We start from the raw sequence: 115343 nt of genomic DNA, 5'->3' as shown, positions 1-115343 counted from the left end.
CGTGAAGGTTCCTCCACCTGGACTGGTTTGTCGGGCACGTGACTGTCGCTCATGCGGCAGCTCCTTCTCCTGCGGGCGATTCGCCAGCCATCATGAGACCAAGGTCAGAGCGGGGGGTGTCTCCTGGGACGATGCCGATGATGCGTCCGCGGTACATGACCATGATTCGGTCGGCGAGGGCTGCAACCTCGTCCAATTCTGTTGAGATGACGATGACCGGCGTGCCGGCATCGCGAGTGGTGACAATGCGTTCGTGGACGAACTCGATGGAGCCGACATCGAGGCCACGGGTGGGCTGGGCCGCGACGAACAGGCGGAGGTCGCGGCTGAGTTCGCGGGCGAGCACCACCTTCTGGGCGTTTCCGCCCGACAACTGACTGACCTTCGTCTCGATGCCCTGCGAGCGAACGTCGAATTCCTTGATCTTCTCCTCGGCGAATGTCGCCAGGTAGTCAAGCTGCAGGTTCCAGTGCTTCACGAACGGCTCCGTGTCGGAGCGGTCGAGCATCAGGTTCTCTGCAATGGTGAATTCGCCGACCAGGCCATCTTCGTTGCGGTCTTCAGGCACAAAGCCGACGCCGGCGTTGAGTACCTTGCGCACAGAGAGCCCACGCAGCGATTTTCCGTCGAGAGAGATCTCCCCGACGACACGCGGCTGCAGGCCGAGAAGCGCTTCGGTGAGTTCGGTCTGGCCGTTGCCCTGCACGCCGGCGATGGCGAGGATCTCGCCTTCCTTGACGTCGAAGCTGACGTTGTCGACGACGATGTTGCCCAGCGGGTCGAGCACGGTGAGGTTTGTGACGACCAAGGCCGGCTTGCCCGGCGTGGCCGGAGCCTTGTCAACGGTGAGGTCGACGGCACGGCCGACCATCATCGTGGCCAGCTCTTCGTTGCTGGCTGTCGGCGATGCTTCGCCAACGACCTTGCCCAAGCGGATGACGGTGATCCGGTCAGCGACTTCGCGCACCTCCCGCAGCTTGTGCGTGATGAACACGATGGAGGTACCGGTCTCCTTGAGCTGGCGCATGATGGCCATGAGCTCATCGGTCTCCTGCGGGGTGAGCACAGCCGTCGGCTCATCGAAGACCAGCACGCGTGCGTTCTGAGACAACGCCTTGATGATCTCAACGCGCTGCTGCACGCCAACGGGCAGGTCTTCGACAAGCGCATCGGGGTCAACGTCGAACCCGAAGCGGTCTGAGATCTCCCGCACGCGCTTCCGCGCCGCGGCCAGGTCGAGCCGACCACCGAATTTGGTCTCTTCGTGCCCGAGCATCACGTTCTCCGCCACGGTGAAGACGGGAATCAGCATGAAGTGCTGGTGCACCATGCCGATGCCGGCGCCCATGGCATCGCCGGGTCCTGAGAAGCGCTGGACGGTGTCGTCCAGCAAGATCTCGCCCTCGTCGGCCTGGTACAGGCCGTAGAGAACGTTCATGAGCGTGGACTTGCCCGCGCCATTCTCGCCAAGGAGGGCGTGGATCTCGCCGGCCTCGACAGTGAGGTTGATGTGGTCGTTCGCGACCAGGGCACCGAATCTCTTCGTGATACCGCGAAGTTCAAGCTTCATAATTCCTGATTCTATTGAGTGGACCAACGAATGCATGCTCGTCTGCACCAAAGTTGTGCCGTCTCGGTACTCGCCGCTCATATGTTAGCGAAGGGACGCGACTGAGCCGGGGGCGCCGCCCCTCGGCGACGCTCTCGACCCCGCCTTAACGAAGTTGGGGAGGCCAGCAATCGCTGGCCTCCCCCTCCATGTATATCTGTGTTGCTGTACTGCTGTGTTGCTCTACTGCGTGATAGCGAGAAAGAGTTACTTCGGTGTTGCGGGCGACTCGACCGTGATCTTGCCGCTGATGATGTCTGCCTTCAGTGCGTCTACTTCCTTGACGAGAGCAGGGTCAACCTTGGACTCCCAGTCGTGGAGCGGTGCGAGGTCAACGCCCTTGTTCTCCAGCGTTCCGATGTACGGGTCAGCTGAGAAGTCGCCGCCTGCCGCGTCAACGATGATCTGCTGGGTGGCATCCGTCATCTGCTTCATGACTGAGGTGAGGTACAGCGGCGCGAAGTCAGGCGCGGTCTCGAAGAGGTCGCTGTCGACACCGATGATGGCGACGTCCTTGCCGGAGTCTTCGATGGCCTGGGCAGTGCCCTGGAAGAGCGGGCCGGCGACCGGGAGGATGATGTCTGCGCCCTGGTCGATGAAGCCCTGGGTGATGACCTTGCCCTGGTTGATGTCGTCGAACGAACCGGCGAAGTTACCGGTCTGAGCGTCTTTGTCCCAGCCGAGGACCTTGACGTCAGTGCCCTTTGCCTCGTTGTAGTACGCGACGCCGTCAGCGAAGCCATCCATGAAGATGGTGACGGACGGGAACTGCTGGCCGCCGTACGTGGCGACGGTTCCGGTCTTGGTGGTTCCTGCAGCCAGGTAGCCGGCGAGGAATGCGGCCTGCGCGGTGTCGTACAGAACCGGCTTCACGTTGTCGAGTGTCAGCGGGCTGAAGTCGTCGTTCGACAGCGAGGAGTCGATGATGGCGTACTCGACGTCGGTGTTGTCCTGTGCGGAGTCGCGCGTGGCGTTGGCCAGTGCGAAGCCGACGGTGAGGATGAAGTTACAGCCCTGGTCGACCATGCTGCTGACATTGCTGTCGTACTGGTCGTCGGACTTTGACTCTGCCTGCTTGAACTCGACGCCGAGTTCATCGGCAGCCTTGGTCATGCCGTCGTAGCTCGACTGGTTGAAGGACTTGTCGTCGAACCCACCGAAGTCGGAGACGATGCAGGGCAGGAAGTCCGCCGCAGCTGCGCTGCCCGAGTTGTCTTCAGTCGGGGCAGGGGCACACGCGGCGAGCAGTGCGACTACTCCCAGCGCGGCAAGGCCGCCAAGCGTGGCCTTACGGGTCGTGATTGTCAAAATGACCTCCAAGATGCGCCCTGCGGCGGATCGCACGGGCTGTGTGGAGTCAACGTTACCGAATGTTGCACTGCTCAGATGAGCAAACTGGGGCTACGAACGAATGGTTACAAAGTCGCTACATTTCAGGCGACTGTTCGTAACAATTACCCCCCTCAACACCGCTCTGTGAGCGACGCCTGCCCTACTTCGGCGTCGAGGGTGACGTCACCGTGATGGTGCCGTCGATGATCTCGGAGCGCAGCCCGTCGATCTCCGCGTCGAGCTCGGCCGATACCCGGTTGGCAAGATCGTGATAGGGCGCGATCTCAACGCCGCCGTTCGCGAGAGTGCCGACGAATGGGGTGTTGTCGAATGTCCCGTCGATGTCGTCGCCGACGATCTTCACCACGGCATCCTGGGTGTTCTTCAAAACGCTGGTCAGCAGGACGGGCTTGAACTCAGCCGGCAACGTGTCGTAGCCGTCGTTGTCGACCCAGATCACGGCGACATCGGTGTTCTCGGCTGCGGCAGCCGCTGCACCCTCGCCCACCTGCCCTGCGACAGGCAGGATGACATCCGCTCCCTGGTCGATGAACGCCTGGGTGTACGTCTTTCCCTTATTGATGTCTTCGAAGTCACCCGTGAACGTGCCGTCCTGGGCTGCCTTGTCCCAGCCGAGCACCTGCACGCCGGTGCCATGCACCTCGTTGTACTTCGCGACGCCGTCGACGAAGCCGTCCATGAAGAGGGTGACAGGGGGCTGGTTGCCGCCGCCGAAAGTGGCGACCTTGCCGGTCTTGCTCACGCCGGCAGCCAGGTAGCCGGCCAGGTATGCCGCCTGCGCCGTGTCGAAGACGATGGGCTTGATGTTCTCTCCGTCGACCTGCTCATCGACGATAGAGAAATGCACATCGGGGTTGGCCGTCGCCTCTGCGATTGTCGCATCGGCCAGCTCCCACCCGACAGTCAGCACGAACTGGCATCCGGTATCGACGGCCTGGGTGACGTTGGGCGCGATGTCACTCTCGGAGTTCGACACGATGGCGTTCACATCGATGCCGAACTTCTCCTCTGCCGCCTGCAGCCCTTCCCAGCTTGACTGGTTGAAGGAGCGGTCTTCCAACCCGCCGGAATTCGTCACCATCCTGGCGCAGTAGTCGGCCTCAGACGACGCGCTGTCCGTGCTCGGAGCTGGCGCGCATGCCGCGAGCATGGCAACGGATGCCAGGGCAACGGTGATTGGGATGAGACGACGGCGTGACATGGAACCCCTCTGTATCCTGCAACGGATGTGTCCTGCAATATTCAGCGCGCCTCATGGCCACGCTGGGATCGATCTTAGAGAACGTCGCTCGAGCCCGATAGCTTGAGTGCGTCGACGACGGACTTTACCTTCTGCGCGTTCGCGCTGGTGGTAACCAGGAGTGCGTCTGGCGTGTCGATCACGACGATGTCTTCGACGCCGATGAGCGCGATCATGCGACCGGTGTGGCTCACGACGATTCCGCTGCTTGAGTCGGCAAGCACGCGGGCGCCCTCCCCCAGGATGGCGAGGTCACGCTTGCGTCCGCCGGAGTGCAATTTGGCAATGGAGGCGAAGTCGCCGACGTCGTCCCAGTCGAACTGGCCGGGGATGACGGCAAGGCGACCGGCTGCCGCGGCCGGCTCTGCGACCGAGTAGTCAATGGCGATCTTCTTCAGCGTCGGCCAGACCTTGTCGACGACGGCGCCGCGTTCAGGGGTGTCCCATGCTTCGGCGAGTTCGAGGATGCCGGCCAACAGCTCCGGTTCTGACTCACCGAGCTCTTCGAGCAGGCGGTCGGCGCGGGCAATGAACATGCCGGCATTCCATAGGTAGTGGCCGTTGTTCACGTACTTCTTGGCCGTGGCGAGGTCAGGCTTCTCCACGAACGAGTCAACGGAGAGCGCGCTCGGGGCGCCCTCGATCTCCAGCTGCTTCGCACACTTGATGTACCCGAAACCAATGGAGGGCTCGGTGGGCTGGATGCCGATGGTCGCGATGTAACCGGCATCGGCGGCAGCAACGGCCTCCGCAACGGCAAGTCGGAACAGCGGCTCGCTCTTGATGACGTGGTCGGCGGCGAACGAGCCGATGATGACGCCCGGCTCGCGCTTGTTCAGGATGGCGGCGGCGAGACCGATGGCAGCAGACGAGTCGCGCGGCTCGCTCTCCAGCACCACGTTCTGGTCTTCAAGCTCTGGCAGCTGGGCTTCAACGGCTGCGCGGTGTGCCCTGCCTGTGACAACCATGACGCGGCCGGGGCCAGACAGCGGCACCAGCCGGTCCCAGGTGTCGCGCAGCAGGGTCTGGCCGGAGCCGGTGAGGTCGTGCAGGAATTTGGGGGCATCCGCTCGGGAAAGCGGCCACAGCCGCGAGCCGATTCCGCCCGCGGGAATAACGCTGTAGAAGCGGTCAATCGGTCGGTTGGAAGTGCGCATCAGGCCAGACTAGCCGGTGGTGTGCGTTCGGGCATGGGAGCTCGAACCCGCCTCGCGTGTCAGGAGGGTCTCGCCGATTAGGGTGTCCTAAACGGCGCGCGCGCTTCAGCCACAACTAGACTGGACCCACGTGCTCATGGAGCATCGACTGCCCCTGTTCAATGGGGCACTACTCAGCCAGGGAGGGTTGTTCATGCCAGATACGACGGCAGGAACACTGACATCTCAGCAAAGGACGACGTCGCGTCGCCCCGCAGGAACCTTGTACAGGGGCCGCGAGGGCATGTGGTCGTGGGTTCTTCACCGCATTACCGGTGTCGCAATCTTCTTCTTCTTGCTGGTGCACATTCTCGACACCGCGCTGGTGCGCGTGAGTCCCGAAGCGTACAACGCAGTGATCGGAACCTATCAAACGCCCATCATGGGCCTCGGCGAAGTGGCCTTGGTCGGGGCAATCGTGTTCCACGCATTCAATGGTTTGCGCATCATCCTGATCGACTTCTGGAATGCGAAGTACTCGAAGATCATGTTCTACATCGTCATCGCACTCTGGGTGATCACGATGCTGGGCTTCGCTCCCCGCCATCTCATCAACGTCTTCAGCCACTAGGAGGGGGAACACAATGTCAACCACCATCGAAGCCCCCCGCAGCCCGTACTCCCGTGACGCACGCGCCAAGCGCGGTGTGAACTGGGAGAAGTGGGGCTGGATCTACATGCGCGTCTCCGGCGTGCTGCTCGTTGTGCTGATCTTCGGCCACCTCTTCGTCAACCTGATGCTCGGTACGGGTGTCAGCGCCCTCGACTTCGCGTTCGTCGGCGGCAAGCTGTCCGACCCGTTCTGGAAAGTCTGGGACGTGCTGATGCTGTGGCTCGCCCTCATTCACGGCGGCAACGGCATGCGCACCATCGTCAACGACTACGCCACCAGCCGCACGACGCGCGGCATCTTCAAGGGCGCAATCCTCGCGGCAGTCGTCGTGCTGATCGTGCTCGGCACCCTCGTCGTCTTCACGTTCGACCCCTGCCCGGCCGGCGCGCCAGCCGACCTTCTTCCCTCGTTCTGCCCGGCCAGCTAGGAGCTGCAAAAACCCACCATGACTACGGATGCATCAGTGACAGCGCCCGCGGAGTCCACCGTTATTGACGGCGTGCACTACCACCAGTTCGACATCGTGATCGTGGGAGCCGGTGGCGCCGGTATGCGTGCCGCCATCGAAGCCGGCCCCAATGCCCGCACTGCGGTCATCTCGAAGCTCTACCCGACCCGGTCACACACCGGTGCCGCGCAGGGTGGCATGGCTGCCGCCCTCGCCAACGTCGAGGAAGACAACTGGGAGTGGCACACGTTCGACACCGTCAAGGGTGGCGACTACCTGGTTGACCAGGACGCGGCGGAGATCCTCGCGAAGGAAGCCATCGACGCGGTCATCGACCTCGAGAACATGGGTCTGCCGTTCAACCGCACGCCTGAGGGCAAGATCGACCAGCGTCGCTTCGGTGGACACACCCGTGACCACGGCAAGAGCCCGGTTCGTCGGGCCTGCTACGCCGCAGACCGCACCGGCCACATGATCCTGCAGACGCTGTACCAGAACTGCGTCAAGCGCGGCATCAACTTCTTCAACGAGTTCTACGTGCTCGACCTGATCATGACCAACGTCGACGGCGTCGACCAGCCGTCTGGTGTTGTCGCATACGACCTGTCGAGCGGCGAGCTGCACGTCTTCCAGTCCAAGGCGATCATCTTCGCCACCGGCGGTTTCGGCAAGATCTTCAAGACGACCTCCAACGCACACACCCTTACGGGCGACGGCGTCGGCATCATCTGGCGCAAGGGCCTGCCGCTCGAGGACATGGAGTTCTTCCAGTTCCACCCGACCGGACTCGCCGGCCTCGGAATCCTCCTCACAGAGGGCGCCCGCGGCGAGGGAGCAATCCTCCGCAACGCCTCTGGTGAGCGGTTCATGGAGCGCTACGCCCCGACTATCAAGGACCTCGCACCCCGCGACATTGTCGCGCGCTGCATGGTGAAAGAGGTCGCAGAGGGTCGCGGCGCTGGTCCGAACAAGGACTACGTCTACCTCGACTGCACGCACCTCGGTGCAGAGGTGCTCGAGACCAAGCTGCCAGACATCACGGAGTTCGCACGCACCTACCTCGGTGTCGACCCGGTCACAGAGCCGGTGCCGGTCATGCCGACCGCGCACTACGCGATGGGTGGCATCCCCACCAACGTCAACGCCGAAGTGTTGCGCGACAACACCACCGTCGTTCCCGGCCTGTACGCCGCCGGCGAATGCGCCTGCGTCTCCGTGCACGGCTCCAACCGCCTCGGCACCAACTCGCTGCTCGACATCAACGTGTTCGGCAAGCGTGCAGGCAACAACGCCGTCGAGTACGTGAAGACGGCCGAGTTCACCCCGCTCCCAGAAGACCCCGCCGGTTTCGTGCGCGGCCTGCTGGAGAGCATCCGCACCTCGACCGGCACTGAGCGCATCGCAGTCATCCGCAAGGAACTGCAGGAGATGATGGACCAGAAGGCCCAGGTGTTCCGTACAGACGAGTCCCTCGCCGAGGTCACGCAGACCATCCACCTGCTGCGCGAGCGCTACAAGAACATCGGCGTGCAGGACAAGGGTCGTCGCTTCAACACCGACCTGCTCGAAGCCGTTGAGCTCGGATTCCTGCTCGACCTCGCAGAGGTCGTCGTCTTCTCCGCCCGCAACCGCAAGGAAAGCCGCGGCGGACACATGCGCGACGACTACCCAGACCGCGACGACGCGAACTACATGAAGCACACGATGGCGTACCTGACCGGCGACCCGCATTCAGCGGATGCCGCTGACCACATTGCGCTGGACTGGAAGCCTGTCGTCATTACGCGCTACCAGCCCATGGAGAGGAAGTACTAACGGTGAGCACAGCAGTAGTCGAGACGCCGGTGATTTCAGACACCATCGAATCATTCACCGTCACCCTCATCATCCGCCGCTTCAACCCAGAGGTGGACGACGAGCCGTACTGGCAGGACTTCGACGTCGAGATGTACCCCACGGATCGCATCCTCGACGCACTCCACAAGATCAAGTGGGAACAGGACGGCAGCCTGAGCTTCCGTCGTTCCTGTGCACACGGTGTCTGCGGATCGGATGCCATGCGCATCAACGGCCGCAACCGCCTGGCCTGCAAGACGCTGATCAAGGACCTCGACATCACGAAGCCCGTCTACGTGGAAGCCATCAAGGGCCTGCCGCTGGAGAAGGACCTCATCGTCGACATGGAGCCGTTCTTCGAGTCGTTCAAGGAGGTGCAGCCGTTCCTCATGGCAACGAGCGCCCCCAAGGATGGCAAGGAGCGCATCCAGACCGTCGCCCAGCGCGAGCGGTTCGATGACACCACCAAGTGCATCCTGTGCGCTGCCTGCACGTCGAGCTGCCCGGTGTTCTGGACGGACGGCCAGTACTTCGGCCCAGCCGCCATCGTGAACGCCCACCGCTTCATCTTCGACTCCCGTGACGAGAACGCCGCCGTGCGCCTCGACATCCTGAACGACAAAGAAGGCGTGTGGCGCTGCCGCACCACCTTCAACTGCACAGAGGCATGCCCACGCGGCATCCAGGTGACCCAGGCCATCGCCGAGGTCAAGCAGGCCATCATGCGTGGCAAGCCCTAACAGGCTCTGCACACAGAACGAACGCCCGGACAAATGTCTGGGCGTTCGTTCTTTTTCGCGGGCTGGGTAGTCGTTCACTGAGCCAGCCGAGTGTTCGGTCAGTGTGCTTCAGCCAGTTCCTGCTCAGTCGGTGCCTGCTCAGCCGGTGCCTGTTCAGTCAGCGCTGCGGTGCCGCGTCGAGCGTCGGGCAGCGGCGAGGCACAACGCCCCGAGGATGGCGAGTCCCCCGCCAAGCGGGATCAGCAGTCCACCGTCGAACCCTGCCGTCGCCAGCCGGCCACTCACATGGCTTGTTGTCGTTCCGGGGGGCGTCACGCCTGGTGGGTTGACCGGCGGTGTGACCGGCGGCGTTGTCGGTGGGAGGCAGCTCGCTCCGTCTGTCGGGTACGCCAGTGTCACTGCCCCTGTCGGGTTGATCCTGAATTCCACAACGGCGTCAGTGCGCAGGTCATAGAACGGTGCAGCTGGATTGAGCACCCAGGTACCGTTCGCCTGCTGCTCGTACCCAGGCCACCCGATGCCGACGCCGTCCGCATTGACCACGGTCCCCGGCCAGATCGACACTCCCGTGATCGGATCACCACTCACCCATCCGCTCGGATAGGCGATGAGCTCGACCCGAGATGCGCCGTTTGCGAGGAGGGCCTCGACGTCGCTCGGTGGAATCGAGGGGTCACGTTGCTCGTACGCTGTCGGTGTCCACCAAATCAACGCGAGCGGCTGTGTTTCCGGGTTGACGTTGAACGGCGTGACGGAGAAGTCGACCCGCGCTGCGTCGTTCACGCACCGGGGAATCGCGGCAACGTTCATCGATGCGACCGGTGTCCGTGCGGTGTCGCAGTTGTTGGTCAGGTCGCTGTCGAACCCTGGCCCCTCAACTGTTGAATCTGGGCGCTGCTCGCTTGCCACACAGGCGCCGTTGACCAGGTCGGCGAACGGCTCTGTGTCTGCTCCTCGCTCGAGCTCGCCGACTGTACCGACGAAGCTCACGCCCTGCACGTCACCCGGCTCGAACCAGCCATCGTGCTGCGCGACGAAGAGACCATCGGAGACGGTGACGGTCCAGTGCCCGTCTGGGTCGGCAGGCGAGAACGTGACGGATGTCGGATCGGCCGTCAACCCGACCGGCAGAGTATCGGTGATCGAGGTGCGCCACGACGGGTCATCGCCCACGTTCGTGATGTCGAGGGTGTGCGTGACCAGATCATTGACTCCGGATTCGACAGCATTGCCATCCGGCGTCGTCGCCGTCTTCAGCAATGCCAGGTCAATGTCGATGACACGGTGATGAGTGGTGCACTTGGCTTTGTCGTGGGGTGGTTTCCCGCCGTGCCCCTTGCCGCCAGAGCCCTTGTCTGAGTCCTTGTCTGAGCCCTTATCTGAGCCTTTGCCAGAGGCCTTGTCTGAGTCCTGGCCAGAGCCCTTGTCTGAGCCCTTGCCAGTCCCCTTGTCGGAGTCCTTCTCGGAGTCCTTGCCAGGGTCCTTGCCAGGGTCCTTGCCAGGGTCCTTGCCAGGGTCCTTCGGTCCATGGCCACCGGAAGACACGCACTCGCCGTTCTCGCCCGGCGTTGCCACGTTGTCGATTTCCTGCCCGAACGCGTCGGCGTTGACCGTCACCACGTAGCTGACGCTCACCGGGTCATCCCCTGGTTCAAGGGTGGGCACGCTCCAGGTGAGCTGGCTGCCGTCGAGGCTGAGGTCATCGGCCAGCGGCTCGACCAGGGATGCATGGGCGGGAATGACACTACTGAGATCGTCGGTCGCCTCTGCATCCGTGATCGTGACGTCTGAGGTGTTCTCGGCCGTCAGCGTATACGTGACGTTCTGACCCGGGCTCACGGACGAACCGCTGACGGGGTCAGAGGTCTTAGCGAGTTCCCACGATGGTTCAGACGGCTTCGGACCGCCGTGGTGGCCACCCTTGTCGCCGCCCTTGTCGTCGCCCTTGCCCGAACCCTTATCGTCGCCCTTGCCCGAACCCTTGTCGTCGCCCTTGCCCGAACCCTTGTCGTCGCCCTTGCTTGATTTCGTGCTGTCATCAGCGCGGGTGGCTTCGGTCGGGGCGATCGGTGTCTCTGCCGATGCCGCTGCCGGCACGTCAGAGGGTGATTCTGCGGGGGTTTGGGCTGTTGCCTCTGCAGGCGTCCCAGCGACCACAGCTGCGGGTGTGTCGGGTGCTGACCCAGCCGAGTCTCCGCCGGGCGTCGGGTCGCCATCATCCAGAACAGCGGAATCGTTAGCGCCCACCGTCCCCTCATCAGCCGCCGCCGGTGAGGACGTCGTGTCGAGTTGCAACAGTACGTCGTCAGCGAATGCGGTGGCCGGCACGCTCAACCCGACAACGGCGAGTATTGCGATGACGGCCAGTGAGAGTGGGGTGCGATTCCGTGTTCTCTGTGCCCCCTTGTCAGGAGGGCGTTTATGCGTGTGCGTAGACATGATCAAACCATCCATCTTCGGGTTATGGACAGCTGGCTCGGCTGGGTCAGCACCCGCATACTCTCAGGGGTACCGAGACCCGACAAGACATGAGGAACGTTCAGTTATGCAAATGCCCCCCGAAGTGGGGGTGCGGCTCGATCTTTCAGGCGAGAGAGTCGCATCGACTGGTTAGGCTGGCCGGATGACGATCCGCACGCTGATCACCCGAATTACGGCGCTCATCACCCGGATCACGGCCTGGGTCATGGCGCTGAAGCCTGTGCGGGTCTTCACCCACTTCGCGGAGAGCAACGGAGCCATCCTGTCTGGCGGCATGGCCTACCAGTCGATCTTCGCCGTTTTCGCCGCAATCTGGGTGGGCTTCTCGATCGCCGGCCTGTGGCTGAAGGCACACCCTGCCGTCCTCGACGCGCTGATCGAGCTGATCAACCAGTCAGTTCCCGGCCTCATCGGCAGCGATGGCAATGGCGTCATCAACCCCGACCAGTTGACGAGCGCATCCATACTCGGCTGGACTGGCGCGCTCGCCCTCGTCGGCTTGATCGGAACAGCTCTTGGCTGGCTGTCGACCACCAAACTTGCCGTCCGCACAATCTTCCAAATGCCACGAGACACCACCTTCTTCGTGCTTGAAAAGGCGCGTGAGCTCGGATTGGGCGCCGGCTTCGGCCTGCTGCTGATCGTGTCAGCGTTGATTTCGATCGCCAGCACCGAGGCGCTGTCCTGGCTGCTCGGCCTGGTCGGCATTCCGCAGGATTCGTTCTGGGCAACTCTCTTCGTTCGTGTCAGCGGTCTCCTCCTGGTGTTGGCCATCGACACCGTGACGCTGGCCGTGCTCTTCCGCGTGTTGTCGTCGGTGCGCATCCCACTCCGCCGCTTGGTCACCGGATCCCTGTTCGGCGCCATGGGACTGGGCGCACTCAAAGTCCTCGGATCATCGCTGCTCGGTGGCGCAGAGCGCAATCCGTTGCTCGCCGCGTTCGCCGTGATCGTCGGTCTGCTGATCTGGTTCAATCTGACGAGCACCGTCACCCTGCTCGCCGCATCCTGGATCGCCATTGGGATGCAGGACGCAGGCCTCTCCCCCCGCACCCACGCCGCCGCCGATGTCGAAGAGGCACAACGGCAACGCGAAGCGGAGGCGCTGCGGCTGGCGTCGGAGGTTGAGCTCCGCGAAGCGCGCGAACGATACGAAACTGCTCCCTGGTACAAGCGGCGGTCGGCGGCCAGGCAGGTGCGCGAAGCGGAGGACAGGGTCAGGGCATACGCCGCGGACGATGACGGCGAGGGCAGCGATGTCACCGGCCCAAAGTAGGATTGAACCATGCCGTCTACGCCTGCCAAGCCGCTTCGCATCGCCAGCATCAACACGAACGGCGTCCGCGCTGCGTTCCGCAAGGGAATGGGTGATTGGCTGAATGCACGCGATGTCGACATCCTCGCAATACAAGAGGTACGAGCATCCACTGAAGACCTGCAGGGACTCCTCGGTCCGGAGTGGAGCATCCTGCATGACCCGGCAACCGCAAAGGGTCGCGCCGGCGTTGCCATTGCCAGCCGAGGGGCCGCCAGCATTCACCGTGTCGAATTCGGTGCAGACGACTTCGACAGCGCAGGGCGCTGGCTCGAGGCCGACTATGACGTCAACGGTCGCATCGTCACCGTCGTGAGTACCTATGTGCACTCCGGTGAGGTGGACACCCCCAAGCAGGTCGAGAAGTACAAATTCCTCGACGCCATGATCGAGCGCCTGCCAGAGGTCGCCTCCCACAGTGAATTCGCCGTCGTGATGGGCGACCTGAACGTTGGACACCGAACGCTCGACATCAAGAACTGGAAGGGTAACGTCAAGCGCGCCGGCTTCCTTCCAGACGAGCGCGCGTACTTCGACCGCATCCTCGGCGCCGAAGGCGACGCAGACTACAACGCGGGCGCAGGCCTCGGCTGGGTCGACGTCGGACGCGCGGCCGCCGGCGAGGTCGAAGGACCGTACACCTGGTGGTCATGGCGCGGCCAGGCATTCGACAATGACACGGGCTGGCGCATCGACTACCAGCTCGCGACTCCCGCCCTGGCAGCAACCGTCACGAACTATGTCGTGGATCGGGCGAACGCCTACGACGAGCGATGGTCCGACCACGCGCCCGTCGTCGTCGATTACGCCATCTAACCTCGCCTACCCACACCGAAAGTTTGTTCAATGACCGCTAAGACCCGCCTGTATTCAGGCATGCAACCATCCGCTGAATCGCTGCAGCTGGGCAACTACATCGGAGCGCTCCTCAACTGGAAGTCGCTCCAGGAGTCGCACGACGCGTTCTTCTCCATCGTCGACCTGCACGCCATCACCGTTGCGCAAGACCCTGCCCTGCTCAGGGAGAACACGCGTCGCACCGCTGCACAGTACATCGCGGCCGGCATCGACCCGTCATCATCGACGCTCTACGTGCAGTCGCACGTCGCTGCCCACTCCGAACTGGCCTGGTTGCTCAACACAATCACGGGCTTCGGTGAGGCCAGCCGCATGACGCAGTTCAAGGACAAGTCCCTGCGCCACGGCAATGACGCCGTCACCGTCGGCCTGTTCGCCTACCCGGTGCTCATGGCCGCTGACATCCTGCTCTATGACGCCAAGATCGTTCCGGTGGGCGAAGACCAGCGCCAGCACGTCGAACTCACCCGCGACCTCGCCGCTCGATTCAACTCGCGCTTCGGTGAGACATTCGTGATTCCAGAGGCAGACATCCAGAAGGAGACGGCGAAGATCTACGACCTGCAGAACCCGACGTCAAAGATGTCGAAGTCGGCAGAGTCGCACGCCGGCGTCATCTGGGTACTCGATGAGCCGTCTGTCACCGCCAAGAAGATCATGCGCGCCGTGACGGATGCCGACGGTGCGGTCGTCTTCGACCGCGAGAACAAGCCGGGCGTCTCCAACCTGCTCACCATCTATTCGGTGATGGCCGGCCGCTCGATCAGCTCGTTGGAAGACGAGTACGCCGGCCGCGGCTACGGCGACTTGAAGAAGGGGCTCGCTGAGGTCGTCACCGGAACATTCGGTCCGATTCGGGAGCGCGTCCTCGAGCTTCTCGCCGACCCGGCAGAGCTCGACCGCCTGCTCGCCCAGAACGCCGATCGTGCCGCAGAGGTCGCCAACGCGACGCTCGCGAAGGCATTCGATCGCGTTGGCCTGCTCCCCCGCCGCTGATGCAACCTGTCGCGCTTCAGTCCGATCGGATTCGGCTCAACCAGCCGGTCGCCGCTGACGCCGGACCGATGTATGAGTACTGCCAGGACCCGCTGTTCGAGCGGTTCCTCACCGTGCCGTGGCCGTACAACCATTCAGACGCAGAGACCTTCATCACCCGGTACATTCCAGGCGCGTGGAAGTCTGACCAGGAGTACAGCTGGGTGTTGCGGCTGCTGGACTCAGACGAGCTCATTGGCGTGATCAGCCTGCGCGTCGCGAGCGGCTCCATTGGCTTCTGGCTCGGCGCGCCCTATCGCGGCAACGCATACATCCCAGAGGCGCAGCGCCTCGTCGCCGATTGGGCATTCAGTGAGGGGATCGTCGACGCGATCCACTGGGAGTGCCTGGTCGGAAATGTTGCGTCGGCCCGCGTCGCTCGAAAGTGCGGCTTCACGTTCACCGGGGCAGGGCCCTCGCTGTCCGTGTACCGCGACGGGTCGCATCCTGAGTCCTGGCAGGGCGTCCTGCGTGCAGGGGACGACAGGTCCATCAAGGACGGCTGGCCGAGCATCGTCGAGATCGTTGAGTCGGTATGACGACAACGGCCCCCGCCGTCGTGCTGTTCGATCTTGACGACACTCTGTTTGAACATCGGCGGGCCGTCGACGAGGGGATCGTGCGCCACATCCACGCGCTCGGTGGCGTTTTCGCCGAGACATCCCCGGAGTCCGCCGTGACACTCTGGCATGCGCTGGAGGAAGAGCACTATCACTCCTACCTGGCCGGAGAGCTGGACTTTGAGGGCCAGCGCCGCGCCAGGGCCCGCGACTTCGCCGCCGCACACGGGGTTGAGCTCGGCGACTCAGACTCCGGCGTATGGTTCGACTCGTACTTTGAGCGCTATGTGGAGCGCTGGACACTGCATTCCGATGCGCTGCCCTGCCTCGACGCCCTCGCCGCTGCCATTCCCGGTGTGCAGTTCGGCATCATCACCAACGGCGATCTGGCCTTCCAGACCCGCAAGATGACAGCCATGGGACTCACCGACCGGTTCGAGCACCTAGTGACGTCTGGCGAACTGGGCATCGCAAAACCGGATGCCCGCATCTTCACCGCCGCGTGCGATACCTTCGGGGTGTCGCCGGCAGACGCTGTCTACGTGGGCGACCGGCTCAGTACGGATGCCATCGGGGCCGCTGCTGCCGGGCTGACGGGAGTCTGGCTCGATCGGATCAACGCGCCAGTGTCTGCCGAGGACGAAGCGGATGCCAGCCGATATGGCGTCATCCGTCTGACAAGCCTGGCCGAACTGCCAGCGGCGCTTCTGGCACTCGCCTAGGGGCGGAGACCCACACGTCGCCCCGCGCCTGTGCGCGTGTGAGGGTGTGAGGGTGTGTGAGTGTGTGGGTGTGTGGGTGTGTGGCATAACTCCTGCAGATCACCGGCTGGCAGGCGCCAAACGCCTCAATGTCGCGGGACTATTCGTCCCCTCGATGTTTCTGCAGGAGTTACGCGTGGCGACTGCCCGTGCGGCAGATTTCGACTAGCGCCCGGACGGCAGCGATCGACCGGTCTGGGTTGAACATGATGTCCTGGTACAGCAACCTGAGCGTGATGTAACCGCGCTCTGCAAGTGCTCGATCCCGACTTCGATCGCGCACATGCTCGTCCCAGCTCTTGTGGTGGGCCTGGCTATCGGCTTCAAGGACAACGCATTCTTCGACCACCAGATCTACGCGCCCGATGCCCTCAAACCAGACCTGAAGGGCGTACCGCAGGCCCGCTTGCCTGATGAGTTCCCGCAGTACGGTTTCTTGCCCGGCTTCGGATCGGGCGTCGATCAACGGGCGGAGCGTGCGACGTTTCAGCGGCACCGCAGCAAAGATCGCATCGAGGTCGTGAGTAGAAATACACCTGGCATGAAGCGCCGTGTCGAGCGCAGCCAAGGCGAATACGGCCGGCTGGCAGCGAATGATCTGCGCAACGGCATCCATCGGCCCCACGCAGTATTCGGTACCGTCGGCAGGAGCGAGCAGCGGCTGCCAATGGAGCTCAATTCCGTTTCGCGGAAGGGCGTCGAGCGAGTGCGCGCGGCTAGTTGCGCTCCGGAGCCGGGAGGCTTCGCGATCCAAATGAATGTGGGTGCGGCTGCTGTCGAACGCGAAGATTCCGAGCTCCGCAGCGGCGGAGACACAGGCCAGCCTGCCGCCGACCCGTACGGCTTCGATTGTGTGTTGATCTGTCGCGGGCAACGCATAGTGATCCCGCCGCACTCGTATCAGCTGTATGTCGCGCACGGCTTCGGTGATCTGTGCGCCGGTCATCCCGGATGCCAGCAGGTCTCGCCTGGAGAATATTCGTTGCGTGGTGAACTGCGTGTTTGTTGTGGTCATGCCGAGCACAGTCGCGCAGCCACCCTCCGTGCGGCGTGGCATCCCCGAGACTGTGGAGAGACAGCTCGCGACACCGGTTGTGCATGAGTCCTGCTCCGCGAGTTGATCCCGGGCCAGGACCGCCGAATTCCAGGCATCGTTCCTTGCTATGCGCGAATGTGCAGGAGTTGCGCAGGTGAAACCCGGTGTACCCGAAATCGGGCAATCCGTAGCGGACGGGGGTGCCATCGGTCGGTATCTGCCCGACGGCTCAGTACGCATAGCTCCATGGGTGCACAACTCCTGCCGGTTTGAGCAGCCCAGCTGCGTGACCGCGAACTTCCGAGGATGCCGTGCGGCGCGATCGCCAATTGCAGGAGTTATGCAGAACTACAACAGCGGGAGGTTGCTGTGCCGCGACCGGGAGCGAGGGGCGAGGAGCGCACGGGGTGGGCGCAACGAAAGGCCCGGCCCCGCGTGAGCGGAACCGGGCCTTCGTGTATCGGTGCTGGTGTTACTTCACGTCTTCGTCGACCCAGTCGAGGGTCTTCGTGACGGCCTTCTTCCAGTTGCGAAGCAGACGCTCGCGCTCTGCGGAGTCCATGTTGGGCTCCCAGCGTGCGTCTTCCTGCCAGTTGGCGCGAAGCTCGTCGAGTCCGCTCCAGAAGCCGACGGCCAGACCTGCAGCGTACGCAGCGCCAAGTGCCGTGGTCTCAGCAACGACGGGGCGAACGACAGGAACGTCGAGGAGGTCAGCCTGGAACTGAAGCAGCAGGTTGTTGGCGGTTGCACCACCGTCGACCTTGAGCTCGGTGAGGGGAACACCGGAGTCAGCGTTGACAGCGTCAAGCACCTCGCGGGTCTGGAATGCGATTGCCTCCAGCGCTGCACGAGCAATGTGTCCCTTGTTCACGTAGCGGGTCAGACCCACCAGTGCGCCACGGGCATCCGAACGCCAGTACGGCGCGAAGAGTCCGGAGAATGCCGGCACGAAGTAGGCTCCACCGTTGTCTTCGACGGTGGCGGCCAGAGCCTCGATGTCTGCAGCAGAGTCGATGATGCCGAGGTTGTCACGCATCCACTGCACGAGTGAACCGGTGACAGCGATCGAGCCCTCGAGTGCGTAGTGCACGGGAGCGTCGCCCAGCTTGTAGCCGACGGTAGTGAGCAGGCCGTTCTTCGAGTGGATGATTTCCTCACCCGTGTTGAAGATCAGGAAGTTGCCGGTGCCGTAGGTGTTCTTGGCTTCACCCTGGTCGAATGCCGCCTGGCCGAACGTCGCGGCCTGCTGGTCGCCCAGGATGCCGGCGATCGGAACTTCGCGGAGCAGGCTGTGCTCGTTGACGGTGCCGTAGACCTCAGAGGAGGACTTGATGGCGGGAAGCATCGACTTCGGCACGTCGAACGCTGCGAGGATCTCGTCGTCCCACTGCAGGGTCTCGAGGTCCATAAACAGGGTGCGCGAGGCATTGGTCACGTCGGTGGCGTGGACGCCGCCTTCGATTCCGCCGGTCAGGTTCCACAGCACCCAGGAGTCGGTGGTGCCGAAGAGCAGGTCGCCGGCTTCAGCCTTTTCGCGGGCGCCTTCAACGTTTTCCAGGATCCAGACGATCTTGGTGCCGGAGAAGTAGGTGGCCAGCGGAAGGCCGACCTTCTGCTTGAAGCGCTCGATGCCGCCGTCTGCTGCGAGGCGGTCGACGATGGACTGCGTGCGGGTGTCCTGCCAGACGATGGCGTTGTAGACGGGCTCGCCGGTGTTCTTGTCCCAGACAACAGCGGTCTCGCGCTGGTTGGTGATGCCGACAGCTGCGATGTCGTGACGGGTCAGGTTGGCCTTGGACAGCGCCTGGCCGATGACCTCACGGGTGTTGTTCCAGATTTCCTTGGGGTCGTGCTCGACCCAGCCGGCCTGGGGGAAGATCTGTTCGTGCTCGAGCTGACCGGTCGAGATGATCGACCCTGCCTTGTCGAAGATGATGGCCCTGCTGCTGGTCGTTCCCTGATCGATGGCGAGTACGTATTTTGCCATGGCTAACTCCTTCGTTGCGATTTGCGGGGATTATGCGGGTTCAGACGGATGCCGTTAGGCGAGGATCGGCAGCAGGACGAGCGAGGCCCAGCCTGCGAGAACGCCACCGATGATCGGGCCGAAGACGGGAACCCACGAGTAAGCCCAGTCCGAGCTGCCCTTGCCCTTGATCGGCAGGAAGAAGTGCGCGATACGCGGGCCGAGGTCACGCGCAGGGTTGATGGCGTAGCCGGTCGGTCCACCGAGGGACGTACCGATCACGATCACGAGCAGTGCGACCGGCAGTGCTCCGAGAGCAGCGAGGCCGCCGTCGCCCTGACGTCCGCCACCGAAGCCGATGACGACGAAGACGAGAACGAACGTGCCGATGATCTCGGTGACCAGGTTCCAGCCGTATGAACGGATGGCAGGACCGGTTGAGAAGACGCCGAGCTTGTTCGCGGCATCCGGTTCAGCGTCGAAGTGCTGCTTGTACGCGAGCCAGACGAAGACTGCGCCGATGATGGCGCCGATCATCTGGGCTGCGATGTACGTCAGCACAGAGACGGGGTTGACCGGAACGCCTGAGCCGAACTCGGTGGCACCTGAGGCAACGAGGCCCAACGTGACAGCGGGGTTCAGGTGTGCGCCTGAGTTGTACGAGACGATGACGCCAGAGAAGACCGCGAGGCCCCAGCCGATGTTCACCATCAGGAAGCCGCCGTTAAAGCCCTTGTTCTTCACAAGCGCGACGTTGGCTACAACACCACAACCAAGCAGCACAAGGAGGGCAGTTCCCACCAGTTCCGCGAGAAATACAACACCAAGATTGTCCACGTTGACCTTATTTCTTTATTTCTGGGAGGCGCCAGTCATGGCGCGCCGACTAAGGGATTCAAGAACCCTGTAAAACCGTACCGAGGCCCGGTGGGGGCCTCGGTACGGTTTACGCGCACGTTCGTGCAGAATTCCCAGCCTTAAGCCGCGGTCAACGTTCCCGATGTCGTGCCGGAGAGCTGGACGCCATGGGCGTCAGAAAGTTCAGCTACGGCAGCATCAATCTCGCTCTGGCGACGCTCGGCGCTCCAGCCGAGAACGGGAGCAACGATGTCGGTGATTTCGACGAGGAGGTCGGTGGTGAGACCACCGACGAACGCCATGCTCGTGCGGCGCAGCAGGATGTCGATAAGGTGCACCACTGACTCGGTGCGAGCCAGGTATTCGATCTCCCTGCGCGAGTAGTCCGCGTTGTTCGCGAGCGGCTCGTCGGTGTCCTCGGTCATGAACTCGATGACGTCGGTAGCGCGAGTGCCGTAGCGTGCGAGCAGCGCAGCAGCACGGGGCGCACCCACCTCATCGCCGTTGGCGGCGATCCATACCTGGTGCGCCGCATCCGTCATGGGGAAGTCGCGGCCGCCGCCGATGGCGAGGCCCTCGGTGGAAACCTTGCGCGGCATATTGATGAGCTTCAGGATGTCGTTGCTCAGGTGTTCTGCCAGGGCGCGGAACGTGGTCCACTTGCCACCGACGAGGCTGAGCAGGGTGCCGGTGCGAGCCTCAAGCGGGCTCGACTCGATGCGGTAATCGCGTGACACGAATCCGGGTGCCTCGTCGTCGTGACGGGGCAGCGGGCGAACGCCAGCGAAGCGGTAGACGATGTCAGAACGGTCAACGGCAACATCTGGGAAAACGTGCGCGACCAATTCGAAGAAGTAGTCGATCTCCTCGTCGGTGCAGCGAATCGGCTTGGTCATGTCGTGTTCGAGGTCGGTGGTTCCAACCATGACGCGGCCCTTGAGCGGGTAGATGAGCACGATGCGGCCGTCGCTGTGCTCGAAGAAGATCTCGCGTCCGCCGGTGGCGGCCAGGAGTGCCGGGTTGTCCATCACGATGTGTGAGCCCTTGGTGCCGCCCATGAAGGTGCTGGCCGCGCCGAGTGCCGAGTTGGTGAGGTCGGTCCATGGGCCGCTCGTGTTGACGACGACGTCAGCTTCGAAGCTGAACTCTTCGCCGGTCACGGTGTTGCGCAGGCGCACGCCGTTCTCGTCCATACCGATGGCTTCGACGTAGTTCGCAGCGCGAGCGTGCTCGCCGGCAGCCAGGCCATCGCGCAGCACGTCGAGGGCGAGGCGCTCAGGGTCGTGCATCGACGCGTCGTAGTAGGTGGCGGTGTACTTCACACCGCTGTTGAGCTTCGGCAGCTGCTTGAGGGACTCCTTCGCCCCACGGAACTCGTGGCGCGGAACGCTGCCACCGTCGCGGGAGAAGGAGTCGTAGAGCACGAGTCCGACTTTGATGAGCAGTGCGCCACGTTCCTGCGGAGCACCCTGCTTGTGGGTGAGGAAGCGCAGCGGGGCGCTCATGATGCCGGAGAACGTGGAGAAGATCGGCACCGTCGTCTTCAGGGGCTTGACGTAGTGCGGAGCGATCTTGATCAGGGCGTTGCGCTCGGTTACCGACTCCTTGACGAGACGGAATTCACCGTTCTCGAGGTAGCGGATGCCGCCGTGAATCATGTGCGACGACGCACTCGAAGCGCCGGAGACGAAGTCGCCCTTGTCGACGATGGCCACGTCAACGCCCTGCAGGGCGAGGTCGCGGAATGTTGCGATCCCATTGATGCCAGCGCCGATGATGAGCACGCGTGCTTTCGGTCGGCCCTGGAGTACGGCCTGGGAGTTCGCCACTGATTCCTGCATTTGTTTCTCACCTCTTGTGTAAAGCCGGCAGCCCGCTGGGCCACCGTACGAATCTCTTAAGCTTGGACGGTTCGACACAAACGGTCAAGCTGTGTGAACATATGTGCAAGGAGTAATCATGACCCTAGCCGAATATCCATCCCACTCAGACCGCACTCGCGATGCCCTCACCGCCGCGCACCTGTACTACATGCAGGACCTCACGATGGATGCCATCGCCCACGAACTCCACACGTCACGGTCGTCGGTGTCTCGTTTGCTCAGTCACGCGCGCGCCAGCGGCCTCGTCGACATTCAGATCCGGTCTCCCCTCGACGCACCGAGCCGCCTTGAGAAGGAGATCCTTTCCCAGTTCCAGGTCACCGCGCATGTTGTGCCCGTCCCCGACCACGCCAGCGACGTCGATCGGCTGGAACGCGTAGCGCTGTCCGTTGCACGGATTCTCGGCCAGTACTTCGACTCAAACATGACGATGGGCGTCGCCTGGGGTTCAACAATGAGCGCTATCAGTCGCCATGTGACCCCCAAGCAAACTCACAACTCGCAGATCGTGCAGCTGAACGGCGCCGGCAACATGCGCACGACCGGAATCGCTTACGCGAGTGAGATCCTGCGCCGGTTCGGAGACGCATTCGGCGCCCACGTGCAGCAGTTCCCCGTGCCGGCGTTCTTCGATGACCCCGCCACCAAGGAGGCGATGTGGCGGGAGCGTAACGTGACGCGGCTCATCGATATCCAGGCGCACATGGATGTCGCACTCTTCGGCCTTGGCTCACCGTTCTCTGAGGTGCCGAGCCACGTGTATGCCGGCGGCTACCTCGAAGAGGCCGAATACGCCTCGCTCAGCGAATCCGGCGTGGTTGGCGACGTGGCGACGGTGTTCTTCAGGGCAGACGGCTCGACCGACGACATCCCGCTAAACCTGCGCGGCACCGGCCCCGACTTCTCGGTGCTGCGCCGCACCCCGCGACGCATCTGTGTGGTCTCTGGCAGCTCCAAACTTTCCAGCCTGCGTGGCGCCCTGGCCGCCGAGCTCATCACCGACCTCTACGTCGATGAAGGAACCGCGCGAGCGCTGCTCTATCCCTCGGCGGCCGGCAGCTGACCGTTTCATCGGCAAAGTTCGCCGAACACCCCGAAGCGTTCCGCTTTCGGCTATAACTGAAGATAAGAAACGTGCTCCGGGGTCGGTGTGAGTCCGAACCGGCGGTGAAAGTCCGCGAGCTGGTGCTTCCTTGCGAAGTGCCGGTTGAGCTGGTGAAATTCCAGCACCGACGGTTAAAGTCCGGATGGGAGGCGCACGAATCGGCGAGTCTTGCGACCCGTCGACGGCAACGCCTGCGTGCACGCCAATCCCCGGAGTTCGTACCAAACGAACGAGGGTGGCGGTGGACGAAGCACTGATCGAGCGCACAATGCGCCGCGCACTCTCCCTTGCCGCCAACGGCCCAGCCGATGGCGTCAATCCGCAGGTCGGCTGCGTCATCCTCGCTGTAGACGGCTCCGTGCTCGCCGAGGGCTGGCACAGGGGCGCAGGCACCGCACACGCAGAGGTCGATGCCCTGTCGCAGCTCGCCCCAGGCCAGGCCGCGGGCGCCACAGCCGTTGTGACCCTTGAGCCCTGCAACCACACGGGCCGGACGGGACCATGCGCGCTCGCGCTCATTGAGAGCGGGCTTGCCAGGGTCGTCTATGCGACCGAGGACCCCGGACACCACTCCGCCGGCGGGGCAGAACGCCTCCGCGACGCCGGAGTCCGGGTGACGCCCGGCGTGCTCCGCGACGAGGCCGAGGCATTTCTGGCCGACTGGCTCGAGCCGGCCAGCCTCGGCCGCCCCGTCGTGACGGTGAAATGGGCATCAAGCCTCGACGGTCGCGCTGCGGCCGATGACGGCAGCAGCCAGTGGATCACCGGCACGATCGCGCGAGCGGATGTCCATACCCGGCGCGGCGCGGCCGACGCCATTGTGGTCGGAACCGGCACCATCCTGGCCGATGATCCGTCACTCACCGCCAGAAATGCCGATGGCACGCTGCTGCCGCACCAGCCCATTCCCGTCGTCATCGGACGACGGATGATTCCGTCGACCGCCGCCGTGTTCAGGCACCCGCATGCTCCTCTGTTCTACCGGACCGGTGAGCTCACAGAGGTGCTCGCCGACCTCAGAGAGCGTGGCATCCGGCGTGTGTTCGTCGAAGGCGGTCCGACGCTGGCCAGCGCATTCGTCGAGGCCGGACTCGTCGACCGGTTCCTGATCTACCTTGCCCCCACACTTCTCGGCGGCTCGCGGCTGGCGCTCGGCAATATCGGCGTCGGCAGCATCGCCGACCAGCTGAAGCTGACCATTGACAGTGTCGAACGGCTCGGCGATGACCTGCTCGTTTCTGCACACCCAGATAGAAGGATCTGACATGTTCACTGGAATCATCGAGGAGCTCGGCGTCATCGAGAAGATCGAGAGATCACAGGGCGCCGCACGCTTCACGATCAGGGGTCCATTGGCCGTGGCCGACGCCTCGCACGGCGACTCGATCTCGGTGAGCGGGGTGTGCCTCACCGTCGTCGACCAAACCCCTGACACGTTCACCGCTGACGTCATGGCGCAGACGCTGCGCATGTCGACGCTCGACGCCGCCCACGTTGGTGCGCCGGTCAACCTCGAACGCGCCGCCCTGGTCGGCGACCGGTTGGGTGGACACATCGTGCAGGGCCACATCGACGGCACAAGCACCGTGCTCGAGATTCGTCCAGGCGACGCCTGGCGCGTGTTGCGCTTCAGTCTCTCCCCTGAGCTCGCCCCCCTCGTCACCGACAAGGGGTCCATCGCCATCGATGGCGTCTCTCTCACCGTAAGCGCCATCAGTGACGCTGACGAGCTCGACCAATGGCTTGAGGTGTCCCTCATCCCAGAGACACTCATCGCAACGACGCTCGGCGGCCTGGCCGTCGGCGACTCCACGAACATCGAGACCGACATCCTCGCCCGCCACGCCGCCAGGATCCTGGCGCTGGCCGACGCCGAACGGCGCCGCAGCACCACCGCGCAGACCCCAACAAGGAGGGCATCATGAGCCTCGCCGATATCCCCACAGCTCTCGCACAGCTCCGCCTCGGACGGCCCGTCATCGTGGCAGACGACGAAGGCAGGGAGAACGAGGGCGATGTCATCATCTCCGCCGAACTCGCGTCCCAGGAATGGCTGGCCTGGATGGTTCGCAACTCCTCCGGCTTCATCTGCGCGCCGATGACGAATGAAATCGCCGATGCGCTCGAACTCCCAGTGATGGTGGCGGAGAACCAGGACCCGCGCGGCACGAACTACACGATCACGGTAGACGCCGCCGATCGGTTGAGCACCGGCATCAGTGCGGCAGACCGGGCGCACACGCTGCGTGTGCTCGCCGATCCGGCATCCGTTCCCGCCAGCCTGAATCGGCCCGGCCACATCCTGCCGCTTCGCGCCATGGACGGCGGCGTGCGCGAGCGCGACGGGCACACCGAAGCAGCCGTCGACCTGATGAAGCTGGCCGGGCTGTCCCCTGTCGGCGCCATCTCAGAGATTGTGGCCGACGACGGCGAGATGATGCGCCTCCCAGGCCTCATCGAGCTCGGGGAACGGGAGGGCATCGCTGTCATCACGATCGCTGAGCTCATCGATTACCTGAACGACGTGCACCCTGACCCCCTCGATGCCGTGCAGCCAATGGTTGAATCGTCGCGGGTCGACTTCGAGGTGGAGACGCTGGTGCCGACCGTGCACGGCGACTTCAGGATTCGGGCATACCGGGACCGCATGACCGGCGCAGACCACGTCGCGATCGTCGCCGGGGAGCTGGGCGACGGAGCTCTCGTCCGCGTGCACTCAGAGTGCCTCACCGGCGAAGCGTTCGGGTCGCTCAAGTGCGAGTGCGGTCCGCAGCTTGATGCTGCGCTGGAGACCATCCACCAGTTCGGCGGCGTTGTCATCTACCTGCGCGGCCACGAGGGTCGGGGCATCGGCCTGATCAACAAGCTGCGCGCATACAAGCTGCAGGAAGAGGGGCTCGACACTCTCGACGCCAATGTGGCCCTCGGACTGCCGATCGACGCCCGCGACTACAGCGCGGCAACGGCGATCCTGAAAGACCTGAACCTGGGCGCTATCCGGCTGTTGACCAACAACCCCGAGAAGGTGCGCCAGCTCGAAGCACACGGAGTGAGCGTGCGGGAGCGAGTGCCCCTCATCGTCGGCGTCGGCGAGCACAACGAGGAGTACCTGGCCGTCAAGCGCGACCGCATGGGACACGACATCGACACGCAGTCCCCACAGAGCTCAACCACCCCCCGCACGATCACGTACAGCACAGTCAAAGGAAGCGCACTATGAGCGGAGCAGGCTCCCCCATCATCGACATCGACGGCCGCGGGCTGAACGTCACGATCATCGCCGGCCGCTGGCATGACGTGATCACCGATGGACTCATCGCAGGCGCAACCCGTGTGCTCGAGGCCTCAGGTGCGACCTACTCGCTGGTCAGGGTTCCGGGCAGCTTCGAACTGCCGGTCGCCAGCAAGGTGGCCCTGGAAAACGGAGCGGATGCGGTTGTCGCTCTCGGCGTCATCATCAGGGGCGGCACTCCGCACTTCGAATACGTGTCGGCAGCGGCAACGGATGGCCTCACTCGCGTCGCGCTCGACACGGGCAAGCCCGTCGGCTTCGGCGTGCTCACCCTCGATGACGAGCAGCAGGGCCTCGATCGTGCCGGCCTGCCGGGCTCGAAGGAGGACAAGGGAGAGGAAGCAGCAACGGCTGCCCTGGCCACCGCGCGGGTGCTGGCCGAGCTGCGCGGCGCCCGCTGAAGCCCTCTACTCGCAAGAAATCGACCCAAAGCAACAGTTTTGGGTCGATTTCTTGCGAGCGGATGTTTTTTTCGCGCACCCAAAGGTCGGTATCCGGGGTCTCGAGACGGCCGTGAACGGCCTCCTCGACCGACGGGGTGGGGGCTACAGCCTTACGGCTTCCAGACCATCAGCACGACGACGATCACGAGCAGCAGCGATGCGATTCCGCTTCCCGCGGCGATTGCCGGGTAGCCGGCGGATGCAGCCGAGGTTGTCGACGATGACTGGAGGGCATCCGCTGCCTTGCGCATGCTCGGGACGACCAGGAACAGGCTGATCGCCAGCGCGACCACGTACAGGATGATGGACCAGAGAATCCACGGGGTGCCGATCGACAAGTTGTACTTCTCATCTGCCATGCCCATCGCGCCGAAGCCGAAGAGAACGACGGCGAGCGAGAGCAGGCTGAAGATGTTCGTTGACTTGGCCAGGCCAGCGACCTGTGCACCATTTCCGGCTCGCACAGCGCGCATGGCCGTCATGGGCAGGATCGCCATCGGGCCGACGATGAACACTGCTGCGACAACGTGCAGCACATTGAATACGGTTTCCATAGACACAGCTTAATGAACCCAGCCAATTCGCACGAAACTTTGTGCAGGCGTATGGTATTCAGACGGCCGCCACAAGCGGCCGCCTTTGTTTTGTGCCGTTCGATGCACTTGCCGCGTGACCAGACGCGCCCGCACCACTGCCGCTTACATACTGCCTCGGAGTCTCTCCTCAATGTCTGCACCAGCCACATCCATCGACCACGCGCCAGCCGCACCACTCAATCCAAAGAGCCGGGTCATTCTGGCCAGCCTCATCGGTACGACGATTGAGTTCTACGACTTCTACGTCTACGCCACGGCCGCTGTCCTCGTCTTCCCCCATCTGTTCTTCCCCACCGGGGATGCCACAACGGCACTCCTCGCATCGTTCGCCGTCTTCGGCGCCGCGATGGTGGCACGCCCGCTCGGCGCCGTCTTCTTCGGTCACCTTGGCGACAAGGTCGGACGCAAGACAACCCTCGTTGCAGCACTCCTCACCATGGGCATCGCAACGTTCCTCATCGGATTGCTGCCGACGTACGCCATGGTCGGCTGGTTCGCCCCACTGCTGCTCGTCGTGCTTCGCCTCGCCCAGGGCTTCGCGCTCGGTGGCGAGTGGAGCGGCGCTGCGCTGGTAGCCACGGAGAACGCCCCGAAGGGCAAGCGTGCCTGGTACGGCACGTTCCCGCAGATGGGTGCGCCGATCGGCTTCATCATCGCCAACGGGCTGTTCCTGATCATCGCCGCCGTGCTGCCCTCCAACGACCCGACCATGCCGTCGACCGCATTCCTCGAATGGGGATGGCGCATCCCGTTCCTGTTCTCGGCTGTCATGGTGATCGTTGGACTCTGGGTTCGCCTCCGCCTCGTGGAGAGCGAAGCATTCTCGAAGACCGTGAAGAGCGGCAAGGTTGTGAAGTTGCCGCTCGGCACCGTCATCCGCTCAAACTGGCGGGAACTCATCCTCGGCACGCTGTTCATGCTGGCCACCTACGTGCTGTTCTACCTGATGACCACGTTCTCGCTCAGCTACGGCCGCGCTCCCCTCGCGCCTGCAGAAGGCGCACAGCCGGGTCTCGGCTACAGCTACAGCAACTTCGTGCTTATGCTCATCTTCGGCGTGGTCTTCTTCGGCGTCTTCACCCTGATCTCCGGGCCGCTGGCCGACAAGTACGGTCGTCGCAAGACGCTCATCTGGGTGACAGCCGCGATCATCCTCTTCGGCCTGGTCTGGGTGCCACTGCTCGGTGCCGGCTTCGTCGGCGTCATGTTCTGGCTGGTCATCGGTTTCAGCCTGATGGGTATGACGTTCGGCCCGATGGGCGCGCTGCTGCCGGAGCTGTTCCCGACCAACGTGCGATACACCGGCTCGGGCATCTCGTACAACGTCAGCTCGATCTTGGGCGCCGCTGTCGCACCGTTCATTGCGGTGTGGCTGTGGTCCATGGCCGATGGCAGCCCGGTCCTCGTCGGCCTCTACCTCTCGATCATGGCCGCCATCACCCTCGTCGCGCTGGTCATCAGCAAGGAAACCAAGGACGTCGACATCGATCGCTAGTCGCGAGCACGGTGCGCTGCGCTCGGTGCCCTGCGAGGTCACCGCGCTCCACCGTTCCACCACGAAGGCCCCGGGGAACCGGGGCCTTCGTGCGTATGCGCTCAGCCGCACCGGTTAGGCTCATTCGGTGAGCACCTCCACCCGTAATGCCAGCACTGCCAGCACGCCGAAACCCAGCGGCTCCCCCACGTCGAAGACCCCGCGCGGCCTGCGTCGCTCGTCGCGCGACGCCTCAGGGCCTCGCGCCACATTCAGCCAGCTGCTTCCGTACTTGTTCGAGCACAAGAAGGTGCTCATCGTCGTCGCTGTACTCAGCATCATCGGCGCCGCAGCGAGCCTCGCGCAGCCCCTGCTGGTCAGCCAGGTCATCGCCCTCGTCAGCAACGGCGACACGCTCGGCTCCCTCGTCTGGGCGCTCGTCGCACTCGTGGTGGTGTCTGGTGTGATCAGCGGCTACCAGCACTACCTCCTGCAGCGCACCGGTGAGGGTGTCGTGCTGTCAAGCCGCCGCAGGCTCGTCGCGCGGATGCTGCACCTCCCGATCTCCGAGTTCGACACGCGTCGCACGGGTGACCTCGTCTCGCGCGTTGGCTCAGACACCACGATGCTGCGGGCTGTACTCACCCAGGGGCTGGTCGACTCCATCGGCGGAGCGCTCACATTCGTCGGTGCCCTCATCGCCATGCTCATCATCGATCCGGTGATGCTCGGACTCACCGCCCTCGTGATCGGCGTGTCGATCACGGCGGTCACCCTGCTGTCGCAGCGCATCCGCAGCGCCAGCCACGCGGCCCAATCCAAGGTCGGCGACCTGGCCGCCAGCGTCGAGCGTGTGATCAGCGCGGTGCGCACCGTGCGTGCCGCCAACGCGACAGAGCGCGAGATCGCCGTCGTCGACGCGGATGCCCAGGGCGCCTGGCGCATGGGCATCAAGGTCGCAAAGATCTCGGCTCTCGTCGTTCCAATCGCCGGAATCGCCATGCAGGTCTCGCTCCTCGTCGTTCTGGGCGTCGGTGGCTACCGCGTCGCCAGCGGTGCGATCACCATCGCCGACCTGGTCGCGTTCATCCTGTTCCTGTTCATGATGATCATGCCGCTCGGCACCGCCTTCGGCGCCCTCACCTCTGTGAACGCGGCGCTTGGTGCTCTCGGCCGCATCGAGGAGATCATCAGCCTGCCCGCCGAGGACCAGTTCGACCGCGACATCGCCCCGCCGGCAATCGCAGTGGGCGCCGCGAACGTCCTGGTGAATCCGGATTCACCCGCGATCGAGTTCGACGACGTGCACTTCGCGTACGCCGCCGCTGCTCCCGTTGTGGATGCGGAAACCGAACTGAACAATGCCACCCGCGCAGCGGCATCCGCTCTGGAGGAGCCTGCCGCGGCGGACTCCGTACGCCAGCCGGTGCTGCATGGCGTGTCCTTCAGCGTTCCGCGTGGCAAGCGCACGGCGCTTGTTGGCCCGTCTGGCGCCGGCAAGAGCACGATTCTCGCGCTCATCGAGCGTTTCTACGACCCGACGGCGGGCACGATCCGCTTGGGTGGTCTCGACATCCGTGGCCTCGAACGTGACGCGCTTCGCTCCCAGCTCGGCTACGTCGAACAGGATGCTCCGGTGCTCGCCGGCACGCTCAGGGACAATCTGCGGCTCTCAAGCCCCGATGCCACAGACGAGGACTGCATCAGGGTGTTGCACGCCGTGAATCTCACCGAGGTGCTCGAGCGTGACCCTGCAGGGCTGGACGCCCCCGTCGGCGAAGACGGCGTCATGCTCTCCGGCGGAGAGCGCCAGCGACTGGCCATCGGTCGCGCGCTGCTGGGCGCCGCGCCGATCCTGCTGCTCGACGAATCGACGTCGAGCCTCGATGGCGTCAACGAGCAGAAGATGCGTGAGGCCATCGACGCCGTCGCGGAGAACCGCACGCTGATCGTGATCGCCCACCGCCTGTCGACCGTTGTCGATTCCGACCAGATCGTGGTTCTCGACCACGGCCAGGTTGTCGGCACCGGCACGCACTCCGAACTGGTGGCATCCACGCCGCTGTACCGCGACCTGGCAAAGCACCAGCTGCTGGTCTAGCACCGGTTCGGACTAGCCGAGGTCTCGCATCCTGGCGGTGAAGCCGCCACCGTCCGCACCCTTTCGCTCGGACGTGATGGCGATCACCAGCAGCACGGCCCCGGCGGCGGCCAGCGTTATCCACCACAGCAATGGGTTGATCGTCTGGCCGATCTGAACCGTGAAGACCACGACGATCTCGATCGGCAGCACCGCGAGTCCCAGCACGAATGGCGCGGCGAGGCGCTGCACAGACCCGATCAGGATCGCCGCCAGCGCGAGGCTCATCACGAGAATGGCGCGCCAGGTTTGCGGGTCGGTTCCGGTGGCAAGCACCGATGGCAGGAACGTCACGATGATCCCTGGGGCAAGCACCCGCCAGGATCCGACGAAGCCATTCGGCCAGGTCGTCCAACTGGCGCGGGCAACGTTGGCGGCGAGCTCCGCCGCTGCGGGCTGCGGGCGCATGGCAATGATGCCGGCACCCAGCAGGGCAAGGCCAAGCGGGAGCGAGAACGCTTCCACCCGCAGTTCCCGCTCACTCCAGCCAGCGACGGCCGTGCACCAGGCCAGCGCGAAGATGAACCATGCCGGCGGCAGGGTGCTCACCCCGGTGCGGGCGCGGGCCACCACAACGAGCATGAATCCGAGCAGCCCCAGCGTGAGCAGCATGAGCGTTGCAATCGAGAACGCATCAAGACGGATGGCCGTGATCGGTCCAACCACCAGGAAAGCCATGGCCGCTGCGTATCGCCAGCGGGACGGCGCAGCGCCTGGTGCACCAGCCGCTGCGCCAGACGCTGCACTCAGCGCACTCGGCGTAGGCGTACTCACCGCAGCACTGTCGCCCAGCAGATAACCGGCAGCGCCGGCCAGCATCGCCGCGATCGCACTGACAACCAGCACCTGCACCATGAGCAACGCCGGGGTGTCGAGGGCGAGTCCGTCGATGCTCCACCCCCAGCGCATCGCCTGGACTGCACCGGCCCCCGCCGCAACGATTGCTGCGACGAGTGTCGGCCGACGCAGGGAACGCAGCCGATCGGGGTTGTCTCCGAGCGGCGTCCGCACGGCGACTGCCGCCAGAACGATGAGGGCAATGGCCGCGCCGAGCAGTCCGTATGTACGCCACGGAATGATCCCCGCCGCACCAGAGCCGCCGACGGCGAGCACGACCACGCTCGGCACCACGGCCACGGCCAGGCCGGTGGCGAACAGGGCGATGCCGGCCCTGCCACGCGCAACGGTGATCGCACCGACGATCACGGCGGTCAGGGCAGGGGGCAGCAGGTACGGTTCAAGGACATCCACACCCTGGATCGCCCAGACGCACCACAGCGCGCCCGTCCAACTCACTGCGGCCGCCCACCAGGAGTGGCGACGGTGCGTGCTGAACGCGGTGGCCGCAGCTCCTGCCCCGAGGATGACGAGCACCAGGAACGTGGTCTGCAGGCCAGCAGCCGTGCGTACCAGAGCGAGGATCACGGTGAGCGCCGCCGTCACGAGAGCTGAGATCTCGATCCAGGAGCGGGAGACATCCGCTTCGACAGCGGAGATGCCACGTCGGCGGAGCGACTCGGCGATGAGCCCGGCCGCCGGGAATGTGCAGGCGACGATCGCGGCGATGACGGGCAGCACGATCGGCGAGCCACTCGAGGCGAAGACCTGCGCGCCGAGACACACGACGACGACCGACAGTGACGGTACAAGCAGCGATGCCGCCGCGGCCCGCAGCACCAGCGTCATGCCGGGGCGACGCGTCACCATCAGGGTGAGGGCGAGGGCGAATGCGAGGCCGGTGGAAAGGGCCGTCCAGCCGCTTCGCACCAACAGCACAGCGACAACGCCCATGACGAACGGCACGGCCGAGACGAGCAGCGTGGCATACCAGCTCCGCGGCGACAGCCAGCCGGTGAGGGTGACGCCGAGTGCGACGAGCAGCGCGATGGCCGTGGTGAGGCAGAGCACAGCTATGGTCTCCACCTGGGCGAGGCTGAGCGCCGTGGCGATGATGATGAGCGCGTAGGCGTAGCCAACCCCCACATAGTTCGGGTTGCGGCTGGCCGGCATGGTCAGCGACACCACGCCGAGCACGAGTACGGCTGCGGCGCCCACCCACACGATGGTGTCCTGCTGGAGCCAGCCGATCAGGGCGGCGAGCACCAGCAGCGCGTGCGCACCGACGATGAGCGGCCGTCGCAGCGAGGGATCAGCCGCGTTGAGTGCAGGGACGAGAACGAGCGCGAGGCTCAGGCCGGTGGCCAGCACGAAACCGGTGACGGACTGGGCCGCCCCATCGAACCCGCTCCATCCCGTCACGGTGAGCAGGGTCAGCATCGCCAGCCACAGTGCGCGCGTGCGGGCTCGACGACCAACGGATGACACGACATCCGTCGACTCGACCGCCGCCCGTCGCAGCGCCCACGACTCGGCCAACGACACCGCGGCAAGTGCGCCGAGCCCGAGGATGACGGCCAGGCCGACGGTGGGTGACAGGGTGGGGAGAGTCGAGTTTCGGCCAGGCCAGCCGAGGCCCATGATGCTCGCAGTCACGGGTTCGATCGGCGAGAAGAGCTGCTGGGCGGCCAGGATGAGCGTCGGGACGGCACTGGCGACCGCGATGGTTCGCGCACCGTTCAGGAGTGCGGTGCGATTGGCTGTCACCGGTCGGCGGAGCGCGGCACCGATCACCACGGCCACCCCGGTCGCCAGCGGCACGATGGCGAAATACCACGATGGCTCTGTGAGGTCGGCGGCGAATGGCAGGATGCCGATGGCCGCCGCGGCGAAGGCGCCAGCCAGGAAACTCCAGAACCTGGCGAGGCCATTCCAACTGCCGATCATGGCCACCGCGGCCAGCACGGCCAGCATCGCTGCACTGCCGATGACCTGTCCTGGTCCGTCGACAGGCACCCCGAACTGCACGAGCAGCAACTGGATGATGGCAATCGTCACGGCGCCGACCTGCAGGACGGTCGCCGTTACCCGCTCGGCGCCGAGGACGGAGCCGAATCTGGATTCGAGCACGCGCAGCATCCGCTGCACCCCAAGCACCACGATCGCAACCGCGAGGCTGCCGAGCAAGAGTGACCACAGGGTGCCGCCGGCTGCACCGAAGAAGCCAGGCGTCAGAGCAATGCCGACCACCGCAACCCAGAGCCAGGTGCGGATCTGTGTCCTGGCGCCGAGGAGCAGGAAGAGAGCTGATGCGAGGAGCGTGCCGATTCCCGCGAAAACGTACCCGCTGACACCAGCGGGGGAAGCCTGCGCGAACGCCCAGACGTCGAGGGCGGCAAAGACTGCGGCAAGCGCACCGACGGACTCAGCGGAGAACTGCAGGCCGCGGCGGGCGAACAGCCACGCGCCGGCGATGAACGCGACGGTGATCACCGCGATGATCGTTGTTCGCGTGCCGAAGCTCGTGAGGTCGGGGTTGAGGAACGTGAAGACGAGGGCGGCCACCGCCAGCAGGCCGGCTCCGGCAACGGCGAGCACCGACTGCACACTGATCTGCGAGCCGGAAGCGTTCACCGGGCTCGTCACTGATGCGACGGCGGGTGTCGATCCCGCTGCGGGTGCGGGTGCGGCAGCGAGGGCTAGTGCACCAACTGGCATTGTGGGCACCGCGGATGCCGAAACGACGGTCGCCGCTGGAACGCGATACTCAGCGGATGCTCCATACGCAGCGGGTCGTACCGTCGGCAACCGGGCGACCAGCGCCTGGCGAACGGCAATGGCCTCTGCGACTCGTTTCGACGCGTTGCCCAGCTCAGCCCCGAGCGCCCCCGTCACGTCAGCACCGCATTCGCGGCACGATCCCGCGCGGCCAAGCGTCCCACTGCAGCGGGGACAGAATCGCCAGTCGACGATTCGCCTGGCACCCTCTTCCCAGTTCATGTCCGCGCTCGTCGTCGTTTTCCCCATGCGCGCAGTCTAGGTGTGACGCAGCCGCGTTTGCCCGTTCTGAACAGCATTTTTGTTCATCAGCGCAAAGCGCGTGACCCAGCCTCTTAAGCCAGGTATCCGTCGGTGAGGATCCGGCTACAAGCTACGCGCTGGGAGCTAGGAACGCAGGTAGCGGAGCGTCACCAGCTGGAACGGCCGCAGCTCCACGCCTGTCGCAGCGCCCTCCTGTTTGAGCGACGCTCGCGTCTCGGCGAGCGGGCGCTCGAGCAGGTCGGTTTCGACGACATCCGTTGCCTCGAACGAGCGGATGACGCGCGCCCGCGACCGGGACCCGTGCGCCTCGTACAGCCGCACGATCACGTCGCCGCTCTGGTCTTCGGCAAGCTTGACGCTCTCGATGACCACGGCGGGGTTGTCCACGGAGAGGAGCGGCGCCAGCGCTGTCGTCGCTACGCCGCTGACTGTGCGGAGGGGAACGTTCAGCCGATAGCCTTCGGCAATCGCCTCCGGAATGCCGGCGCCCACCCGCAGCGACACAGCGAGGTGGTGCCAGCCCTGGTCGGATTCCGGATCGGGGTAGAGCGGGGCACGCAGCAGCGACAGCCGCACGGTCGTCGTGGTGCGCCCCGCGGCATCCGCCCCTCTCTCGATGTCGTGACCGTAGGTGGAGTCGTTGGCGACGGCAATGCCGTAGCCGGGCTCGCCAACGTGCACCCAGCGGTGGGCGACGGTTTCGAACCGCGCAGCGTCCCATGATGTGTTTCGGTGTGTCGGCCGGTATACATGCCCGAACTGGATCTCCGACGCCGCCCGGTCGGCATGCACATCGAGCGGGAACGCCAGCTTCAGCAGCTTCTGGCGCTCGTGCCAGTCGATGCTGAGCGCTATGTCGATCGTCGGAGAACCCGGCTCAAGCGTGACCGTTTCGATGATGAGAGACGATCCAACCATCCGAACGATGCGAACGCCGGCACGAGCATGACCTCGGGCCCCGCCGTCTGGATCGGGCAGCGGGGCAATCTCGACACTGACGGCGGTCGTCAGGTCTGTCACGGTATTCCGGTAGTTCGCGTCAAGATCCCAGGCGTCCCACTGCGCCGGGGTGTCGCGGTGCAGCTGCAGCAGGTTCGCCCGCGAGCCAGCCGGAATCACCTCGCGATCGGCAACGAGGTCGCGTACCGAGGTGAAGAGCCCGTCAGTGTCGATGGTGACCGCGACCTGTGCGTTGGCCAGCACGAACCCTGCCGCTGAGCGAATCACCGTGGCGGCACCAGAAACGGATGCCGCCTCATGGCCCCCAAGCGCCGGCACACCCTCGAGAGCGAACGGCCCCGCATTCACCTCCACCGTCTGGTCCCCCTCGCCCGCCAGCGCACGCACAGCCGTCTCGATCACACCCGTCAGCGACTGCGCAACCAACGCATAGTTGCGTTCAGCTTCGCGGTGTACCCACGCGATCGCCGACCCCGGCAGGATGTCGTGGAATTGCTGCAGCAGCACCGTGTGCCAGGCCGTCTCCAGCTCGGCATAGGGGTACTCAGCGCCGACGCGAACGGCTGCCGTGGTTGCCCACAGCTCCGCTTCCCGCAACAGCCGCTCGCTCTGCCGGTTCCCCTGCTTGGTGCGCGCCTGCGAGGTATAGGTGCCGCGGTGGAATTCCAGGTACAGCTCCCCCGCCCAGACCGGCGGCAACTCGTACTCCGCCTCTGCCGCCTCGAAGAAGCGGCGCGGGCTCGAGAGCTCAACCGTTGGCGACCCTTCCAGAGACGCAGTCCGGCGGGCGGATGCGATCATCTCAGCAGTCGGCCCGCCACCGCCGTCTCCCCACCCGAACGGAATCAGCGAGGTGTTCGCCCTGCCCTTCTCCGCGTAGAGCCGTTCTGCCCTGGCCAGCTCGACAGCAGACAGCTGGGAGTTGTAGTCGGCGACTGGGGGGAAGTGGGTGAAGATGCGGCTGCCGTCGATTCCCTCCCAGCGGAAGGTGTGGTGCGGGAACACATTCGTGTCATTCCAGGAGATCTTCTGCGTGAGGAACCAGCGGGAGCCAGACGCCAGCGCAATCTGCGGCAATGCGGCGGAGTAACCGAACGAGTCCGGCAGCCAGACCTCCAGCGGTTCGACGCCGAATTCCTCGATGAAGAACCGTTTCCCAGCCACAAACTGTCGCACCAGCGATTCGCCGCTGGGCAGGTTTGTGTCCGATTCCACCCACATGCCGCCAACCGGCACGAAATTCCCGGCGGCAACGGCCAGGCGTACCCGCTCGAACAGCTCGGGGTAGAACTGCTTCAGCCAGGCATACTGCTGGGCGGATGACGCGGCGAACACGAAGTCAGGGTTGTCGTCGATCAGGCTGAGCACGTTCGAGAATGTGCGTGCCACCTTGCGGACCGTCTCCCGCACCGGCCAGAGCCAGGCACTGTCGATGTGGGCATGCCCGACGGCGTGCAGGTGGTGGGCGCTGGCGTTCGCCGGCTTGGACAGCACGTCAGTGAGGGCCAGGCGACCGGATGCTGCGGTGCCAGACACATCGTCGGGGTCGACCGCGTCGAGACAGCGCTCAAGTGCCCGCAGAATGTCAGCGCGTCGTGGCAGCGTCACCGGCAACTCTCGCATCAACCCGTTCAGAGCCCAGATGTCCTGGACGAGTTCCCACACCGGGAGGTCCCTGAGCGCGGCATCCGCTTGCCTGAGCGTGTAGATGGGCGCACTGCCGGCCGTTGCCTTGTCGCCGAGGAGCGTGGGAGCGAACGTCCAGTCGCCGGCGAGGTCAGGGTTGCTCGCGGCCTCGATGTAGAGGTCGATGGCGTCGCCCGGGCACCCGGCAACGGGCACGCGCCGACTCCGCGATTCGACAGCCTTCAGGATCTGGCCGTCTGGCGCATAGGCGGTGCCTTCGACCTGGAAACCGGGCGCTACCCCGTTGAATCCCAGGTCGACGACGACCTCGAGCACGCTGGCGTTGTCGCTCCCCCAGCCCTCAGGGACAACTCCGGTGAGGTGAAACCACGTCGTCCCCCACGGTGCGCCCCAGCTGCTCCCCGCCTCGAATGGGACGAACTGCTGCCGAACCGCCTCTGCGAATGGCACCGGTTCGTCTGGCACGTCCCACGCCTCGATCGACAGTGGTGAGACTGCGCGGTAGATCGCCGGCTGCAGTCGCTCCCGCACGAATCGGTCGATGCGCAGCTGTAACTGTTCGCTGTCGTCATGCATTCGCCATCACCCCCTGGCCCAGGCCGCCATGCCGCCATGCCTTTGGAATGCTGCCGGTGGCATGGGCAGCCTATGCCGGTACGGGATGAGTGGCATGGGGTGGGGCATACAAACGCAGAAGCCCCACGAGTCATCGACTCGCGGGGCTTCCGTCAGGCTGGCTGGGGCATTAGCCCATGTGCACGACGCCAGAGGTATTCATCAGGTCGCTCTTGTTCGGGCGAATGAGGAAGAACGCGATCGGAGCAGCGAGCAGCATGAGCCCGCCGGCCCAGATGAACGCGGTCGAGTATCCGCTGACGAGCGCCTCAAGGTGCACGGTCGACGACGCGGGGTTGCTCGACAGGTATGCCGAGATCGCGGCGGTGTACAGCGCGGTGAAGAGCGCGGTACCGATCGAGCCGCCGATCTGCTGGGTTGCGGTGACCGCGGCGCTGGCGACGCCAGCGTCGTGCTCATCGATTCCCGACAGGGCAACGTTCTGCAGCGGCACGAAGACGCAGGCCAGGCCGATTCCGAGCAGGATGAGGCCAGGCAGCACCTGCAGGACATAGTTGCCCTCCATCGTGATGAATGACATCCAGCCGAGGCCGATGGCCGCGATGATGGGGCCGACGGTCAGCAGCGGGCGCACGCCGATGCTGGGCAACAGCTTCGACAGGAACGGCACGCACGCCATGATCGAAATCGTCATGGGCAGCGAGGCGAATCCGGACTGCAGCGGCGTGTAGCCGAGCACGATCTGGAAGTAGAAGATCAGGAACAGCAGGCCACCGAGCAGCGCAGAGCCCGTGAGCATCGAGACCAGGAATGCACCACCGCGCACCTTGTTCGCAATGACGCGAAGCGGGAGCAGCGGGTTCGATACCTTCGACTCGACGAGCACAAAGACGGCGAGCAGCACGACGCCGAGCGCGAGGAAGCCGATCGTCTCAAGACGTCCCCAGCCGTTCTCCGCCTGCGCGAAACCGTAGACGAGCGACGCGAGACCGGCGACGACGAGGATTGCACCTGGCAGGTCGTAGCGGGTGTTGCCGTGTGCGCGGCTTTCCCTGATCAGTGGGATTCCACCAATGATCGCGATGAGTGCGATCGGTACGTTGACGAGCAGGCACCAGTTCCAGCTGGCGTACTGCGTGAGCACGCCACCGAGGAGGAGGCCGATGGCCGCGCCACCACCACCGATCGCGCCGAAGACAGCGAACGCCTTGATGCGGTCTTTTCCGCCGGGGAACGTGATCGTGAGGATGGCCAGTGCCGCAGGGGCGAGCAGTGCCGCGAATGCACCCTGCAGGCCGCGGGCCAGCAAGAGCATTTCGGTGGACACCGCGAAGCCACCGATGGCGGACGCGACGGCGAAGCCGATCATGCCGACCATGAAGGAGCGCTTGCGGCCCCAGTAGTCAGCGATGCGGCCACCGAGCAGCAGCAGAGAACCGAACGCGAGCGCGTAGATCGTGACGACCCACGTGCGGTCGCCGTCAGTCATGCCGAGATCAAGCTGGGCATCGGGGAGCGCGATGTTCACGATGGTGCCATCGAGAATAACCATCAGCTGGCCGAGCGCCAGAATAGCGAGCAGCCACCAGCGTCTGGGATGTGCGGAGTGGTCGACCGGCGCGTTGGGCTGGTCTGAGGATGATGAAACGGTTGAGGTTTCGGAAGACATCTAAGCGGTGGGATCCTTTTCAAACGAACTGGTTAGTTGGGTTATGATTATAGCCATGAGAAGCGACGGACAAGCGACACGGGAACGAATTCTCATCGCAGCGCGCGCAGAGTTCGCGGCGTACGGGCTTGCAGGTGCCCGCGTCGATCGCATCGCGGCAGCAGCGAACGCCAGTAAGGAACGCCTCTACGCATACTTCGGCGACAAGGTCGCCCTCTTCGGCGCCGTCGTCGATCTGAACCTCGCCGACGTGAACGCAGCCGTGCCTCTCGACGCGTCAGACTTGCCGGGATTCGTCGGCCGCGTTTACGATCACTCCACCGAGCACCCTGAGCATCTCCGGATGCTCGACTGGGCACGCCTCGAAGGCCAGCGCCTGCCAGGCCACCAGTCTCCCTGGCGAAGCCCGGCAGAGAATGCCTCGATCAGCGAGGCGCAGCGCGCCGGAAGCATTGACCCCAGCTGGGACCCACAGGAGCTCCTGACCGTGCTCCTGTCGATAGCCACGGCGTGGGCGTTCTCCCCCGCAGCGTTCAACCACACCGGGGAGAAGCCATCTCCGGAGCTCTCCACCCGCAGACGCGCAACGGCCGTCGAAGCGGCGCGCAAGCTACTCAGCTGACCCACCACGTCGACGGCCGTGACGCCATCCCTGTGCGCTAGTCCTTCAGGTGGTACCGGAGGCTCGCCAGCTCAGCGTTCATGGCTGCGGGAACCCGGTCGCCGAACTGCGCGAAGTACTCCTCTGTGAGGTCGCATTCGGCTCGCCACGACGCGTTGTCGATGCGGAAAAGCTGATCGATGGCATCCGTTGTGAGGTCAAGCCCGTCGAGGTTGAGGCCGTCCTCGCCTGGCAGCACACCGATCGGGGTGTCGACGGTGTTGGCTGTGCCTTCCAGTCGACGCACAATCCACTCGATGACGCGCGAGTTCTCGCCGAATCCCGGCCACAGGAAGCTGCCGTCGTCACCCTTGCGGAACCAATTGACCTGGAAGATGGCCGGGGCGTTGATGCCGAGTTCCTTGCCGACGCGCAACCAGTGCGACCAGTAGTCGGCCATGTTGTAGCCGCAGAAAGGCAGCATTGCGAACGGGTCGCGGCGCAGCTCGCCGACGGTGCCTTCCGCCGCCGCCGTCTTCTCAGATGAGATGGTGGCGCCCATGAACACGCCATGCTTCCAGCTGCGAGCCTGGGCGACCAGCGGCACGTTCGTTGCCCGTCGCCCACCGAAGAGGATGGCGTCGATCGGCACGCCGCCGAGCGCCTCCCAGTCGTCAGCGATGGACGGGCACTGCGCGGCCGATACGGTGAATCGCGAGTTCGGGTGCGCGGCCGGGCGCCCTGATGCTGGCGTCCAGTCGTTGCCCTCCCAATCGATCAGGTGCGCGGGCGCCGTTTCGGTCAGACCCTCCCACCACACGTCACCGTCGTCGCGCAGCGCCACGTTCGTGAAGATCGTGTTGCCCCACAGCGTGTTGACCGCTGTGGCATTGGTGAGCTCCCCGGTTCCGGGAGCCACACCGAAGAAGCCGGCCTCTGGATTGATGGCCCAGAGCCGTCCGTCCTCACCCTGCCGCAGCCAGGCGATGTCGTCGCCGATCGTCTCGACCCTCCAGCCGGGGATGGTCGGGCGCAGCATGGAGAGATTCGTCTTGCCGCAGGCCGACGGGAACGCGGCAGCGAGGTGGTACGCACGCCCCTCGGGGGAAATCACCTTGACGAGGAGCATGTGCTCGGCGAGCCACCCCTCGTCGCGGGCCATGACGGATGCGATCCGCAGCGCGAAGCACTTCTTGGCCAGCAGCGCGTTGCCGCCGTAGCCGGAGCCGAACGACCAGACTTCGCGGGTCTCAGGGAACTGCACGATGTACTTCTCGTCGTTGCACGGCCACGACACATCACTGCGCCTGGCACCGTTCGATTCGATGAGCGGGTAGCCGACGCTGTGCACGGTCCGCACCCAGCTCTCGCTGGCCTCGATCATGTCGACGACGGTATCCCCCATGCGCGTCATGATCCCCATGTTGAGGACCACGTACGGCGAATCGGTGATCTCGACGCCGAGCTGCGAGATCGGGCCGCCGAGCGGTCCCATCGAGAACGGCACCACGTACATCGTGCGGCCGCGCATGCTGCCCTCGAAGAGGCCGTTCAGCGTGCTGCGCATCTCGTCGGGGTCTGCCCAGTTGTTCGTGGGGCCGGCGTCGTCTGGATCGGAGGAGCAGATGAAGGTGCGGTCTTCCACCCTGGCAACGTCTCGCGGGTCTGACCGCGCGAGGAAGCTGTTCGGACGCCACTCCGGGTTCAACCGGATGAGTGTGCCCTCTGCCACCAGCTGCTTGGTGAGGAGGTCAGCTTCACGCAGTGTTCCGTCGCACCAGACGATCTCTGCCGGCTGGGTCAGTCGGGCAATGCCATCCACCCACGCCTGCAGGGCGGGATCTGTGGTGGAAGTCCGACGCTGGGCTGTGGTGCTGCGTTGTACGGAGAATTCCGTCATGGTCATGATCTGGCCTTCCTGGTGTGCCCACCCGGTGTGGTGAAAACTCGTGATCTGCATCCAGAATGCGGCAGAAATTACGCCAGGAACCAGAAAATACCCGTTAAGAATTGGGTTTCTTTCACTATTCTTAAGAAATGGGACCTCCTGCATCCGATCTGGTGACACTGGGACATCGCATCCGTCACTACCGCGGCGAGCGCGGACTGACCCTCGACCAACTCGGCGAGCGCGTCGGCCTGGCCGGCAGCCAGCTCTCCCTCATCGAGAACGGCCGGAAAGAACCACGACTCGGGGCACTCGCGGATATCGCGGCGGCGCTCGGTGTCACGGTCACCGACCTTCTGAGTTCGGAGGCACCAAACACGAGGGCTGCGCTGGAGATCGAGTTGGCGCGCGCCCAGGGCAATGCGCTCTACGCCTCGCTCGGGCTGCCGACCGTCAAGGTCACCAAGGGCATGCCCCTTCCAGCTCTCGAGTCGCTGGTTGGCCTGCATCGCGAGCTGTCACGTCGCGCCAGCGAGGCGATTGCGACCCCAGAGGAGGCCAGGAGAGCCAACACAGAGCTGCGCGACCTGATGCGGGTGCGCAACAACTACATGCCAGACATCGAGGAACTCGCCGAAGAACGCGTGCGGGCCTCTGGCCACACCTCTGGCGCCCTCACCCACCGCGAGGTGAGCGTCATGGCCGAGCAGCTCGGTTTCTCGCTGCTCTACGTGAACGACCTGCCGAGCTCCACCCGGTCGGTGACCGACCTCGCCAATGGCCGCATCTACCTGCCGCCGGCATCGATCCCCGGCGGCCACGGCCTCCGCTCCATGGCCCTCCAGGCCATGGCGCACCGGCTGCTCGGCCATGAGCGACCGTCGAGTTACGCCGAGTTCCTGTGGCAGCGGCTGGAGATCAACTACTTCGCGGCAGCCTGCCTGGTGCCAAGGGATGCCGCGCTCAGGTTCCTCACGACGGCCAAGAACGAGCGGGAGCTGGCCGTCGAAGACTTCAGGGATGCCTTCGGCGTCACCCATGAGGCCGCGGCCCTCCGCCTGACCAACCTGGCGACATCCCACCTCGACATGACATTGCACTTCCTGCGGGTCAACGGAGACGGTGCCCTGCAGAAGGGGTACGAGAACGATTCCCTGCCGCTGCCCGTTGATGTGACCGGGTCGATCGAAGGCCAGTTCGTCTGCAAGCAGTGGAGCGCGCGCAGCGCGTTCACGCACAACAACCGCACCACCGAGTTCTACCAGTACACCGACACCCCGGCCGGCACCTTCTGGTGCGCCACCCAGACGGGGTCGACGAAGGACGGCGAATTCTCGATCAGTGTCGGCGTGCCGTTCACGGAAGCCAAGTGGTTCAGAGGTCGAGAGACCACCCAGCGCGCCGTATCCCGCTGCCCGGATGAGTCGTGCTGCCGCCGGCCAGTCTCGTCTGTCGCCTCCCGCTGGGCAGGCAAGGCCTGGCCGAGTGCGCGCCTGCACGCCCATGTGCTCTCGCCGCTGCCCTCTGGAACGTTCCCGGGCGTCGACGACGGTGAGGTCTACGACTTCCTGGAGGCTCACGCCGCCGAATAGCTGGACAGTTTCCTGCAGGGGGCGGCGGCTACTTCGGCTGCATCCTGATCGCGCCATCGAGCCGGATCGTCTCGCCGTTCAGCATCGGGTTCTCGATGATGTGGCGCACCAGTGAGGCGAACTCCGCTGGGTCACCCAGCCGTGACGGGTGCGGCACCTGCGCACCCAACGACATCCGGGCGTCCTCCGTCAGCGCACGCAGCATGGGTGTGTCGAACAGCCCCGGTGCGATTGTCATCACACGGATGAGGGTGGACGCGAACTCCCTGGCCAGCGGCAGGGTCATCGCCGCGACGCCGCCCTTCGACGCTGAGTACGCAGCCTGGCCGATCTGACCGTCGAACGCAGCCACCGATGCGGTGTTCACGATCACGCCGCGCTCGGCCGTCGCGCCCACCGACTCCGTGGCCTGCATGGCAGCGGCCGCCAAACGGATGACGTTGAACGTGCCGATGAGGTTCACGCCGATCACCCGCTCGAAATCGTCAAGTGCTTGCGGGCCTTCTCGCCCAACGGTGCGCGCCGCTGTGGCGATACCGGCACAGTTGACGACGATGCGGAGCGGGCCACGCGCCCTGGCCGCCTCAACGGCGATGTGCACATCCCCGGCCTTGGTGACGTCGCCGGCGATGAACTCTGCCCGTTCGCCGAGCGCCGTCACGATCTCTTCGCCCGGCGCCCCTGGCAGATCGAACAACACAACGTTCGCCCCAGCGTCGTGCAGGGCAGTGGTCGTGGCCAGACCGAGGCCGGAAGCCGCCCCGGTGACCAGCGCAACGCATCCGTGAATCTGCATGTCACAGCCTCTCAATGATCGTGGCGTTGGCCATGCCGCCGCCCTCGCACATGGTTTGCAAACCGTAACGCCCGCCAGATGCCTCGAGTTCGTTGACGAGAGTGGCAAGCAGTCGCGTTCCGGAGGAGCCGAGGGCATGGCCGAGGGCAATCGCCCCGCCCCGTGGGTTCAGCTTCGCGGGGTCGGCAGCCAGCTCGCGTTCCCAGATCAGCGGCACGGAGGCGAAGGCCTCGTTCACCTCGTAGACATCCAGGTCATCGATCGTGAGTCCGGCCCTCTGGAGGATGCGGTGGGTCACCGGGATGACGCCGGTCAGCATGAGCAGCGGGTCGCTGCCCGTGACGGCGAAGCTGTGAAATCGGGCGCGGGGACGGAGGCCGAGCTGCTCTGCACGCTTCGCGCTCATGATGAGGGCAGCGGATGCGCCGTCGGTGAGCGGCGATGAATTGCCGGCGGTGATCTGCCAGTCGATCTCGGGGAAGCGTGCGGCGAGTTCCTCTGTGCGGAAGGCCGGTGTGAGGGCGGCAAGGGCGGCGGCGCTCGTGCCAGGCCTGATCGACTCGTCGGCGCCCACCCGGCCATGGGGGGTGATGATGCTGACCAGCTCGTGGTGGAAGTCGCCGCGAGCCGCGGCATCCGCTGCCCGTTGGTGTGAGCGCGCCGCGTAGTCGTCGAGTTCGTCGCGTCCGAGGTCCCAGCGCACGTTGATGAGCTCGGCCGACACGCCCTGCGAGACCAGGCCGTCAGGGTAGCGTTCGTGCATCATCTGGCCGAATGGATGCTGCCCAGCCACCGACGAGCCCAGCGGCACGCGGCTCATCGACTCGACGCCGCAGGCGATCACCACGTCGTAACTCCCGGCGATCACACCCTGCGCCGCGAACGTTGCGGCCTGCTGGCTCGACCCGCACTGCCTGTCGATGGTCACGGCAGGAATGTACTCTGGGAAGCCCGCAGAGAGCACGGCCGTGCGGGTGATGTTGTTGCTCTGCTCCCCCACCTGGCTCACGCACCCGCCGATCACGTCATCGACGAGAGCGGGGTCGAGCCCGTTCCGGCTGACCAGTTCCCCCAGCACCGCCGCGAGCAGGTCGGCCGGATGCACGCCAGAGAGCGCGCCTCCCGGCTTTCCCCGGCCAGAAGGCGTGCGAACCACATCGACGATGACAGCATCGTTGCTCATGCGCACAGCCTAGAGTGGCAGGCGACGCCGGTCGAGAGCCTGCGACTCATGACCGCTCAAGAATGCGGATCAGCTGGCGCCGCGTAGAGGCGCGAGTGCGTCGTTGATGGTGCCGATCGTGCCAAGCACGGGTACCTGCAGCGTGATCAACTCGCCAGACCCGAGGTGAACGAGTGCGCGCCCTGGACTGATCTTGGACGAGATCATGGAGCGTGCGACCCGTGCGCCGAGCAGGTCGCCGTCCACAGTGCTTTGCGGGGAGAGCAGTGCGCCGCGCCGGTTCTTCTTGAGGTCGACCTGCCAGCCGGCGAATCCCGCGCAGATCTCCGCGGCGTTGCCGCCCAGGATGAGGCCACGCCGACAGTCGCCGGCCGAGCGGATGTACGCCCGCAACCAGGTCTTTGCCGGGGCATCCATCAGCATCTCACCGTCGTCCACGATGAAAACGACGGGTGTGCCGTCAGGGTCGAGCAGCGGCGCGAGGTCGCCTTCGGTGAGTTCGGTGTGGGTCAGTACCGCGCGAACACCCGGCGCCCCTGCGAGGTCACGAAGCGGGCTGGCGCGAGGACAGGCGATCACCAGTTCTGTGCCGGTCCGGAGCAGGGAGTGAGCCATCACCGCCAGGAGCGTGCTGCGCCCCGACCGAGCCGGACCCGCAACGACGAACGTTGGGGCGTCGCGTTCGAGATTGATTCCGTGGGCAACCAGCTGGTCGCCGCCTACCCCAAGCATCGCCCACATCGGGGTGTGCTCGTCTCCGTCGATCGCGAACTCGAATGCCTGGTCGATGTCGAGTGTCGATGGCAGGTCATCGACGCGGAACGGGCGCTGCGCGGGGCCGGCGAGCTCCTCCCGCACGGTGAGCTCTGCGCCAAGCGTGCGCACTTCCTCGCTCTGCGCCTGCCCGGCCGGGTCGAGACCGAGCATCGCCACCTGCACCTCGATACCGCTCCCGGCACGGAACCCCCGGCCGGCGACGACCTCAAGCGGAATGGTCTTGTGGTTGAGGTCAGCGAGGCTGTAGTCGAGGCGGTCGGTGAGGCGAAGGATGAGCTTGTCGTCGCACAGCACTGCCATGCGGCTGGTCAACAGCGTTCTGTCTCCCGCGATAACGAGGTGCACGCCCGCGCTCGCTCCGTCGCGCAGCAGCGACTGGATGGCCTCGGTCAGTCGGCCATTGTCCAGCTCGCCGAGAGTGCTGGCGAAGTTGTCCCAGCGGTCGATGAAGAGCAGGATGTGCGGCAATGCGTCTGCGCCGCTCGCGCGCTGTTCGGCGATGTTCGCGAAATTACCGGCGCCGAGCAACTCGTGCCGCCGCAGCATTTCCGCACAGAGGCGATCGATCAGCCGGGCAGAGCGCTCCGATTGGCTGCGCTGGGTGATCGCGCCGCAGTGCGGCAGGGCAGCGAGCGAGGCCAGCGCCCCATTGCCGCAATCGATCCCGTAGAGGTGCAGGTCGGCGACCGTGTTCGACGTGGCGGCGCTTGCTGCGATGGTGCGCAGCGCCTGCGAGCGCCCGGAGCCGGGGGCGCCCACGATGTACAGGTGCCCAAAGCGGTCGAGGTCGATGGCCGCGCTCTGCTGCGCCTGGCGCGCGGGAATATCTTCGAGTCCCCAGGCGAATCCCGCAGCAGTACCCGACGTGAGGGAGGCCAGCGACAGCGATTCGACGAGAGGAGGGAGCCATGGGCTGTGCTGGCGGGGAATGCCGAGAATCGCGCTCGCCGCCTTCAGCGAATCTACGAGTAGTGAGAGATCGGTTGTGGCAGCGGATGTCGTCGCAGGCCGGGGCGGCACGGGTGCCGGTAGCGAGAATTGCGACCAGGTGAGTGGCTGCACGAATGTCGGCCGCAGCGGTGCCTCATCGGTGGTGACTTCGCTGGTTCCCCCCACGCGAGCGGTCTGGAATGGAACGATCGACGCATGGCCCAGCCGCGCATAGGCGCGACCTGGTATCGCCTTGCTGATGCGCGCAGCATCCGGGATATCGATGACGTCAGAGCTCTCGCCTGCATCCGTCATGCGCAGCGCGATGCGCAGGTTGGTGTTTGCCCTGATCTCAGGAGAGATGACGCCGGACGGTCGTTGCGTTGCCATCACGAGGTGCACGCCAAGCGAGCGGCCGCGCTGGGCGATGCCGATGAGTCCGGCAACGAAGTCGGGCAGCTCCTTCGCCATCGCTGCGAACTCGTCAATCACGATCGCCAGCCTCGGCAGGCTTTCGCCGGAGCCCCCACGGGCACGATGCAGCTGGTAGTCCTCGAGGTCTTTCGCACCCGCGAGGGCGAGCAGGTGCTCGCGGCGCACGAGTTCGGCGCGCAGCGAGCCCAGTGCCCGCTGCACGAGATGGGAATCCAGGTCGGTGACCATTCCAACGGTGTGCGGCAGGTCGACGCACCCGCTGAATGCTGCGCCGCCCTTGTAGTCAACGAGCACGAATGTCATCTCGTCTGGGCGGTTTGCGACTGCGAGCGAGGCAACGAGGGTCTGCAGGAACTCCGACTTGCCAGCGCCTGTCGTGCCGGCGACGAGTCCGTGCGGTCCGTCGCGCACGAGGTCAATCGCGAATGGGCCGTCGAGAGAGACGCCGATCACGGCTCGTGTTGAACGGCCGTCCAGATGCCAGCGGGACACGATCGACTCGCCCGTCGGTTCTGGCAGGTCGAGCACGTCGAGCAGCCGGGCGGCGTGCGGGAGCAGGCCGTCTGCGTCGGACAGGCTCACGTCGCGAATCGGGGCAAGCCTGCGCCCAACCTCATTGAACCAGCGTGGGTGGATCACATCGGGGTCGACGGGTTCGATGTCGTCGGCATTCTGTCGTTTGACGACCATCTCGCCGCCATCGCCGTGCACGACGACGGCCGTGCACTCCTCAGGTAGCTGTCGCTCCTCGTCATCGAGGCAGACGATGTGCACACCGACATCGGCCCCGTGCGTGAGCAGGGTGACGACGCCGGGCATGGCGCGCAGCCTGCGGGCTCCGTCGAGCACCACGAGCACCTCCGGCGAGAACCGGGTCTGGCGTGTCGCCCCCGTCGTGGTCAATTCGATACGCTCTGTCACGAGCTGCCCGAGTTCGGCGACGCGTCGACCCAGGGTCTCGGAGTCCGTGGCGGTGAGCGAGAGTGCATCTTGGCCGAGGCCAGGCCGCGAGTGGGGCAGCCAGTTCACCCAGTCCCAGGCGTCCCCGGCATCGGGCGCGCTCAGAACGTAGACCTGCAGGTCGCGCGGGCTCTGCAGCACCGCGAGCTGGCCGACCAACCAGCGGCAGGTGTGGCGTGCGCTCGCGCCGTGACCTGCGATGCCGATGACGCCGCTCTCGGCGAGTGACAGCGTCACTGGCACGCGACGCGTCGTGCCGGTGTAGTGGCGGCGATGCTCAGGCATTGCCTGATCTTCGAGCTCGACAGCGCTCGGTAGGTCGGCAGTGCCGAACCGCACGAGCAGATGATCGGGGTCTGTAGCGCGTCGCTCCCACAGTCGTCGTGTGGGGACCGCCGCTACGAGCAGTAATTCCGCGGCATCCGGTGCCCCCGTTCGACGACGATGCTGCTCGGCCTCCACGGCCAGTTCGATGCTGTGATCGATGTCGGCAATGTTCGCTTTCCATGTACGCATGAGCCGACGGTGGCTCTGCTTGCCGTTGCGTCGAGATGACAGGGTGGAGCCGATCATCATGACGGGAGACATCAGCGCGAAAAGCAGGTAGAACGGCTGCTTGAGCAAGACGGCCATCGCGACACCCATCACCGCGGGGATCATCGCGGTGATCCATGGCATCGAATTGCGAGTGGGAGCCGCTGGTGGTGCTGGGCGACGGAACATTGCGGCGGGAACCGGCGGAAGCAGTCGCGGTGGCCGGTTGAAGTCCAGCCAACCCCCGTCGGTCGACGAAACGAGATCGGCGTCGCTCAGGGCGATCGGATGTACTTCGACCACAGAACTCCCGATACGCAATTGGGCGTGCGGTGACCACGCTTCGCTGGTCTCTGCGAGAGTCTTCCCCTCAAGCACGAGACCCTTCTGCCCGCTCCCGGCGCGCACCGTAACGCAGCCGTCGCTGTCGAGCATGGCGTATCCCAGCGCCTCGCCCAGGTCTGGCCCGAACACAGCGCTCTCGTCGGTGGCGAGGCAGATCGCCGTTTCACCGATAGTGAGCCCGTGCACGCGGCCCGTGTCTGGGCCGCCCACGTAGCGAAGCTCGACGATGCCGAGCAGGGGCCGCTCGGGCTGAGGAGGCGCGCCAATGTGCAACACCGCACCATCCCTCAGCCCGCTGGTGCCGAACGTGCGCGGTGTCACGCCGTTCGACTCGAGCGGGGCGACAGCCCTGTGGCCGAGTTGCGCGTGGATCGCGCGCACGACGTCGGTCAGCGGCGTAGCTGCCTCTGCATCGACCAGCACAGTGGTGTCGACGGCGGCATCCATAGCGTCGCTGCCAACGTCTCGCACGGTGATGATCGCCCTCACGAGGGGATCCCGGCCCTGGTGGGCATTTCGGTCGTGACTGGCAGTGCGGATTCCGGGTCCCAGCGCGCAGCGGGCAGGAAGTCGCTCGTGACCCACCCATTGGCATGGGCGGTGAAGCGCCACCGGGCGTCACGAACCGCGCTGACGACGACAACGGGCCAGCGACACTCGTGGGATTCGAGAGCACGCACGAGTTGCGCGGTCGTGGCGTCGTTCGGCAGGTGGGCGACGAATGTGAGACCAACAGCGCCGGACGCAACGGTGTCGGCAAGGTTCTGCACGGCTGTGGTCCTTGTTGGGTGAGGTTCGGCGTTGGTGTCGAGACCCACCAGCTCCGCATCAGTGGTTCCCCACGGACGGGTAGCGGCTTCGGCAATCCAGCGTGCAGCGATGCGGCGGCGGGAGACCTGGTCGCCCTCGATGCTGACGAGCCCGCGTGCCTGGGTGAGGTCGATGAAGACGCGGCCGGCCTGGCCGACCCCGAGCGTTACGATCCCGGTGAAGGGGTTCATCGTTGTCGGAGTCAACGGCGCCGCCTGCAGCGCGAGGAGGTCGGCGGTCCAGACCAGACCGGTAGCGCTGGTGCGCCACGGCGCAGGTGGGTGCGACGCGGGCGAAGCGAGGTGCACGGCGATCGAGTTCTCCTGCAGCATGACCATCACCACTCCAGGCACATGCCGCTGTTCGCTGTGGCACGCCGCAACGAGTGCCTTCAATGCGTGGTCAACGATCCACGAGGCGTGGCTGTCGGAGAGCACCTGGTGCGCGCTCAAACTCTCGGTGAAACGACGGTGTCGACGCCAGTGTATTGCAGTCGGCACCGCGAGGGCTGCGGCGGCGAGGAAGACCAGAATGCTGGCGGCGATGGCGATGGTCATGGGTCTCTTCGATTAGTGAAACAGGGCTAGCGGGAATGAATCTGGGCCAGTCGCTCCTCGAGGTCGCTGTGGTCGACACCCGGCACGTCTGTCCAGCGGAAGCTCAGCATCAGCGCGTCGAAGAGAGCAACAAGTGCGTCGGAGAGAGCGGCAACCGGATGCTCACCAGAGGCCGCCGAGAACGACAGCACCACCCAGCGCCCCTCCCGATGCGGCACGCTGATCGTGTATACGATCTGCCGTGTGATCATCGCCGGCCAGCCGTCGCGCGGATCGACGCGCACGATTGAGCTATCAGTGCGCGCAGCGTGTGCACCATCGATCGTGTGGAGGGTGGCGTCGTCGCTGCCGGCGAGGATATCGGCCAGCACCGCGCCAGGGTCACCAATTCCGTCGTCATCGATCTCCGACTCTACAAACGAGGCCGGCACGTTAACGCCGTTGACCGGACGCACCGGCACGTAGACCGCGCTTGCACCCGCCTCGCGTGCCTCGACAACCATGCCGGTGATGCTCCTGCGCAGTTCATGGCGCCATGGTTCGGCTGTGTCGCGTGGCAAAGAATCCGGGAACGCTTCTGCCACTATCTCGTCAATCATCGATCGCAGCACCGACTGTTCTCCCACGCCGGCCGGCAGCCGCATCCAGCCCGGAGGCAGGGCGATGAGAAAGGATGCCTGAGGTGCGGTGATCGTTGGGGTCATGCTTCTGGTCCGATCGTCACGTGAGCGAGTAATTCTTCGAGCAGCGGGGAGAATTGCGGAACGAGTTCTAGTTGGGAGGTGCGCCACGTGAGCACGACGACAACATCGCCGGTCTGACGTGCGCACGCAATTGTTGCCCAGATCGCGCCGTCATCGTCGAGGTCGAGTCGCGTGACGCGGATACCGTCGCCATCCGTAATGTCATCGACTGTCGGCCTGTCGATAGGCAGTCCGCCACTGGCCCCAGCAGCCTCACTCAGGTCGAGGGGCTCGTGTCCTGCGGCGGCGACGCTCACGATGACCGGCAGCGGCCAATGGCCGATCAACCCAAGGCCCACGACGAGCACCTCGTCGTAGCTCAGCGCTGCAGAGAACTCGAGCAGTGTGTCCAGGGTCGCGTTGTGGTCAATCGGGCCCGGTGGTGGCCCGTCGGCAATCACCTCGGATTCAGCTTCGGATTCGGACTCCGCGAGCAGTTCGAAAAGGGTGATCACATCGGCCCGCCACTCCACGATGTCGCGTGGCGCGGCCGGTATTGTCATCCATTCGTGTGGCTCGATGTCGAGCGACCAATTGACTGGTGGCGTTGCTGACGGGATCATGCTTTGGGAGTCGTCAGGTCGGTCTTGCCCGCGTAATACTCGGGGAACAGCGACGACCGGTCCGTGTCGGTGCCGAACCCGGTGGGATTCACCGTCCACTTCATGACGTTGGCCCCGAACGACCCCACCACCCGACCGGCGTTGGCGTAGTACCACCACGGAATCGCTTTCGGAACTATGCCGAACTCGGTGTGCATGGCGAGCTGAAGTTTCTTCAGATCGCCCACGCGATCGGTGGAGAAGAACCTGTCGAAGCGATATTTGCCGCCGAACTCGCGCACCTTCGCAATATCGTTTGGTCCCCAACCCTTGGTGGCGACGTTCCACCACTGCGGCTTGATCGCCGCCTTCGATCCGATTTGGGTGGCGTGCCCCACCCCGATGTCTCTGGTGATGGTCCGTAGCCGCTGGTCGATCGCGCCGATCCGCTTTATAGCCGCTGACACAGGTATGCGTCCAGCCAGGCCGTCTGCCCAGATCTTCTGACGCTTCGCTGCCGCACCGGCAGACTTCAGGCCGACCTTGACGGCGACCTTACCGCCCGCACCTACCGCGCCTTTCGCCGCGCCGGCGGTGCCCCGCGCAATCGCCGCAACGTGGGCCGTTTGCACGATCCGTGCGACGACAACGCCAACGCCGATCAAGACGACACCGACCACCGCGATGATGAAGTCGAGCCAGGAGCCCTCACCCATCGCGGCAAGCGCGCCAGTACCAATAACAGAGGCAACGGCGACGATTGCACCGGCAAGGGCGGCAGCGCCCAGCCCTGGGATGAAGAACGCCAGCACCGCGAGCGCGACGCCGATCCACATGAGCACCTTCACGAAGATTTTGAGGAATTTGAGGAAGCCCTCTCGAAGTTTGTACTGCCAGGTGTCGACAAGGCCGTCGTTCCACGCACCCCGAATCGTGTTCGACGCAGCCTTCCCCGCGCCGTTCAGCGCAGCGAGGGTCTCCTCCATGCGACGACGCGCCTGCCCGCTGGCATCGGCGGCCGCGGACAGTGCCGTCGTGCGCGCGTGGATCTGGGCGTTCTCTTCTGTGGTGAGCGCAGGAGCGTCAGCAGCCCGCTGCGCACTGGGGTCTGGCATCCCTGTGGCGCTTCCTGCCGCCCCGGCTGCGGCCTCGGCCTCGGCCAGTGCGCGCGCGGATTCTGTGCGGGCACTGTCAAGTGCCGGGCTGTAGCTGGCGAGAGCGCGAGACACGGCGTCGTAACGACCAGAGGTTTTGGTGAGCGAGGCGGCGACATCTGCGCTGCGGGAGCGAATGGCGTCGGCGGATTGGCCCTTGAGCTCTGTTGTGTCGCCAGAGCCGATGCGTTGCAATACTGCCGCCTCGCTTGCGATTGTCTCCGCGATCTTCGCGTAGTACGTAACCAGGAGGTGCAGTTCGTCTGGGTCTCCCGCGACAGGGTCTGCAGGGTGATCCAGCAGTTGCCAGTTTCCGGAACGAGCGGGCATGGTGGGTCCTTTCAGGACGTTCTGGACTGTCGGAAACGAACGGGAATCGTCATTCTGTTTCGGTGGAGAGACCGTCAGCTATCGACTGTTCCGTCGCACGCCACGCTTCGCTCATGTCGTGGATTTTCTTCTGCAGGTCGTTGACGGCCGTCGAGATCTTGCCGCGGTGGATCTTCCAATTGCTGACGAACTCGCCCATTGCCGCGGTCACATCTCGCTGGCCCCAGACATCGGCATCTTCCTTAACCCGGTCGCCTGCTGTGTTGAACTCGTGCGCGATCTCAACGAGCTTGGCCGATGACTCTTCGAGAACTGCTGACGTGACAATGAGGTCTGGCATGCTGCAAGGAGTCCAATCGTGAGGTGGCAGAGGGAAAGGAGGGCGCGCGCGGAACCACCGGCGCCCTCCTGACAGGGTTCTACTTGGCGAGGGCGCGCGCGAGCTCGGAGTCGGTCGACTCAAGCGCGTCGGCGGCGGCCGTGAGGTACTGGCTCATGCCCATGAGGCCCTGGATCGTCTTCGTTGCACCGTCGTTGAACTCCTGGTACGAAGAGCCGAATGCCACTGACGATTTGTCGGTTACGTAGCCGCCGCTGATGAGACCGTCGACCAGGGTCTTGAGCTCGCGCAGCTTCGATTCGATTTCCTGCTCGCCGTTGTTGAGGCGGGTGGAGGCGTCGCGCATGTCGCCGTATGTCACATTAAGGTTTGCCATGAGTCGCTTTCGTATCGTTGATGAAACCTCCGGCTGGCGCTGAAGACGGTGACAACGATACCGATCGGTTGACCCTCTAATGGGGGCAGGCGGAAGGACTTCACCAAGCGTTAATGTCCCGGTCAGCGACAGGTCCGTCATTAGGGGGACATACACACGGCGTCTCACGAAACGTGAAGAGCGAGCCCACCGATCGAAGCCCGCCGTTGAATGCAAGAGATGCACTCATGCACTTTCCTATGCCGGGGTGCGGACGAAGGGTATGGGCAGGTTTCAGCCGGAGAGCGCCCACATCGCGACAGCGCTGGCCGCGGCGACATTGAGCGAATCGATGCCGTGTTCCATCGGGATCTGCACCACGCTGTCCGACGCGGCGAGCGCATCTGCCGTGAGCCCAGGGCCCTCAGCGCCGAGCACCAGGGCCAGCCGATCGTGGTTCGTGCCGTCGAAGTCGCGCAGGCTGACGGCATCCGGTGTCAGGGCGAGTGCCGCCACGTGGAATCCGTGGCGGGTCAGCAGCTCGCGGGTCGTTGTCCAGTCCCCCGTGCGCGTCCACGGCACCTGCAGCACTGTTCCCATGGATACCCGGATGGCGCGTCGATAGAACGGGTCGGAGCACCGCGGCGTCACGAGGATGGCGTCGGCCCCGATCGCGCCGGCCGAGCGGAAGATGGCGCCGACGTTCGTGGGGTCTGCGACGTCCTCCAGGATGACGATGCGGCGGGCTTCGGCCAGAAGTTGATCGGGGTCTGGCAGTGCAGGGCGATTCATCGATGCGATGAGTCCGCGATGCAGGATGTATCCCGTCAGCTCGGCGAGCAGCTCGCCAGGGCCGGAGAACACCGGCACGTCGGGACCGACGAGTGCGACGGCCTCGTCGACGGTGCCGCCGAGGGCGAGCACCGAGCGGGGCTGATGCCCGGCACGCAGCGCCCGTTCGAGCACGAGCGCCGACTCAGCGAGGTACAGGCCGTGCTCGGTGCCACGCGCCTTCTTCAACGCAACATCGGTGAGGTGCGAGTAGTCGGCCAGGCGCGGGTCACTGAGGTCGGAAATGTCGATCACGGGCATCCGTCAACCCTATCGAGGGGCTCGTCCCCCGGCTCACCCACCCCTTGCCCGGACACGTTGGCCGTTTCAGAATGAAATTTCTGGAAGGCGGCACACCATGGGTGAGCAATGGAACTATGCCTGGCGCACAATCGTCCCCGACCTGAATGACAAGCACGGCCCCCTCCCCCCTGTCATGCTGCTGCTGACCATCGTGACCGGGCTCGTTGATGCGTACAGCTACCTTCTACTGGGCCACGTCTTGGTCGCAAATATGACCGGCAATGTCGTCTTCCTGGCCTTCGCGCTTGCAGGGTCGACGGACTTCACCATCTGGGCGTCTGCCCTCGCACTGGTGGTGTTCTCGATTGGAGCCGTCATCGGCGGGCGAATCGCGCACGCACAGCACGCTCATCGTGGCCGGATGCTCCTGCTCGCTGTGAGCACGCAAACCGTCCTCCTGCTGGCCGCTCTCATCGTCTCGCTGGTTGTCGTCACTCCAACGGGCGCGGCCTCGCGTGCGGTTCTCATCACGATAATCGGCGTAGCAATGGGGATTCAGAATGCGATGGCGCGTGCTCTCGCTGTCACCGATCTGACTACGACGGTGCTGACGCTCACGATCGCGGGGATCTCTGCGGACAGCCACCTGGCCAATGGGCCAAGCAGCCGCGCAGGGCGGCGGTTGCTCTCGGTGTTCAGCATGCTGCTCGGTGCATTGATCGGTGCCCTTTTCATCAACCTGGGCCTCGGTACCGTGACGCTCCTGCTGTCGGTCATCCTGATGGCCATCATCACTGCGATTGCAGCCGTGCTCGCTCGGTCGCAGCGACCGTGGACCACCCCCTAGTCAAGAAAGGTCAGCGCGACCCGTTTGAACTCCCGCGACGTCAGCGCATTGATGTGCGTGCGCGCAGGCAGCTCAACATAGCTGGCGCCCGTTGCGGTCGCGAGCTCTTCGACGCCATCGGGGATGTGATCGGCGGCGCCTCTGACATATAGCGTCGGGATGCCAGGCGCAACGTCGAGGGCGGCCCCTCTCATGCCAAGGACGCAGGCTCCCAATGCCTCGCGGTCTTCGCCGGCAGCGATCGCGGCCGCCAACACGGCGGCAATCGTCGGGTCGTCCGGAAGCTGTCCATCGACCACGAAGCGATCGACAGACTCACCGTCCCACGTGGAGAAGTACTCGATTGGGCCAGCGCCGCCGAGCACCACCCGGCGCACCCTGGTCGGCGCCAGCTGGGTCAGCGCCGAAACGACTCGAACGCCCATCGAATAGCCGATCACGTCGACGGAGTCGAGTTCGCAGGCGTCGAGGACGGCCAGCAGGTCGCCCGCCAGTTCGGCCTGCGTGTAGGCGCTCGCCTCGCGCGGTGCATCGCTCTGCCCGTGACCGCGGAGGTCTGGCGCAATGGAGCCGCGCCCCGCTTCCGAGATGGCGCGCACCCACCCGGTACCGCCCCAGGTGGCCGCGGCGCTCGACGCGAAGCCATGCACGAGAAGGATGGGTCGCTGCCCCTCGGTGATGTCGCAAGCAATCCGTACGCCGCTACGTCCGGAGGCGACCAGCGTCACGCGTGGCCTGACCAGCCTGCATCGTCGTCTTCGGCGGCGCGCACGCCACCGACCGCTGCAGACGTTGCCAGGGTCGCCCCGGAATGGGCGAGCTCTGCCAGTGCTGCGTCGCTCGAATCCGCGGCCACTCCTGCGATGAGGTCGGTGAGGATCCGCACGTGCTGCCCGTGCTCCAGCGCATCGAGGGCTGATGCGCGTACGCAGTGGTCGGTGGCAAGTCCCACGACGTCGATCTCCGTCACGCCGTGCGCTGTGAGGAGGTCGCCCACCGTTTCACCAGCTTCGGTGTGTCCTTCGAAGATGGAATACGCAGGTTTCCCCTGGCCCTTCCGAATGTGGAAGGAGATGGCATCCGTCACCAGGGCGGGGTGGTACTCAGCACCGGTCGTGCCAGCGACGCAGTGCACCGGCCAGGTGTCGACGTAGTCGGGGGCATCGTCGCGAGCGAAGTGACCGCCGTTGTCGTTGTCGATGTCGTGCCAGTCGCGTGAGGCGAAGACCCCGTCGTACGCATCTGGGTGACCCGCAAGCAGGGCGCTCACACCGGCGGCCACGCCGCGACCGCCGTCAACGGCCAGCGCACCTCCCTCGGTGAAGTCGTTCTGAACGTCGATGATGAACAGTGCGCGCGTCACGGATTCCCTCACTTAGTTGTTCGACAGGTTGTCGCCGCAGTTGAAGAAACCTGTCGTGATGGTGTCGATCGCTATCTTCGCATTGTCGCTCACATCATCGAGCGCGTAAACGGCAAAGGTGAGCGGGGTGCCGTCTGCGGCGTGAATGATGCCGGCGAGCGTGTAGCCGGTGTCAATCCAGCCGGTCTTGGCGAAGACGGCCCCATCGGCAGCCGAGTTGGCGCCGGTGAATCGGTCGCTGTACGACAGCGAGCCGGAGTCGCCGCCGGCAACAGGGAGACCATCGAAAATAATGCCAAGGTCTCCCTCCCTGGCGTTGATCTTGACGAAGAGCTGAGTGAGGTACGACGGCGGCACAGCATTGTTGTCGCTTAGCCCTGAACCGTCGGCGATGACGATGCCCGTTGTGTCGATTCCGTATGGCTGGAGGCCGGCGACGGTGGACTGCTGCAGCGCGGCGAAGGTGTTCCCAGCGCCTGACTTCACCGCGACGAGCCTGGCCAGCATCTCCGCCAGAGCATTGTCGGAGACGAGCAGAGACTGCTTGATCAGCGTTGAGACGGGTTGCGATTGTGCGGCGGCGAGCGTGGGTGCGCCTGCGGGCGCCGCGCCGCGGGTCACCGTGACGTCACCGCCCAGTTCGTCTGCGAATGCCTCACCGGCACGCCCAACGGGGTCGTCGCTCCGCGTCGAGGTGCTGCGCGCAGGATTGGCCCTGTCGCCGTCAACCTGGAGCGCCGTGATCTCCGGCATGTACCCGTCGTAGAGTTCCTTGGTGTTCCAGCTCGGCTCCCAGGCCGGGTCGCCGAACAGCGATGAATCGAGAACCAGGTTGGTGATCGGGTTGCCGGCATTGGCCGGGTCAGCGTCCCAGGCCGCAATCGTCTGGCTGGCCAGGGCGTCAAGGTGCGCCGCTCCCGCGTACGCAGAGTCTTCCCCTGATGGCAGTCGCGACAGCGTGATGTCGCCGCCGCCGACCAGCACGACTGTGCCGGGTTCTGCGCCCTTCACCACGGTGGTGATCGCCCGATAGTCGGGGCCAAGCACGCTGAGTGCTGCAGCGGATGTCAGGATCTTCAGCACGCTGGCTGTGCGGGCTGGCGTCGTGCCGCCGCGGTCGAAGAGCACCTCGCCCGTGTTCGCGTTGACGACCTGCGCCTGGAAACTGCCCAGCCGGCTGTCTGAGGCCAGCCCGGCAACGGAGCACGTGCGGAGACGGCTGGCCGCCGTGTCTGCCCCTGGCACTGGTCTGGCCGGGTCTGCTGTCGCATCCGGTGCCGCCGACGTCGACGTCGTCGCACCTGCGGCAACGGGCGCGGCCGTACTGCCGGCTGACGCGCCGGCGACAACGGCTCCGGTGCCGAGCAGGGCAAACGCCACCGCACCGCCGGTGATCAGCGCAGCGCGGCGGTGCCGGGAGAAGAACGATGCGATACCCGTCGCTGATCCGCCCTGTGGTTCGACGCCGGCGGCATCTGGCTCAGGGACAGTGCGGGGCGAATCATCGGAATCGTGCATTGGGGTATTTTAGCTGTCGCTGGTGAGAGAACCGCCGCGGTACCGGCTTATTCGCCCGGGTACACGAGGCCGATCTCGGCGCGAACAGCGTCGAGGGTCTTCATGATCGCGACAGACTGCGCCGGGCTCAGGATGTCGCTCACGATGTGTCCCTCACCGATGAGGCGCTCGGCCTCCGCGGCCTGGAAGTGCATGCCGCGGCCCCGAACGTTGGAGGCGTACGACTCAAGCACGTCACCCTCGCTCGAAACGACCCTGAACGACGTCGCTGAGTACCACACGGCGTCGATGTCGATCCTGGCATCCGTTCCCAGCACGGTCGCGGTGTTCGGCCCCTTGGTGTCGCTGGCCGACAGCGTCGAGGCGATCTGTCCACCGGCGTATCGGAAGATGGTGGCGACCTGCGCGTCGGCGCCGGTCTCCTTGAAGGTGGCGCTGGCAAGCACCGTCTCCGGGTCGCCGAACAGCTCGTGCGCGAAGGAGAGCGGGTAGATTCCGAGGTCGAGCAGCGCGCCGCCACCGAGCTCGAGGGCGTTGATGCGGTGAGCGGGGTCATCCGTCAGGTCCTGCGTGTGGTCGGCGATGAGCGTGTGAACGTTGCCGAGGGTGCCAGCGGCCAGGATCTCCCTGATGCGTACCATGTGGGGCAGGAACCTGGTCCACATGGCCTCCAGCACGAGCAGGCCCTTTTCGGCCGCCAGGTCGGCGATGACCTGAGCTTCGCCCGCGTTCACCGCGATCGGCTTTTCGATCAGCACATGCTTGCCGGCGTTGAGCATCAGCGCCGCATTGCTGGCATGCAGCGGATGCGGTGTTGAAATGTAGACGATGTCGACATCAGGGTCGTTCGCGAGCGCTTCATAGCTTGAGTGCGCGACCGGGATACCGAACTCGGCGGCGAACGCGTCGGCCGATTCTTGCGAACGGGAACCAACGGCCTGAACGGTGAAACCGTTCTCCAGGAGGTCGCTCGTGAATTGGTGGGCGATATTGCCCGTGGCCAGAATTCCCCATCGAAGTGCAGTCATGCAATGGAGCCTATCGGCTGCACACTGATGCCTCGGTCCTGAATGCAGAATGGCCACCAACCCTTTCGGGCTGGTGGCCAAGTGCGATGTGGGGCCGCCTATCAGAATCGAACTGATGACCTATTCATTACGAGTGAATCGCTCTACCGACTGAGCTAAGGCGGCGTGAGCGGTTCTTTTCAAAACCGCTCGGTGACACAGCAAACAAGCTTAGCGTGTCTCGAGAGCAATCTTGTACACATCACGGAATGAGCTCTTCACCCGATCGGCCAGTTTGGTCTCCCCCGCCGAATCCGCCCAGCATCTCCAGGCGTGCCGCATCGCGGCAACAGCGACCAAGGTGTAGAGCAATGCCTGTTCAGTCAGCAATTGTGAGTCTTCGGCCAGCTCTGGGTGATCGATGGCCAGGCGCCTCTCCAGCAGGTCTTGCATCCGACCTTCGAATCCTCGCAACGTCGACATTCTCATGCCGATCAACTGCGAATTGCCCAGCAACACCTCGTGCCTGAGCTGATGTAGTTCCTCGTCTTCTTCTAGGGGCTGGAGGTTGGTGATCAGGAGCTCCTCAAGCTGGACGAGGATTGGGCCGCCAGGCCCGGCATTCACGAATTTCTCCAGCGATTCTTCAGAGGCAAACCCGGGAATGTCTCCGACGAGGGCAGCATCTTTCGTCGGAAAGTAGTTGAAGAACGTGCGCGGGGAAATGTTCGCCATCCGACTGATCTCGTCGATCGTCGTGTGCTCGATACCGCGTTCCAGCACCAGCGACAATGCCGCATGCTGGATCTTCAGCTGTGTCGCCGCGCGTTTCCGCGCCCTCAGCCCGACTTCTGAATTATTCGACATGCTTTCATCTCACTGGCACATAGGCGTAGCTCGGCCCTACTGCCGGACCACGCCGCCCGCGCAGCCAACGATCAGCACATCGGGTCTTCAGCCGGAACCGTTCCCGAGAGCAGATAGTTGTCGACCGCGTCATTCACGCAGGCGTTTGATTTGTTGTAAGCAGTGTGCCCTTCACCGTCGAAGGTGACAAGGTGTCCGCTGTCGAGTTGGGCGGCCAAACTCTGCGCCCAGACGTAGGGTGTTGCGGGGTCATTCGTTGTGCCGATCACGAGAATGGGGGCAGCGCCTGCCGCGTGGATTTCTGAGCGCTCGCCCGTGAACGCGTACGGCCAGTTCGCGCAGCCGATGTCGCCAAAGCTCATATAGGTGCCGATCGTCGGCGCGGCGGCTTCAATCTCTGCCGCCTGCGCCCGCATGCTGGCCGGATCGTCGTTGTAGCTGTAGTCAACGCAGTTGATGGCGGTGAACGCTTCGGTGGAGTTGTCGAGGTACGTGCCGTCTGCATTCCGGCCGTTGTAGGCATCGGCGAACTGGAATGCGTACTCGGCATCGCCCTGCATCACGCTGGTCAGCATTTCGCTGAGGTAGCTCCAGGCATCCGCTTGGTAGAGCGGATAGATAATCGCCGTCAACAGGGCGCTTGAGCCGAGCTGGCGGCCATCCGCTGCACTGATCGGGTTCGCATCAACCGAGTCGAGCAGCGCCCGGATGGTGGCCATGGCGTCGTCGACCGTTCCGGAGAACGGGCATGACGTGCTGCTGAGGCAATCGGCCAGGTAGGCCCGCAATGCGCTCTCGAAGCCCTGGGCCTGGATGCGGGTCACGTCGAAGTTGCTGGTTGAGGGGTCGACGGCGCCATCGAGCACCATCCGACCGACCTTGTCGGGGTAGAGCTCTGCATAGGTGGCGCCGAGGAAGGTGCCGTACGAGTACCCGAGGTAGTTGAGCTGGGTGTCTCCGAGGATCGCGCGCATCAGGTCGAGGTCGTGAGCGGCGTTCACCGTGTCAACGTGGCCGAGGAGGGCACCGGTCTCGTCCCGGCATGCCGCGCCGAATTCGGCCGCAGATGCCTCAAGCTCGCTGATCCACTCATCCGTTCCCCGCGCCGCGGTCGGGATGCCGTACAGGTAGTCATCCATCTGCTCTGCGTCGAAGCAGGCCACGGCACTGGACTTACCGACACCGCGCGGGTCAAACCCGACGATGTCGTACGCCGCCTGCAGTTTCTCGTCTGTGGCGTAGTCGACGTTTTCCTTCACGAAGTCGTAGCCGGAGGCGCCGGGGCCGCCGGGGTTCACGAGCAACGAACCGAGCCGGTCAGGCCCCGTGGCGGTATGCCGCACCATCGCCAGATCGATGTCTCCGGCGGCTGGGTCTGCCCAGTCGAGCGGTGCCGTCGCTGTCGCGCACTGCAGGTCGTCGCCGCAGTCGGCCCAGCTGAGCACCTGCTCGTAGAACGGTTGAAGCGCAGCATCAACCTTTTCGCCCGTCGGCACCGAAGTGGACAAGGGCTGCTGGGGCATGAACCACGACACGCACCCGCTCAATCCGATGGTCACGACGAGCGCTGCAGCGAGTGAAACGCCGGCCCTGGCTGATCTTCTGGGGCGAGTCGTGGTCACGGGTTCCTCTTTCGTAGCGGGGGGGCGTTCAGCGTCTGATCGCCGTGACGAGCATTGCCTCGAGAGCAAGGGCTGGGGCGACGTTTGATTCGATTCGCTGTCGGGCGAGGGTGATCGCGTCCATGGTGGCCAGCGACGCCGCCGGGCTGGTGGCTGCGGCGGCCGCTTCCAGCTCCGGAAGGAGTTCGAGATTGATCACCGTTGACGTTCTGCCGAGCTGCACCATCATGATGTCCCTGTACAGAGACACCAGGTCGACCAGGATGCGGTCGATGCCATCCCGCAGGCTTCGCGTTGCACGACGCTTCTGGTCGTCTTCCAGAGCTTTCAGCTGCCCCCGGAGCGCCGGTGGAATCGACTGGCCTGACGCAACGCCGAGCGAACGCAGCACGCCCTCTCGCTCCTGGGCATCGCGCTCAATCGTGATGGCCTTCGCATCGTCGCCGGCAATGGACAGCAATCGGGCGGCGGCCATCACGGCAGCAGACACCGAGCGGATGCCGAGGGCTGTGCGCAGCGTTTCGTCGCGCCGGGTTCGTGCCTCAGCGTTGGTGGCAAGGCGGTGGGCCATGCCGATGTGGCTCTGCGCCTCGCGCGCCGCGCGGAGGGCGATGTCGGCGTCGACCCCGTCGCGCGCCACCAGCAGGTCGGCGACGTCTTCGACGCTCGGGACTCGAAGGCGAACGGTACGGACGCGCGAACGGATGGTGGGAAGCAGGTCGGCTTCGCTTGGCGCACAGAGAATCCAGACCGTGCGCTCCGGTGGTTCTTCGAGAGCCTTGAGCAGCACGTTCGACGTGCGCTCCACCATCCGGTCTGCGTCTTCAACGACGATGACTCGATAGCGACCGATGGAGGGCGAGTACTGTGACCTCGCCACGACCTCTTTCACCGACTCCATCTTGATGATGACGCCCTCTGTGGAGAGCACAGTGAGGTCTGGATGGGTGCGCGCATCGACCTGTCGCCTGGCCGCTTCATCGCCCACCTCGTCGCCGGGGCTGAGCAGGGCCGTGGCGAAGGCGAATGCCAGGTTGGATCGACCTGACCCTGGCGGGCCCGTGATCAGCCAGGCATGGGTCATGGAGGCGCTGGAGGTCGACGTGGTGGCGCCGGCGGATGACGGTGAGACTGATCCGTCAGGAGCGGCAGGAAGCGCCACCCGTTCGGCTGCGGCACGGAAAATGGCGATGGCCTCCGCTTGACCCGTCAGTCCGTCCCAGATTCCCATTAGGCAAGGGTACCGTTCGCGTCCGACAGATCGCTGCGTGCCGCTAGCTGCGGGCAGCCAGCAGCGCGCTGACGCGTTCCCGAATGGCAGCGGCGATCGTTTCTGGCGCTGCATCAGCATCGAGCACGATGAATCTGTCGGGTTCCGCGGCCGCGAGGTCGAGGAAAGCCGCGCGCACCCTGGCGTGGAACTCGCCCTTTTCGGCCTCCAGGCGGTCGAACCGCTTGTTGGCCGCGTTCAGGCGTGACCGCGCTGCCGATTCGTCGAGATCGAGCAGGATGGTGAGGTCGGGCAGCAAGCCTTCAGCCGCCCACATGGACAGGTCACGCACCTCGTCGGCACCGAGAACTCGGCCGGCGCCCTGATAGGCGACGGATGAGTCGATGTAGCGATCCTGCACCACGATTTCACCGCGTGCGAGAGCCGGCCGAACCTTCGTGCTGATGTGGTGGGCGCGGTCAGCGGCATAGAGCAGGGCCTCAGCGCGCGGCGCGATGTCGCCGCGGTGATGCAGCACAATCTCGCGAATCGCGACGCCGACATCCGTTCCGCCTGGCTCGCGGGAGCGCAGCACGGTGTGCCCCTGCTCCTCGAGCCAGTCGGTCAAAAGTTCGGCCTGGGTCGTCTTGCCTGAGCCGTCGCCGCCCTCAAGGGTGATGAACAAACCGGTCACGACGTCGCAGACTCCGCAGCTGCAGCGGCGGCCTTGTTCGCCGCCCTGGTTGCAGCGGCTTTCTTCGCTGCCGCCGAACGCGCAGCGCTGGTGGCCGTTGTCTTTGCCGCCGTCGTCTTCGCCGCAGTCGTCTTCTTGGCTGCGGGCTTCTTCGCTGCCGGCTTCTTGGCTACGGGCTTCTTCTTGGCTGGCGCCTTGGCGCGCGGCTTCGCCGGTCCCTTGGCACGCTTGTCGGCCAAAATCTGCACAGCACGGTCGAAGTCGATGTCTTCGATGCTCTCGGACTTCGGAATCGTCGCGTTGGTGACGCCGTCGGTCACGTATGCGCCGAAACGACCGTCCTTGATCTTGATCGCCTTGCCGCTCTCCGGGTCTGGGGCCTCGAATTCCTTGAGCGCGCTGGAAGCGCGACGTGCCCCGTACTTGGGCTGAGCGAACAGTTCGAGGGCGCCAGGCAGGTCAAGTTCGAAGATCTGGTCTTCGCTGGTGAGCGAACGAGTATCCGTTCCCTTCTTCAGGTACGGACCGAACTTGCCATTCTGCGCAAGGATCTCTTCGCCAGACTCAGGGTCAACGCCGACGGTGCGCGGCAGGTCGAGCAGGCGAAGCGCGGTGTCCAGGTCGATCGACGCGAGGTCCATCGATTTGAAGAGCGAGGCGGTGCGAGCCTTGGGCAGCGCAGTCTTCTTGGCCGCGGTCTTCTTCTTCGGCTTCGTTTCCGTGACCTCACCGGTGGCAGCGTCGACGGTCTCTGTCACGGCAGGTGCGGCGGCAACGGATGCCGCAGCAGGATCGACTTCTGGCTCTGGATCGACCTCGGTCACGTACGGTCCGAATCGGCCGTCCTTGGCCACGACGTTCTTGCCGTTCTCCGGGTTCACGCCAATGACGCGGTCGGTGACGACGGGAGCCTCGATGAGCTCGCGTGCCTTTGCGGCGGTCAGTTCATCCGGAGCCAGTTCCGGCGGGATGTTGACGCGACGCGGAGGAGCGTCGGGGGCGGCATCCGGATCAATGGTCTCGAGGTAGGGACCGTACTTGCCGATGCGCAGCGTGATGTCGTCGGCGATCCTGACCGAGTTGACGGCCTTCGCGTCGATCTCACCCAGGTTGTCGATGACCTGGCGGAGGCCCTTGTGCTTGTCTGAGCCGAAGTAGAAGCTGGTCAGCCAGTCGACGCGCTCTGCTTCGCCGTCTGCGATGCGGTCGAGGTCGTTCTCCATTTCGGCGGTGAAGTCGTATTCGACCAGGTCACCGAAGTAGTCCTCGAGCAACCGCACGACGGAGAAGGCGATCCAGTTCGGGATGAGTGCCTGGCCGCGCGGGGTGACGTAACCGCGGTCGGTGATCGTTGAAATGATCGACGCGTACGTCGATGGGCGGCCGATGCCGAGCTCTTCGAGCTTCTTCACCAGGCTGGCCTCTGTGTAGCGGGCAGCCGGTGTGGTCTCGTGTCCCTTGGCTTCCACATCGACGAGGTTCAGAACCTGGCCCTCCGTGAGCGGCGGGAGCTTCGATTCGGTCGGGTCTGACGCGGCGTTTCGCTCTTCGTCACGCGATTCTTCGTACGCGAGCATGAAGCCGCGGAACGTGATGACGGTTCCACTCGCCGCGAACTCGGCGACGACACCGGATGCCGATGGCTGGTCAGACGGGCCGGTCGGGCCCGCAGAGATGGTGACGGATGCCGTCGAACCGGTGGCGTCGGCCATCTGCGAGGCGACGGTGCGCTTCCAGATCAGTTCATAGAGCTTGTAGTCGTTGCCACGGAGGCTGGATGAGAGGGATGCCGGGGTGCGGAAGGTGTCACCAGACGGGCGGATCGCCTCGTGTGCCTCCTGCGCGTTCTTGCTCTTGCCCTTGTACAGGCGCGGCGATTCCGGCACGGTTTCGGGCCCGTAAAGGGCTGCAGCCTGCGTGCGCGCAGCGCCGATCGCCTGCTGCGAGAGCGACGGTGAGTCGGTTCGCATATAGGTGATGTAGCCGTTTTCGTAGAGCGACTGGGCAACGCTCATGGTCTGGCGCGCGGTGAAGCGCAGCTTGCGGGCGGCTTCCTGCTGCAGCGTCGAGGTCGTGAATGGCGCGGCGGGGCTGCGGCGGTACGGCTTCGATGCCACCTTGGTGACCGTGAGGTCGACGTCGGGCTTCCGCAGCGCCTCTGCCAGGGCGAGGGCCCCGGCCTCATCGAGCACGGCGGCCTGCACCTTGGGCTTCAGCTTGCCGGTGTCATCGAAGTCTGCCCCGGTGGCGATGCGGTCACCGTTGATGCGCACGAGCTTGGCGTCGAAGCCGGCAGCATCGCTGTCAGCGGATGCCGCGAGCTGCGCAATCAGGTCCCAGTAGCTGGCAGAGACGAACGCCAGGCGTTCGCGCTCGCGGTCGACGACGAGTCGGGTGGCGGCGGACTGCACGCGGCCGGCGGACAGGCCAGGGCCGACCTTGCGCCACAGCACGGGCGAGATCTCGTATCCATACAGGCGGTCAAGGATGCGGCGGGTTTCCTGGGCATCCACGAGTGCGGTGTCGAGTTCGCGAGTGTTGTCCTTGGCCGCCAGGATGGCGTCTTTGGTGATCTCGTGGAACACCATGCGACGAACCGGAACCTTGGGTGCCAGCACCTGCAGCAGGTGCCACGCGATGGCTTCTCCCTCGCGGTCCTCATCAGTTGCGAGCAGGAGTTCGTCGGCGTTCTTCAGCGCGCGCTTCAGCTCGGCAACTGTCTTCTTCTTGGAGTCAGACACGACGTAATACGGTTCGAACCCGTTGTCGACGTCGACAGAGAACTTGCCCAGCCCGCCCTTTTTGAGCTCTGGCGGCAGGTTCTTGGGTTCGACCAGGTCGCGAATGTGACCGACGGAGGACAGTACCTCGTAGCCATCGCCCAGATACTGCGCGATTGACTTCATCTTGGTCGGCGACTCAACGATGACCAGCTTCTTAGTGCCTGGCACCAGACTCCTCTTATATGTGATGGGAACAAGGCACACCATACACATAGGAGTGGAAAGTGTGCCTCATTCAGTGTGCTGCACGTTTGTTCAGCGTTTGCCGTGAGCCCCGCGGGCGGGACTCTGACCCACGCCTCTGCGATGAGACCCGTGCCCCCTTGCCCCTCAACGGTTCCTGAGGACAATGGAAGCATGGCTACAGCATCAATGGGCACGTACACGGCCAAGCTGACGGACGGCCCCCTTGAGGGCAAAACCATCACCGTGGAGTTCCTGCAATCAGGTGATCCGCAACCGCAGCTGAAGATCCCCGTCAACGCCAGTAACAAGCGGTACTTGTACGCACGCGGCGCCGGACTGGAATTCGAAGGTTCTGAAAATCCAGATCGGCCGAGCGCCGTTGACTATCGCTACCTTGAAGCTGTATTCGAATAGTACAGCCCCGTCAGGCCGCGCTTTCCCTCTCTACTCTTCGGCTGAGCCAGGCGGACCGGCTCGCGACCTGGACCGCACTGTAAAAGGACCGGCTGCACGTTCGACCACCACGTCGGAGACGAGGCCGTCGATGGTGCACGAGGCCAGCATTGCCCCGTTGAGAACGGCCGCATGAGCCGCGGCATCGCAGGGGATGCCGGCAACCGCACCTGATGCTGTGTCTGCTGCCGCGAGCGCGGCCGCATCCGCCGCATTCAGCACCGTTTGGTGGGTGGCCAACACTGCGAATGTCGTGACGACCAGCGCCGTGACGAGCATGGTCGCGGCGATGACGGCCACGCCGAGGATGGTGCCGGATCCCTCGTCACGCTCGCCGGTCGCGCCGCGCGGCCAGCAGTTCCAGCGGCCACGGCACCAGCGGTTCACAACCCTCCCGCCAGCGCGCACGACGATGCCTCGACGACAAGTCCGAGCGCCGCGAACGGGCCGATCGCCGCCGGAGCACGCAGCGTCGCACACGTGAACTCTCCCTGGCGCTCGGTGACCAGCGTCACACCAGCGCCGGCACGAGCGGCCAGGCCAGCAGCCCTCCCCTCGTCGTCACCCCTGGCGAGCGACCTGGCAGCGTCAGCCGCGGCGTCCGCGAGCCGCACCTGTTGCCCCAGCATGGCGACCGCCCCCAGGCAGCACCCGAGCACCAGGACCACTGCAGGCAATACGGTGGCGAACTCTGCTGTCACACTGCCCGTCTCGCGCCGCGGGTCACCCCACCGACAACGCATTCCGCACCAGGTCCGTCAGGATCCCCCGCACCTCGTCGCCCCGCAGGATGACGATGAGCAGGCCGGCGAACCCGACAGCGGCCATCGTGGCGACGGCATACTCAGCTGTCGCGGCGCCTGTGTCTCCCGCCAGTCTCCGTGCTCCTGCCAGCCTCCGCGCTCTGGCCAGCCTTGCGCTCAGGAACGAGCGGATGCCGCGCCTCCGGTGCCCTCGCGCCAGCCCACCGGACTGTTCAGTCGTCATACGCACTGTTGGCATGGGTTCTTCTCCTTGAGTTTGCGCCCGGACGAACCTCTCGGTGTCCCGGGTGTCAATTGGATCGGCACGGGCATAATCAGCATCCGCCAGCAACCGAGTACCCAGGCGCGCAGCCGGGGATCCGTGGAGAACGTCAGAGCGAACCGAATGTGGAGGACACGATCGAGATCAGCAGCGGCGCAACTCCGACGAGCATGAACGACGGCAGGATGCAGAGTCCTAGTGGCAGCATCAGGGTCACCGCCAGGGTTGCAGCCTGCCGCTGACCCTCGGTACTTTCCACGAGACGCAAGTGCGCGGCCTCGCTCCGTAAGAGCTCCGCCGCAGGCACCCCTGCGCGCTCCGACAGCTCGAGGACGGATTGGATCACAGCGTCGGAGTGCGCCGTCGCAATCCCAAAGCGGGTTGCCGCGCGGTGTGCGAGTTCTCTGGCGCCCGCCAGGGAACCGCCGCCTGACATGGCGATGGCCATCAGGTCGCATTCCAACCCCGGGGTCGCGGTTCGCCGTCCGGCGGCCCGCACGAGCCTGCGGTTCCAGCCCGCACCTCCGAGCATCAGCGCTCCCCCCGCTGCCAGGCAGAGCAAGCCAGGGGCGGTCGTCAACAGGGTGCCCAGCGTGTCGAATCCCATCAGCAGGCCAAGCAGAATCCCGACAGCGGGAAGCCACATCACCATTCGTGCCGTCGATTGCGGACCAGCCAATGCCACCTCAAGCTCGCGCTGCCCCTGACCGAGCTCCCTGAACGAGGAGGCAAGGCTCCGCAAGCAGGTCGACAGCGGCGCACCCGCCTCAGTTGCCACCTGCCAGGCTGCCGCGATTCCATTCCAGGCCGCCGCTGACTGCTCATCCAGCGGCCTGGCAGCCACGGCGATGGCGTCGGCGACGCTCTCCCCGCGTGGCCCAGCCCGGGCCGCGGCCTGCACCACACTGTCTTCGCCGACGCTGTCGTCACCCGCTTGGCCATCGGCCACGCCGAGGTAGCCCCAGACGGCAACAGGCGAGACGCCGGCGCTCAGCAACACAGCGATTCGTTGGACGAGCGATGCGACCCGTTCAATCGGCAGCTCACCGGTGCGGCGCGCTCGGCGCAATGTCATCAAGCTCCGGGTCAACCGCGTCGTCGTCCGCACTGTCATTCGCGCCGTCATCCGCTCGCCACAGCCAGCCGGCCGCGCCCATCAAGCTCGAATCGGGCAATCGTGCGCACCCGCCGGACACCCTCAGCCCGCTCCAGGTGCACGACCCAGCTCAACGCACTGACTGTTTGACGCGCAATCGCCTCCTGGCTCATTCCCGCGAGCGCGCCCAGGGCCTCGAGTCGGGCGGGGACGTCGTCCACCGAGTTCGCGTGCAGCGTTCCAGCCCCGCCGTCATGCCCGGTGTTCAGTGCGGCCAACAGTTCCCGCACCTCGCTGCCGCGGCACTCCCCCAACACCAGCCGATCAGGCCGCATTCGCAGCGCCTCACGCACCAGTCGCTCAAGCCCCACCTGGCCAGCACCCTCCAGGTTTGCCTGTCGCCCTTCAAGACCGACGACGTGCGGATGCTCGATCCGCAGCTCAGCGACGTCTTCGATGACCACGATGCGCTCCCCCGCCGGAACCTCACCCAGCATCGCGGCCAGGAGAGTGGTCTTGCCGCTCCCTGCCGCGCCGGTGATCAGGAAGTTTTCGCGGGCTGCCACGATCGCGCGGAGACGCGGCAGCACGGCGTCGTCATCGGTTGCACCAATTCGGGCTTCGGTTCCGCACAGGCCGGCATCGGCCAGCGCCGCCAAGCTCAGCCGGGTGCGGCTGGGCAGGCGTATCGACAGCAGCGTTCCCGTGCTTGAAATGGGTGGCAAGACCGCATGAACGCGGATGCCGTCTCCCAATCGCACATCAACACAGGGACTTGCTTCATCGATATGTCGCCCGCCGAGCGCGATGAGCTTGACGGCCAGAGCGCGAACGCTCGGTTCATCGAGTCGCCAGAGCGGTTGCCAGGCCAGACCTCGCCCGTCGTCAGTCCAAAGGCCTGACTCCCCGTTCACGCACAGGTCAGTGACGCCGGGGGCGCTCGCAAAATCTGCCAGGGGACCGAGCGCCGAGATGTCGAGTGCTGCGTCGTCGCTGGTCGCTGTCGCCCGCGGCGGCAGCTCGGGATCATCGCGTGTAGCGCCAGAGCCCGTAGCGCCAGAGCTCAGAGGGCCAGCGAGCGTAGCGCCAGGTCTCGCGGCTCCAACGGCTACGGGGCCGGGGCTCGCTGCGCGATCACGCGGCGACACAGCCACAAAACGGTCCTGGCTGGTGAACGGCGCACTCGCGGCCACCGCATTGCCGAACGGAACATCGTCGAAGGGAGCGAACATGCCAGCACGATACGTACCCAGCAGGGCGCGCGACTGTGGCGGACGCGAGGCTGTGGACGGATCAGCAGATCGTCCACCGGTGCAGGACGTGCCGGACGTGGGCGCCGGGCCTCACCGCCGGGCTCACAAGCCGGGGCTTAAAAAAAGGGGGGCGGCACCTATTGGGGGGAACAGGTGCCGCCTCGGCAATGCGCTAGTTGGGGGGAACATCACGCACTGCAGGTGAGGACTTTCATCCACACAGGTCTAATAGTACGCGCTCAGCCGATATTCGCAAGTCCCAATGCCCTCAAAACTGGGGGCAAGGCTGCTGCACGGCAAAAACATTGGAAATCCCAAGGTTTCGCTGTGTTTACAGGGGCATTCCCCGGATTGTTCCGCGGCGAATTGCTCGACCGCAGAGCGTGTCAGCTCTCCTCGACGCCCCAATGACACTCGGCGCGTGCTGCCGGGTCGCTCCGGCATGCTAGGCGGAGGTTTCGTCCTATTTCGCTGCCGATCTGCGGCAACCCGCGAAAGAGTAAGGTTCTTCACGGGCAGGCAGCACGCCCACCGGAACGTAGCGCAAAGGAGCGACACAGAACAATGAGCGTCCAGATTGATCACCTGCTCGACGAAACTCGTCAGTTCCCACCCACCCCTGACTTTCAGGAACACGCCGTCGCCACGCCCGCGCTGTATGCAGCGGCGGCCGATGATCGGCTGGGCTTTTGGGCGGAGCAGGCACGTGACCTGATTCATTGGCACAGGCCATTCACCCGCACCCTTGACTGGTCGAATCCCCCCTTCGCGAAGTGGTTCGAGGACGGCCGCCTCAATGTGGCGTACAACTGCCTCGACCGCCATGTGCTGGCTGGTAATGGCGACCGCGTCGCCCTGCATTTCGAGGGTGAACCAGGCGACTCGCGCTCACTCACGTACGCCGAGCTCACCGCAGAGGTGAAGCGGGCCGCGAACGTGCTCGCCAGCCTCGGCATCAAGGCAGGCGACAGGGTCGCCATCTACCTTCCGATGATTCCTGAGGCCGTCATTGCCATGCTCGCCGTGGCACGCCTCGGTGCGGTGCACTCTGTGATCTTCGGCGGCTTCAGCGCAGAGAGCCTGCGCTCCCGCATCGACGACGCCAGCGCTGTGCTCGTGATCACCGCTGACGGCGGCTACCGCAAGGGCCGCGCCTCCGCCCTGAAGCCCGCTGTTGACGCAGCGCTGCAGAGCGGCGACTCGACGGTGCGCAACGTTCTCGTCGTCAAGCGCACTGGCCAGGACGTCGAATGGAACGACCGCGACATCTGGTGGCACGATGCGCTGGGCGCTGCCGACCTCGACCACACGGCGGAGGCATTCCCCGCCGAGAATCCGCTGTTCATCCTGTACACGTCAGGGACGACGGGCAAGCCGAAGGGCATCCTGCACACCAGCGGCGGATACCTCACCCAGGCGGCCTTCACCCACAGGAACGTGTTCGACCTGCACCCTGAGACGGATGTCTACTGGTGCACCGCCGACGTCGGCTGGATCACCGGCCACACCTACGTGGCATACGGCCCGCTCGCCAATGGCGCGACGCAGGTGCTGTACGAAGGAACCCCCGACAGCCCGCACCCCGGTCGCTGGTGGGAGATCATCGAGAAGTACAAGGTGAGCATCCTGTACACCGCGCCGACCGCCATCCGCACCTTCATGAAGCTGGGCAGGCAGATCCCGCAGGAATTCGACCTGACCAGCCTGCGCGTGCTCGGTTCGGTGGGTGAACCCATCAACCCTGAGGCATGGATGTGGTACCGAGAGGTCATCGGAAACAACATCACGCCCGTGGTCGACACCTGGTGGCAGACCGAGACCGGCGGCATCATGATCTCCGCGCTTGCCGGGGTCACCTCGACCAAGCCAGGCGCCGCACAGGTGCCGATTCCCGGCATCAGCATCGACGTCGTCGACGATGGGGGCACGCACGTCGGAAACGGCAATGGCGGGCTCCTCGTGGTCAAGGAACCGTGGCCGGCCATGCTGCGCGGCATCTGGGGCGACCCTGAACGCTTCAAGGAGACGTACTGGGACAAATTCAACGGCACCCCGATCGCGCCCGCCTACTTCGCGGGCGACGGAGCGCGCCTCGACGACGACGGCGACATCTGGCTGCTCGGTCGTGTCGACGACGTGATGAACGTCTCTGGCCACCGCCTCTCGACGGCAGAAATTGAGTCGTCGCTGGTCGCGCATCCGCTCACTGCAGAGGCAGCGGTTGTCGGAGCGGCCGACGAGACAACAGGCCAGGCTGTCGTGGCGTTCGTCATCATCAAGGCCAGTCAAACGGATGCCGCATCACACGAAGACGTCGCAGAGGTTTTGCGGGCTCACGTTGCACAGCAGATCGGGGCCATTGCCAGGCCGCGGCAGATCTTTGTTGTGAACGAACTGCCGAAGACGCGATCAGGAAAGATCATGCGCCGCCTGCTGCGCGATGTTGCCGAAGGCCGTGAGATCGGCGACACGACGACTCTCGCAGACACGTCGGTGATGCAGATCATCGCCGACAAAATGAAGAGGTAGCACGCAGCAGGCGCCAGTCACCGAGTGACGGGCACCACGTGCCAGGCAGTCACTCAGCCGGCGTACTGATCGCCGCCATCTGGCGCCGTGCAGTATGGAACGTCTCGAGGTCGATGGGGAACTCCCCGTCGACCTCGCGGACATGCCGAAGCACCTCGTCTCCGAGCGCGATCGAGAGCCCAACCGTCAGACGGGCTTCGGTGGCGTGGTCAGCGTCGCCCAATCGGGCGAATTCCGGATGCTCGTCGAGCCACGCAGTGATCACGGCGACCAAGCGCTCACGGCTCTCGTCGCTCGACCACGAGACAGAACTAGCGGTTCCCGGCTCTCGCGCGAAGAGCGCGAACCGCCGCTGGGTCAATGTGTCATCGGCTTGACCGCGGACGGACTCCATCACGATCAGGCTCGCCGCGACCACCAGGTCACGGGGATGCCGCATGAGGATGTCAGCGGTGAGGCTCGGATCAAAGACCAGCGCGGATCCGAAGATGGCCTGGTCGAGAGAGGAGAAATAGTTGAAGAAGGTACTGCGGGACACCATTGCCACCGCACACACCCGATCAACCGTGACCGCCCGCACGCCTTCGTCATAGGCGAGATCGACCGCAGCGTGCTCCATCGCTCGTCGAGCAGCGCGCATCTTGAGCTCTCTGAGTCCCTCAGCCATGCTTTCTCCCTCGCTCGACCGTTCCACCCACAATACTGAGTATAGTTTTGGATTGCATCCAAGTTTGGACTCAGTCCATGCTTGGCGGCGTCTCCACTACTGAAAGGTTCCACATGCATCGTCCGCTCCGGGATCGCACAACATTGCCGACGCACGCCCGAGTGACTGCGAGGCGGGCACGAATCGCCGGCGCGATCACCGCCGTGATGGGGCTGGCCATGGTGACTGTGCCGCTGGCCGCAAACGCGGTCGAGACGGCCGTGCACCCCGTTTCTGTCACGGTGAGCATCAACAACGGGACGGATGCCGCGGCGCTCGCGGGCGTGCACATCGCTGTGCGTCAGGCGGAGGGCGACGACACGGTCGTCGCGACGGGCACTACCGACGCCGATGGCATCCTTGAGCTTGCAGTCGATGGCGTCGAGACCAGCTATGTGGCGGATGCCGAATGGCCGGGAGCCCCCGGCGACCTCAATCCCACGACGACGCGAACGGAGTTCAGACTCGGCAGCGGGACTCCCGTCAACATCACCCTGTGGGGAACGTACGGCACGGTGTCCGGTTCGATCACCGCGACCGCCGATGGGGCACCACTGACCGATCTCAGCGGCGCCGGCGCCGTCATCACCAGCGGAGCAACGGCCGTGCAGCAGATCTCGCTTGCCGCCGATGGCACGTTCGTCTCCGGTGCGCTGCCCACGAGCGGATCTGCGGACTACCGCGTGTCCTTCGCTCCGCCGACGGGGTACGACATCGCCGCGGAGCAATCCACGGCCAACCCGCCGTTCGCGCTGCCGGCAGACGGAACGAGCCCGGCCGCGCTCGCGATCCAGCGTCAGTTCGACGTCGTGTCGCACGGCACCACACCATCACCGACGCCGACGCCGACGCCGACTCCCACACCCACGCCCACACCCACGCCCACGCCCACACCCACACCCACGCCAACATCCACACCAACCGTGCCGGCCACACCGACCCCGACCGCCACGCCGACCGCTGGCCCACCGCTGCCTGTGGTGCCGACGGCATCCGTCACGTTCGGTGACGCCGGCAGTCTGGGTGCTGCACTCGACGGAAGCAGTGAGGCGCAGCTGAATGCGCTTCTGGCCGCGACGTCCGCCGGTGGCTACCAGAGCACCGCGGTGAACAACAGGTTGAATCAGCTGCTCGGTTTCGCGCAGCAGCCCACACCACAGCAGGTGCAGCAGCTGATGGGGCTCGTGTCGCCCATCACGGCTAGCGCGCCAGGGCTCACCGTCAATCAGATTTCGTTCGTGGCGACGGACCTCCAATCACTCCTCATGTCGGTCCAGAAAGAGCGAGCCTCGCTGCTGAACACCCAACTCGCCGCGCAGCTCACTGAGGTGCAGGCGCGCAACGCGCGCATCGCGACGCTGAACACCGCGCTGTCCGCCGTCACCGCGTACCTCGCGTCGCCGACCGAGGCTGCTTTCACGGCGGCCAGCAACGCAGTGAAGGCAGCCGGCGTCGAGCATGTGTTCCTGTCCGCTTCCGCTGGCACCGGATCTGCGTCCGCGTCTGCGCTTGCCACGAACCTGCGTGGTCAGATTGACTCGGCGTCCAACAGCCAGCAGATGGACATGCTCCGCCTGCAATCCCTGACCAACAAGTACAACGACGCGTTCGACCTCATGACGAACTTCGTCAAAAAGATGCAGGACTCACGCTCAAGCGCTATCGGAAACATGCGCTCCGCCCCGGTGGCGCTTGGCACGGTGCAGTGGGACAGCGGCACCGTGACCGGCAACCTCGACCTGACAAACGTGCCGAACGGTGAGCACCACCTCATCCTGACATTCGCCGAGGCCGGTGTCACCGTCGTTTCGAGCGTTACCGTGCAGCACGGTGAACTCGCCGCGACCGGTGGGCAGCTGACTCCCGCGATGGGGCTGGGTGTTGGTCTGCTGGTGCTCGGGTGTGCTGCCGTCATCGGCGCGCCGCTGCTGCGACGCCGTGATGTGACCGCAATGCGTCCATAAGGTACGAAATCCGGCCCTTCAATCAAGAAGGGCCGGATTCTTGCGCAGTGGGGTTCTCAGCCCTGGCACGTCATGGCGTCAGGTCACCCGGCCTGCGGGGCAGGCGCACGCCACCGGTCGCCGGCAGTTCGAGGGCAGGAAGCGACGAGCGCGCCACGTCGCCGCTCATGCCCGTCGCCCTGAGTCCATCGACGATGATCTGGCGGAACATCGCCAGCAGTCCCTGGTCGGCTGATGCGTGGGTCGATGCTTCTTCAAGAACCGCAATCGCCGTCTCGAACCGCTCTGCGGCCTTGGCGGAATCAACGTCTCGATGCCCGAGCACGAGCAGGTCAATACCGATGGCAATTTCCCTGGCAACCGCGGCCACCCGCGGCTGGGACCGACCAGACGCCGTGATCACCTGGGTGCGGCGAGCAACCATGCGCAGGCTGCGCGAGGCACTCTCCAACCCATCGTGCATGGCCATCCGCGCCAACCATGCATCCCGGCTGCTTCGAGACAGCGGAGAGAACGTGGCGACTGCACGAGCGGACTCCAGGGTCACCCGCCATGCGTCGAGGCGCGGCTGAAGGGGCACCAACTGGCTCGCAGCGCGACGAGAGGGCTCTGCGTCGCCCGTCTCAAGCGACAGGGCTATCAGATGGGCTGAGTCTGCGAGATCCCTGATGACCGAGTTGCCTGCGCTCAACGCCCGTCGAATCGGAGCGGCCGGAATCAGCGCTGTCATGAGCAGCGCGACACAACCGCCGACAACGCCGTCGAGTGCACGCAGATATGGGCCACCGGTGGGATCAGGAAGCACGGCGACAAGCATGGACTGGGTGGCGGCGCTGAGTGCGAACGCCGGGTTCCGTGACACCAGGGTTGCGAGTGACAGCACGAGCAGCAGCGTCACCGCGATCTGAACCGGTCCCCGGCCAAACAGCGAGACCACCGTGGCGCTCAGAGTGATGCCCATCACCATGGCACAGGCCGTCTCTGCGACCGTGCGCGGGCGCGCATCCCGGTTGAGGCTGAGACTTGACAAGGCCACGGTGCACGCAAGCGCCGGTGACGTGTGGCCGAGCGCGTAGTGTGCGACCGCGAATGCGATCGTGGCGGTGACCGCGAGTTGGATGATTGTCGGCAACGTCGTTCGCAGCCGCTGAAGCCTTCCGTTGGTGTGAGACGACAGGGCCGCGAGCGAGGCGCTGGTTGGCCACGCGGAAGCCAATGCTCGTCGGATCATCATGAGTGGTCACGATAGTCCGGCCGTATTTCTACGAGATTTCCGGGAGCGCAACCGAGAGTTCGAGCGGCCAGCGCACAACGCACGTGCCGGGTCAGGAAATCATGACCACGACACGTGCGTCAGGGTGTTGCGGGGAGAACGGCAGTCCAGCCCATTCTCGGCAAACGGATGACTACGCGAATGACACGATCAGTTCGACCTCGACCGGCGAGTCAAGGGGAAGCACGGCGACGCCCACAGCGGAACGCGCGTGGATGCCGATGTCGCCGAAGATCTCGCCGAGGACTTCGGACGCACCGTTGATCACGCCGGGCTGGCCGGTGAACGAGGGATCGCTCGCGACGAATCCAACGACCTTGACGACCTGCGTGATGCGGTCGAGCGATCCAATGACGGACTTGATGGCCGCGAGTGCGTTCAGCGCAGAGATGCGGGCATAGTCCTTCGCATCCTCAGCCGGCACCAGGCCGTGCCCGTCGCCGACCTTGCCTGTTGCAGGCAAGGCCCCGGCCACCATCGGGAGCTGGCCAGAGGTGTAGACGAGAGAGCCGGATACCACTGCGGGCACGTACACCGCAACGGGTGGGACGACCGTGGGCAACTCGATACCGAGTTCGGCGAGGCGTGCTTCGATGAGCGACATGACTAGGCTCCTTCGGTCGGGTTGATCGGGCGCTTGAGGTAGGCGACAAGGCCACCCTCCGGGCCCGTGACAACCTGCACGAGCTCCCAGCCGTCAGCCCCCCAGTTGTTCAGGATAGCCGCGGTATTATGGATCATCAGCGGGGTCGTGAGGTATTCCCAGGCAGGCATGTGGCTCCGATTCAGGTGGTTTTTCAGCTTTGTCCCTTACGCTCAATTGTATGTCTGCCAAAAAACGAACGGCGAGAGGAACCCTCGGAGGTTTCCTTGGCTTGATCGGGATGAGCGCCGTTGCCGGTGTCCTCGTAACAGCCGCCGTAACCCCTGCGTTGGCCGTGAGCGGTATGGCCGCGAGCAACACCATCGGTATCTTCGAGAACCTGCCTGAGTACCTCGCTGTTGACCAGCTCTCCCAGAAGAGCAACATCTACGCGATGAACTCCGAGGGTGCGCCAGTACTGCTGGCCTCCTTCTACGACCAGAACCGGGTTGAGGTCGCCTCTGACCAGATCAGCCAGTTCGTGAAGGACGCAGCGGTGTCCGGTGAGGACCCGCGCTTCTTCGAGCACGGCGGTGTCGACCTCGAAGGAACCGTCAAGGGAGCTGTGAGCACTCTCACCAGCGGCTCCGCGCGTGGTGGATCGTCGATCACCCAGCAGTACGTGAAGAACGTCCTGGTGCAGAAGTGCGAGTTGCTGACCGACGAGGTCGCACGCGACGATTGCTACGACGACGCCACCAGAACGAGCGCCGACCGCAAGCTCAAGGAAATGCGCTGGGCTATCGGCGTTGAGAAGAAGTACTCCAAAGACGACATCCTGCGCGGCTACCTGAACATTGCCGGCTTCGGCGGCAGTGTCTATGGCATCGAATCGGCCGCGAACTACTACTACAACACGACTGCCGCGAACCTGACGCTGCCCCAGGCCGCCAGCCTCGTCGCAATCGTGAACAACCCGGTCAAGTTCCAGCTCGACAACCCGGAGAGCGAGACGAACGGCGCGGCCAACGGCTATGCAGCCAACAAGGACCGTCGCGACTATATTCTCGGCGAGATGCTGAAGTACGGCACCATCGCCAAGGCCGACTACGACGCTGCCATTGCAACGCCGATCGAGCCTGTCATCACAGAGCCGAGCACCGGATGCCAGACCGCCGGCGGCAGCGCCTACTTCTGTGACTACGTCACCTCGATTCTGAAGACCGACCCCACATTCGGTGAAGACGAAGACACCAGGTTCGCCAACTTCAAGCGCGGCGGATACGACGTGTACACGTCACTCGACCTCGAGCTCCAGGTCGCGGCCGAGAACACCATGCGCGAGAACGTGCCGCAGACCTACGAGGACTGGGATGTCGGAAGCGTGATCTCCAGCGTCGAGGTCGGCACCGGGCGCGTACTGGCCATGGCCCAGAACAAGGAGTACAGCCAGGACCCGGCCGTGCTCGAGAGCGGCCCGCAGTACACCAGCATCAACTACAACACCGACATTGACCAGGGTGGATCGAGCGGATTCCAGCCCGGATCAACCTACAAGGTATTCACGCTCGCTGACTGGCTGAAGGAAGGCCACTCGTTGAACGAGCGAGTCGACTCCAAGCGCAAGTCAGACTGGGGAACCTTCAAGGACAGCTGCCTCGGCAACCAGTCATTCCCCGGCTACAACCCGAAGAACGACTCCAACGAGAGCGGATCCAACTACAGCGCCCTCGAGTCGACGGTGGGCTCCATCAACACCGGCTTCATCGGCATGGCCAAGAAGCTTGACCTGTGCGGCATCCGCAAGACAGCTGAAGCGTTCGGCGTGCACCGGGCAGACGGAGACGACCTCCAACAGGGAGTCAGCTCCGTGCTCGGCACCAACGAGATCGCACCGCTGACGATGGCGGCCGCATTCGCCGGCATCGCGAACAACGGCAACACCTGCTCACCCGTCGCGATCGACAAGATCATCGGCCCTGATGACACCGAAATCGCGATCCCGAAGTCCACGTGTGTGCAGTCCGTCGACCCGTCGGTCGCGGCCGGCATGACCTATGCCATGCAAAAGGTCATGACGTCCGGTACGGCGACCTCGTCGTACAGCAGAACTTCTCCCCGCGTTCCCATGATCGGCAAGACCGGTACCACGGATGGCAACAAGGACACGTGGATGACCGGAGCCAGCTCCAAGGTCGCCACCGTCGTCGGCGTCGTCAGCGTCACCGGCGACATCAACCAGCGCAATGTGTCATTCGACAGCGGTTCGGCCGCAACGGCACGTCACCGCATGTGGCCAGACGTGATGTCGGTCGCGAACGCGAAATACGGCGGAGACGATTTCGCTGAGGCATCGTCCAGCGTGATCCAGGCCGTTCAGGTTCCCGTTCCCGATCTCCGCGGCAAGTCGATGTCTGAAGCCCAGTCCACGCTTGAGTCTGCCGGATTCAGCTTCGTCGACGGCGGCGTCACCGACTCAGAGATGCCGGTCGGAACTGTCGCAGGGACTGACCCAGCCGGCGGAACGAACGCGAGCAGGGGATCGACTATCACCGTCCACTCCAGCAACGGTTCACTTAAGTTGCTGCCCAACGTTGTTGGGATGGACGAGAACGGAGCCAAGTCAGCGCTCGGCGGATACTCGATCGACAAGAGCGAGCAGAATGTGACCGACAGGTCGCAGGACGGCAAGGTCATCTTCATGGAGCCCGGCGCGGGAAGCGCGGTCAAGTCCGGCAGCAAGATCGCCCTCGTCTTCGGTAAGTTCGCAGAAGGCGGCGGCGGCAACGGCGCCCCCGGAAATGGCAACAACGGGAACGGCAACGGATGACGTCCGTACGGGGTGGCAGCAGGGGCCTAGGCACCGTTGCCACCGCTCTCGGTGCCGTAGGACTCGCCGCCCTGGCGTGGGGATCACTCGTGGAACGAAATCGATTCACGCTGCGAGAGGTGACGGTTCCTGTGCTGCCGCAGGGGGCTGCCCCCATCCGCATCCTGCACCTGTCTGACCTGCACATGGCACCGTGGCAGACGGCCAAGCAGGAGTGGGTGCGCTCACTCGCCGATCTGGAACCAGACCTCATCGTCGACACCGGAGACAATCTGGGACACGAGGACGGGGTCTCAGGGATCGCGTACGCCTTTGAACGGTTCAGCGGCATCCCTGGCGTCTTCGTGAACGGCTCGAACGACTACTACGGCCCGACGACGAAGAACCCCTTCAGGTACTTCACCGGTCCATCACATCGCCCCACCCCGTCGGCACCCCGGTTGGATACCGACGCCCTGCTCCAGGTCTTTGCAGACCTCGGCTGGCTCGACCTCAACAACGCGGCAGCGGCGCTCGATGTCAACGGCACCCACCTGGAGATGTTCGGCGTCGACGACCCGCATATCGGCCGCGACAGGCTGGAACTCATCACCGCAGCCATCGATGACCTGCGAGCAAACGATCCGCTCTCCGACGAGACCTGGCCAGACCCCGAACAGTCAGCCGAACCTCGCTCAACCCTGACTCTTGGAGTGGCCCACGCGCCGTACCAGCGGGTGCTGAACTCCTTCGTCAACCACGGGGCAGAACTCATCCTCGCCGGCCACACGCACGGTGGACAGGTGTGCGTTCCCGCCTTCGGCGCCCTGGTCACCAACTGCGACATCCCACGCGACCAGGTCAGTGGCTTGAGCCTGTGGCACGCGGGACTCCGGTCTGCGTTCCTCAACGTCTCTGCAGGACTTGGCACATCCATCTATGCTCCCGTGCGGTTCGCCTGCCCACCAGAAGCAACGTTGCTCACCCTCATTGCCGCGTAGGCGTGCACCAATAGGCGGGAATACTCTGGGGAAATCAGTACGGGCGCCGAAAGGGTCACGAGCACCCCTCGGAAGCGTCTATACTTATTGAGGCCCAACAGCCATCGGGGTATGGCGCAGCTTGGTAGCGCGCGTCGTTCGGGACGACGAGGTCGCAGGTTCAAATCCTGTTACCCCGACCAGATAAAAGGTTCCCACTCTTCGGAGTGGGAACCTTTTTCGGTTAACAATTCTGGTCGCCGATCACGGTCGCCAATCTCCGTCACCATCTTTTGCCGCGCTGTCCGCTGACCTAGTCTTGTCGCACTGCGAGACTCGCAGCACGCACGCGAAACCATCGGATGGCACTGTGACCGACGAACGACCCGACACATTGTTCACTGCCACACAACCCACCGAGCTGCGGATCCTCCGCCGGGTCACGCTGTGGAGCACCGCCGTCTACGTGGTGCTGCTGGCGCTGATCGCCTTCTGGGCGACATCCGTCGACGGCTCTGTGCACGACCTGCTCGCGGACAGGCTCGTGCTGTGGCGCAGCCACGGTGCCCCTGAGTGGCTGCGGTACGGCGCGATCGAGTTCGCAGCAAACGTGCTGCTGTTCGTCCCACTCGGCGTGTGCATTGTTGTGCTTCTCGGCGCACGACGGTGGTGGCTGGCCATCGCGTGTGGCGGCGTGCTGAGCGCGGCCATAGAACTCACGCAGCTGCTCTTCCTCCCAGACAGGTCGGCCTCTGTTCGAGATGTCCTCGCGAACACCACAGGGACCGCGCTCGGAGTCACCATCGGCCTGCTGCTGGTCTACGGCGTCGCTCGAGTGTCAGCCAGACGATCGGCTGCCACTCGAGCGACGAGCGGTTAGATCAGGGCCAGAGCCAGGGCTAGGCGAGGACCAGACGCGGGTAGTCGGTGTATCCGACCGCACTGGGGCCGTAGAAGGTTGAGTAGTCTGGCTCGTTCTCGGGGTGCTCACCCATCCAGCGCTCCAACAGGTCGGGGTTGGCGATAGCAGCGCGCCCAACGGCCACGGCGTCAGCATGCCCGGCCTCGAGCACGGCCTCGGCCTCCAGGCGCGTCGTCGGTGAGGCGAAACCGGTGTTGACGACAATCGGTCCGGCAAAGCGACGACGCAGATCCTGCACGAGGCTGCCAGCCGGTTCTGCGTGCAGGACGTCGAGGAACGCGAGGTTCAGCGGGGCAAGACCATCGACAAGCGCGCCATACGTGGCGGCCACGTCGGCGGCATCCGTTTCAGCAATGTCCTGGATGTTGTGCTCAGGAGAGATGCGCACCCCCACAACACCAGAACCCAGCGCCGCTACGACGGCAGTCGCCACCTCAATGCCGAACCGGGCACGATTCTCGGGGCTGCCCCCATAGTTGTCGTCGCGAATGTTCGCCGCAGGGGAAAGGAACTCGTGCAGAAGGTAGCCATTGGCGAAGTGAAGCTGCACACCATCGAGCCCGGCCCGCATAGCGTTCACTGCCGCCTCGACGATCTCGGCCTGCACCGCTGGCAGTTCCTCTGTGCTCAGCGCGTGGGGAACGGGGTATGCCTCCTTGCCATTCGGGGTGTGGAGCTCGCCCACAATGGCGATCGCACTCGGTGCGACGATTCGGCTGGTGCCCGTGATGGATGTGTGTGAGACCCGACCTGAGTGCATCACCTGCATCACGATCTTTCCGCCGGCCGCGTGAACGGCATCCGCGACGCGCGCCCACCCAGCGATCTGCTCCTCGGTGTGGATACCAGGCTGGCCCGAATACGCCCTCGATTCAGGACTCGGGTACACACCCTCCGTCACGATGAGCCCCAGTGAGGCGCGCTGTGCGTAGTGCTCAACCATCAGGTCGGTCGGTACGCCGTCGGCGCTGGCCCGCAGGCGAGTCAGCGGCGCCATGACCAGGCGGTTGGACAGTTCAATGTCGCCGAAGGCGACGGGAGAATACAGGTTCACGAGAGTGAGGCCTTTCGCATTTCAGAAGTGGCGTGCAGGCCGCTGGATGGCGACAGCGGAGGTCACGGCCGCCATCGACTCCGCGTGCGAGACTTCCGCGCACCTTTTATCCAACCCGATGAAGCGCCACCGCATTCCTCAGCAGGCACGTAACCCGCGTGGCGCAGTCTTGAGTACCCGCTACGGGCGCCCGAGGCCGTAGTACGACCAGCCGGCGGCGCGCCAGGCCGCTGGGTCATATGAGTTGCGGCCATCGACCACGACAGGGGTGCGCACGAGTGACGCGACCCACACCGGGTCAAGCGCCCGATACTCGGGCCATTCCGTCACCAGTACGACAACGTCTGCGTCGCGCAGCGCGTCGTCGAGTGACGCCGTGTAGCCGAGTTGCGGATGCCTGGCGCGGGCATTCTCAATGGCTTCAGGGTCGGTCGCCACTACGTCAACGCCGAGGCCGTGCAGCTGCACGGCAACATCGAGCGCCGGCGAGTCACGCACGTCATCGGAGTGCGGCTTGAAGCTGAGGCCGAGTACCGCCACCTTGGACGTGTGCAGGTGGTCGCCAAGGGCAGACACCGTGAGTTCGACGACGCGCTGTCGCCTGCGCAGATTGATGTTGTCGACTTCCCTGAGGAACGCGACGGAGTCCCCCCTGCCCAGTTCCTCAGCGCGCGCCGTGAATGCCCGAATGTCCTTGGGGAGGCATCCGCCGCCAAACCCGACGCCGGCGCCCAGGAACTTGCGGCCGATCCGGTCGTCGTAGCCGATGGCATCCGCGAGCTGAGTGACGTCGGCTCCGGTCGCCTCGGCGATTTCCGCCATGGCGTTGATGAAGCTGATCTTGGTGGCGAGGAAGGCGTTCGCCGACACCTTGACGAGCTCCGCGGTGGCGTAGTCGGTGATGACCAACGGCGTCTCGGCCGCGATGGCCGACGCGTAGACCTCATTCAGGAGGGCAGTCGCGTGGTCGCCGGTCTCGCCGGATGGAACGCCATAGACCAGGCGATCAGGGGTGAGCGTGTCCTGCACGGCGAATCCTTCGCGCAAGAACTCCGGGTTCCAGGCCAGTGACGCGCCACGACCGGATGCCTCAACCAACTCGGCAAGGCGGGCGGCGGTTCCGACCGGTACAGTGCTCTTCCCCACAACCAGTGACCCCACAGCGAGGTGAGGGATCAACGCTGTCACTGCGGCGTCGACATAGGTGAGGTCGGCGGCGTAGCTGCCGGCCTTCTGCGGAGTTCCGACGGCGACGAAGTGCACCTGGGCATCGGCAACAGCCGCGATGTCGGTGCTGAAACGCAAGCGGCCAGTGCTCAATGCTGAGGCAAGAACCTCTGGCAGGCCAGGCTCGAAGAACGGAGCTTGTCCCGCGGAGAGCTGTGCGATCTTGTGCGCGTCGACATCGACGCCGACGACGTCGTGCCCCAACTCGGCCATCGCCGCAGCGTGCACCGCGCCCAAATAACCACAACCAATAACCGACAGCTTCACTCGATGCACCTCACCCTTGAAGTGTATCGGGCGGGTATCTGCGTCTGCGGCGAGGCCATAGTGGCGCGCTATCCCGCCGTTGGTTCAGCGGGTGAGCACTGTGCCGTTTCGAAGCACAGAGATCATCGTGTGTTCGTCGGCCTCGATGACCAGGGTCGCAGCTTCCGCGCGCCCTGCAGGCAAGACCCTGGCCGTCAACCGACCAGAGCGCAGCCTGTCCAGCTCGGCTGCCACCATTTGTGCGAGAGAGTCGACGTCGAATGATGGATGGTCCCCGCCATCGTCGAGCAGGATGACTTCGATGCCTCGCGCTCGCGCCCGTCGCGCTGCGTCGGTCAGCGGCTCACGGCAGAGCGAACGAGCCCTCATCGCGTCGCGCAATCCGGCCTCGACCAGCAGGCAGTCCGCCCGCTCTGCATCGCCGGGCTCATGCTGGTTGGCGAGCCGTTCAAGGGCCGGACGCGCCAGCGCGTTGATTCGATCCAGCTGGGCCTTGCGCTCCATGATGGCGGCAGTCTGGGTGGCCTCCACTTCCGCTCGGCGAAAACGTGCGATATTCAGCGCTGCCAACGTGCGTGCAGTGCGCTGGACGCTCACCGCGACCAGCGTTCCGGCCAGCAGTGTTCCCGCATGTCGAATCACGAGATTGACGCCGACAGAGACGCCCAGATCGTTCACGGAGGCCCAATAGATCGTGATCGCAGCCATGGCGGCGTACCCGAACCATGCCAACCCCCCACGACCGCGGAGCGCCATCACGAGGAGCACCATGGTGATAGCACCGAGATGCCACTGCGAAAACGGATTGCTGGTGCTGGTCGGCAGCTGGAAGAACCTGAGCAGCATCGTGACGGCGCAGAGTGCCAGGATGACCCACGCACGTTTCACGGGCATCCGGATGCCCACATCTCCCATCAGCCCATATGCAGCCAGGGCCGCCGCAATGAAGGCGGGGATTTCCAGCACCAGCCCAGCGCGCGGATCGTCGTCGGTAAACGCCAGTACCGCGTGCACCGCGATGAAGAAGACCAGGATCACTCGCGCCGTCGGCAGCGAGATGCCCAGCATCTCAAAGGTCGAGCTGGGCTCAGTACCAGCGGATGCCTCGGCGCTGGCAGCTGGTCCCTCGGCGTGAGGCGCGGCCTTCTGGCCTGCTGATCTCAGCTTGCTGCCGACCATGAGACCTCCACCTCAGTGCCCTGTCCCGGTTGCGTGCGCACCAGAGCAGCTCCCCCGTTCACGCGCTGCATGCGACCAATAATGCTCTGGGCGATTCCGAGACGCTCAGCCGGAACTGCCGACAGGTCGAAACCGACACCGTCGTCGCTGACCGTGATGCGCAGCCCTGAACCGGACATCTGTGCCACGATCGTGCGCCGTACCGGACGGCTCAGCGTTCCCTGGGCGCTGGCGAGCGAATTACGGATGGCCTCACTGACCGCGCCGAGCATCGCGGTGGCAGCCGCGGAGGGAATCACGCTCGAATCGACGATGTCGTGGCGGAGGACACTCTCCTCGTCGAGGTCTTTCACCGCTGTCACCAGCCGAGCAACGAAGTCATCCCCGCGCACTGTCCGGTCAAGGTGCGGCACACCGAGCGCGTCGAGCTGGGCGAGCGTTGAGGAGGCATGCCTCGACAGCACATCGCTCGGCACGGCACTGCGCCCCGCGAGCAGCAGGGTGGAGATGACGCTGTCGTGCACGATGGCATCGATATTCAGGCGTTCCTGTTTGCGCGACACCCTGGCAGCTCGTTCCGCATAATCACGGCGCGCGGCAACAACCGCGGCGTCGAGCCGTGCAGCCGCAAGCTTGGTCGACAGCGCGAGTCCAACGACGACGGAGACCAGGAGCAGCGAATAGAGAGCATCCTCGAAACCGGTGAGCGCAGCATTCGGCTGCGCCGACGCTCGCCCCCTGATCACCCCACCGAGTGCGCACATGATGCCGGCGTAGCCCCAGATGATCCGTGTATCGCGGGTGACGGCCACAACGCAGAGCGCCGGCAGCCCCGTGAACGTGATGATCCACGGCACGTCGGCATCGGCCGGAAACCGCCCGCCCGGAAACGCGAACGCGGCAACAACGGCGAAGAAGAAGGTGCTGGCGCTCACCATGGCCAGTGTCCGCATCACGGAAATCGGCGCCCACTGTGACATCACGCCAAGGGCGAGAGGAATACCGAGTACCAGCAACCACACGGCGATCGCCGTCGCAGCCGGGTACACGCTGAACTGCGCGAAGACCGATGTCACGGAGAGACCGCCGAACACCAGGGCGATCAAGCCGATCGCGGCGTATAGCGTGCGCGTCATCCGCTCTGTTGCTGTTCCCGTCACCCGCCGGGCTCGACGCTGGCGGCCAGATCGACGCGGTCGACGATATGAAGCGGCCGCAGCCGGGCCGGTCACCGCTGGCCAGGCATGGGCAGGATGCCGTCCTCCAGCGCTCGCTTATACAGGTCGATCTTGGTACTCGCCGGCCGACCGACCCGCTCGTACTTTGACCGGACGCGACGAATGTAGTCAACAACGGTCAGCTCTGACAGCCCGGTGCGGCTGGCAACCAGCGGAGCTTTCGCCCCCGCCGCGTACAGCGACAGGACTTCCCGCTCTCGGGGGCTCAATGCGGCATCCGCCAGGTCGGGATCTCCGTCCAGGGCTGCGGCCCACTCCGTGGACAGGATGGGCTCCCCCGATGCCGCCCTGGCCACGGCGTCAAGCAGCACGGCTGTCGGCTCAGATTTGCGCACGACGCCCAGTACCCCGCCCCGCGCAGCAGCACGCATCAGGTTCGCGTCGTCTCCGCCCGTGAACGCCAGCACCTGGGCACCGCTCGCGCGGAGTCGCTCTACGTTGTCGGACACCATCGACCCGTCGGACAGACGAAGATCAAGGATGACGAGGTCAACGCCTTCCATGGCAGCCCTGGACTCAAGCAGGTTCGTCACACTGTCCGTTGTCGCCACCACGACGATGTCGGGGATGGTCGAAAACAGATCCGCGAAACCTCTCACCACTATCTCGTGGTCGTCGATCAGAGCCACACGGAAACTGGCCATCAGGTCTTCCCTCCTGCGCGTCGTGACACCCACATGCCACGGATGCGACACTCCGTTGCACTCAACCTAGGGCACGATGGCCACCAGCTCACAGCGGGAGACGGAGAATGTCTGGGCAGGAGACGACGTGTCGGCCCTACGACGCCCGGCGGCGATCGTTCAGGATGCCGCCGCTCTCTTCGAGATAACAGGCTCCACAGAGCGATTCGTACGTGACCATGTCGCCGTCGATCGCAACCTGGTTGCCGTCGAAAACGAATCGTTCGTTGATCTTCCGGCCGTTGAACACAGCCTTACGCCCGCAGCGGCAGATCGTCTTCAGCTCTTCGAGGCTGTGCGCGATCTCCAGGAGACGGCGGCTGCCAGGGAATGCGACAGTCTGGAAATCGGTGCGGATGCCGTAGGCAAGCACCGGAACATTCTCCAGGATTGCGATTCGCAGCAGGTCGTCGACCTGTTGCTCTGTAAAGAACTGGGCCTCGTCGACGAGCAATGCGCTGACGTCGAGCCCCGTGGTCGCGAGCACACCCTGGCGGTGAGTCTGAAACAGGGCGTAGACGTTGGCGGTCGGCGACATGAGGAAATCGACGTCGCGAGTCACTCCGAGGCGAGACACGATATGGGTATCACCCCTGGTGTCGATCGACGGCTTTGCGAGCAGCACGCGATGACCACGTTCTTCGTAGTTATATGCGGCCTGCAGCATGGAAGTGCTCTTCCCGCTGTTCATCGCTCCGTATCGGAAATAGAGTTTCGCCATTTGCGAATGCTGTCCGTTCTGGGTTGTGGGTGCTCGCGCGCGCCGCCGGTGCCAGGCAGCCCGTTTTACATTACTCGATCCCCCTTGAGCTCACCTTGCTTAAGATTCGAAGATGTGTTCGAATTGGACAATGAGATGGAGCAGCCAGGAACTACAGACAGAGCAGGCGGGCACCCTGCCGGGTCTTGCCAGGCTCAACAACCTGGTGCGCAGCGTTCAGACGCCGGAGTTTGCCGGCATCACTTTTCACGAGGTGCTCGCGAAGTCTGCGCTCAATCGGGTGCCAGGGCAGAGCGCCATGCCCTTCGGCTGGACGATCAATCCATATCGCGGCTGTTCGCACGCCTGCACATACTGTTTCGCGCGTCCAACACACACGTACCTTGATCTGGACTCAGGGGCCGACTTCGACAACGAGATCATCGTCAAGGTCAACGTCGCTGAGGTGCTCCGCACCGAGCTGGCCAAGCAGTCGTGGGGCAGACAGGGCGTGGCTCTCGGCACCAACACGGATCCGTACCAGCGCGCAGAGGGCCGCTACCGGCTCATGCCGGGCATCATCGCGGCCCTTGCCCACTCGGGGACGCCATTCAGCATCCTGACCAAGGGCACATTGCTCCGCCGCGACCTCGACCTGATCGCTGAGGCCGCAGAGCATGTTCCGGTGGATCTCGCCATGTCGATCGCCATCTACGACGACGAGCTGCAGCAGTCGGTAGAGCCAGGCACGCCAACGACCAAGGCCAGGCTTGCGACGGTGACCGCCGTCAGGGAGCGAGGGCTCGAGTGCTCGGTGTTCCTCATGCCGATCCTGCCGTTCCTCACCGACACCAAGGCGCATCTCGACGACGCCCTGCGCCAGGCGAAGGCCGCGGGAGCAACATCGGTGGTCTACACCGCGCTGCACCTGCGGAGCGGCGTCAAGGACTGGTACATGAGCTGGCTGGCGCGCGAGCACCCTGAACTGGTCACCCGCTATCAGGAGCTGTACCGCACGGGAGCGTACGCCCCCAAGGACTACCGCACCTGGCTGGCCGCACGCATCAAGCCGCTCATTCGCGCCAACGGGCTTGAGCGCAGGCACGAGCAGCGGATGCCTGACGTTCGGTCGTCAGCGCTCGGCGGGATGCGAGACGCCAACGGTGAGCGTCGCGCAGCGTTGCTGAACTCGATGTCGCCGAACTCAGTGTCGCTCATTGCGGAGGAGTTGCCCCCAGAGCTATCGCCGACGCTGTTCTGAGATTATGCGGGCAGGTGCAGCGCTGCTGCGGTTGCGGCCAGCGACGCCGCTGCCGCCTCCGGATTGCGGGACAGCGTCGTACCGAGGCTCGGCACCATCTCCTTCAGCTGCAGCTCCCACTCGACGTACTCCTCAGGGAAGCACCGCTTGAGCAGGTCGACCATGATCGGGGCGGCTGTTGATGCTCCCGGCGATGCCCCAAGCAGACCGGCAATGCTTCCGTCGGACGCCGTGATGACCTCGGTGCCGAACTGCAGCACGCCCCCCTGCTTGGCATCCTTCTTCATGACCTGCACACGCTGGCCGGCCGTGATCAGTTCCCAGTCGGCGAGCTTGGCCGTCGGCATGAATTCCTGCAGGGCCTTCAGCTTCTTCTGGCGCGTGGCGACGAGTTCTCCGGCGAGATACTTCATCAGGTCGAAATTGTGCCTGGCGACCGCGAGCATCGGACCGATGTTGTGGGCGCGAATGGAGAACGGCAGATCGAACCAGGTGCTGGTTTTCAGGAACTTGGGCGTGAAACCGGCGTACGGACCGAACAACAGCGATGCCTCGCCGTTCACGACACGGGTGTCGAGGTGCGGAACAGACATGGGCGGGGCGCCAACGGCCGCCTTGCCGTAGACCTTTGCCTGGTGCTTCGCCACGATGTCTGGGTTGCTGGTTTTCAAGAACTGACCACTGATGGGGAACCCACCGAAGCCCTTGATCTCGGGGATTCCGCTCTGCTGGAGCAGGGCGAGCGCGCCGCCCCCTGCACCGACGAACACGAACCGGGCGTTGACCGTCTTCTTGTAGCGGCCGACGAGGTTCATCAGCTTGACGCGCCAGGTGCCGTCGCTCTGCTTCTTGAGCCCGGTGACCTGGTGGTTGAGGTGAAGGGCGGCACCGCGCTTGGTCAGGTCGTCGAACATAAAGCGAGTGAGCGCACCGAAATCGACGTCGGTGCCTGACTCGATCCGCGTGGCTGCGATCTTCTGCTTCGGGTTGCGCTTCTTGGTGAGGAGCGGCGTCCATTCGCCGATCTTCGCCGGGTCGTCACTGAACTCCATGCCCTGGAACAGCGGCTGGTCTTTCAGCACATCAACGCGCTTCTTCAGGTACTCGATGTTCGCCTTGCCGTGCACGAAGGTCATATGCGGCGTCGCATTGATGAACTTCTCCGGTTCGGGCAGCGCGCCGATTGAGACGAGGTGCGCCCACAGCTGACGGCTGATCTGGAACTGCTCGTTGATGCTGACAGCCTTGTCAGCGCTCACCGTGCCATCCGCCGATTCCGGCATGTAGTTCAGCTCGCAGAGCGCGGCGTGGCCGGTACCTGCGTTGTTCCATGGGTTCGAGCTCTCCTGGGCAACAGCGCCCAGTCGCTCGTAGACCTCAATGGTCCAATCTGGCTGCAATTGCTTGAGGAGAGTGCCAAGCGTGGCACTCATGATTCCGCCGCCAATGAGGACGACGTCGACGGGGGCCTGAGAATTCACGCTTTTCAGTCTATCGAGGCAAAGCTGTGCGGCCGCACGAACGCGCGGTCAGCGCGGTCGCTGCCGCTCGTACTGGGCGATGAAGTCGTCGACGGAGACGGATGCCACGGTGCGGGCGATGATGTCAAGGTCAAGATCGGCCAGTGTCCTGAAGCGCAGGCAGCTCTTGCCCATGTCGAGCGTGAGCCCGGTTGCGGCCCACTCAGCTTTGAATGCGGCATCCGCTTCTGGATAGCTGTGAAGACCCATCAGGTACAGGGAGTTGTAGTTCTTCTGGGCAGCGAGGCTGACGTAGGCCAGTGGCTGTGTGTTGTACGTGTTCGGAAAGCGCGCCAGCGGGACGACGAAGCCCGGCATTCCCCAGTACATGCCGAGTTCGTACCCAGCGGGCATCGCATCCCACAGCGTCTCGATGACCGGATACAGGACCGCACGACGGTCTGAAGTGAGGTCGGCAAAGTAATGCTCAACCTCGGCAGGCACGTGCGTTTTCTTCATTCCTCCAGCGTACTCGCGAGCCCCAGGGCGCCCGCCGGCACGAGGGCGAGGCCGCCGTGGGTGTTCAGGCGCTCAAGGGTCTGGCTCAGACTCTGGGGAACGCCGTAGTGGAAGCCCTGCGCATTCCGGATGCCGAGCGCCGTCAGGTGTTCGGCCATCGCCTGGTTCTCCACCCCTTCGACGATCATCGAGTACTCAAGCTTGTCGCCGAACCCCTGCAGTGCCGTGAGCACCTCTCGCTGCCGGATGTCGTCGAGGTCGTCGATGAGGCTCTTGTCGATCTTCAGGATGTCCATCGGGATTCGGACCAGCGAGTCAACGGATGAATCCTGCGATCCGTAGTCATCCACTGCGATCATGATGCCGAGATCGCGAAGATATTCGGTGTGGGCGCGAACAGGCTCAGACACCATCGCCAGCGATCCCTCGTTCAGCTCGAGACAGATGGTGATGTCGGAGTAGCGCTCGGCCAGTTCTTCGATGAAGGTGCCCACTCGCCCCGCCAGCACCTGGGGCGCGTCGATATTGATCGTCATGCAGGCAATGTGGCGATCAATCGCCCTGAACTGGGCGGCGGCGGCCATCGCCTTCTCTGATACCTGCACCGTGAGCGCATCCATACGGCCGAGGGCCTTGGCCTTCTCGATCAACATCGACGGCGAGATCGAACCCAACTGCGGGTGCGTGTACCGCACCAGGGCCTCGAACGCCCAGATTCGGCCGGTGAGCAGATTGACGATGGGCTGGAATGCGACCTCAAGCAGGTCTTCCTCGATTGCCCTGACCACAATGTCGTTCACCTCGAACGAGCGGTGGTTCGCGATGTTCAGGCTGCTTGACTTCGTGGTGCCACCCTGCCGGGTTGAACGGCGATTGCGCTTGATGGCGAGCATCGCATTGTCGGCGTCAGCCACGAGTTGCTTGAGGTCGGTCTCCCTGTGGGCAGAGTACGCGAGCCCGACACTGAGCACGGGAGTGACTTCCAGCTCTCCGATAGTGAGGGGAGCGCACGCCTCTGCGATGATCTCTTCAGCCAGCAACCTGGCATCCGCCAACGATGACAGCTGGGTGAGGGTGATGACGAATTCGTCGCCGCCGACCCTGGCCACAACGTCACGGGCCCGCACTGCTCGTGTCAGCCGCGCGCCAATGTTGCGGAGAAGCTCGTCGCCCACCTGGTGGCCGTGCTGGTCATTCATCCGCTTGAAATTGTCGAGGTCGATGAACATGACGGCAATGGCCTCCGCGTATTCGCGGTTGTCATTGATGTTGGCCAGCGCCTCCTGGAACGCGCCATAGTTCGGCAGCGTCGTCAGCGAGTCGGTTTGTGCGCGCAGCGTGAGTCCGCCGATGTTGTGCCTGCCCTCTGTCACGACGTCCGCTGTGCGGGCGAGCGCGATGAGAGCATGGCGGTCATCGATGGTGAACGCGCCATCCATGGCGTCGCGGCGCGCAACGACGTACTGGCGCCTGCCCATGGTCAGGACGACGGGCACCCCGATCTCGCCTGATCGCGGAGGTTCGTCCCGCACTTCGACCAGTTCGGCACCGATGGCGTCCGCCGCGACCCTGCATAGTTTTCGTGCCAGGCGCGCGGATGCCTCAGCTTCGGAGATCGCCGCGAAACCGACCATGTTGTTCGCCCTGGCGGTGAGCCTGTTGCTGGAACTGAGGGCGCTCGTCCCTGCGATCAAGCCGTTGAGACGACGGCGCATGATGTTCATCGAGACCGGGAGCTTGATCGCCACGGCCGTCGCCGTCAGTGCAAGGAGCACGACGACGGTGTTGATTGCCGTTGCCCCTTCCCCGTTGTTCAGGAGGACGACGCCGTACTCACTCCGAGATGCGATAACGCCTCCAGCCAGCGCACACCCGATGAACGCCAACGCCGTACGGGTCGGCGAGAGCAGCGACCGCCCGTCGAGATCCGGTGTGTTCTTCGTGAGTCGCATACGCAACACCTCGATGATCGTGATGAAGAGGACGTAGTCGCTACACGCGATGGCCATCGCCCAGAAGACGTCCATTCCGTGGTTCTGAAGCACGAAGGCGAGGCCGGCGGTCATCGCAGTTCCGATACCCGCAAGGCCAGCGCTGTAGAGCGCCACAGACACATGACGCGTCCTCACGAGAATGATCGCCATCACGCCAATGACGATGACACCAATGCTGATGAGCTCAGGTACAACCGCCACCAGAGCGGGGAACGCCAACACCGGCAGGCTGAGCACCGGGGTACGGTGCCTGACGCTGCCGACCCTGATCCACAGAACCTCCAGCGTCGCTGCGCACACCGCGCCCACAAATGCGACCAGCCACTGCCAGGATGGCCCCGCGACCAGCAGGACGAGTGACGCAGCCACCATGATCACGGCCAGTCCAGCGACAATGCTGAAGGCGACGCGCTTCACGCCTCGCGCCTGGGAATACCCATTGACGGGCATGGGATGCTGCTAGACCGCGAGCAGGTCGGCTGCGACAAGTTCTGCGATCTGCACGGCATTCAGAGCCGCGCCCTTTCGCAGGTTGTCATTGCTGATGAACAATGCGAGACCGCGGTTGTTCGGCACGCCGGGATCTTGCCGGATGCGGCCGACGAACGACGGATCCTGGCCTGCGGCCTCAAGGGGGGTTGGCACGTCAGTGAGCACGACGCCAGCCGCGTCGGAAAGGAGTTCCTGGGCGCGAGCAACAGAGAGCGGATTGGCGAACTCAACGTTGATCGACAGTGAGTGGCCCGTGAACACCGGGACGCGCACGCACGTACCGCTGACCAGCAGGTCGGGGAGCTCAAGGATTTTGCGGCTCTCGTTGCGCAGCTTCTGCTCTTCGTCTGTCTCGAACGAGCCGTCGTCGACAATGTTGCCCGCCAGCGGGATCACGTCGAACGCAATGGGGCGCACGTACTTGACGGGCTCTGGCATGGTGACGGCACTGCCGTCGTGCACGAGCTGCAACAGGTTGGTGTCTTCTGCGGCGACGCGCACCTGCGTGGCGAGTTCTTCGGCACCGGCGAGGCCACTGCCGGAGACAGCCTGATATGTGCTCACGATCAGGCGCTCGAGGCCGGCCTCGTCGTGCAGTACCTTGAGCACCGGCATGGCAGCCATGGTGGTGCAGTTCGGGTTGGCGATAATGCCCTTGACCGCCTGCTTGATGGCGTCCGGGTTCACCTCGCTGACGACGAGCGGAACCTCGGGGTCCATGCGCCAGCCGGAGGAGTTGTCGATGACTGTCACTCCGGCTGCGGCAAAGCGCGGAGCCTGCGCCTTCGACAGGGTGGCACCGGCCGAGAAGATGGCAACGTCGAGTCCAGTCGGGTCGGCGATCATGGCGTCTTCAACCACGATCTGCTCGCCCTTCCAGGGCAGCGTCGTTCCGGCAGACCTGGCCGACGCAAAGTAGCGGATGCTGGCAACCGGGAAGTCGCGCTCCTCAAGCAGGCGACGCACGACGGCACCGACCTGTCCGGTGGCTCCGACGACGCCGATGTTGATTCCTGCGGAGTTGCTCACTTCGTTCCTCACTCTGTCGCTATGCATAACTCCTGCAATTTTGCCGGTTCGAGGTCGCAATTGGGGTATTGCGCCGACTTTGGCAGTAAATGCAGGAGTTATGCGCGCTAGTTGTCGCTGGGGATAGGCCGGGAGACTGGCCGGGTAGCTGATGGCCGGCGATTGAGCCGGCTTGCTGGCTGTCTGGCTGGCTGGCTGGCTGGCTATCTGGCTGGTTATTGGCTGCGGATGCAGTTAGCGGCCGGTGCCACCGTGGACTGTTGCCTCGTCGTCACCGTCGAGACCGAAAGCGGTGTGCACGACGCGCAACGCCTCGTTGATTGTGTCAGCGCGGGTCACGACAGAGATGCGAATCTCGCTCGTCGAGATCATTTCAATGTTGATGCCCGCTTCGAACAGCGCCTCGAACAGCTTGGCCGAGACGCCGGTGTTGGTGCGCATGCCGGCGCCGACGAGTGCCAACTTGCCGATCTGGTCGTCGTACTGCAGGCCGACGAAGCCCACGTTGTCCTTCTCGTTCGTGAGGGCGGTGAGTACCTGCTGCCCCTCCGACTTCGGCAGGGTGAACGAGATGTCGGTGAGGCCAGTTGCTGCAGCTGACACGTTCTGCACGATCATGTCGACGTTCGCGTTCGTCTTGGCGACGATCTTGAAGATCTGCGCTGCCATGCCTGGAATGTCGGGAACGCCCACGACGGTGACCTTGGCCTCGCTGAGGTCCGCGGCAACTCCGGCGATTATTGGCTCTTCCACTGTGTCTCCATTCACGACTGACGCACTGTTGTTGTAGACGATGGTTCCGTCGTTGTTGTTAAAGGACGATCGCACGTGCAGCGTCACACCGTGGCGACGGGCATATTCCACAGCGCGAATGTACAGCACCTTGGCGCCGGCTGCCGCGAGCTCCAGCATCTCTTCGCTGGAAATACGGTCGAGTTTGTGCGCGCGCGGTACCACGCGGGGGTCGGCGGTGAAGATGCCGTCGACGTCGGTGTAGATCTCGCAGATATCTGCGCCGAGAGCGGCGGCCAGTGCGACGGCCGTCGTGTCTGATCCACCGCGACCAAGGGTCGTGATGTCTTTCGTGTCGCGGCTGAAGCCCTGGAATCCCGCAACGATAGCGACGGCGCCTTCATCGAGTGCGTCACGGATGCGGCCGGGCGTAACATCGACGATGCGCGCGGCGCCGTGACGGGCATCCGTGATCATGCCGGCCTGGCTCCCCGTGAACGATCGGGCGTCGTAGCCCATGCTCTTGATCGCCATAGCGAGCAGCGCCATCGAAATGCGCTCACCAGCGGTGAGCAGCATGTCCAATTCCCGGGGCGCGGGAATCGGGGTTACCTCGTGCGCGAGGTCAAGCAGTTCGTCGGTGGAATCGCCCATTGCAGAGACGGCGACGACGACTTCGTTGCCTGCCTTGCGGGTGTCCACGATGCGCTTGGCCACGCGCTTGATGCTTTCGGCGTCGGCGACGGATGATCCGCCGAACTTCTGCACAATCAAGCTCACGTGACGCTCCTGAGGGTTGGGTAGCACGGGCACGGCCCGGGACTCACAGTCTAATTGTTTTGATATTCCACACTCGCCATGTGACGGGGCACCGCCGCGGTGGTGGATGGTGGAACCGGGCACTGCAGGCGCTGACGCAGCAGCACTGCTTGGTTACGCGGCCCCGACCAGTGCAGCCCTGATGATGTCTGCGTGCAGGGCGAGCAGGCCAGCGGTGCGTTCGGCCGGACCGCGGCCGAATCCACACTCCGTGCCGATGCCGAACTCGTCGATGCCCGCTGCGGCAAGAGCCGGCCCGGCGGCGACAATGCGACTGGTGGCGCCGGCGACACCGTCTTCGTGATGCACGAGGCCCAGGAACAGGGAGGTGCCTGCGGCCAGGGTGAGATCGGCCAGCGGCGCAAAGTACTCGTCGTCGTTCCGCTCAATCGGCACCGGCAGGTGAATCCAATCGATCGGCCTGGTGGTTTCGTTCGTCAGACCGTTGGCCACGGCCACAAGCGCGCCGGCATCCGTTGGGTCAAAGAAGTGCCTCTCCCCCACGTCGCCGTAGCAGAGGTGGAATCCGAGCTGGACATCCGCGGGAACAGCGCTGGCGAGCGCGGCCGCGAGCTGAACGCATCCGTCGATGATGGATTCACGGGACGGATCCGCCGCGAGCCAGGGATCCAGCGGACCGCCACCCAGCGATGCGCCTTCGATGTAGGCGAACTCGGTGGCCAGGTCGATTTGAATGGCAAGGTCTGCCGCGGGAATGGCGGCGGCGATTGCAGCGATCTCACGCACCAGGGCAGCCTCATACGCCGGGTACACGCTGGGACGGTCGATGTTCGCAATGAACGTTGTGACAGGAGCGAGCGCTGAGGGCAGGGTGACCTGGAAGCGGGTGTGCTCCCCGATGATCCCCTCTGCGCGAAGACTGAGGAACGCGGCATAGCTGTCGATGGCGGCCTCTGCATAGCCGAGTGCGCCGATGACGAGGTCTGCCGGCGCCACTGAGCCGTCGATGGTCAGCGGGCGCATGTCGAACCCGGCGTGCATGATCGGCTCAATCGGGAGGCGTGACAATCCAGGCGTGGCATCGAAGACCTTGCCCTGGAAGAGCATCCAGTGGAAACGTTCTCCAGCTTCGCCGTCTGGGATGCGCGCCAGATCCGAACCGAGGTTTTCAGCGACGACGCGGAATGTGTCGGTTGCCGTCGGCTGATTGATGGATCCAACAAGGTGAGCACCGCGCACGCGAGGAGTTGCAGTCATTGGCCAATGCTAGTGCGCACGACTGGCGAACGGCTGCGAGCCGGCGGTCCGCAGCATCAGACGGGGCCTGACCTAGCTCGTAACGACCCGCCGACCCTCGAATGCGCGGCCGAGGGTGACCTCATCGGCGTACTCGAGGTCGCCACCAACGGGCAGGCCGGAGGCCAGCCGGGTGACTCGGATTTCGAGGGTGGTCAACAGGCGCGACAGGTATGTCGCTGTCGCTTCGCCTTCGAGGTTGGGGTCGGTCGCGATGATGACTTCCTGCACCACGCCGTCGGCCAGGCGCTGCATGAGCTGGCGAATGCTCAGGTCGTCGGGCCCGACGCCGTCGATCGGGCTGATCGCGCCACCCAGCACGTGATAGAGGCCACGGAATTCGCGGGTGCGCTCGATGGCCACGACGTCCTTGGCTTCTTCAACCACGCAAATGGATGCCGGGTTGCGGCGTGGATCGCGACAGATCGAGCAGGTCTGCTGCTCTGACACGTTGCCGCAGATGTCGCAGAAGCGCACCTTGTCACGCACCTCAAGCAGCACATTGGCCAGCTTGCTCACGTCGAACGTCTGGGTCTGCAGAATGTGGAACGCGATGCGCTGCGCCGACTTCGGTCCGATGCCTGGCAGGCGGCCCAGCTCGTCGATCAGTTCCTGAACGATTCCTTCATACATGGATTACAACCCTCTCTATCGCTGTGCCGGGTTGTACGGCTGCTCTTCGAGGAAGGTGGCACCTAGTATTTCGCGCACGACGGATTCGCCGTATCGCTGCTTCTCTTCAAACGCCGGGGCATTGGCAGAGCGCTCTGCTGCCGGCGGGGTGGCGCGGGCAGGCGCGGCAACGGATGCCGATGCAGTCGACGGGGACGAAGGCGCCGCAGGGGCCGATGCCGGCTGGCCGTGCGACTCATACGGGTCGAACGGCGGTTCTGTCTCAGGCGGCACATCGTCGTCGAATGGCGGCGGTTCTTCGTCGGGCGCTTCCTGGTCACGGGGCGCGGGTGCCGACGATGGGTCAGGCACCGCAACCGGCGCTGAGGAGGCTGAGGTCGACGCAGCGTCCGCGGTGTGAGCCGGCTCCGCTGAGCCTGCAGTAGCGGCCGAGCCCGACCCCGGGATGGCGACAGTGGCCCAGCCCGTTGCCGACGCAGCGGGCGCTGGCACGACTGCGGCTGCGCTCGAGGCGGCAGGCGCGGGGGCCGCGGCCGTGGCCTTCGGACTGCGTCCAGATGGCTTCGATGCTGGCGCCGCCGGTGAGCTGGACGCGGCGACCGATCCGGTATCCCCTGCCGAGCTCTGCTGCTGCGAGGACGCCGGAGCGCTCGGCGCTGCGGTTGCCCCGGTCGCGCTGCCGGCTGAGGCATCTGCGGAGGCCGAGCGTGCGGTGTCTCCGCCGTGGGCGGCATCCGTTCTGGCAATCAACTTGGCCCGGATGCCGAGCACCTGGAAGACGGCTTCCTTGAGGTAGTCGCCGATGCCCTGCCCTGGGGCAGCCTTCTGCTTGAGGCTGTCGACGTCTTTCTGGCTGGGGAACGAGAGCACGAGGATGTCGCCGTCACGCAATTCACGAACGCGCGCGGTGAAGAGCACGAGCCAGGCGTTCATCTTGGTGGCCTTGACCACGTCGAGAACCTGCGGCCAGGCGTCCTTCACCTGCTGGAGCGTGACGGGGCCGACCGGCGTGCTGGGCTTCGCTGGCTCTGTCTTTGTCTCTGGTGCTGCTTCTGCCTGTGGCTCTGCTTCTCGTGACGGCGTCGCCGAAACAGGAGGAACCGACGTCGGGGCGCCTGAAACAGGACGAACCGAGCTGGTTGCGCCATCCGTTCCTGTTTTCGCGACGGGTACCGACCGCGTCGACTGAGCCGACTCCTGAGCCGGAGCGGAAACAGCGGGAGCGGATACCGGCGTGGCTGCGGGAGCAGAATCCGGCGCAGCAGCAGCGGGGACGGATGCCGCGGCCGGCGCGGCTTCGGCGGCAACGCCATCCACTCCGATGCGGCGTTCGAGCCGCTCTACCCTGGCGAGTGCGCCGCGGGTGGTGTCGTCGCTGGCTGGAATCAACGCGCGCGCGATCATCAGTTCGAGGTGGAGGCGGGGCGAGGTCGCGCCGGTCATCTCGGTGAGGGCGGCGTTCAGAATGTCGGCGGTGCGAGACAACTCGGCCGGACCGAATTGCGAAGCCTGCACAGCCATGTGGTCGAGCTCGTCTTGTGGGACGCCGCGCAGCACGGCTGCGGCACCCTCAGCGGATGTCGCGGCCACGATGATCAGGTCGCGCATGCGTTCGAGCAGGTCTTCGACGAATCGACGCGGGTCTTGCCCGGTCTGGATCACGCGGTCGACGGCGTCGAATGCCGCTGCGGAGTCGCGCGCCGCGATGGCGTCGATCGCTTCGTCGAGCAGGGCGCCATGCGTGTAGCCGAGCAGCGCAACGGCGCGCTCGTACTCGACGTTCGACCCGTCTGAGCCGGCCATCAGCTGGTCGAGCAGCGACAGGGTGTCGCGGGGTGATCCGCCGCCGGCGCGCACCACGAGCGGGAGCACGCCTGGAGCGACCTGCATCTTCTCGCTCTCGCAGAGCGTCTGCACGTACTCCAGCATCTGCGCGGGCGGAACCAGCCGGAATGGATAGTGGTGGGTGCGCGACCTGATGGTGCCGATGACCTTTTCGGGCTCGGTCGTCGCGAAGATGAACTTGACGTGCTCCGGCGGCTCTTCGACGATCTTCAGCAGCGCGTTGAAGCCCTGCGGGGTCACCATATGCGCCTCGTCGAGGATGAAGATCTTGTAGCGGTCGCGAGCGGGGGCGAAGATCGCACGCTCACGGATGTCGCGGGCATCGTCGACACCGTTGTGGCTGGCGGCGTCAATCTCGACCACGTCGAGTGAGCCGCTGCCATCGCGCGCGAGCTCAACGCAGCTCGGGCAGACGCCGCACGGGGTATCCGTTGGGCCCTCTGCACAGTTGAGGCAGCGCGCCAGAATGCGGGCAGACGTCGTCTTGCCACACCCGCGCGGACCGCTGAACAGGTAGGCGTGATTGACACGGTTGGTGCGAAGCGCCGTCATGAGCGGATCGGTCACCTGTGACTGACCGATCATCTCGGCGAATGTCTCTGGCCGGTACCGGCGATATAAGGCTGTGACCACGGGTCAATCGTAGTCGGGGCCGCTGACAGAACGCCCGGCGTGCGCCAGATGAGGCCGTTTTGGGGGCAGCGGCTGCTCGGAAAACGACACGCTCATCGCTAAGCTGATGGCGATCGACTCTTGACGCTATGGAGACAACTGAATGGCTGATTGGACGACGAATCCGTTCCGGTTCGCCGACCGTCGCCAACACGTTCACACCGCGTCCCGCGCCGAAGCGGCTCCCCTCAGGGCGGCCGCTGCGCTGGCCGTGGTGACGGGCCTCATCCTCTGCCTCGCATCCGTTCTCGTGCCAGCGAGTCCAGCCAGTGCCGAAACGCTCACGCAGACAACGCTCGCCCAGGCATCTCCTGAGGTGTCTCCCCTTGCTGCACCTGCTGCTGCTGCTGCTGCTGCTGCTGCTGCTGCTGCTGCTGCGCCAACATCATCGACGCCTTCCCCGACAGCCGTGACCACCGCAGCTCAGTTGACGGATGCCGTCGCAGCGTCAACCAGCTCCGGTTCAGCTATTCGGTTGGACGCCGACATCATCGGTGGTGCCCTGTTCGTGCCGCAGGATGCATCCGTTGTCGTTGACCTGAACGGCCACAGTCTTACTGCCAGTGGCGACTCTGGCCAGGCCGCCATCGGCGTTCCAGCCGGCGCAACGCTCAGCCTGTCAGGGGCTGGCACCCTGGTCATTCCGCACGGCGATGCCCTGGTCGTTTCGCAGGGGGCGACCGTCGTGAACACCGCGAGCATCTCGCTGGGCGGCGGCATCCAGAACGCCGGTGTTTTCGACAACCGTGGGCGCCTTACGCCCGTCGCCGCTGTCGGCGCTGTCGGCGCTGTCGGCGCTGTCGGCACTGCCGGCACTGTTGGCGCCGGCGTTGTGCAGAATGCCGGCGTGCTCCTGAACTCGGGAACGATCGACCCAGGCATCACGCTGGCCGGCGACAACGCAGTTCTCCGATTTCACGCTGTCGGCCTCGATGACGTCCCTGCGCTCCTGACGCTCTATGCCGAGCGGGCGGCAGCGGCTGTGCTGCCGACATCCGTTCAGGATGCCGCGCGCACCGGATTCGTCTTCGCCCGCGTCGGACACTCGGCGAGTTGGCGCACCACATCCGACGGCGTTGGTTCCGGGAGCAGCGGCGGAGTCGGCGGCGGACTCGGTGGCGGGCCACTCTGGGACCCGGGTGCTCCGGTCGCCGGCGATCTGGACCTCTACGCCGAGTGGACGCTGGACAACCACACCGTCACCTTTATCGGTCTGGGCAGCGCTGCCATCGCGACGCTGATTGTCGACTACGGCAGTACAGCGCCCCTGCCGGCCGACCCAACGCGGGCGGGCTTCGTCTTCGCGGGTTGGAGCATCCGCTCGGCCGACGGAACTGACGTGGCCTGGGATCCAACCACTGCTGTCACCGGAGACCTCACCCTGCGGGCCATCTGGGCGCCGGCCACTCACACCGTCAGCTTCGACAGCCGCGGCGGCAGCGCCATCCAGGCGCAGATCGTTGGCTACGGCGAGCGCGTCCGGATCCCGGTGGATCCCACCCTGATAGGCCACACATTTGCCGGTTGGTACACGTCGGTGACTGCTGGGCAGGACACTCGGTGGGATGCCGCTTCGCCCGTGCTCGGCAACCTCGCTCTCTTCGCCCACTGGGAGCCGGGGCAGAGCGCCCTGCCGAGCGCGCTCATCACCACGCGCTCGTGGCCGGCCAGCGCCAGCGCTGACGACTCGCCAGCCCTCGCCGCGCCTGAGGTGGTCGTGACGCCTGCCGGATCCCTCGACGCGGGTTTTCCGTGGTGGGCGATCGGCCTGGTAGCCGCGGGTGCCGTCGGCATGAGCCTGATCCCGCGTCGCAACGAGAGCTAACCGCCGCGAGCTGCTGCCCGAACATGACGCCATGCGACAAGAAAATTCTCGCGTGGCGGCATCCGCTGGGCGTATTCTCTGCAACACGCTGCGCTACCCACGCCGCGCCTTATCGTTCTGCGCCACCTGAGAGAACAGAGGACAAGAATGAGCTCCACCGAACCAGCTCCCGTCCTCGCCGACTGGGAGCTCACCGAAATTGAGAAGGCGAACGCGTCAGGGCTGGTTCCTGTCGTTTTCGTTCATGGATTGTGGCTGCTCTCCAGCAGCTGGAAGAAGTGGCGGGACCTGTTCGAAGAGAACGGATACGCCACTCTGGCTCCCGGTTGGCCGGATGACCCAGACACCGTCGCGGAAGCGCGCGAACACCCCGAGGTTTTCGCCCACAAGATGGTGCAGCAGGTGACCGACCACTACCTGGCCGCGATCCGGCTGCTCGATCAGGCCCCGGTCGTGATCGGACACTCCTTCGGCGGACTCATCGCCCAGAAGATTGCGGGCGAAGGAGTCGCGGCCGCCACCGTGTCGATCAACAATGCCCCGTTCAAGGGCGTCTTGCCGCTGCCGCTCTCTGCCCTGAAATCGTCATCGCCGATTCTCGGCAACCCGACGAACATCGGCAAGGGCGTCGCCTTGACCTTCGACCAGTTCACGTACGGCTGGGCGAACAACCTGGACGAAGACGAGGCCCGCGAGCTGTTCGACACGTACCACGTGCCAGCGGCGGGAGCCCCGCTGTTCCAGGCGGCAACGGCGAATTTCAATCCGTTCGGCGGTGAAACCAGGGTCGACTCCAAGAACCCCGACCGCGGACCTTTGCTGATCATCGGCAGCGAGAACGACAACACGGTGCCACCGGCAATCACGAATGCCAGCTACAAGATCCAGGCCAAGAATCCCGGCGTCACCGTCGAGATCATCATTCCAGGACGCGGTCACTCGCTCACCATCGACAGCGGCTGGAAGGAAGTCGCCGACGAGGCGCTGGCCTTCGTGCAGGAGTACGCTCCGGCCGAGCAGATCACGACGTAGTTCTCCGTGAACCCGGTGCTGCGGGTGCAGTTGCACCCGCAGCACCGGAACCAGCAGCAGCAGCGCCAGCAGCAGTTCGAGCGGAGTTTTTTGCGAAACGCCGGTCAGATGTGGCAGAAACACCCGGCGTTTCACATTTTCTCCGCCTGAACGGATGCTCGTTCTCCACCTGAGCGGATGCGCGCGCAGCCTCGACCGTCTCGTGGCATATCCCGACCGGTGCACACCGCGTCCTCCCCCGCACCTGCTCCTCGTCCCTTCTCCCCCGTTCTTCGGTCGTCACGCTGTCGCGAGCCACGATGGCCGAACGTTGCCAGATGTTTCCAGTCACCCGTGCGCTCTGCGCAAACGGTCATGTTGCATCCACCAGCGAGCTGTTTCGAGTTGGAATTCCGGTGGAACATCTTCGTGCCGCGGTAGATGCTGGGGTCATCATCCGGGCCGTTCGGGGCCACTATGTCTGCGCGCACGCGGATGCGAACCGGCGGCTGGCGGCATCCGTCCCTGCCAGGATTACCTGCGTCAGCGCCCTCGCAATGGCGGGGGTCTGGGCCGGAACCGACAGGACGCTGCACCTGCAACGAACGCCGCACGGGCATGTAGCCGCCGAGCTGGCCAGCGCCCAGACGATTCACTGGTCTGAACCGCGATTCCGCGATCGCCGGGAGCGCTCCTGGCTCGTGAGCCCGATGGGCGCGGTCTGGCAGAGCATCCATTGCCTCGACGAAGAGCATGCCATCGCATGTCTGGAATCCGCCGTGAGCGAGGGGTTTCTTACGCGCCGTGAAGTGAATCAGATCTGCAGGGTGGCGCCTCGACGACTCGCGGCAGGCATCCGCGAACTGGAGTTCACGTCGGACTCTGGGCAGGAGACCATCGTGCGGCGACGCCTCAGACACCGGGGATTTCGCGTCATGGCCCAGGTTCCCGTCGGCCCGTATGTCGAGGATCTCATCGTGGAAGATTGCGTTGCCATCGAGACTGATGGAAAAAAGTGGCATGGCGCTGATCGATTCCATCCGGATCGCAATCGCGACGCATTCTGTGAACGGCTGGGGCTCCGTACGCTTCGGCTGACCCAGCAGATGATCCTGCACGACTGGGGCGCCACGCTCAGCACCATTGAGCGGATGGTTCAGGATGCCGGGTCTGAGCGCAATCGCCGAGGGCTGTGACCGCTCGCGCCAAGACTGCCGCATCCGTTCGCCGAAGGTCGCCGCATCCGCTCTATCGCGCTCGCCGGATCGCGCTCCTTGGCAAGCGTTCAGGCGGAGTTTTTGCGACTCGCCGCCTCTAAGCGCCACTCAAGCGCGGCGTGTTGCATTTTCTCCGCTCGAACCGATCGCAGCAGCTCATCCTGCAATCCGCCGGGCTGCCCAAGCGCCTGCGCGCCTGAGCGCCTGAATGCCGGGCCGCCAGCCAGCCCGCCCGCGCTAGGCCGTCACCGACAGCGTCTGCCTCGCGATTTCCAGCTCTTCGTTCGTCGGAATCACCATCACCGTGACGGGCGCCCCGTCTGGCGAGATGATCCGCTCCTTCTTCGAGGCGAGTTCGTTGCGATCTGGGTCGATGAAGATACCGAGGTGCTCGAGTCCCGCGAGCGCGCGGCGGCGCAGCAGCGCGTTGTTCTCACCGACACCGGCCGTGAAGACCAGCGCGTCGAGCCCGCCCAGCTGCGCGTAATAGGCGCCGATGTAGTGACGGATGCGATGACGCCAGACCCGCAAGGCCAGCTCGGCATTCTCGTCACCGTCGTTGGCAGCCCCCTGCACATCGCGCATATCGCCCGTGCCGGTGAGGCCGAGGAGGCCGCTGCGGCGGTTCAGCATGGTGTCGATCTCGTTGACGGTCATACCGGCCGCGCGGCTGAGGTGGGCGACGACGGCGGGGTCGATGTCGCCGGAGCGCGTGCCCATCACGAGTCCCTGCAGCGGGGTCAACCCCATGGAGGTGTCGATCGACTTGCCACCGTCCACCGCCGTCGCCGATGCACCGTTGCCGAGGTGCAGCACGATCGTGCGCACGTCTGCGAGCGGCTTCTTCAGCAGCGTGGCGGCCAACTCTGACACGTACTTGACCGACGTGCCGTGGAAGCCATAGCGGCGCACCTTGTACTGCTCGGCGAGTTCGCGGTCGATGGCATACGTGTAGGCATCCGGTGCCAGGGTCTGGTGGAATGCGGTGTCGAACACGGCGACGTGCGGCACATCGGGCAGGGCCTTCTTCGCCGCACGGATGCCGAGCAGGTTGGCCGGGTTGTGCAGGGGCGCGAGCCGCGAGAGCGCGTCGATCTCCGACTCGACCTCCGGCGTGATGAGCGTTGGCCCGTCGAACTCGCTGCCGCCGTGCACGACGCGATGCCCGACGGCCACGATGTCGCGGCTCAGGTCACCCAGCTTGGCCAGCACAATGCTCATGCCGAACTCATGGTCGGGGATCGACGATCCCGGCTCGCCGATCCGCTCAATCAAGCCGCTCAGGAGCGGTTTCTGTGCCCGGGGATTGATCAGCTGGTACTTGATCGACGACGAACCGGAGTTGACGACGAATACAGCCTTCACGCCTGGTCCTCGCTCGCGGCCTGGATCGCGGTGATCGCAACGGTGTTGACGATGTCCTGCACCAGCGCTCCGCGCGACAGGTCGTTGATGGGCTTGCGGAGACCCTGCAGGATCGGTCCGATCGCCACGGCGCCCGCCGACCGCTGCACAGCCTTGTACGTGTTGTTCCCGGTGTTCAGGTCGGGGAAGATGAACACCGTTGCGCGGCCGGCGACCTTGGAGTCTGGCATCTTTGTGGCGGCGACCGCGGCATCCGCTGCCGCGTCGTACTGGATCGGGCCTTCGACGAGCAGGTCTGGGCGGCGAGAGCGCACCAGGGCGGTGGCCTCCCGCACCTTTTCGACGTCGGCGCCCGTGCCGGACTCCCCCGTCGAATACGACAGCATGGCCACGCGCGGCTCGATGCCGAACTGTTCGGCCGTTGCGCTCGACGAGATGGCGATGTCGGCGAGCTCTGATGCGTTGGGCGTCGGGATGACCGCGCAGTCGCCGTAGACCAGCACCCGGTCTTGCAATGCCATGAGGAAGACACTCGACACGACATCGACGTGTGGCTTGGTCTTGATGATCTCGAAGGCCGGACGGATGGTGTGCGCCGTGGTGTGCACAGCGCCTGACACCATGCCGTCGGCGAGGCCAAGGTGCACCATCATCGTGCCGAAGTACGACACGTCGCTCACCTGGTCGCGCGCCTGCTCAATCGTGACGCCCTTGTGGGCGCGGAGCCGCGCGTACTCCACCGCGAACTTGTGGCTGAGCACGGCGTCGTGCGGCGACAGCACCTGGGCGCGGCTGATATCGAGCCCCAGTTCGATGGCACGCGAGTGCACCTCGAATGGTTCGCCGAGAATCGTCAGTTCGGCTACCTCACGGGCGAGCAGCGTGTGGGCGGCGCGCAGCACGCGGTCGTCGTCGCCTTCAGGCAACACGATGTGTTTGCGGGCCTGGCGAGCACGTTCGAGCAGCCCGTGCTCGAACATGAGCGGCGTGACAACGTCGGTGCGGGCCAGGTGCAAGAGGTCCAGCAATTCGGATGCGTTCACGTGCTTCTCGAAGAGCGCCAGCGCTGCATCATACTTGCGCTGCGAATCGGCGGCGAGGCGTCCGCGCGTGCGCGTGATCGCGACAATGGTTTCGTAGGTGCCGAGCTCGGTGCGGATGATCGGCAGTGACTGTGGCAGCCCGTCGAGCAGGCGTTCAACAGGCTCTGGCAGGTCGAAGCCGCCGTTCAGGATGACGCCGGCGATCGACGGGAACGTGCCTGAGCTTTGCGCCATCATGACGGCGAGCAGCACCTCTGTGCGGTCGCCGGCCACGACGAGAACCGCGCCCTGGATGAGTCGGGGCAGCACGTTGACCATGCTCATGCCGGCCACCACAACGCCAAGCGCCTCACGGGTGAGCAGCGCCGGGTCACCCTTCAGCAGGCTTCCGTTCGTGGCCCGCATGATCGAGTCCATGCTTGGTGCGATCAGGTACGGGTCTTCGGGAATCACCCAGACCGGCACACCTGGCTTGGCGTCGAGAATGGCAGAGCGGATGCCGTCGAGTTGCGTCGCTTCGACGCGGTTCGCGATGACGGCCACGAGTGTGGCGTGGGCTGAACGCAGCTCAAGCAGCGCCAGCTCGGCGATGTCGTTCATCTGGGTGGCGCTGCGCGGGTCGGCCTGGCCGAGGCGTTCGCCTGAACCCTGCTCAGCGCGTCCGCCGAGCACCAGCAGCACAGGGGCGCCGAGGTTGGCCGCGATGCGGGCGTTGTAGCCGAGCTCTGTCGGGCTGCCGACATCCGTGTAATCAGACCCGACGATCACGACGGCGTCGCACTGGGCCTCGACGAGCTTGTAGCGCTCGACGATACGCGACAGCGCAGCCTCAGCGTCATGGTGCACGTCGTCATAGCTGACGCCGATGCACTCGTCGTACTCGAGGTGAACACTGTCGTGGCCGAGCAACAGCTCGACCACGTAGTCCGGTTCGGCGGTGGATCGCGCGATCGGCCGGAACACTCCCACCCGCTTAACCTGATGCGCAAGCGTGTCGAGAGTTCCGAGCGCGATGGTTGACTTGCCGGTGTGCCCCTCAGCGGAGGTGATGTAGATGCTACGTGCCACAGCTATACGTTATCGCCGCCGGTCGAATCGAAGCTGAGCGCGCCGCGCGCCGTCGGATCCCATGCCCAATCTGCGACCTCCGGAATGTCTTCGCCGTGGTCGCGGGTGTACTGCCTGGCGCGCAGCCGGGCATCCTGCATCTCCTGGCGGAGAGCTCCGGTGCGGGTGGCGAGGCCAGGCACCCGATCGATCACGTCGATCACCAGGTGGTACCGGTCGAGGTCGTTCAGCATCACCATGTCGAACGGCGTTGTCGTCGTGCCGTTCTCCTTGTACCCGCGGGCGTGGATGTTCGCGTGCCCGTTGCGCTTGTACGTGAGGCGATGGATGAGCCACGGGTAGCCGTGGTACGCGAAAATGATGGGCGAATCCGTCGTGAAGACCGCGTCGAACTCATGGTCGGTCATGCCGTGCGGGTGATCGTCGTTCGACTGCAGCCGCATGAGGTCGACCACGTTCACCACGCGCACCAGCAGGTCGGGGATCCGCTCACGCAGGATCGAGGCAGCGGCCAGCACCTCATAGGTCGGGACGTCGCCTGCTGCCGCGAGCACGACATCCGGTTCGAGCCCTGGCATCTCTGTGCCAGCCCAGTCGAAGATGCCGACGCCGCGCGTGCAGTGCGCGATCGCCTCGTCCATGGTGAGCCAGTTCGGGGCTGGCTGCTTGCCGGCGACGACAACGTTGACGTAGTCGACGGAGCGCAGGCAGTGATCGTAGGTCGACAGCAGCGTGTTGGCGTCGAACGGCAGGTACACCCGCACGACCTCTGCGCTCTTGTTGACGACGTGGTCGATGAAGCCGGGGTCCTGGTGGCTGAAGCCGTTGTGGTCCTGCCGCCAGACATGCGAACTCAGCAGGTAGTTGAGGCTTGCGATCGGCCGACGCCACGGGATCTCCCGCGTCACCTTCAGCCACTTCGCGTGCTGGTTGAACATCGAGTCGATGATGTGGATGAAGGCTTCGTAGCAGTTGAACATGCCGTGGCGCCCCGTCAGCAGGTAGCCCTCCAGCCACCCCTGGCACTGGTGCTCCGACAGCATCTCCATGACCTGGCCGACGCGAGCAAGATGCTCGTCGATGGGCCAGATCGCGCCATCGAACTGCTTGTCTGTCGTCTGGTACACGGCAGGAGCCAGACGATTGGATGCCGTTTCATCCGGCCCGAAGATGCGGAAATTATCCGGGTTCAAGCGGATGACGTCGGCCAGCCACCCGCCGAGCACCCGCGTCGCCTCGTCGGTGGTCGCGCCCGGTTTCGGCACGTCAACGGCGTAGTCGCGGAAGTCGGGCAGCCGCAGGTCACGTCGGAGCAGGCCGCCGTTGGCGATGGGATTGGCGCTCATCCGGAGGTCGCCGACCGGCGCGAGCTGCGTGATGAGATCGACCGGCGCACCATCGTCGTCGAAGAGTTCGTCTGGCCGGTAGCTCTGCAGCCAGCCCTCCAGGATGCGCGTGTGCGCTTCGGTGTCGCGCGCATTCGCGAGCGGAACCTGGTGGGCGCGCCACGTGTTCTCAACGGGCAGCCCGTCGATGACGGCAGGGCAGGTCCAGCCTTTCGGCGTGCGCAGGATGATCATGGGCCAGCGCGGATGGGTGGCGATTGGCTCACCGGCCCTGGCCTGTCGCTTGATCTCGGCGATCTCGTTGAGCACGGTGTCGAGCACGGCGGCCATCCGCTCGTGGACCAGCATCGGATCTTCGCCGTCGAACCCCCCTGAAACCAGGTGCGGCTTGTGTCCATAGCCGCGCATGAGGTCGAGAAGTTCTTCCTCTGGGATGCGCGCCAGCACGGTGGGGTTGGCGATCTTGTACCCGTTCAGGTGCAGGATCGGCAGCACGACGCCGTCCTGGAGCGGGTCGACGAACTTGTTGGAGTGCCAGCTGGTGGCCAGCGGACCGGTCTCTGCCTCGCCGTCGCCCACGACGGCCGCCACCAGGAGGTCTGGATTGTCGAAGGCTGCGCCATAGGCGTGGCTGAGCGCGTAGCCGAGCTCACCGCCCTCGTGGATGGACCCCGGTGTCTCTGGCGATGCGTGGCTCGGGATGCCGCCGGGGAAGGAGAACTGCCGGAAGAGGCGGGTGAGACCGTGCACGCTCTGGTCGATGTCGGAGTAGACCTCGCTGTACGTGCCGTCGAGGTACCCGTTGGCCACCATGCCGGGTCCACCATGGCCGGGGCCTGCGATGTAGATGGTGTTGAGGTCGCGCTCCTGGATGGCACGGTTCAGGTGCGCATAGACGAAGTTGAGGCCGGGCGTCGTTCCCCAGTGCCCGAGCAGGCGCGGCTTGATGTGGTCGCGGCTGAGCGGCTCGCGCAGCAGGGGGTTCGCGAGCAGGTAAATCTGGCCGATGGAGAGATAGTTCGCTGCGCGCCACCAGGCATCAACGCTGGCGAGCGCCTCGGGGGAAAGCCCTACGGCTTCTCGGCTCGGCCACTCGTTGCGCGGGTGACCTTCGGTGCGGGCTAGACCGCCTTTATGCGGTGCCTTCGATGTGCTGCTCGAGTTGATGCCGGACGATTCGACCATCGGTGCCTCCACGCTCAGTAGTTTGGGGCGTCAGCTTGCACCCTCACTCTACGCGGGGGCCCTCTGCGACCGGCAGGGGTGTGTGTGAACAGTGTTCGGCTAGCGGGCAAGCGCCGCTTCCGCGTCGAGCCGTGCCAGCTTCTGTGGATTGACCATCGAGTAGAGCCGGGTGATCCGGCCGTTCTCGACGGTCAGGCTGACCGCGGCGACGAGTTCGCCGCCGAGCTCGAATCGGGCGCCGTGCGCGCCGTTGAGCCACACCGGCGAGCCAACGAGCGGCGTGGGCAGTTTGGCCATTCCTCCGAAGAGGAAGGTGACAAGTCGTTCTGCGCCGATGATCGGGCGCCGCGCGGCACCCACACGTCCCCCGCCGTCGGCGACCAGCACGACATCTGGCGCGAGCACCTCCATGAAGCCCTGCACATCGCCGGTGTTGATGGCAGTGATGAACCGTTCGACCACCCGTTTCTGTTCTGCCTGCTCCACCGAAACGCGCGGACGACGTGCCGCCACGTGATCTTTCGCCCTGTGGGCGATCTGGCGCACGGCCGCCGTCGTCTTGCCGACGGCCTCAGCGATCTCGTCGTATGGCACATCGAAGACCTCGCGCAACACGAACACGGCACGCTCCACTGGGCCGAGTGTTTCAAGCACGGTGAGCATGGCGATCGACACGCTCTCGGCGAGCTCCACGTCGTCGGCGACATCCGGGCTCGTGAGCAGCGGCTCAGGCAGCCACTCGCCCACATATGCCTCGCGTCGCCGTGACACGGTGCGCACATGGTTAAGCGCTTGACGCGTCACAATCCGTACCAGGTAGGGGCGCGCATCCTGCACATGTTCGTGGTCGACCGCTGCCCAGCGCAGCCAGGACTCCTGCAGTACGTCTTCGGCGTCGGCCGCTGAGCCGAGCATCTCGTAGGCGACAGTGAAGAGCAGGCTGCGGTGAGCGACAAACGGATCCTCTGTCATGCCGTGGAGCCTACGTCTGTCGAGCGGCGGGCGAGCGGCTCCAGACCGCAGGAATCCGAGAATTCCGCCGAGTGGATGCCGAGGGCGATGTTCATGCGCGCTGACAAGTTCATGGACCCGACCCTGGCGGCAAGCTCGACCACGGCCGGAGCTCCCAACTCGGCGAGCAGTTCGTCTGACAGTGCGTCGGTGACGGCCGGCGGGGTCTGGCTCATCGCCTCTGCGTACTCCATGACCCGGCGCTCAAGCGGGGTGAACAGTTCAGACTCGCGCCATGCTGGTACCTCGCGCGCCTTGGCCTCATCGAGCCCATGGCTGTGGGCCATGAAGTAGTGGAGGTCGAGGCAGAAGCTGCACCCGACGGTGGCGGCTGCTGCCATGTTGGCGAGCGACGCGAGGTTCGGGTCGAGTCGATCCCACTTCTCGGTCTTGCGACCGAAGCCCATCATGTCCTTCAACACCGCGGGGTGATGCCACAGCACCCCGAGCGAGTCTGGGACCTTGCCGAGCATCTTCTTACTCAGGATCTTCACGAGCCCTCCGTACAGGCCCGTGATCTCGGTTGCCGGAATTCTCGAGTTGTCAGTCATGATGTCTCCTCCATCGGTGTCGTATGCCTTTCACATGAAGACACCGACCGGGAGACGGATGTGACATCAGCCGCTACTGCACACCATTCACACGAGGAAGACCAGGGATGATCGCATGGTTCATCCGACGGACGGCACCCGGTGTCGCGCCGTGATGGCGCTTGAATGCACGGTTGAATGACGCCTCAGAGGTGTAGCCGACTCGACGTGAGATTGAACCGATCGAGTCGGTGGTGCGCGTCAGCTCCGAATGCGCCTGCTGTAGCCGCCACCCGGCGAGGTAGCGCATCGGAGGCTCTCCGACGAGGGTCGTGAACCGCTCTGCGAAGGCGGAGCGCGACATGTTGACCTGCCGCGCGAGTTCCACGAGGGTCCAGTCGTGGCCCGGCTTGTCGTGCATGCGACCGAGCGCGTGACCCACCTGTGGATCGCGAAGGGCAGTGAGCCATCCGCTCGCCGCCGTGTCAGTCGTGCGCAACCACCAGCGCAGCACCTGGATGACCAGTACATCTGCCAGCCTCGTCATCACGGCCTCACCGCCGGGCTGGTTGCCCTCCGCCTCTCGGGCGAGCATCCGCAACACAGCCTGGAACGTGCCAGCCTCTGTGTCATCCCAGGCGTCGACGCGAATGAGGCCAGGCAGTTCCTCGATCAGGCGAGCGGTGAGGGGAGCATCGACCTGCATCGCGGCATAGGCGATCTGGGTGCGTTCACCGCCACCGCCGAAGCGCATGTGCTCGTATTTCTCGCTGACCTGCTCGACGGGGATATCGAAGAGCGGCGTGCTCGCGGCATCCGCTGCGCTCAGGAGCCTATGAGGCACTGCCCGGGGAATGAGTGCTGCGCTCCCGGCTTCGAGCGCATGGCGCTCACCGTCGATTTCGAGGATGCAGCGGCCGGCGAGCACGACCGGAAGCATCATGTACCCATCGAGCGCGGGGAACTCAACGCCCCAGGGTGCGGAGAGTTCGGCGCGGCAGTACAGCGCCCCCGTGAACCGCAGGAGGTGGAGTCCGTCGCCGAGCTGATCACCGGCGCCCTGGCTGCCGGGGTTGCGGGGATTGACCATGCGTCCACTGTGACATGCCGAACGGCCAGGCGTCCCAACTGCTGGACGATCAGCACAGAGATACGAACTTCTGGCGATTGTACGTCCGACGCGTCACCGCGAAGGTGGACGCATGAAGAACGAAAGGGAGTCCACCATGACCTCAACAATTGCCGTGATCGGTGCCACCGGAAAGACCGGGCGCCGCATCGCAGATCTGCTCGACGAACGAGGACACGCGGTGCGCCGCCTGTCCCGCGAGACCACCCCCGCGTTCGATTGGGAGAAGCCGGAGGGGTGGCCACAGGCCCTTCGCGGCGTCGACCGGCTCTACGTCGCATACGTGCCAGACCTCGCAGCTCCTGGATCGGACCTCGCCATCACCCGCCTAACCGAGGTCGCACGC

93 protein-coding genes, 2 tRNA genes and 1 riboswitch (2 of these 96 cut by a window edge) are annotated in these 115343 nt (G+C 64.8%); of the genes, 31 read left to right on the top strand and 64 right to left on the bottom strand.

The window, feature by feature from the left end; translation table 11 throughout:
- The 5 genes from AC25Z0_RS11970 to AC25Z0_RS11950 form a co-directional block, all read right to left on the bottom strand.
- On the bottom strand, positions 1-53 hold the 5' end (the start) of the coding sequence (locus AC25Z0_RS11970) for an ABC transporter permease (protein WP_488119882.1). Its footprint begins 1198 nt before the window's first position; only the first 53 of its 1251 coding nucleotides appear in the window; the start codon lies at positions 51-53; its stop codon lies off the left edge, out of view.
- Complete coding sequence (locus AC25Z0_RS11965) at positions 50-1570, bottom strand: ABC transporter ATP-binding protein (RefSeq protein ID WP_488119881.1); 1521 nt, start codon at positions 1568-1570, stop codon at positions 50-52. Before AC25Z0_RS11965 ends, AC25Z0_RS11970 begins: the two co-directional genes overlap by 4 nt.
- A gap of 246 nt (positions 1571-1816) precedes the next feature.
- Positions 1817-2917 (bottom strand): BMP family lipoprotein, encoded by a 1101-nt coding sequence (locus AC25Z0_RS11960; RefSeq protein ID WP_488119880.1) that lies wholly within the window; start codon positions 2915-2917, stop codon positions 1817-1819.
- Between the two features lie 184 nt (positions 2918-3101).
- Positions 3102-4163 carry a BMP family lipoprotein gene (locus AC25Z0_RS11955; RefSeq protein WP_488133338.1) on the bottom strand — a complete coding sequence of 354 codons (1062 nt, stop codon included), beginning with the start codon at positions 4161-4163 and terminating at the stop codon, positions 3102-3104.
- A 74-nt stretch (positions 4164-4237) separates the two neighbouring features.
- Positions 4238-5359, bottom strand: a complete 1122-nt coding sequence (locus AC25Z0_RS11950) for a mannose-1-phosphate guanylyltransferase (protein ID WP_488119878.1) — start codon at positions 5357-5359, stop codon at positions 4238-4240.
- 193 nt (positions 5360-5552) lie between these two features.
- Between AC25Z0_RS11950 and sdhC the strand changes: the two genes are divergently transcribed.
- The 4 genes from sdhC to AC25Z0_RS11930 are packed head-to-tail and all read left to right on the top strand — an operon-like array spanning position 5553 to position 9035.
- Positions 5553-5969 carry a succinate dehydrogenase, cytochrome b556 subunit gene (gene sdhC, locus AC25Z0_RS11945; RefSeq protein ID WP_488119877.1) on the top strand — a complete coding sequence of 139 codons (417 nt, stop codon included), beginning with the start codon at positions 5553-5555 and terminating at the stop codon, positions 5967-5969.
- Between the two features lie 13 nt (positions 5970-5982).
- Positions 5983-6438 carry a succinate dehydrogenase hydrophobic membrane anchor subunit gene (locus tag AC25Z0_RS11940; RefSeq protein WP_488119876.1) on the top strand — a complete coding sequence of 152 codons (456 nt, stop codon included), beginning with the start codon at positions 5983-5985 and terminating at the stop codon, positions 6436-6438.
- Between the two features lie 18 nt (positions 6439-6456).
- The gene (sdhA, locus tag AC25Z0_RS11935; protein WP_488133337.1) at positions 6457-8274 is read left to right on the top strand and encodes a succinate dehydrogenase flavoprotein subunit; all 1818 of its coding nucleotides are present in this window, start codon (positions 6457-6459) and stop codon (positions 8272-8274) included.
- Between the two features lie 2 nt (positions 8275-8276).
- Positions 8277-9035 (top strand): succinate dehydrogenase iron-sulfur subunit, encoded by a 759-nt coding sequence (locus AC25Z0_RS11930; RefSeq protein WP_488119874.1) that lies wholly within the window; start codon positions 8277-8279, stop codon positions 9033-9035.
- 153 nt (positions 9036-9188) lie between these two features.
- On the opposite strand, the gene AC25Z0_RS11925 is transcribed toward AC25Z0_RS11930, so the two are convergent.
- Entirely contained in the window at positions 9189-11474 is a 2286-nt protein-coding gene (locus AC25Z0_RS11925) for a DUF7927 domain-containing protein (protein WP_488133336.1), read from the bottom strand.
- Positions 11475-11658: 184 nt separating this feature from the next.
- Here AC25Z0_RS11925 and AC25Z0_RS11920 point away from each other — a divergent pair, with 184 nt between their 5' ends.
- From AC25Z0_RS11920 to AC25Z0_RS11900, 5 genes are read left to right on the top strand one after another with little or no spacing between them, the layout of a single operon-like run.
- Positions 11659-12792 (top strand): YihY/virulence factor BrkB family protein, encoded by a 1134-nt coding sequence (locus tag AC25Z0_RS11920; protein WP_488133335.1) that lies wholly within the window; start codon positions 11659-11661, stop codon positions 12790-12792.
- Between the two features lie 9 nt (positions 12793-12801).
- Positions 12802-13647, top strand: coding sequence for an exodeoxyribonuclease III (locus tag AC25Z0_RS11915; RefSeq protein WP_488119870.1), 846 nt, complete (start codon positions 12802-12804; stop codon positions 13645-13647).
- A gap of 30 nt (positions 13648-13677) precedes the next feature.
- Positions 13678-14685 (top strand): tryptophan--tRNA ligase, encoded by a 1008-nt coding sequence (trpS, locus tag AC25Z0_RS11910; protein ID WP_488133334.1) that lies wholly within the window; start codon positions 13678-13680, stop codon positions 14683-14685.
- Positions 14685-15263, top strand: a complete 579-nt coding sequence (locus AC25Z0_RS11905) for a GNAT family N-acetyltransferase (protein WP_488133333.1) — start codon at positions 14685-14687, stop codon at positions 15261-15263. Before trpS ends, AC25Z0_RS11905 begins: the two co-directional genes overlap by 1 nt.
- A complete protein-coding gene (locus AC25Z0_RS11900; protein ID WP_488133332.1) occupies positions 15260-16006 on the top strand; it encodes an HAD family hydrolase in 747 nt (248 codons plus the stop codon). The genes AC25Z0_RS11905 and AC25Z0_RS11900 overlap by 4 nt, the downstream gene beginning before the upstream one ends.
- A gap of 169 nt (positions 16007-16175) precedes the next feature.
- Here AC25Z0_RS11900 and AC25Z0_RS11895 read toward each other — a convergent pair whose 3' ends face one another.
- The 4 genes from AC25Z0_RS11895 to AC25Z0_RS11880 form a co-directional block, all read right to left on the bottom strand.
- A complete protein-coding gene (locus tag AC25Z0_RS11895; RefSeq protein ID WP_488120450.1) occupies positions 16176-17060 on the bottom strand; it encodes an endonuclease domain-containing protein in 885 nt (294 codons plus the stop codon).
- A gap of 493 nt (positions 17061-17553) precedes the next feature.
- On the bottom strand, positions 17554-19068 hold the full coding sequence (gene glpK, locus AC25Z0_RS11890; protein ID WP_488133331.1) for a glycerol kinase GlpK: 1515 nt from the start codon (positions 19066-19068) through the stop codon (positions 17554-17556).
- Between the two features lie 54 nt (positions 19069-19122).
- Positions 19123-19884, bottom strand: a complete 762-nt coding sequence (locus AC25Z0_RS11885) for an MIP/aquaporin family protein (protein ID WP_488119865.1) — start codon at positions 19882-19884, stop codon at positions 19123-19125.
- Positions 19885-20024: 140 nt separating this feature from the next.
- Complete coding sequence (locus tag AC25Z0_RS11880) at positions 20025-21746, bottom strand: glycerol-3-phosphate dehydrogenase/oxidase (RefSeq protein WP_488119864.1); 1722 nt, start codon at positions 21744-21746, stop codon at positions 20025-20027.
- A 118-nt stretch (positions 21747-21864) separates the two neighbouring features.
- On the opposite strand from AC25Z0_RS11880, the gene AC25Z0_RS11875 reads away from it, so the two are divergent.
- The 5 genes from AC25Z0_RS11875 to ribH all read left to right on the top strand — a co-directional run bounded on the left by AC25Z0_RS11875 (position 21865) and on the right by ribH (position 26586).
- Positions 21865-22851 carry a sugar-binding transcriptional regulator gene (locus AC25Z0_RS11875; RefSeq protein WP_488119863.1) on the top strand — a complete coding sequence of 329 codons (987 nt, stop codon included), beginning with the start codon at positions 21865-21867 and terminating at the stop codon, positions 22849-22851.
- Between the two features lie 68 nt (positions 22852-22919).
- A riboswitch (FMN riboswitch) is annotated at positions 22920-23051 on the top strand.
- A 110-nt stretch (positions 23052-23161) separates the two neighbouring features.
- Positions 23162-24157, top strand: a complete 996-nt coding sequence (gene ribD, locus AC25Z0_RS11870; protein WP_488133631.1) for a bifunctional diaminohydroxyphosphoribosylaminopyrimidine deaminase/5-amino-6-(5-phosphoribosylamino)uracil reductase RibD — start codon at positions 23162-23164, stop codon at positions 24155-24157.
- Position 24158: 1 nt separating this feature from the next.
- Positions 24159-24818 carry a riboflavin synthase gene (locus AC25Z0_RS11865; RefSeq protein WP_488133330.1) on the top strand — a complete coding sequence of 220 codons (660 nt, stop codon included), beginning with the start codon at positions 24159-24161 and terminating at the stop codon, positions 24816-24818.
- Positions 24815-26113, top strand: coding sequence for a GTP cyclohydrolase II (gene ribA, locus AC25Z0_RS11860; protein WP_488133329.1), 1299 nt, complete (start codon positions 24815-24817; stop codon positions 26111-26113). Before AC25Z0_RS11865 ends, ribA begins: the two co-directional genes overlap by 4 nt.
- A complete protein-coding gene (ribH, locus tag AC25Z0_RS11855; protein ID WP_488133328.1) occupies positions 26110-26586 on the top strand; it encodes a 6,7-dimethyl-8-ribityllumazine synthase in 477 nt (158 codons plus the stop codon). Before ribA ends, ribH begins: the two co-directional genes overlap by 4 nt.
- Positions 26587-26738: 152 nt before the next feature.
- Here the strand turns inward: ribH and AC25Z0_RS11850 are convergent, their stop codons facing one another.
- Complete coding sequence (locus AC25Z0_RS11850) at positions 26739-27182, bottom strand: DUF2269 family protein (RefSeq protein WP_488119859.1); 444 nt, start codon at positions 27180-27182, stop codon at positions 26739-26741.
- A 172-nt stretch (positions 27183-27354) separates the two neighbouring features.
- On the opposite strand from AC25Z0_RS11850, the gene AC25Z0_RS11845 reads away from it, so the two are divergent.
- A complete protein-coding gene (locus AC25Z0_RS11845) occupies positions 27355-28719 on the top strand; it encodes an MFS transporter (protein WP_488133327.1) in 1365 nt (454 codons plus the stop codon).
- A gap of 127 nt (positions 28720-28846) precedes the next feature.
- A complete protein-coding gene (locus AC25Z0_RS11840; RefSeq protein ID WP_488133326.1) occupies positions 28847-30799 on the top strand; it encodes an ABC transporter ATP-binding protein in 1953 nt (650 codons plus the stop codon).
- 12 nt (positions 30800-30811) lie between these two features.
- Here AC25Z0_RS11840 and AC25Z0_RS11835 read toward each other — a convergent pair whose 3' ends face one another.
- From AC25Z0_RS11835 to AC25Z0_RS11825, 3 genes are all read right to left on the bottom strand, one after another.
- A complete protein-coding gene (locus AC25Z0_RS11835) occupies positions 30812-34702 on the bottom strand; it encodes an SCO7613 C-terminal domain-containing membrane protein (RefSeq protein ID WP_488133325.1) in 3891 nt (1296 codons plus the stop codon).
- Positions 34703-34840: 138 nt separating this feature from the next.
- Complete coding sequence (locus AC25Z0_RS11830; RefSeq protein ID WP_488133324.1) at positions 34841-37900, bottom strand: alpha-mannosidase; 3060 nt, start codon at positions 37898-37900, stop codon at positions 34841-34843.
- Positions 37901-38069: 169 nt separating this feature from the next.
- Complete coding sequence (locus tag AC25Z0_RS11825; RefSeq protein WP_488119854.1) at positions 38070-39569, bottom strand: MFS transporter; 1500 nt, start codon at positions 39567-39569, stop codon at positions 38070-38072.
- 55 nt (positions 39570-39624) lie between these two features.
- On the opposite strand from AC25Z0_RS11825, the gene AC25Z0_RS11820 reads away from it, so the two are divergent.
- The gene (locus AC25Z0_RS11820) at positions 39625-40191 is read left to right on the top strand and encodes a TetR/AcrR family transcriptional regulator (RefSeq protein ID WP_488133323.1); all 567 of its coding nucleotides are present in this window, start codon (positions 39625-39627) and stop codon (positions 40189-40191) included.
- 37 nt (positions 40192-40228) lie between these two features.
- On the opposite strand, the gene AC25Z0_RS11815 is transcribed toward AC25Z0_RS11820, so the two are convergent.
- Positions 40229-42076, bottom strand: a complete 1848-nt coding sequence (locus tag AC25Z0_RS11815) for a phosphoenolpyruvate carboxykinase (GTP) (protein ID WP_488133322.1) — start codon at positions 42074-42076, stop codon at positions 40229-40231.
- A 131-nt stretch (positions 42077-42207) separates the two neighbouring features.
- Here AC25Z0_RS11815 and AC25Z0_RS11810 point away from each other — a divergent pair, with 131 nt between their 5' ends.
- Complete coding sequence (locus AC25Z0_RS11810; RefSeq protein ID WP_488133321.1) at positions 42208-43650, top strand: helix-turn-helix domain-containing protein; 1443 nt, start codon at positions 42208-42210, stop codon at positions 43648-43650.
- A 28-nt stretch (positions 43651-43678) separates the two neighbouring features.
- Here AC25Z0_RS11810 and AC25Z0_RS11805 read toward each other — a convergent pair whose 3' ends face one another.
- The 10 genes from AC25Z0_RS11805 to AC25Z0_RS11760 form a co-directional block, all read right to left on the bottom strand.
- A complete protein-coding gene (locus AC25Z0_RS11805) occupies positions 43679-44446 on the bottom strand; it encodes a 3-hydroxyacyl-CoA dehydrogenase (protein WP_488133320.1) in 768 nt (255 codons plus the stop codon).
- Between the two features lies 1 nt (position 44447).
- Positions 44448-45629, bottom strand: coding sequence for a thiolase family protein (locus tag AC25Z0_RS11800; RefSeq protein ID WP_488119849.1), 1182 nt, complete (start codon positions 45627-45629; stop codon positions 44448-44450).
- Positions 45630-45698: 69 nt separating this feature from the next.
- Complete coding sequence (locus tag AC25Z0_RS11795) at positions 45699-50099, bottom strand: FtsK/SpoIIIE domain-containing protein (RefSeq protein WP_488133319.1); 4401 nt, start codon at positions 50097-50099, stop codon at positions 45699-45701.
- On the bottom strand, positions 50096-50977 hold the full coding sequence (locus tag AC25Z0_RS11790) for a hypothetical protein (protein ID WP_488119847.1): 882 nt from the start codon (positions 50975-50977) through the stop codon (positions 50096-50098). The genes AC25Z0_RS11795 and AC25Z0_RS11790 overlap by 4 nt, the downstream gene beginning before the upstream one ends.
- Before the next feature lie 26 nt (positions 50978-51003).
- Positions 51004-51681: a hypothetical protein gene (locus tag AC25Z0_RS11785; protein ID WP_488119846.1), complete on the bottom strand. Its 678-nt coding sequence runs from the start codon at positions 51679-51681 to the stop codon at positions 51004-51006.
- Entirely contained in the window at positions 51678-52283 is a 606-nt protein-coding gene (locus AC25Z0_RS11780) for a hypothetical protein (RefSeq protein ID WP_488119845.1), read from the bottom strand. Before AC25Z0_RS11780 ends, AC25Z0_RS11785 begins: the two co-directional genes overlap by 4 nt.
- Positions 52280-53746: a hypothetical protein gene (locus AC25Z0_RS11775; RefSeq protein WP_488119844.1), complete on the bottom strand. Its 1467-nt coding sequence runs from the start codon at positions 53744-53746 to the stop codon at positions 52280-52282. Before AC25Z0_RS11775 ends, AC25Z0_RS11780 begins: the two co-directional genes overlap by 4 nt.
- Before the next feature lie 49 nt (positions 53747-53795).
- The gene (locus AC25Z0_RS11770) at positions 53796-54086 is read right to left on the bottom strand and encodes a hypothetical protein (protein ID WP_488133318.1); all 291 of its coding nucleotides are present in this window, start codon (positions 54084-54086) and stop codon (positions 53796-53798) included.
- A gap of 79 nt (positions 54087-54165) precedes the next feature.
- Positions 54166-54462 carry a WXG100 family type VII secretion target gene (locus AC25Z0_RS11765; RefSeq protein ID WP_488119842.1) on the bottom strand — a complete coding sequence of 99 codons (297 nt, stop codon included), beginning with the start codon at positions 54460-54462 and terminating at the stop codon, positions 54166-54168.
- 273 nt (positions 54463-54735) lie between these two features.
- Complete coding sequence (locus tag AC25Z0_RS11760) at positions 54736-55533, bottom strand: TrmH family RNA methyltransferase (RefSeq protein WP_488133317.1); 798 nt, start codon at positions 55531-55533, stop codon at positions 54736-54738.
- A 97-nt stretch (positions 55534-55630) separates the two neighbouring features.
- On the opposite strand from AC25Z0_RS11760, the gene AC25Z0_RS11755 reads away from it, so the two are divergent.
- Positions 55631-56362, top strand: coding sequence for a YoaK family protein (locus tag AC25Z0_RS11755; protein ID WP_488133316.1), 732 nt, complete (start codon positions 55631-55633; stop codon positions 56360-56362).
- Here AC25Z0_RS11755 and AC25Z0_RS11750 read toward each other — a convergent pair.
- The 10 genes from AC25Z0_RS11750 to topA all read right to left on the bottom strand — a co-directional run bounded on the left by AC25Z0_RS11750 (position 56359) and on the right by topA (position 67594).
- Positions 56359-57090, bottom strand: a complete 732-nt coding sequence (locus tag AC25Z0_RS11750) for an alpha/beta fold hydrolase (RefSeq protein WP_488133315.1) — start codon at positions 57088-57090, stop codon at positions 56359-56361. The two genes, AC25Z0_RS11755 and AC25Z0_RS11750, sit on opposite strands and share 4 nt — an antisense overlap.
- On the bottom strand, positions 57087-57725 hold the full coding sequence (locus AC25Z0_RS11745) for an isochorismatase family protein (RefSeq protein WP_488133314.1): 639 nt from the start codon (positions 57723-57725) through the stop codon (positions 57087-57089). Before AC25Z0_RS11745 ends, AC25Z0_RS11750 begins: the two co-directional genes overlap by 4 nt.
- 12 nt (positions 57726-57737) lie before the next feature.
- Entirely contained in the window at positions 57738-59243 is a 1506-nt protein-coding gene (dacB, locus tag AC25Z0_RS11740; RefSeq protein ID WP_488133313.1) for a D-alanyl-D-alanine carboxypeptidase/D-alanyl-D-alanine endopeptidase, read from the bottom strand.
- Positions 59244-59290: 47 nt separating this feature from the next.
- Positions 59291-60271 carry a Gfo/Idh/MocA family protein gene (locus AC25Z0_RS11735; RefSeq protein ID WP_488119836.1) on the bottom strand — a complete coding sequence of 327 codons (981 nt, stop codon included), beginning with the start codon at positions 60269-60271 and terminating at the stop codon, positions 59291-59293.
- A gap of 89 nt (positions 60272-60360) precedes the next feature.
- Positions 60361-60436: transfer RNA gene (locus tag AC25Z0_RS11730), tRNA-Thr, on the bottom strand.
- A 45-nt stretch (positions 60437-60481) separates the two neighbouring features.
- Entirely contained in the window at positions 60482-61117 is a 636-nt protein-coding gene (locus AC25Z0_RS11725; protein WP_488119835.1) for a TetR family transcriptional regulator, read from the bottom strand.
- Positions 61118-61188: 71 nt separating this feature from the next.
- Positions 61189-62739 (bottom strand): alpha/beta hydrolase, encoded by a 1551-nt coding sequence (locus tag AC25Z0_RS11720; protein ID WP_488133312.1) that lies wholly within the window; start codon positions 62737-62739, stop codon positions 61189-61191.
- Positions 62740-62767: 28 nt separating this feature from the next.
- Positions 62768-63970 carry a DNA polymerase III subunit delta' gene (locus AC25Z0_RS11715; RefSeq protein ID WP_488119833.1) on the bottom strand — a complete coding sequence of 401 codons (1203 nt, stop codon included), beginning with the start codon at positions 63968-63970 and terminating at the stop codon, positions 62768-62770.
- Between the two features lie 43 nt (positions 63971-64013).
- Positions 64014-64643 (bottom strand): dTMP kinase, encoded by a 630-nt coding sequence (gene tmk, locus AC25Z0_RS11710; RefSeq protein ID WP_488119832.1) that lies wholly within the window; start codon positions 64641-64643, stop codon positions 64014-64016.
- Positions 64640-67594, bottom strand: coding sequence for a type I DNA topoisomerase (topA, locus tag AC25Z0_RS11705; RefSeq protein ID WP_488133311.1), 2955 nt, complete (start codon positions 67592-67594; stop codon positions 64640-64642). Before topA ends, tmk begins: the two co-directional genes overlap by 4 nt.
- Positions 67595-67783: 189 nt before the next feature.
- Between topA and AC25Z0_RS11700 the strand changes: the two genes are divergently transcribed.
- Complete coding sequence (locus AC25Z0_RS11700) at positions 67784-68026, top strand: hypothetical protein (protein ID WP_488119830.1); 243 nt, start codon at positions 67784-67786, stop codon at positions 68024-68026.
- A gap of 30 nt (positions 68027-68056) precedes the next feature.
- Here AC25Z0_RS11700 and AC25Z0_RS11695 read toward each other — a convergent pair whose 3' ends face one another.
- The 5 genes from AC25Z0_RS11695 to AC25Z0_RS11675 all read right to left on the bottom strand — a co-directional run bounded on the left by AC25Z0_RS11695 (position 68057) and on the right by AC25Z0_RS11675 (position 71419).
- On the bottom strand, positions 68057-68452 hold the full coding sequence (locus AC25Z0_RS11695; protein WP_488133310.1) for an Rv3654c family TadE-like protein: 396 nt from the start codon (positions 68450-68452) through the stop codon (positions 68057-68059).
- Complete coding sequence (locus tag AC25Z0_RS11690) at positions 68449-68766, bottom strand: TadE family type IV pilus minor pilin (RefSeq protein ID WP_488119828.1); 318 nt, start codon at positions 68764-68766, stop codon at positions 68449-68451. Before AC25Z0_RS11690 ends, AC25Z0_RS11695 begins: the two co-directional genes overlap by 4 nt.
- A gap of 22 nt (positions 68767-68788) precedes the next feature.
- Entirely contained in the window at positions 68789-68977 is a 189-nt protein-coding gene (locus AC25Z0_RS11685; RefSeq protein ID WP_488133630.1) for a DUF4244 domain-containing protein, read from the bottom strand.
- A gap of 223 nt (positions 68978-69200) precedes the next feature.
- Complete coding sequence (locus AC25Z0_RS11680) at positions 69201-70166, bottom strand: type II secretion system F family protein (RefSeq protein WP_488119827.1); 966 nt, start codon at positions 70164-70166, stop codon at positions 69201-69203.
- Positions 70167-70213: 47 nt separating this feature from the next.
- A complete protein-coding gene (locus tag AC25Z0_RS11675) occupies positions 70214-71419 on the bottom strand; it encodes a TadA family conjugal transfer-associated ATPase (RefSeq protein ID WP_488119826.1) in 1206 nt (401 codons plus the stop codon).
- A 585-nt stretch (positions 71420-72004) separates the two neighbouring features.
- Here AC25Z0_RS11675 and acs point away from each other — a divergent pair.
- A complete protein-coding gene (acs, locus tag AC25Z0_RS11670) occupies positions 72005-73969 on the top strand; it encodes an acetate--CoA ligase (protein ID WP_488119825.1) in 1965 nt (654 codons plus the stop codon).
- Between the two features lie 49 nt (positions 73970-74018).
- Here the strand turns inward: acs and AC25Z0_RS11665 are convergent, their stop codons facing one another.
- Entirely contained in the window at positions 74019-74636 is a 618-nt protein-coding gene (locus AC25Z0_RS11665; protein ID WP_488133309.1) for a TetR family transcriptional regulator, read from the bottom strand.
- A gap of 161 nt (positions 74637-74797) precedes the next feature.
- Here AC25Z0_RS11665 and AC25Z0_RS11660 point away from each other — a divergent pair, with 161 nt between their 5' ends.
- On the top strand, positions 74798-76639 hold the full coding sequence (locus tag AC25Z0_RS11660) for a hypothetical protein (protein WP_488133308.1): 1842 nt from the start codon (positions 74798-74800) through the stop codon (positions 76637-76639).
- A 70-nt stretch (positions 76640-76709) separates the two neighbouring features.
- Here AC25Z0_RS11660 and AC25Z0_RS11655 read toward each other — a convergent pair whose 3' ends face one another.
- The 3 genes from AC25Z0_RS11655 to sp36 all read right to left on the bottom strand — a co-directional run bounded on the left by AC25Z0_RS11655 (position 76710) and on the right by sp36 (position 78686).
- Positions 76710-77873, bottom strand: coding sequence for an FUSC family protein (locus AC25Z0_RS11655; RefSeq protein WP_488119822.1), 1164 nt, complete (start codon positions 77871-77873; stop codon positions 76710-76712).
- Between the two features lie 172 nt (positions 77874-78045).
- Positions 78046-78516 carry a RidA family protein gene (locus tag AC25Z0_RS11650; RefSeq protein ID WP_488119821.1) on the bottom strand — a complete coding sequence of 157 codons (471 nt, stop codon included), beginning with the start codon at positions 78514-78516 and terminating at the stop codon, positions 78046-78048.
- A gap of 2 nt (positions 78517-78518) precedes the next feature.
- On the bottom strand, positions 78519-78686 hold the full coding sequence (sp36, locus tag AC25Z0_RS11645) for a Sp36 family protein (protein WP_488119820.1): 168 nt from the start codon (positions 78684-78686) through the stop codon (positions 78519-78521).
- Positions 78687-78736: 50 nt separating this feature from the next.
- Here sp36 and AC25Z0_RS11640 point away from each other — a divergent pair, with 50 nt between their 5' ends.
- The 4 genes from AC25Z0_RS11640 (at position 78737) to AC25Z0_RS11625 (ending at position 83164) form a co-directional block, all read left to right on the top strand.
- Positions 78737-81325 carry a transglycosylase domain-containing protein gene (locus AC25Z0_RS11640; protein WP_488119819.1) on the top strand — a complete coding sequence of 863 codons (2589 nt, stop codon included), beginning with the start codon at positions 78737-78739 and terminating at the stop codon, positions 81323-81325.
- A complete protein-coding gene (locus AC25Z0_RS11635) occupies positions 81322-82305 on the top strand; it encodes a metallophosphoesterase (protein WP_488133307.1) in 984 nt (327 codons plus the stop codon). Before AC25Z0_RS11640 ends, AC25Z0_RS11635 begins: the two co-directional genes overlap by 4 nt.
- Before the next feature lie 105 nt (positions 82306-82410).
- Positions 82411-82487 (top strand) — tRNA-Pro (locus AC25Z0_RS11630).
- Between the two features lie 167 nt (positions 82488-82654).
- Entirely contained in the window at positions 82655-83164 is a 510-nt protein-coding gene (locus AC25Z0_RS11625; RefSeq protein WP_488119817.1) for a VanZ family protein, read from the top strand.
- A 19-nt stretch (positions 83165-83183) separates the two neighbouring features.
- Here the strand turns inward: AC25Z0_RS11625 and AC25Z0_RS11620 are convergent, their stop codons facing one another.
- From AC25Z0_RS11620 to AC25Z0_RS11595, 6 genes are all read right to left on the bottom strand, one after another.
- Positions 83184-84260, bottom strand: coding sequence for an alkene reductase (locus tag AC25Z0_RS11620; RefSeq protein WP_488119816.1), 1077 nt, complete (start codon positions 84258-84260; stop codon positions 83184-83186).
- Positions 84261-84440: 180 nt separating this feature from the next.
- On the bottom strand, positions 84441-85754 hold the full coding sequence (locus AC25Z0_RS11615; protein ID WP_488119815.1) for a UDP-glucose dehydrogenase family protein: 1314 nt from the start codon (positions 85752-85754) through the stop codon (positions 84441-84443).
- 84 nt (positions 85755-85838) lie between these two features.
- On the bottom strand, positions 85839-86933 hold the full coding sequence (locus AC25Z0_RS11610; RefSeq protein WP_488119814.1) for a hypothetical protein: 1095 nt from the start codon (positions 86931-86933) through the stop codon (positions 85839-85841).
- Positions 86915-88093, bottom strand: a complete 1179-nt coding sequence (locus tag AC25Z0_RS11605; RefSeq protein WP_488119813.1) for a sensor histidine kinase — start codon at positions 88091-88093, stop codon at positions 86915-86917. Before AC25Z0_RS11605 ends, AC25Z0_RS11610 begins: the two co-directional genes overlap by 19 nt.
- Positions 88094-88161: 68 nt before the next feature.
- Complete coding sequence (locus tag AC25Z0_RS11600; protein ID WP_488119812.1) at positions 88162-88815, bottom strand: response regulator; 654 nt, start codon at positions 88813-88815, stop codon at positions 88162-88164.
- 136 nt (positions 88816-88951) lie between these two features.
- A complete protein-coding gene (locus AC25Z0_RS11595; protein ID WP_488119811.1) occupies positions 88952-89575 on the bottom strand; it encodes a thymidine kinase in 624 nt (207 codons plus the stop codon).
- 130 nt (positions 89576-89705) lie between these two features.
- Here AC25Z0_RS11595 and AC25Z0_RS11590 point away from each other — a divergent pair, with 130 nt between their 5' ends.
- Entirely contained in the window at positions 89706-90815 is a 1110-nt protein-coding gene (locus tag AC25Z0_RS11590; RefSeq protein WP_488119810.1) for an Rv2578c family radical SAM protein, read from the top strand.
- Between the two features lie 2 nt (positions 90816-90817).
- Here the strand turns inward: AC25Z0_RS11590 and AC25Z0_RS11585 are convergent, their stop codons facing one another.
- From AC25Z0_RS11585 to AC25Z0_RS11550, 8 genes are all read right to left on the bottom strand, one after another.
- Positions 90818-92305 carry a malate:quinone oxidoreductase gene (locus AC25Z0_RS11585; RefSeq protein ID WP_488120446.1) on the bottom strand — a complete coding sequence of 496 codons (1488 nt, stop codon included), beginning with the start codon at positions 92303-92305 and terminating at the stop codon, positions 90818-90820.
- 39 nt (positions 92306-92344) lie between these two features.
- A complete protein-coding gene (locus AC25Z0_RS11580; protein ID WP_488119809.1) occupies positions 92345-92794 on the bottom strand; it encodes a DUF1801 domain-containing protein in 450 nt (149 codons plus the stop codon).
- A complete protein-coding gene (locus AC25Z0_RS11575) occupies positions 92791-95238 on the bottom strand; it encodes an EAL domain-containing protein (protein ID WP_488119808.1) in 2448 nt (815 codons plus the stop codon). The genes AC25Z0_RS11580 and AC25Z0_RS11575 overlap by 4 nt, the downstream gene beginning before the upstream one ends.
- A 9-nt stretch (positions 95239-95247) precedes the next feature.
- Entirely contained in the window at positions 95248-96309 is a 1062-nt protein-coding gene (locus tag AC25Z0_RS11570) for an aspartate-semialdehyde dehydrogenase (protein ID WP_488119807.1), read from the bottom strand.
- Positions 96310-96543: 234 nt separating this feature from the next.
- On the bottom strand, positions 96544-97821 hold the full coding sequence (locus AC25Z0_RS11565) for an aspartate kinase (RefSeq protein WP_488119806.1): 1278 nt from the start codon (positions 97819-97821) through the stop codon (positions 96544-96546).
- Positions 97822-97974: 153 nt separating this feature from the next.
- Positions 97975-99078 carry a hypothetical protein gene (locus tag AC25Z0_RS11560; protein ID WP_488133306.1) on the bottom strand — a complete coding sequence of 368 codons (1104 nt, stop codon included), beginning with the start codon at positions 99076-99078 and terminating at the stop codon, positions 97975-97977.
- Positions 99079-99150: 72 nt separating this feature from the next.
- On the bottom strand, positions 99151-99750 hold the full coding sequence (gene recR / locus AC25Z0_RS11555) for a recombination mediator RecR (protein ID WP_488119804.1): 600 nt from the start codon (positions 99748-99750) through the stop codon (positions 99151-99153).
- A gap of 15 nt (positions 99751-99765) precedes the next feature.
- On the bottom strand, positions 99766-102228 hold the full coding sequence (locus tag AC25Z0_RS11550) for a DNA polymerase III subunit gamma and tau (protein ID WP_488133305.1): 2463 nt from the start codon (positions 102226-102228) through the stop codon (positions 99766-99768).
- A gap of 142 nt (positions 102229-102370) precedes the next feature.
- Between AC25Z0_RS11550 and AC25Z0_RS11545 the strand changes: the two genes are divergently transcribed.
- The 3 genes from AC25Z0_RS11545 to AC25Z0_RS11535 all read left to right on the top strand — a co-directional run bounded on the left by AC25Z0_RS11545 (position 102371) and on the right by AC25Z0_RS11535 (position 106299).
- Positions 102371-104092 (top strand): InlB B-repeat-containing protein, encoded by a 1722-nt coding sequence (locus tag AC25Z0_RS11545; protein WP_488133304.1) that lies wholly within the window; start codon positions 102371-102373, stop codon positions 104090-104092.
- A gap of 147 nt (positions 104093-104239) precedes the next feature.
- Positions 104240-105124, top strand: a complete 885-nt coding sequence (locus AC25Z0_RS11540; protein WP_488119801.1) for an alpha/beta hydrolase — start codon at positions 104240-104242, stop codon at positions 105122-105124.
- Positions 105125-105519: 395 nt separating this feature from the next.
- Complete coding sequence (locus AC25Z0_RS11535; RefSeq protein WP_488119800.1) at positions 105520-106299, top strand: endonuclease domain-containing protein; 780 nt, start codon at positions 105520-105522, stop codon at positions 106297-106299.
- Positions 106300-106557: 258 nt separating this feature from the next.
- Here the strand turns inward: AC25Z0_RS11535 and AC25Z0_RS11530 are convergent, their stop codons facing one another.
- From AC25Z0_RS11530 to AC25Z0_RS11505, 6 genes are all read right to left on the bottom strand, one after another.
- Positions 106558-107685 carry an acetate/propionate family kinase gene (locus AC25Z0_RS11530; RefSeq protein ID WP_488119799.1) on the bottom strand — a complete coding sequence of 376 codons (1128 nt, stop codon included), beginning with the start codon at positions 107683-107685 and terminating at the stop codon, positions 106558-106560.
- On the bottom strand, positions 107682-109796 hold the full coding sequence (pta, locus tag AC25Z0_RS11525) for a phosphate acetyltransferase (protein ID WP_488133303.1): 2115 nt from the start codon (positions 109794-109796) through the stop codon (positions 107682-107684). The genes AC25Z0_RS11530 and pta overlap by 4 nt, the downstream gene beginning before the upstream one ends.
- 2 nt (positions 109797-109798) lie before the next feature.
- Entirely contained in the window at positions 109799-112327 is a 2529-nt protein-coding gene (locus tag AC25Z0_RS11520; RefSeq protein WP_488119797.1) for a phosphoketolase family protein, read from the bottom strand.
- 99 nt (positions 112328-112426) lie between these two features.
- Positions 112427-113299: an RNA polymerase sigma-70 factor gene (locus AC25Z0_RS11515; RefSeq protein ID WP_488133302.1), complete on the bottom strand. Its 873-nt coding sequence runs from the start codon at positions 113297-113299 to the stop codon at positions 112427-112429.
- A complete protein-coding gene (locus tag AC25Z0_RS11510) occupies positions 113296-113889 on the bottom strand; it encodes a carboxymuconolactone decarboxylase family protein (RefSeq protein ID WP_488133301.1) in 594 nt (197 codons plus the stop codon). Before AC25Z0_RS11510 ends, AC25Z0_RS11515 begins: the two co-directional genes overlap by 4 nt.
- A gap of 73 nt (positions 113890-113962) precedes the next feature.
- On the bottom strand, positions 113963-114958 hold the full coding sequence (locus AC25Z0_RS11505) for an AraC family transcriptional regulator (RefSeq protein WP_488133300.1): 996 nt from the start codon (positions 114956-114958) through the stop codon (positions 113963-113965).
- 136 nt (positions 114959-115094) lie between these two features.
- Between AC25Z0_RS11505 and AC25Z0_RS11500 the strand changes: the two genes are divergently transcribed.
- Positions 115095-115343, top strand: partial view of an NmrA family NAD(P)-binding protein gene (locus tag AC25Z0_RS11500; RefSeq protein WP_488133299.1) — the start only. Its footprint extends 567 nt past the window's final position; the window shows 249 of its 816 coding nt (coding positions 1-249); its start codon is at positions 115095-115097; the stop codon falls past the right edge of the window.

The sequence above is a fragment of the Leifsonia sp. Y862 genome, from assembly GCF_057669585.1.
Note: the sequence above shows the minus strand (reverse complement) of the source record. Positions and strands in the feature narration are given on the sequence as shown.

Coding starts and splice junctions, on each gene's coding strand:
- AC25Z0_RS11895 (WP_488120450.1), bottom strand. CDS start 17,060: ATGACCACAACAAACACGCAGTTCACCACGCAACGAATATTCTCCAGG.
- AC25Z0_RS11665 (WP_488133309.1), bottom strand. CDS start 74,636: ATGGCTGAGGGACTCAGAGAGCTCAAGATGCGCGCTGCTCGACGAGCG.
- ribD (WP_488133631.1), top strand. CDS start 23,162: ATGCGCCGCGCACTCTCCCTTGCCGCCAACGGCCCAGCCGATGGCGTC.
- AC25Z0_RS11735 (WP_488119836.1), bottom strand. CDS start 60,271: ATGACTGCACTTCGATGGGGAATTCTGGCCACGGGCAATATCGCCCAC.
- dacB (WP_488133313.1), bottom strand. CDS start 59,243: ATGCACGATTCCGATGATTCGCCCCGCACTGTCCCTGAGCCAGATGCC.
- recR (WP_488119804.1), bottom strand. CDS start 99,750: ATGTATGAAGGAATCGTTCAGGAACTGATCGACGAGCTGGGCCGCCTG.
- AC25Z0_RS11640 (WP_488119819.1), top strand. CDS start 78,737: ATGTCTGCCAAAAAACGAACGGCGAGAGGAACCCTCGGAGGTTTCCTT.
- AC25Z0_RS11800 (WP_488119849.1), bottom strand. CDS start 45,629: ATGAGCAACGATGCTGTCATCGTCGATGTGGTTCGCACGCCTTCTGGC.
- AC25Z0_RS11725 (WP_488119835.1), bottom strand. CDS start 61,117: ATGTCGAATAATTCAGAAGTCGGGCTGAGGGCGCGGAAACGCGCGGCG.
- trpS (WP_488133334.1), top strand. CDS start 13,678: ATGACCGCTAAGACCCGCCTGTATTCAGGCATGCAACCATCCGCTGAA.
- AC25Z0_RS11635 (WP_488133307.1), top strand. CDS start 81,322: ATGACGTCCGTACGGGGTGGCAGCAGGGGCCTAGGCACCGTTGCCACC.
- ribH (WP_488133328.1), top strand. CDS start 26,110: ATGAGCGGAGCAGGCTCCCCCATCATCGACATCGACGGCCGCGGGCTG.
- AC25Z0_RS11610 (WP_488119814.1), bottom strand. CDS start 86,933: ATGGTCGGCAGCAAGCTGAGATCAGCAGGCCAGAAGGCCGCGCCTCAC.
- AC25Z0_RS11675 (WP_488119826.1), bottom strand. CDS start 71,419: ATGTTCGCTCCCTTCGACGATGTTCCGTTCGGCAATGCGGTGGCCGCG.
- AC25Z0_RS11905 (WP_488133333.1), top strand. CDS start 14,685: ATGCAACCTGTCGCGCTTCAGTCCGATCGGATTCGGCTCAACCAGCCG.
- AC25Z0_RS11955 (WP_488133338.1), bottom strand. CDS start 4,163: ATGTCACGCCGTCGTCTCATCCCAATCACCGTTGCCCTGGCATCCGTT.
- AC25Z0_RS11650 (WP_488119821.1), bottom strand. CDS start 78,516: ATGTCGCTCATCGAAGCACGCCTCGCCGAACTCGGTATCGAGTTGCCC.
- AC25Z0_RS11940 (WP_488119876.1), top strand. CDS start 5,983: ATGTCAACCACCATCGAAGCCCCCCGCAGCCCGTACTCCCGTGACGCA.
- AC25Z0_RS11790 (WP_488119847.1), bottom strand. CDS start 50,977: ATGACCATCGCCATCGCCGCCAGCATTCTGGTCTTCCTCGCCGCCGCA.
- AC25Z0_RS11825 (WP_488119854.1), bottom strand. CDS start 39,569: ATGTCTTCCGAAACCTCAACCGTTTCATCATCCTCAGACCAGCCCAAC.
- AC25Z0_RS11820 (WP_488133323.1), top strand. CDS start 39,625: ATGAGAAGCGACGGACAAGCGACACGGGAACGAATTCTCATCGCAGCG.
- AC25Z0_RS11920 (WP_488133335.1), top strand. CDS start 11,659: ATGACGATCCGCACGCTGATCACCCGAATTACGGCGCTCATCACCCGG.
- AC25Z0_RS11575 (WP_488119808.1), bottom strand. CDS start 95,238: ATGCCCGTCAATGGGTATTCCCAGGCGCGAGGCGTGAAGCGCGTCGCC.
- AC25Z0_RS11900 (WP_488133332.1), top strand. CDS start 15,260: ATGACGACAACGGCCCCCGCCGTCGTGCTGTTCGATCTTGACGACACT.
- AC25Z0_RS11700 (WP_488119830.1), top strand. CDS start 67,784: ATGGCTACAGCATCAATGGGCACGTACACGGCCAAGCTGACGGACGGC.
- AC25Z0_RS11770 (WP_488133318.1), bottom strand. CDS start 54,086: ATGCCAGACCTCATTGTCACGTCAGCAGTTCTCGAAGAGTCATCGGCC.
- acs (WP_488119825.1), top strand. CDS start 72,005: ATGAGCGTCCAGATTGATCACCTGCTCGACGAAACTCGTCAGTTCCCA.
- AC25Z0_RS11810 (WP_488133321.1), top strand. CDS start 42,208: ATGGGACCTCCTGCATCCGATCTGGTGACACTGGGACATCGCATCCGT.
- AC25Z0_RS11845 (WP_488133327.1), top strand. CDS start 27,355: ATGTCTGCACCAGCCACATCCATCGACCACGCGCCAGCCGCACCACTC.
- AC25Z0_RS11775 (WP_488119844.1), bottom strand. CDS start 53,746: ATGCCCGCTCGTTCCGGAAACTGGCAACTGCTGGATCACCCTGCAGAC.
- AC25Z0_RS11545 (WP_488133304.1), top strand. CDS start 102,371: ATGGCTGATTGGACGACGAATCCGTTCCGGTTCGCCGACCGTCGCCAA.
- AC25Z0_RS11780 (WP_488119845.1), bottom strand. CDS start 52,283: ATGATCCCGTCAGCAACGCCACCAGTCAATTGGTCGCTCGACATCGAG.
- AC25Z0_RS11830 (WP_488133324.1), bottom strand. CDS start 37,900: ATGCATGACGACAGCGAACAGTTACAGCTGCGCATCGACCGATTCGTG.
- AC25Z0_RS11595 (WP_488119811.1), bottom strand. CDS start 89,575: ATGGCGAAACTCTATTTCCGATACGGAGCGATGAACAGCGGGAAGAGC.
- AC25Z0_RS11835 (WP_488133325.1), bottom strand. CDS start 34,702: ATGGGGAAAACGACGACGAGCGCGGACATGAACTGGGAAGAGGGTGCC.
- AC25Z0_RS11765 (WP_488119842.1), bottom strand. CDS start 54,462: ATGGCAAACCTTAATGTGACATACGGCGACATGCGCGACGCCTCCACC.
- AC25Z0_RS11865 (WP_488133330.1), top strand. CDS start 24,159: ATGTTCACTGGAATCATCGAGGAGCTCGGCGTCATCGAGAAGATCGAG.
- AC25Z0_RS11520 (WP_488119797.1), bottom strand. CDS start 112,327: ATGGTCGAATCGTCCGGCATCAACTCGAGCAGCACATCGAAGGCACCG.
- AC25Z0_RS11510 (WP_488133301.1), bottom strand. CDS start 113,889: ATGACTGACAACTCGAGAATTCCGGCAACCGAGATCACGGGCCTGTAC.
- AC25Z0_RS11915 (WP_488119870.1), top strand. CDS start 12,802: ATGCCGTCTACGCCTGCCAAGCCGCTTCGCATCGCCAGCATCAACACG.
- ribA (WP_488133329.1), top strand. CDS start 24,815: ATGAGCCTCGCCGATATCCCCACAGCTCTCGCACAGCTCCGCCTCGGA.
- AC25Z0_RS11600 (WP_488119812.1), bottom strand. CDS start 88,815: ATGGCCAGTTTCCGTGTGGCTCTGATCGACGACCACGAGATAGTGGTG.
- glpK (WP_488133331.1), bottom strand. CDS start 19,068: ATGGCAAAATACGTACTCGCCATCGATCAGGGAACGACCAGCAGCAGG.
- sdhC (WP_488119877.1), top strand. CDS start 5,553: ATGCCAGATACGACGGCAGGAACACTGACATCTCAGCAAAGGACGACG.
- sp36 (WP_488119820.1), bottom strand. CDS start 78,686: ATGCCTGCCTGGGAATACCTCACGACCCCGCTGATGATCCATAATACC.
- AC25Z0_RS11950 (WP_488119878.1), bottom strand. CDS start 5,359: ATGCGCACTTCCAACCGACCGATTGACCGCTTCTACAGCGTTATTCCC.
- AC25Z0_RS11590 (WP_488119810.1), top strand. CDS start 89,706: ATGAGATGGAGCAGCCAGGAACTACAGACAGAGCAGGCGGGCACCCTG.
- AC25Z0_RS11965 (WP_488119881.1), bottom strand. CDS start 1,570: ATGAAGCTTGAACTTCGCGGTATCACGAAGAGATTCGGTGCCCTGGTC.
- AC25Z0_RS11785 (WP_488119846.1), bottom strand. CDS start 51,681: ATGACCCCAACGATCACCGCACCTCAGGCATCCTTTCTCATCGCCCTG.
- AC25Z0_RS11925 (WP_488133336.1), bottom strand. CDS start 11,474: ATGTCTACGCACACGCATAAACGCCCTCCTGACAAGGGGGCACAGAGA.
- AC25Z0_RS11580 (WP_488119809.1), bottom strand. CDS start 92,794: ATGAAGAAAACGCACGTGCCTGCCGAGGTTGAGCATTACTTTGCCGAC.
- AC25Z0_RS11515 (WP_488133302.1), bottom strand. CDS start 113,299: ATGACAGAGGATCCGTTTGTCGCTCACCGCAGCCTGCTCTTCACTGTC.
- AC25Z0_RS11815 (WP_488133322.1), bottom strand. CDS start 42,076: ATGACCATGACGGAATTCTCCGTACAACGCAGCACCACAGCCCAGCGT.
- AC25Z0_RS11505 (WP_488133300.1), bottom strand. CDS start 114,958: ATGGTCAATCCCCGCAACCCCGGCAGCCAGGGCGCCGGTGATCAGCTC.
- AC25Z0_RS11655 (WP_488119822.1), bottom strand. CDS start 77,873: ATGATGATCCGACGAGCATTGGCTTCCGCGTGGCCAACCAGCGCCTCG.
- AC25Z0_RS11805 (WP_488133320.1), bottom strand. CDS start 44,446: ATGCAGATTCACGGATGCGTTGCGCTGGTCACCGGGGCGGCTTCCGGC.
- AC25Z0_RS11715 (WP_488119833.1), bottom strand. CDS start 63,970: ATGGGAATCTGGGACGGACTGACGGGTCAAGCGGAGGCCATCGCCATT.
- AC25Z0_RS11540 (WP_488119801.1), top strand. CDS start 104,240: ATGAGCTCCACCGAACCAGCTCCCGTCCTCGCCGACTGGGAGCTCACC.
- sdhA (WP_488133337.1), top strand. CDS start 6,457: ATGACTACGGATGCATCAGTGACAGCGCCCGCGGAGTCCACCGTTATT.
- AC25Z0_RS11680 (WP_488119827.1), bottom strand. CDS start 70,166: ATGACATTGCGCCGAGCGCGCCGCACCGGTGAGCTGCCGATTGAACGG.
- AC25Z0_RS11760 (WP_488133317.1), bottom strand. CDS start 55,533: ATGCCCGTGATCGACATTTCCGACCTCAGTGACCCGCGCCTGGCCGAC.
- AC25Z0_RS11560 (WP_488133306.1), bottom strand. CDS start 99,078: ATGACTGCAACTCCTCGCGTGCGCGGTGCTCACCTTGTTGGATCCATC.
- AC25Z0_RS11880 (WP_488119864.1), bottom strand. CDS start 21,746: ATGCAGGAATCAGTGGCGAACTCCCAGGCCGTACTCCAGGGCCGACCG.
- AC25Z0_RS11850 (WP_488119859.1), bottom strand. CDS start 27,182: ATGGAAACCGTATTCAATGTGCTGCACGTTGTCGCAGCAGTGTTCATC.
- AC25Z0_RS11755 (WP_488133316.1), top strand. CDS start 55,631: ATGGGTGAGCAATGGAACTATGCCTGGCGCACAATCGTCCCCGACCTG.
- AC25Z0_RS11875 (WP_488119863.1), top strand. CDS start 21,865: ATGACCCTAGCCGAATATCCATCCCACTCAGACCGCACTCGCGATGCC.